At 70.7% G+C, this 115,343-nt stretch carries 99 protein-coding genes and 1 pseudogene (1 of these 100 running past the window's edge); 47 read left to right on the top strand and 53 right to left on the bottom strand.

Translation table 11 applies throughout. The features are described from left to right. The 3 genes from ABZ738_RS22605 to fxsT form a co-directional block, all read right to left on the bottom strand. On the bottom strand, window positions 1-701 hold the 5' portion of the coding sequence (locus ABZ738_RS22605; protein ID WP_357216041.1) for a hypothetical protein. It extends 430 nt beyond the left edge of the window; only the first 701 of its 1,131 coding nucleotides appear in the window; the start codon lies at window positions 699-701; its stop codon lies off the left edge, out of view. Next, on the bottom strand, window positions 698-1,648 hold the full coding sequence (locus ABZ738_RS22600; RefSeq protein WP_357216038.1) for a hypothetical protein: 951 nt from the start codon (window positions 1,646-1,648) through the stop codon (window positions 698-700). Before ABZ738_RS22600 ends, ABZ738_RS22605 begins: the two co-directional genes overlap by 4 nt. An 85-nt stretch (window positions 1,649-1,733) precedes the next feature. Then, window positions 1,734-5,498 carry an FxSxx-COOH system tetratricopeptide repeat protein gene (gene fxsT, locus ABZ738_RS22595; protein WP_357216035.1) on the bottom strand — a complete coding sequence of 1,255 codons (3,765 nt, stop codon included), beginning with the start codon at window positions 5,496-5,498 and terminating at the stop codon, window positions 1,734-1,736. Window positions 5,499-5,843: 345 nt separating this feature from the next. On the opposite strand from fxsT, the gene ABZ738_RS22590 reads away from it, so the two are divergent. Further along, the gene (locus ABZ738_RS22590; protein ID WP_357216032.1) at window positions 5,844-6,986 is read left to right on the top strand and encodes an HEXXH motif-containing putative peptide modification protein; all 1,143 of its coding nucleotides are present in this window, start codon (window positions 5,844-5,846) and stop codon (window positions 6,984-6,986) included. Window positions 6,987-7,133: 147 nt separating this feature from the next. Here ABZ738_RS22590 and ABZ738_RS22585 read toward each other — a convergent pair whose 3' ends face one another. Continuing rightward, on the bottom strand, window positions 7,134-7,757 hold the full coding sequence (locus ABZ738_RS22585) for a CGNR zinc finger domain-containing protein (RefSeq protein WP_357216029.1): 624 nt from the start codon (window positions 7,755-7,757) through the stop codon (window positions 7,134-7,136). Window positions 7,758-7,842: 85 nt separating this feature from the next. Between ABZ738_RS22585 and ABZ738_RS22580 the strand changes: the two genes are divergently transcribed. The 7 genes from ABZ738_RS22580 to ABZ738_RS22550 all read left to right on the top strand — a co-directional run bounded on the left by ABZ738_RS22580 (window position 7,843) and on the right by ABZ738_RS22550 (window position 16,043). Further along, on the top strand, window positions 7,843-8,421 hold the full coding sequence (locus ABZ738_RS22580) for a hypothetical protein (RefSeq protein ID WP_176093488.1): 579 nt from the start codon (window positions 7,843-7,845) through the stop codon (window positions 8,419-8,421). Between the two features lie 266 nt (window positions 8,422-8,687). Further along, on the top strand, window positions 8,688-10,325 hold the full coding sequence (locus ABZ738_RS22575; RefSeq protein ID WP_131051169.1) for a hypothetical protein: 1,638 nt from the start codon (window positions 8,688-8,690) through the stop codon (window positions 10,323-10,325). A 133-nt stretch (window positions 10,326-10,458) separates the two neighbouring features. Continuing rightward, a complete protein-coding gene (locus ABZ738_RS22570; protein WP_357216025.1) occupies window positions 10,459-12,915 on the top strand; it encodes a low temperature requirement protein A in 2,457 nt (818 codons plus the stop codon). Window positions 12,916-13,115: 200 nt separating this feature from the next. Further along, window positions 13,116-13,469 carry a winged helix-turn-helix domain-containing protein gene (locus tag ABZ738_RS22565; protein WP_131051167.1) on the top strand — a complete coding sequence of 118 codons (354 nt, stop codon included), beginning with the start codon at window positions 13,116-13,118 and terminating at the stop codon, window positions 13,467-13,469. Beyond that, window positions 13,466-13,732, top strand: a complete 267-nt coding sequence (locus tag ABZ738_RS22560) for a hypothetical protein (RefSeq protein WP_131051166.1) — start codon at window positions 13,466-13,468, stop codon at window positions 13,730-13,732. Before ABZ738_RS22565 ends, ABZ738_RS22560 begins: the two co-directional genes overlap by 4 nt. 20 nt (window positions 13,733-13,752) lie before the next feature. Next, complete coding sequence (locus ABZ738_RS22555) at window positions 13,753-14,721, top strand: NAD(P)-dependent alcohol dehydrogenase (RefSeq protein WP_131051165.1); 969 nt, start codon at window positions 13,753-13,755, stop codon at window positions 14,719-14,721. Window positions 14,722-14,786: 65 nt separating this feature from the next. Then, window positions 14,787-16,043: a PP2C family protein-serine/threonine phosphatase gene (locus ABZ738_RS22550; RefSeq protein ID WP_357216020.1), complete on the top strand. Its 1,257-nt coding sequence runs from the start codon at window positions 14,787-14,789 to the stop codon at window positions 16,041-16,043. Window positions 16,044-16,057: 14 nt separating this feature from the next. Here ABZ738_RS22550 and ABZ738_RS22545 read toward each other — a convergent pair whose 3' ends face one another. Next, complete coding sequence (locus ABZ738_RS22545) at window positions 16,058-16,411, bottom strand: STAS domain-containing protein (RefSeq protein ID WP_131051163.1); 354 nt, start codon at window positions 16,409-16,411, stop codon at window positions 16,058-16,060. Between the two features lie 197 nt (window positions 16,412-16,608). On the opposite strand from ABZ738_RS22545, the gene ABZ738_RS22540 reads away from it, so the two are divergent. Further along, window positions 16,609-17,019 carry an ATP-binding protein gene (locus ABZ738_RS22540; RefSeq protein WP_254877049.1) on the top strand — a complete coding sequence of 137 codons (411 nt, stop codon included), beginning with the start codon at window positions 16,609-16,611 and terminating at the stop codon, window positions 17,017-17,019. A gap of 93 nt (window positions 17,020-17,112) precedes the next feature. Here the strand turns inward: ABZ738_RS22540 and ABZ738_RS22535 are convergent, their stop codons facing one another. Then, complete coding sequence (locus tag ABZ738_RS22535) at window positions 17,113-18,123, bottom strand: hypothetical protein (RefSeq protein ID WP_131051161.1); 1,011 nt, start codon at window positions 18,121-18,123, stop codon at window positions 17,113-17,115. Window positions 18,124-18,189: 66 nt separating this feature from the next. On the opposite strand from ABZ738_RS22535, the gene ABZ738_RS22530 reads away from it, so the two are divergent. Both ABZ738_RS22530 and ABZ738_RS22525 read left to right on the top strand, forming a co-directional pair. Next, window positions 18,190-18,771 carry a TetR/AcrR family transcriptional regulator gene (locus ABZ738_RS22530; protein ID WP_131051160.1) on the top strand — a complete coding sequence of 194 codons (582 nt, stop codon included), beginning with the start codon at window positions 18,190-18,192 and terminating at the stop codon, window positions 18,769-18,771. A gap of 252 nt (window positions 18,772-19,023) precedes the next feature. After that, window positions 19,024-19,311 (top strand): hypothetical protein, encoded by a 288-nt coding sequence (locus tag ABZ738_RS22525; protein WP_131051159.1) that lies wholly within the window; start codon window positions 19,024-19,026, stop codon window positions 19,309-19,311. 236 nt (window positions 19,312-19,547) lie between these two features. Here the strand turns inward: ABZ738_RS22525 and ABZ738_RS22520 are convergent, their stop codons facing one another. From ABZ738_RS22520 to ABZ738_RS22495, 6 genes are all read right to left on the bottom strand, one after another. Then, on the bottom strand, window positions 19,548-19,718 hold the full coding sequence (locus ABZ738_RS22520) for a hypothetical protein (protein WP_162854322.1): 171 nt from the start codon (window positions 19,716-19,718) through the stop codon (window positions 19,548-19,550). An 87-nt stretch (window positions 19,719-19,805) separates the two neighbouring features. Continuing rightward, complete coding sequence (locus tag ABZ738_RS22515) at window positions 19,806-20,462, bottom strand: hemerythrin domain-containing protein (RefSeq protein WP_357216014.1); 657 nt, start codon at window positions 20,460-20,462, stop codon at window positions 19,806-19,808. A gap of 266 nt (window positions 20,463-20,728) precedes the next feature. Beyond that, entirely contained in the window at window positions 20,729-22,546 is a 1,818-nt protein-coding gene (locus ABZ738_RS22510) for a carbamoyltransferase C-terminal domain-containing protein (protein ID WP_357216011.1), read from the bottom strand. A 28-nt stretch (window positions 22,547-22,574) separates the two neighbouring features. Beyond that, window positions 22,575-23,462, bottom strand: coding sequence for an ABC transporter permease (locus ABZ738_RS22505; protein ID WP_254876800.1), 888 nt, complete (start codon window positions 23,460-23,462; stop codon window positions 22,575-22,577). Further along, window positions 23,459-24,367, bottom strand: coding sequence for an ABC transporter ATP-binding protein (locus ABZ738_RS22500; RefSeq protein WP_201272264.1), 909 nt, complete (start codon window positions 24,365-24,367; stop codon window positions 23,459-23,461). The genes ABZ738_RS22505 and ABZ738_RS22500 overlap by 4 nt, the downstream gene beginning before the upstream one ends. Further along, complete coding sequence (locus tag ABZ738_RS22495; RefSeq protein WP_357216007.1) at window positions 24,364-26,160, bottom strand: condensation domain-containing protein; 1,797 nt, start codon at window positions 26,158-26,160, stop codon at window positions 24,364-24,366. Before ABZ738_RS22495 ends, ABZ738_RS22500 begins: the two co-directional genes overlap by 4 nt. A 377-nt stretch (window positions 26,161-26,537) precedes the next feature. Between ABZ738_RS22495 and ABZ738_RS22490 the strand changes: the two genes are divergently transcribed. The 8 genes from ABZ738_RS22490 to ABZ738_RS22455 are packed head-to-tail and all read left to right on the top strand — an operon-like array spanning window position 26,538 to window position 33,873. Further along, window positions 26,538-27,719, top strand: coding sequence for a 3-oxoacyl-[acyl-carrier-protein] synthase III C-terminal domain-containing protein (locus ABZ738_RS22490; protein WP_357216004.1), 1,182 nt, complete (start codon window positions 26,538-26,540; stop codon window positions 27,717-27,719). A gap of 9 nt (window positions 27,720-27,728) precedes the next feature. Continuing rightward, window positions 27,729-29,114: an ATP-grasp domain-containing protein gene (locus tag ABZ738_RS22485; protein ID WP_357216001.1), complete on the top strand. Its 1,386-nt coding sequence runs from the start codon at window positions 27,729-27,731 to the stop codon at window positions 29,112-29,114. Next, window positions 29,111-30,409, top strand: a complete 1,299-nt coding sequence (locus ABZ738_RS22480) for an alanine racemase (protein ID WP_236145544.1) — start codon at window positions 29,111-29,113, stop codon at window positions 30,407-30,409. Before ABZ738_RS22485 ends, ABZ738_RS22480 begins: the two co-directional genes overlap by 4 nt. Window positions 30,410-30,457: 48 nt before the next feature. Continuing rightward, on the top strand, window positions 30,458-30,715 hold the full coding sequence (locus tag ABZ738_RS22475) for a phosphopantetheine-binding protein (RefSeq protein WP_131051154.1): 258 nt from the start codon (window positions 30,458-30,460) through the stop codon (window positions 30,713-30,715). A gap of 12 nt (window positions 30,716-30,727) precedes the next feature. Then, entirely contained in the window at window positions 30,728-31,600 is an 873-nt protein-coding gene (locus tag ABZ738_RS22470) for a hypothetical protein (protein WP_357215997.1), read from the top strand. Further along, the gene (locus ABZ738_RS22465) at window positions 31,597-32,295 is read left to right on the top strand and encodes an acyl-CoA dehydrogenase family protein (protein WP_161594877.1); all 699 of its coding nucleotides are present in this window, start codon (window positions 31,597-31,599) and stop codon (window positions 32,293-32,295) included. Before ABZ738_RS22470 ends, ABZ738_RS22465 begins: the two co-directional genes overlap by 4 nt. Next, window positions 32,288-33,505: an acyl-CoA dehydrogenase family protein gene (locus ABZ738_RS22460; protein WP_357215993.1), complete on the top strand. Its 1,218-nt coding sequence runs from the start codon at window positions 32,288-32,290 to the stop codon at window positions 33,503-33,505. The genes ABZ738_RS22465 and ABZ738_RS22460 overlap by 8 nt, the downstream gene beginning before the upstream one ends. After that, the gene (locus ABZ738_RS22455; RefSeq protein ID WP_131051151.1) at window positions 33,505-33,873 is read left to right on the top strand and encodes a 4'-phosphopantetheinyl transferase superfamily protein; all 369 of its coding nucleotides are present in this window, start codon (window positions 33,505-33,507) and stop codon (window positions 33,871-33,873) included. The genes ABZ738_RS22460 and ABZ738_RS22455 overlap by 1 nt, the downstream gene beginning before the upstream one ends. 10 nt (window positions 33,874-33,883) lie before the next feature. Here ABZ738_RS22455 and ABZ738_RS22450 read toward each other — a convergent pair whose 3' ends face one another. After that, window positions 33,884-37,018: an AAA family ATPase gene (locus ABZ738_RS22450; RefSeq protein ID WP_357215989.1), complete on the bottom strand. Its 3,135-nt coding sequence runs from the start codon at window positions 37,016-37,018 to the stop codon at window positions 33,884-33,886. 160 nt (window positions 37,019-37,178) lie between these two features. Here ABZ738_RS22450 and ABZ738_RS22445 point away from each other — a divergent pair, with 160 nt between their 5' ends. Continuing rightward, window positions 37,179-37,610, top strand: coding sequence for a DUF4260 family protein (locus ABZ738_RS22445; RefSeq protein WP_131056120.1), 432 nt, complete (start codon window positions 37,179-37,181; stop codon window positions 37,608-37,610). Window positions 37,611-37,667: 57 nt separating this feature from the next. Continuing rightward, window positions 37,668-39,944, top strand: coding sequence for a helix-turn-helix domain-containing protein (locus tag ABZ738_RS22440; protein WP_357215986.1), 2,277 nt, complete (start codon window positions 37,668-37,670; stop codon window positions 39,942-39,944). Window positions 39,945-40,016: 72 nt separating this feature from the next. Here ABZ738_RS22440 and ABZ738_RS22435 read toward each other — a convergent pair whose 3' ends face one another. Continuing rightward, complete coding sequence (locus tag ABZ738_RS22435) at window positions 40,017-41,162, bottom strand: helix-turn-helix domain-containing protein (protein ID WP_357215983.1); 1,146 nt, start codon at window positions 41,160-41,162, stop codon at window positions 40,017-40,019. A 159-nt stretch (window positions 41,163-41,321) separates the two neighbouring features. Between ABZ738_RS22435 and ABZ738_RS22430 the strand changes: the two genes are divergently transcribed. After that, a complete protein-coding gene (locus ABZ738_RS22430; protein WP_131052455.1) occupies window positions 41,322-42,824 on the top strand; it encodes a cellulose binding domain-containing protein in 1,503 nt (500 codons plus the stop codon). A 113-nt stretch (window positions 42,825-42,937) separates the two neighbouring features. Here the strand turns inward: ABZ738_RS22430 and ABZ738_RS22425 are convergent, their stop codons facing one another. Then, entirely contained in the window at window positions 42,938-43,276 is a 339-nt protein-coding gene (locus ABZ738_RS22425; RefSeq protein ID WP_357215979.1) for a helix-turn-helix domain-containing protein, read from the bottom strand. Window positions 43,277-43,405: 129 nt separating this feature from the next. On the opposite strand from ABZ738_RS22425, the gene ABZ738_RS22420 reads away from it, so the two are divergent. Beyond that, the gene (locus ABZ738_RS22420) at window positions 43,406-44,251 is read left to right on the top strand and encodes an NAD(P)-binding domain-containing protein (RefSeq protein ID WP_357215978.1); all 846 of its coding nucleotides are present in this window, start codon (window positions 43,406-43,408) and stop codon (window positions 44,249-44,251) included. 178 nt (window positions 44,252-44,429) lie between these two features. On the opposite strand, the gene ABZ738_RS22415 is transcribed toward ABZ738_RS22420, so the two are convergent. Beyond that, the gene (locus ABZ738_RS22415; RefSeq protein WP_357215975.1) at window positions 44,430-45,584 is read right to left on the bottom strand and encodes an ATP-binding protein; all 1,155 of its coding nucleotides are present in this window, start codon (window positions 45,582-45,584) and stop codon (window positions 44,430-44,432) included. Between the two features lie 167 nt (window positions 45,585-45,751). On the opposite strand from ABZ738_RS22415, the gene ABZ738_RS22410 reads away from it, so the two are divergent. From ABZ738_RS22410 to ABZ738_RS22400, 3 genes are all read left to right on the top strand, one after another. Further along, window positions 45,752-46,927, top strand: a complete 1,176-nt coding sequence (locus ABZ738_RS22410) for a histidine kinase (protein ID WP_357215972.1) — start codon at window positions 45,752-45,754, stop codon at window positions 46,925-46,927. A gap of 158 nt (window positions 46,928-47,085) precedes the next feature. Continuing rightward, window positions 47,086-47,733 carry a response regulator transcription factor gene (locus ABZ738_RS22405; RefSeq protein WP_255446601.1) on the top strand — a complete coding sequence of 216 codons (648 nt, stop codon included), beginning with the start codon at window positions 47,086-47,088 and terminating at the stop codon, window positions 47,731-47,733. Between the two features lie 408 nt (window positions 47,734-48,141). Next, window positions 48,142-48,321: a hypothetical protein gene (locus ABZ738_RS22400; protein ID WP_131052460.1), complete on the top strand. Its 180-nt coding sequence runs from the start codon at window positions 48,142-48,144 to the stop codon at window positions 48,319-48,321. Between the two features lie 4 nt (window positions 48,322-48,325). Here the strand turns inward: ABZ738_RS22400 and ABZ738_RS22395 are convergent, their stop codons facing one another. Then, window positions 48,326-49,216: a hydroxymethylglutaryl-CoA lyase gene (locus ABZ738_RS22395; protein ID WP_357215968.1), complete on the bottom strand. Its 891-nt coding sequence runs from the start codon at window positions 49,214-49,216 to the stop codon at window positions 48,326-48,328. A gap of 86 nt (window positions 49,217-49,302) precedes the next feature. Between ABZ738_RS22395 and ABZ738_RS22390 the strand changes: the two genes are divergently transcribed. Further along, window positions 49,303-49,959, top strand: a complete 657-nt coding sequence (locus ABZ738_RS22390; protein WP_131052462.1) for a GntR family transcriptional regulator — start codon at window positions 49,303-49,305, stop codon at window positions 49,957-49,959. Between the two features lie 43 nt (window positions 49,960-50,002). On the opposite strand, the gene ABZ738_RS22385 is transcribed toward ABZ738_RS22390, so the two are convergent. The 17 genes from ABZ738_RS22385 to ABZ738_RS22305 all read right to left on the bottom strand — a co-directional run bounded on the left by ABZ738_RS22385 (window position 50,003) and on the right by ABZ738_RS22305 (window position 67,679). Continuing rightward, window positions 50,003-50,962 (bottom strand): oligopeptide/dipeptide ABC transporter ATP-binding protein, encoded by a 960-nt coding sequence (locus ABZ738_RS22385; protein ID WP_176092177.1) that lies wholly within the window; start codon window positions 50,960-50,962, stop codon window positions 50,003-50,005. After that, the gene (locus ABZ738_RS22380; RefSeq protein ID WP_357215964.1) at window positions 50,959-51,996 is read right to left on the bottom strand and encodes an ABC transporter ATP-binding protein; all 1,038 of its coding nucleotides are present in this window, start codon (window positions 51,994-51,996) and stop codon (window positions 50,959-50,961) included. The genes ABZ738_RS22385 and ABZ738_RS22380 overlap by 4 nt, the downstream gene beginning before the upstream one ends. After that, entirely contained in the window at window positions 51,993-52,859 is an 867-nt protein-coding gene (locus tag ABZ738_RS22375) for an ABC transporter permease (RefSeq protein ID WP_131052465.1), read from the bottom strand. The genes ABZ738_RS22380 and ABZ738_RS22375 overlap by 4 nt, the downstream gene beginning before the upstream one ends. Beyond that, entirely contained in the window at window positions 52,852-53,865 is a 1,014-nt protein-coding gene (locus tag ABZ738_RS22370; RefSeq protein ID WP_131052466.1) for an ABC transporter permease, read from the bottom strand. The genes ABZ738_RS22375 and ABZ738_RS22370 overlap by 8 nt, the downstream gene beginning before the upstream one ends. Beyond that, complete coding sequence (locus ABZ738_RS22365; RefSeq protein WP_201272333.1) at window positions 53,865-54,500, bottom strand: isochorismatase family protein; 636 nt, start codon at window positions 54,498-54,500, stop codon at window positions 53,865-53,867. Before ABZ738_RS22365 ends, ABZ738_RS22370 begins: the two co-directional genes overlap by 1 nt. 11 nt (window positions 54,501-54,511) lie before the next feature. Continuing rightward, window positions 54,512-55,684 (bottom strand): CoA transferase, encoded by a 1,173-nt coding sequence (locus ABZ738_RS22360; protein ID WP_357215959.1) that lies wholly within the window; start codon window positions 55,682-55,684, stop codon window positions 54,512-54,514. Window positions 55,685-55,876: 192 nt separating this feature from the next. Further along, window positions 55,877-57,292, bottom strand: a complete 1,416-nt coding sequence (locus ABZ738_RS22355) for an FAD-dependent oxidoreductase (protein WP_161594932.1) — start codon at window positions 57,290-57,292, stop codon at window positions 55,877-55,879. Then, window positions 57,289-58,077: an alpha/beta hydrolase gene (locus ABZ738_RS22350; protein WP_176093463.1), complete on the bottom strand. Its 789-nt coding sequence runs from the start codon at window positions 58,075-58,077 to the stop codon at window positions 57,289-57,291. Before ABZ738_RS22350 ends, ABZ738_RS22355 begins: the two co-directional genes overlap by 4 nt. A 1-nt stretch (window position 58,078) precedes the next feature. Next, on the bottom strand, window positions 58,079-58,588 hold the full coding sequence (locus ABZ738_RS22345; protein ID WP_254876795.1) for a BMC domain-containing protein: 510 nt from the start codon (window positions 58,586-58,588) through the stop codon (window positions 58,079-58,081). Between the two features lies 1 nt (window position 58,589). Further along, window positions 58,590-58,877, bottom strand: a complete 288-nt coding sequence (locus ABZ738_RS22340; protein ID WP_131052471.1) for a EutN/CcmL family microcompartment protein — start codon at window positions 58,875-58,877, stop codon at window positions 58,590-58,592. 19 nt (window positions 58,878-58,896) lie between these two features. Then, window positions 58,897-59,526: a hypothetical protein gene (locus tag ABZ738_RS22335; protein WP_131052472.1), complete on the bottom strand. Its 630-nt coding sequence runs from the start codon at window positions 59,524-59,526 to the stop codon at window positions 58,897-58,899. 1 nt (window position 59,527) lies between these two features. Then, on the bottom strand, window positions 59,528-60,685 hold the full coding sequence (locus ABZ738_RS22330; protein ID WP_131052473.1) for a class I SAM-dependent methyltransferase: 1,158 nt from the start codon (window positions 60,683-60,685) through the stop codon (window positions 59,528-59,530). Next, a complete protein-coding gene (locus tag ABZ738_RS22325) occupies window positions 60,682-61,455 on the bottom strand; it encodes a hypothetical protein (RefSeq protein ID WP_357215952.1) in 774 nt (257 codons plus the stop codon). Before ABZ738_RS22325 ends, ABZ738_RS22330 begins: the two co-directional genes overlap by 4 nt. Before the next feature lie 35 nt (window positions 61,456-61,490). Further along, window positions 61,491-61,790 (bottom strand): ethanolamine utilization microcompartment protein EutM, encoded by a 300-nt coding sequence (eutM, locus tag ABZ738_RS22320; protein ID WP_117230296.1) that lies wholly within the window; start codon window positions 61,788-61,790, stop codon window positions 61,491-61,493. Between the two features lie 90 nt (window positions 61,791-61,880). Then, window positions 61,881-63,887 carry a hydantoinase B/oxoprolinase family protein gene (locus tag ABZ738_RS22315; protein ID WP_357215949.1) on the bottom strand — a complete coding sequence of 669 codons (2,007 nt, stop codon included), beginning with the start codon at window positions 63,885-63,887 and terminating at the stop codon, window positions 61,881-61,883. Then, the gene (locus tag ABZ738_RS22310; protein ID WP_201272280.1) at window positions 63,884-65,944 is read right to left on the bottom strand and encodes a hydantoinase/oxoprolinase family protein; all 2,061 of its coding nucleotides are present in this window, start codon (window positions 65,942-65,944) and stop codon (window positions 63,884-63,886) included. Before ABZ738_RS22310 ends, ABZ738_RS22315 begins: the two co-directional genes overlap by 4 nt. A 121-nt stretch (window positions 65,945-66,065) precedes the next feature. Further along, entirely contained in the window at window positions 66,066-67,679 is a 1,614-nt protein-coding gene (locus ABZ738_RS22305; RefSeq protein WP_131051476.1) for an ABC transporter substrate-binding protein, read from the bottom strand. 355 nt (window positions 67,680-68,034) lie between these two features. On the opposite strand from ABZ738_RS22305, the gene ABZ738_RS22300 reads away from it, so the two are divergent. The 3 genes from ABZ738_RS22300 to ABZ738_RS22290 are packed head-to-tail and all read left to right on the top strand — an operon-like array spanning window position 68,035 to window position 70,807. Continuing rightward, entirely contained in the window at window positions 68,035-68,823 is a 789-nt protein-coding gene (locus ABZ738_RS22300) for a hypothetical protein (RefSeq protein ID WP_131051477.1), read from the top strand. After that, window positions 68,820-69,266, top strand: a complete 447-nt coding sequence (locus ABZ738_RS22295) for a dimethylsulfonioproprionate lyase family protein (protein ID WP_131051478.1) — start codon at window positions 68,820-68,822, stop codon at window positions 69,264-69,266. Before ABZ738_RS22300 ends, ABZ738_RS22295 begins: the two co-directional genes overlap by 4 nt. A gap of 50 nt (window positions 69,267-69,316) precedes the next feature. Then, window positions 69,317-70,807, top strand: coding sequence for a CoA-acylating methylmalonate-semialdehyde dehydrogenase (locus ABZ738_RS22290; protein WP_357215944.1), 1,491 nt, complete (start codon window positions 69,317-69,319; stop codon window positions 70,805-70,807). A gap of 61 nt (window positions 70,808-70,868) precedes the next feature. Here the strand turns inward: ABZ738_RS22290 and ABZ738_RS22285 are convergent, their stop codons facing one another. Next, complete coding sequence (locus ABZ738_RS22285; protein WP_357215941.1) at window positions 70,869-71,381, bottom strand: MarR family transcriptional regulator; 513 nt, start codon at window positions 71,379-71,381, stop codon at window positions 70,869-70,871. A 108-nt stretch (window positions 71,382-71,489) separates the two neighbouring features. Here ABZ738_RS22285 and ABZ738_RS22280 point away from each other — a divergent pair, with 108 nt between their 5' ends. Together ABZ738_RS22280 and ABZ738_RS22275 are read left to right on the top strand one after the other, a co-directional pair. Beyond that, on the top strand, window positions 71,490-72,461 hold the full coding sequence (locus ABZ738_RS22280; protein ID WP_176093457.1) for an aldo/keto reductase: 972 nt from the start codon (window positions 71,490-71,492) through the stop codon (window positions 72,459-72,461). A gap of 329 nt (window positions 72,462-72,790) precedes the next feature. After that, window positions 72,791-73,396: pseudogene (locus tag ABZ738_RS22275) on the top strand (zinc-binding dehydrogenase); the annotation flags it as partial. Window positions 73,397-73,447: 51 nt separating this feature from the next. Here the strand turns inward: ABZ738_RS22275 and ABZ738_RS22270 are convergent. The 3 genes from ABZ738_RS22270 to ABZ738_RS22260 form a co-directional block, all read right to left on the bottom strand. Beyond that, window positions 73,448-73,975: a nuclease gene (locus ABZ738_RS22270; protein WP_236145570.1), complete on the bottom strand. Its 528-nt coding sequence runs from the start codon at window positions 73,973-73,975 to the stop codon at window positions 73,448-73,450. Window positions 73,976-74,151: 176 nt separating this feature from the next. After that, window positions 74,152-75,048 carry a hypothetical protein gene (locus ABZ738_RS22265; protein WP_176093456.1) on the bottom strand — a complete coding sequence of 299 codons (897 nt, stop codon included), beginning with the start codon at window positions 75,046-75,048 and terminating at the stop codon, window positions 74,152-74,154. Continuing rightward, window positions 75,045-75,425, bottom strand: a complete 381-nt coding sequence (locus ABZ738_RS22260; RefSeq protein ID WP_131051486.1) for a helix-turn-helix transcriptional regulator — start codon at window positions 75,423-75,425, stop codon at window positions 75,045-75,047. The genes ABZ738_RS22265 and ABZ738_RS22260 overlap by 4 nt, the downstream gene beginning before the upstream one ends. 209 nt (window positions 75,426-75,634) lie before the next feature. On the opposite strand from ABZ738_RS22260, the gene ABZ738_RS22255 reads away from it, so the two are divergent. Then, a complete protein-coding gene (locus ABZ738_RS22255; RefSeq protein ID WP_357215936.1) occupies window positions 75,635-76,213 on the top strand; it encodes a hypothetical protein in 579 nt (192 codons plus the stop codon). A gap of 607 nt (window positions 76,214-76,820) precedes the next feature. Here ABZ738_RS22255 and ABZ738_RS22250 read toward each other — a convergent pair. The 3 genes from ABZ738_RS22250 to ABZ738_RS22240 form a co-directional block, all read right to left on the bottom strand. Further along, window positions 76,821-77,678 (bottom strand): hypothetical protein, encoded by an 858-nt coding sequence (locus ABZ738_RS22250; protein ID WP_357215933.1) that lies wholly within the window; start codon window positions 77,676-77,678, stop codon window positions 76,821-76,823. 337 nt (window positions 77,679-78,015) lie between these two features. After that, window positions 78,016-78,786 carry a DUF6585 family protein gene (locus tag ABZ738_RS22245; protein WP_357215930.1) on the bottom strand — a complete coding sequence of 257 codons (771 nt, stop codon included), beginning with the start codon at window positions 78,784-78,786 and terminating at the stop codon, window positions 78,016-78,018. Between the two features lie 285 nt (window positions 78,787-79,071). Next, on the bottom strand, window positions 79,072-79,518 hold the full coding sequence (locus ABZ738_RS22240; protein ID WP_357215927.1) for a VOC family protein: 447 nt from the start codon (window positions 79,516-79,518) through the stop codon (window positions 79,072-79,074). A gap of 378 nt (window positions 79,519-79,896) precedes the next feature. On the opposite strand from ABZ738_RS22240, the gene ABZ738_RS22235 reads away from it, so the two are divergent. Next, window positions 79,897-80,337, top strand: coding sequence for a hypothetical protein (locus ABZ738_RS22235; RefSeq protein WP_357215924.1), 441 nt, complete (start codon window positions 79,897-79,899; stop codon window positions 80,335-80,337). A gap of 114 nt (window positions 80,338-80,451) precedes the next feature. On the opposite strand, the gene ABZ738_RS22230 is transcribed toward ABZ738_RS22235, so the two are convergent. Beyond that, window positions 80,452-81,495 (bottom strand): alpha/beta hydrolase, encoded by a 1,044-nt coding sequence (locus ABZ738_RS22230; protein ID WP_254876793.1) that lies wholly within the window; start codon window positions 81,493-81,495, stop codon window positions 80,452-80,454. On the opposite strand from ABZ738_RS22230, the gene ABZ738_RS22225 reads away from it, so the two are divergent. After that, a complete protein-coding gene (locus tag ABZ738_RS22225; RefSeq protein WP_254876792.1) occupies window positions 81,472-82,401 on the top strand; it encodes a WYL domain-containing protein in 930 nt (309 codons plus the stop codon). The two genes, ABZ738_RS22230 and ABZ738_RS22225, sit on opposite strands and share 24 nt — an antisense overlap. Window positions 82,402-82,516: 115 nt before the next feature. Here ABZ738_RS22225 and ABZ738_RS22220 read toward each other — a convergent pair whose 3' ends face one another. Then, on the bottom strand, window positions 82,517-83,284 hold the full coding sequence (locus ABZ738_RS22220) for a serine protease (protein WP_357215919.1): 768 nt from the start codon (window positions 83,282-83,284) through the stop codon (window positions 82,517-82,519). Window positions 83,285-83,550: 266 nt separating this feature from the next. Between ABZ738_RS22220 and ABZ738_RS22215 the strand changes: the two genes are divergently transcribed. The 3 genes from ABZ738_RS22215 (at window position 83,551) to ABZ738_RS22205 (ending at window position 85,840) form a co-directional block, all read left to right on the top strand. Further along, window positions 83,551-84,384, top strand: coding sequence for a phytanoyl-CoA dioxygenase family protein (locus ABZ738_RS22215; protein WP_131051492.1), 834 nt, complete (start codon window positions 83,551-83,553; stop codon window positions 84,382-84,384). A gap of 90 nt (window positions 84,385-84,474) precedes the next feature. Then, complete coding sequence (locus ABZ738_RS22210; RefSeq protein WP_176093449.1) at window positions 84,475-85,305, top strand: RNA methyltransferase; 831 nt, start codon at window positions 84,475-84,477, stop codon at window positions 85,303-85,305. Window positions 85,306-85,453: 148 nt separating this feature from the next. Next, the gene (locus ABZ738_RS22205) at window positions 85,454-85,840 is read left to right on the top strand and encodes a RidA family protein (protein ID WP_176093448.1); all 387 of its coding nucleotides are present in this window, start codon (window positions 85,454-85,456) and stop codon (window positions 85,838-85,840) included. Window positions 85,841-85,849: 9 nt separating this feature from the next. Here ABZ738_RS22205 and ABZ738_RS22200 read toward each other — a convergent pair whose 3' ends face one another. Further along, window positions 85,850-86,233, bottom strand: a complete 384-nt coding sequence (locus ABZ738_RS22200; RefSeq protein WP_357215914.1) for a helix-turn-helix domain-containing protein — start codon at window positions 86,231-86,233, stop codon at window positions 85,850-85,852. A 205-nt stretch (window positions 86,234-86,438) separates the two neighbouring features. On the opposite strand from ABZ738_RS22200, the gene cpt reads away from it, so the two are divergent. Beyond that, entirely contained in the window at window positions 86,439-86,966 is a 528-nt protein-coding gene (gene cpt, locus ABZ738_RS22195; RefSeq protein ID WP_176093446.1) for a chloramphenicol phosphotransferase CPT, read from the top strand. Between the two features lie 49 nt (window positions 86,967-87,015). On the opposite strand, the gene ABZ738_RS22190 is transcribed toward cpt, so the two are convergent. From ABZ738_RS22190 to ABZ738_RS22155, 8 genes are all read right to left on the bottom strand, one after another. Then, window positions 87,016-87,552 carry a hypothetical protein gene (locus tag ABZ738_RS22190; RefSeq protein WP_176093445.1) on the bottom strand — a complete coding sequence of 179 codons (537 nt, stop codon included), beginning with the start codon at window positions 87,550-87,552 and terminating at the stop codon, window positions 87,016-87,018. An 84-nt stretch (window positions 87,553-87,636) separates the two neighbouring features. Beyond that, window positions 87,637-88,914, bottom strand: coding sequence for a HAMP domain-containing sensor histidine kinase (locus ABZ738_RS22185; protein WP_176093444.1), 1,278 nt, complete (start codon window positions 88,912-88,914; stop codon window positions 87,637-87,639). After that, on the bottom strand, window positions 88,914-89,585 hold the full coding sequence (locus ABZ738_RS22180; RefSeq protein ID WP_131051501.1) for a response regulator transcription factor: 672 nt from the start codon (window positions 89,583-89,585) through the stop codon (window positions 88,914-88,916). Before ABZ738_RS22180 ends, ABZ738_RS22185 begins: the two co-directional genes overlap by 1 nt. A gap of 52 nt (window positions 89,586-89,637) precedes the next feature. Then, window positions 89,638-90,906, bottom strand: a complete 1,269-nt coding sequence (locus tag ABZ738_RS22175; protein ID WP_131051502.1) for a cation:proton antiporter — start codon at window positions 90,904-90,906, stop codon at window positions 89,638-89,640. Then, a complete protein-coding gene (locus tag ABZ738_RS22170; protein WP_236145574.1) occupies window positions 90,903-92,240 on the bottom strand; it encodes a cytochrome P450 in 1,338 nt (445 codons plus the stop codon). Before ABZ738_RS22170 ends, ABZ738_RS22175 begins: the two co-directional genes overlap by 4 nt. Beyond that, window positions 92,237-93,298 (bottom strand): alpha-hydroxy acid oxidase, encoded by a 1,062-nt coding sequence (locus tag ABZ738_RS22165; protein ID WP_357215908.1) that lies wholly within the window; start codon window positions 93,296-93,298, stop codon window positions 92,237-92,239. The genes ABZ738_RS22170 and ABZ738_RS22165 overlap by 4 nt, the downstream gene beginning before the upstream one ends. A gap of 1 nt (window position 93,299) precedes the next feature. Beyond that, entirely contained in the window at window positions 93,300-94,862 is a 1,563-nt protein-coding gene (locus tag ABZ738_RS22160) for an NAD(P)-binding domain-containing protein (RefSeq protein ID WP_131051504.1), read from the bottom strand. Between the two features lie 10 nt (window positions 94,863-94,872). Then, window positions 94,873-96,369, bottom strand: a complete 1,497-nt coding sequence (locus ABZ738_RS22155; protein WP_357215905.1) for an aromatic amino acid ammonia-lyase — start codon at window positions 96,367-96,369, stop codon at window positions 94,873-94,875. A 63-nt stretch (window positions 96,370-96,432) separates the two neighbouring features. Here ABZ738_RS22155 and ABZ738_RS22150 point away from each other — a divergent pair, with 63 nt between their 5' ends. The 8 genes from ABZ738_RS22150 (at window position 96,433) to ABZ738_RS22115 (ending at window position 108,759) form a co-directional block, all read left to right on the top strand. Beyond that, entirely contained in the window at window positions 96,433-97,977 is a 1,545-nt protein-coding gene (locus ABZ738_RS22150; protein WP_357215902.1) for an NAD(P)-binding domain-containing protein, read from the top strand. Next, complete coding sequence (locus ABZ738_RS22145) at window positions 97,967-99,397, top strand: fatty acid--CoA ligase family protein (protein WP_357215899.1); 1,431 nt, start codon at window positions 97,967-97,969, stop codon at window positions 99,395-99,397. The genes ABZ738_RS22150 and ABZ738_RS22145 overlap by 11 nt, the downstream gene beginning before the upstream one ends. 84 nt (window positions 99,398-99,481) lie before the next feature. Continuing rightward, window positions 99,482-100,060, top strand: coding sequence for a hypothetical protein (locus ABZ738_RS22140; protein WP_357215896.1), 579 nt, complete (start codon window positions 99,482-99,484; stop codon window positions 100,058-100,060). Between the two features lie 59 nt (window positions 100,061-100,119). Then, the gene (locus ABZ738_RS22135) at window positions 100,120-101,049 is read left to right on the top strand and encodes an ABC transporter ATP-binding protein (RefSeq protein ID WP_131051509.1); all 930 of its coding nucleotides are present in this window, start codon (window positions 100,120-100,122) and stop codon (window positions 101,047-101,049) included. Further along, the gene (locus ABZ738_RS22130) at window positions 101,046-101,768 is read left to right on the top strand and encodes an ABC transporter ATP-binding protein (RefSeq protein WP_357215892.1); all 723 of its coding nucleotides are present in this window, start codon (window positions 101,046-101,048) and stop codon (window positions 101,766-101,768) included. Before ABZ738_RS22135 ends, ABZ738_RS22130 begins: the two co-directional genes overlap by 4 nt. Window positions 101,769-101,775: 7 nt before the next feature. Then, the gene (locus ABZ738_RS22125) at window positions 101,776-104,934 is read left to right on the top strand and encodes an FtsX-like permease family protein (RefSeq protein ID WP_357215889.1); all 3,159 of its coding nucleotides are present in this window, start codon (window positions 101,776-101,778) and stop codon (window positions 104,932-104,934) included. After that, window positions 104,931-107,690, top strand: coding sequence for an ABC transporter permease (locus ABZ738_RS22120; protein ID WP_357215886.1), 2,760 nt, complete (start codon window positions 104,931-104,933; stop codon window positions 107,688-107,690). Before ABZ738_RS22125 ends, ABZ738_RS22120 begins: the two co-directional genes overlap by 4 nt. Before the next feature lie 175 nt (window positions 107,691-107,865). Continuing rightward, on the top strand, window positions 107,866-108,759 hold the full coding sequence (locus ABZ738_RS22115) for a hypothetical protein (protein WP_357215883.1): 894 nt from the start codon (window positions 107,866-107,868) through the stop codon (window positions 108,757-108,759). Window positions 108,760-108,838: 79 nt separating this feature from the next. Here the strand turns inward: ABZ738_RS22115 and ABZ738_RS22110 are convergent, their stop codons facing one another. Continuing rightward, complete coding sequence (locus ABZ738_RS22110; RefSeq protein ID WP_357215880.1) at window positions 108,839-115,240, bottom strand: hypothetical protein; 6,402 nt, start codon at window positions 115,238-115,240, stop codon at window positions 108,839-108,841. Window positions 115,241-115,343: the final 103 nt, after the last annotated feature.

The raw sequence follows: 115,343 nt of genomic DNA, 5'->3' as shown, positions 1-115,343 counted from the left end.
AGGCCGGCGAGCGCCAGGCCCAGCATCAGCATCCGGCTCACCGCCGCTACCGCGACGCCGACCAGCAGCACACGCTGAACGGCGAGTTGCAGGCGCAGGCGAGTGGCCGGACGGGTGCCGCCGGTCACTTTCCACAGGCCATAGGCGATCAGTGCAAGGCCGAGGTTCAGCAATACCTGGACGAGCGCCGACCCCGTGCCGGCTGCCAGTGCGAGCGGGCCGGACGAGGTGCCTCCGACCAGCCACACCGCCAGGTAGACAGTCATCAGTGCGGTGATCGGATCGTCGAACGAGGACCACGCGGCGAGAATGGTCTGCGCGCGCGGAGACAGCCTCGACCGCTCCCGGATGGCGGCGACCGACAGCGGGTCGATCTGCGCGACAACCACGCCGAGGATCATCATCTCGGGTCGGCGGAAGAAGATCCACATGATCCCGGTAATGATCGCGGCCTTAGCCAGCACGCCGACGGTGACGGCCAGAACGACGGTCCGAACATCGGCACGCGCCTCATCCAGGCTGATTCCGGCGCTGCTCGAGAACAGCCCGACCGCGAGCAGGACGGTTGCCACCACCGCGTACGGCTCGGACTGGGCCAGACCGTCGAGACCGAGCCACATCGTGATCAGAGCGCCGGTCGTCACCACTGCGATGAAGGCACCGAGCCGGCCGAAGTCGTGGACCGAAGGGTTTCTCATCACCCGGCGTCCGGGTGGGGTGTGCGGCTGAGCCACTCGGTCTTGATGTCGGTGAGGGCGACCTGATCCTGGTTCAACGTGATGCCGACCAGCGTTGTCCGCGGATCCACGCGGTAGGCGCAGATAGCACCACGTTGGACGTCGAGCACGAGGCGGCGCATGTTCCGGCCGATCGTCGCGTTGACGATCCCGCCGATGTCGAGGGAGTGCTGTTGGAGGGTCGGCAGGAAGCGGGCGTAGAAGTCGCGCCGTCCGGCGGGTGTGTGGCCGGCGCGGAAGAACACCTCCGTGGCGCCCTCGTCGAAGACGTCGTTGACCACGATCAGGCGGCCCTCGTGCAGCACCGCGACGTACTGCAGATCCAACGGATCCAGGACGGCCCGGATCCGGGCGTCCAGGTCGCCGTGGATCTCCGGCGGCACCCATCGCAAAGAGTTGTCGAGCTCGGCGTTCTGGAAGCCGCCAGGATCTTGGCTCCGCTGACCGAAGCCGGCTCGCAACTCGGTCACCAACTCGGCCACGGCCATGTCGGCCTGCCGGGTCGGCTCGTCCCTCAGCGAATGACGGCTCGAGGGGTCAAGGGCGACGCCGACCGCCCGCTCGCCCTGCATGATCGTGTTGCATAGGACGGCACCGCCGTCGCAGTGTGTTACCACGCGGATCAGAGCGCCGGTGCCGACCGGCGTAAGCAGATCGTTCAGGCGGGTCAGCGCGGCCACCAGGTTGCTTCCCATCACGGCATGATCAGTGCGGCTCGGCGCGCCGATCGAGAAGTCCCAGTCGGTCTGGGTGTAGTGCGACAGGTGGTGCAACTGGGGCACTCTCGCCAGGTAGGCCCGGAACGTCTCGCGGATGGTACGCATGGAGTTTCCGACATGGACCGCTACGCGCTCGATGGTGCGATCACCATTGACGCCCGAGGCTTGCTCCCGCACCTCGTGGGTGCTCATGCGGTCCTCCTTTGCCGGTGGCCTTGACAGTGAGCACCAGGGCGACTCTTTCATCGATTGCCACTGATGCGCTTCGGCCGATTGGTCATGTTTCCGGGATGGTGATCTCCAGGTATCGGGGACACCCCGACGGCCAGTCAAGCAGCGGGTCGACCATCTCGTCCGCCCTCAGCCGACGTCGCCACTCCTCGGCGATCGACACACACGGGTGCCGGGGAACGCCAGCCAGGTACTGCGTCGCGAGGTCGTAGGCCTCGTCGGCCAGATCCTTTGCGACCGCGTGACGGTGCTGCTGCGCCTCGACCAGCACGCGGCCCAGGAGTGCACCGATCGTCCACGGATGTGGCTCACCGAGCAGATCGAGCAGTTCCTCATGCCCTTGTTGCGCCTGTCTCACCGCGTCCGCGTCGCTGCCGGCACGGAGCAGGTACACGGCCAGATTGGTCCGAGCCCCGGCAGTGAACGGGTGGCTGCCCAGATTCACGTCGCAGTACGCCACGACGCTGTGGGCAAGTTCGGCAGCCCGATCCTGGTCACCGTCGTCGCTCTTCTCCGCCGCCAGGCTCAGCCGGGTGGCCCAGCTCTGCGGGTGGTCCGGCCCGAAGAGATCCTCGTACGCCCGAAGAACCTGATCGAGGGCACCACGCCAGTCGGTACCGGCCCGACTGAGCCGGCTGGCGATCGCCCAGTGCCGACGGGCCCGCAGGCGCAGCGTGTGCTGGCGTGGCAACTTGGCCGCCTGCATACGCCGGTCGACCATGAGCAGTGTCGTCGCCGCCTGGATGAAGTCGCCTAGTTCGCGGGTGTAGATGCCGATCTCCATCTCGGACCAGAGCGTCTGCCGGCCGGTGTCGCCGAGCAGTCGCCGCCGCCCACTGAGCACTGCGCGCTCGGTATCCAGCGCGCGCCGCATCTGCCCGGCGAGGGACTGGGACACCGCCAGGTTGTGGCGGGCAGTCAACGTCTCGGGGTGTTCGGGACCATGCGTGTCGGCGAAGAGCCCCTCGGCCATCTGGCTGATCGCCAGGGCCCGGTCGAACTGGCCAAGCGCGCGCTGGTTGGCGGCGATGCCGCGGTGCACCACCAGGATGCGGAAGTGATCACGACCGAGCAGGCCGCTGAACTCGCGCAGCATCTGCATGTCGAGCTTCAATGCCTCGCGGTAGAGGCCCAGGGCGCGAAGCGCGTTGGTCAGCTCGTTGGCGAGCCGCAGGGTCAGCAGGTCCTCGGGGTACGCCTGGTGCCATCGATCGAACGAGGCGGCAAGGAGCGGCCGGGCGTGGCGCAGGTGGTCCTGGTCGGCGGTGCGCACCAGGTAGCGGAACTGCCGGACCATCCACTCCCGCACGGCCGGGTCGTCGTCCTCCAAGGCCCCGCACGCAGCGACGTGGCGTTGCAGTTCAGCGTAGATGGACGAGGTCCACTTCGCCTCCGGCGTACGCATCCGGATGTCGGCATCCCACGGCAGCGCGTTCGCCACCCCGGCGAGGGCTTGTCGCACCTGACTGCGTCGTTCCGCCTGTTCGTCCGGGGACATCCGGTCGAGCAGCATCCGCTGCAGCGCGGGCACCGTGCGCAGCGGCTCGAATTCCAGCCAGCGTACCGAGAACAGCCCGACCGCCGCGCCCGTCCAGATCGTCCGGTCGATGTCGTCGCCGGTGATCTCGCTGTCGGTCTCGGACCATAACCGGGCCAGTACCGCCGGCGCACGGAGCAGGCGCAGATCCACCCCGCTGGGGGACAGGAAAGCGCATATCTCGGCGAGGTGACGGGCCCGACGGCCGTACGGGTCCCGGTGTAACAGCTCGAGGACACGCTCGAGCAGATTGCCGAAGCCAGGCGCAGACGTGGCCGCCGCACAGACCGCGTCGAGCGCCGCCGCCAGCAGTTCCTCGCGCTCGGCGACAGTGCTGCCCGGCGCTAGCCGGGGGTCGCGGCCGGTCAGCACCTGCACCAGGTATGTGTGTGCCAGTCGGACACCGATCGGTACCGCCCGCACGGCGTCTGCCACTCTTCCGGCGTCACTTTCGGTGAGGACCACCTGGCCGACGGTCGCGTCGCCGACGACACGAATCAGCCCTTCGACGACATCCTTGTGCGCAAGCGGACCGAGCGGGAGGACGCTGCCGGTCGCCGGCTCGGCCGGGTTCTGCGTGGTGATCAACACATGGCCGTTGCCACCCGTCGGCACCAGGCCGTCGAGCTCGGCGAGATCACCGACGCCGTCGAAGACGAGCAGCCAGCGGCCCGGCGGCGACGCGTCATCCGGTGGAGTGTCGCGGCCAAGCACCTCTATCGTCGCCGCCACGACGTCGCCGCGCGGGCGGACCGCCAGATCGTCGCCCAACTCCGCCAGCGATCGTCGGACCGCCCGCAGGTCGTGCGACGGGATCCACCACACCGTGTCGTAGTCGGCGCCGAAACGCTCGTAGTACTCGCGAATCAGCGCGGTCTTGCCCATCCCACTCACCGCCCGCACCACGACCATCTGGTGCCCGGCGCGGGTGAAGGTCTCGCGCAGTTGGTCGATCTCCTCGTCGCGACCGACGAACGGCACGTCGCGCGCCGGCAGGCCGTTGATGTGGTTCGGTGCGGCGAACAGGCGGCGCGACCCACCGGTGAGTTCGGCGGCCAGGCCGGTCATGCAGAGCGCGCCGAACAGCCGGCCGGCTGCGGACGTCGGGGTGGGTTCGTCGGTGAGGTCCACCACTGCATACGACGGCCCACCCACAGGCAGGACCGAGCCTGGCAGCGCGACCACCACGAGTTCGCCGGCCGGGGCGGGTGATGCCACATCGCACGCGGGAGATGCCAGCACGATCGATGGGCCGTCGCCGGGCCGGGTCGCCGTCGCCGTCGCCGTCGCCGTCGCCGACACCAGGTCGACGTCGATGCCGTTGTTCACCAACTGCCGGGTCAACCACTCCATTCGGAGCTGATCCGTCGGATGGTAGAAAATGCGGATAGAGCCCCCGGTGTGGTCCCGGTGCATGGAGCCGGCTTTGTGGTCCATCGCGGTCACATAGCGGTTGCTCAGGCTGGACGGCACGTCGATGGGCGGGACTGGATCGTCCGGGACCAACGCTGAGGCCAACCGGGCGTACGCCTTTCGGACGTCCGACCCAGCCGGTTCTTTCAACAGCGCAAGGTAGTCGAAGTACGGCTGCGGTGGCAGCGTGAGGAGTGGCACTGAGCCGTCGACATGAAGCGACGCGAACTCCCGGTAGATCTCGCCGCGGCTGCGCTCTTCCTGCTCCGGGTCGCCGCCGAACTGACTGGCGACCACCACCATCGGAAGGGTTCCCACCCGCTGGACGGCCAGATCGGCGGCCAGTCGGGCGCCCTCGCGCACGTTGCCGCTCTGTGGATTGACGCACACCGCAACGCGGTCCGAGAAGGCAGCGATCGCTGCTAGCGTCCGCGGTGAACTACCAGTTGAGGCGTCCACCAACACGTTGGCGTACGCGGTGTCGCGCAACGCACCACGCAGTGCCGCGGCCGTCCCGACGTCGAATGCATCCGTTCGGATGACGTCGAGCCGCCCCGGGCCCGCAGCGTATCGTCGGGCGACCGCACCGTCAGGTGATGCGGTGTCCAGCAGGTCGGCAGCACCGGCGGCGAGGACCTGATCGGCACGGACCTCTTCGGACAGAAGCGGGTACAGATAGTCGTGCACCGGCGCGCCCTCAGCGCTCAGATCCAGCACCAGGGTGTCTCGCCCGTGCCGCGCGAACAACCAGGCCAGGTTGGCCACGACGCTGGTCCGTCCGGTATTGCTCGCCGGGGCCAGGAAGGAGACCGTCAATGGTGCGGGAACAGAGGGCACAATAAGCGGGTCCTTGACGATCATGTGATCTCCGCGGATCGACTGCACAGGACTCTGCGGCCCTACCTCACAGCGTCGTCGCTGCGCGCCTGGCCGGGCACCCCCTGTGTGTCGGTGAAGTTGTCAAACGCCTGGTACTGCTCGGTCAGTTCACCCGCTTCCTGCAGAATCCGGCGTAGTCCGGCCAGCAGAAGTGACTCGTCTATGTTGTCAACCCGACGTAGGTTGACGCCGTCTAGATCGGTAAGATCTGAGATGAGGCTACGATCGCCCTCATGATCCATTCAAGCCCCCAAGACAAGAATGCGGCGGTGGCCGTCCGGCACCGAGGATAAGAGACGGTGTCCGCTCTTACTGAGGTTGATCTTAATGGTCCGGCGGAATGTGAAAGTCGATCCGTTACGGATGCCCGAAACGGCATTCCGGGCGCTCGCCCGAGGCGGAGGCGGAAGCCAGGCGATCAAGGTCCTGCGTCGCGCGCAGTACAGCAAGAACCTCCTTCTCGTTCACGCGACGGTGGCCTCGGCACGACGGCTGAATCATCCGGATGCGGCCACTGCGACGTACGCGTACCGCCAACTGCGCCGGCTAGCCGAGCACGCGCCGGCCACGGCCCGGCGGGTCATCTGCTCGCCGGTCACCGGACTGTGGGCCCTGCGCACGATGCAGGACCTGGCCGGGAAGCGACCGAGCGCCGATCCCGGCGGCCTGGCCGCTCTCGTCGAGCAGTTGGCCCGCCCGGTCACCTCCACAGCCCGAATCTGTCTCGACGCCGATGGGCGGCGGCTGGACATGCGCATCGTCACGGCAGACGTCGACGGTTACCTGGTCGGCGCCCGATCGGATCGCGACCTGACCCGTGACCCGGCCCGGCTGCGGTTGTGGCGTGCCCGGATGAGCGCTGGCTGGGGACTCCTCGCACGGCGTCACGGAGAGGTGGCTGACGAGGTCGCCGCGACCATGTCGATACTGGTGCCCGAGGCCCGGACCGGGCCCGGCCACTCGAGCGCGACACTCCGCCACGGCTTCGGGCTGCTGGTGATGTCCCTGCCCGAGGACTCGCGGTCAGTCGCGACGACCTTGGCGCACGAGGTGCAGCACGCCAAGTTGTCCGTGGTGATGGACATGTTCCCGCTGGTCCGCCCGGGGGTGAACGACCGCTTCTACGCACCGTGGCGGCCCGACCCGCGCCCGGCTGGCGCGCTGCTGCACGGCGCGTACGCTCATCTCGGCGTAGCCGGCTTCTGGCGCCGGGAACTGCGCGCCGAGCCCGACGGCGCAGCCCGCGCGGAGGCCGAGGTGGAGTTCGTCAGATGGCACACTGCCACGGCGCGGGCGACGGCAGATTTGTTGGCCACCGATGTACTGTCGCCAATCGGACAGCGATTCGTAGGCCTGATGAACGAACGCCTCGATCAATGGCGTACGGAGTCAGTCACATCGACAAGCCGCAGAGAGGCAGCCCGCCGGGGCACCGCCCATCGGCATCTGTGGCTGTCACGGAATTCGTAGTGCGGTTCCTTCTCGATGAGCATATGCCGACGGCGCGTGGCCGATGAGCAGCGGCTGGTCGGTCCGGTGGCGTCGTGTTGCCCGGTCGTGCCGCACCGATGATCGACGGGGCAGGCAGTTCGGCGAGGGCATTCGCCGAACTGCAGGTCAGAACGGTGGTCGGCCCGGTTGTCGGCGGGCGGCCCAGGCCCGGACCTTGGCGCGGTTGCCGCAGGTGGCCATGCTGCACCAGCGGCGTCGGCCCCGGGGGTCGAGGAAGAGCCATCCGCAGTCGTCGGCGGGGCAGGCGCGTACCTCGGTGCGGGCGGGGGTGGTGAGCAGGTCGGCGGCGGCGCGGGCACCGGCCAGGAGCGGGAGTCGCAGGCCGAGGTCGTCGGGGAGTGACCAGTGGGCGAGCCCGGTGCGGTCGGTCTCCAGGGTCGCGGCGGCGGCGGCGCGTCGTGCCTCTTCGGCGACGTGCCGGAACGCGTCGGTGTCGTGCGGGTCGAGCAGGACGTCGTGCAGCGCGGTACGCAGCTGGCGAGTCGCCGCGAGCACCTCGTGGGCGGCGGTGGGGTCGCGGCGGCCCTGCTCGCGGAGTCGGGCGACGCTGGTCGGGGTGAGGAGCCTGACGTGCCCGGTCCATACCGCGAGGCGGTCGAAGTCGCGCAGCCATTCGCGTTCCGGGCTGGGTGGAGCGGCCCAGCCGGCCCAGGTGTTGCAGAGTTCGAGGGCGGGATGCCCGCCGATCGGGATGGGCATCGGATAGCCCTCGACGTTCACCCAGTGCATCCCGACAGTGTGCCTTGACTCCGCCCACCTAACCATTAATCTCATCAACACCGGTTAATACTTGAGAACTGGTTAGGTGGATGACATGCACCTGGCAAGGACAGTGCTCGCCGCCCTCACGGCCACGGCCCTGCTGCTCGCTCCCGCCGGCCCGGTGGCCGCTCGGGGCACCGGCACACCGTCGACGGCATCGGATCGTCAGGCCGGACGCGGCCCCCACCCCGAGCCCTGGCGCCCCTACGTCCAGCAGGAATGGACCGGCCCGGCCGGCCGTTACTGCTCGTTCCCGCTCGGCGTCCGCGTCGTCTCGCAGGACATCCGGGTCCGGGTGCTCGCCCGGTATCCCGACGGCACCGTCAAACATGAGGAGTTCGCGGGACCGCTGACCGTGGACTTCGTCAACACCGACACCGGGCAGGCCGTACGCCGGGACGCGGGTGGCTCCGGGCTGCTGGAGTACCGGCCGGACGGCGGCTGGCTGCGTTACACCATCGTCGGGCCGGCCGGGTTCGGGTTCCGGCCGGGCGATCTCCACCCGCGTGGCTACTACATCCTCGACGGCCTGCACGTCATCTCGATCGACGCGACCGGCACCCGTGGACTGGCACTCGCCGTCGGCCGGCAGGAGAACGTCTGCGTCGCCCTCGGCGACGCGGCGAACTGAGCGTGCGACGCGGCCCGGCCCGGCCGCGCGTCCGACGCAGAGGCGGGTGGTAAAGGTCAGCCGGCGGCCGGGTCACGCGTGTCGGCGGGTACGAACAGCGGCGCAGCACGGTGAGCACGTCGATCTGGTGGGCCACGGACAGACGGCCCGGCTACGCCGTTTGCGCCGCTCGCGACGACCAGCCAGCGCATCATGAAGACCTCGGCACCGGCGGCGACGGCGATCCACCCCGTCGGTGCAGGACGGGGCGACGGTGAGGAGGCGGGGTGCTGGCGGCGGACCGCAGACTGGCTGCGCTGCTGCTGCTCACCTCGGTGTCCCCGACCATCGAGGCCGCCGTCGTGGTCTCACTGGGATTCGTCGCGGCGCAGGGTCTGGCGCCGCAGACGGCGGCGGTGTGGCCGTACGACACCTACCACGACCTGCGATGGCTGTACGTCTACCACGACTCCTGGCCCTCGTTCGCGCTCTGGCTCGGCATGCTGGTGGTGGCTCGGGGTCTGTTCCACACGCTGCTGGTGGTGTTGGCGTGGCCGGGCGAGGTGCCACGACCGCCGGTGCGGTGGCTGCTGCGACGCAATCTCGGGCTCGCCGCGCTGGTGGCGGTCTTCGTCGCGCCGTGGGCGCTGATCTCGGTGGCCGCGTCGGTGGTGGCGCTGTCCTGGGTGTTGCTGGCCTCGGTGGTGCCGATGTTCCTGCTGGCGCCGTTCCTGCAACGGGCTGCGGTGCTGGCGCCGTGGTGGCGGGGGCTGCCGTCGATCTCGCTGGTGGGCTGGTCACTGCTGAACTTCGTGGTGCTGACCATGGCCGGCGCGTTGTGTTGGAGTCTGCCGGGATGGTGGACGGTGCCGGTGGCCACCGTGGCAGGGGTGGTCAACGGGCTGTTGTGGAACCGGATCATCCGTACCGCGCTGATCAATCCGTCGACGCGGTGGGCGTGGGTGCCGGCGACCCCCGTCGCGGTGGTGCTGGCCCTCGCGGTGCCGATGCTCATCCCGGTGCTGGTCGACGCCGTACCGGGCAAGGACCTGCGGGCCGAGGCGGTGGTCCTGGACCACCCGCTGCCACCCGACGTGCCGCAGGCGGTCATCGTCCTGGCCGGTTACGGCTCGTCCTACGGGGGCGAGCAGCCTCCCGACGAGCGGGTCGAACGCTTCTCCTACCGAGGGCTGAGCTCGCACGGCGCTCCCCTGCCCTACGGATCGCGCGACACCGCGATCTCGGTGGCCGACAGTGTCCGACTGCTCGACGAGCAGGTGCGACGGCTGCACCAGCGCACCGGACGACCGATCGCCCTCATCGGCGAGAGCGAGGGCGCCATGGTCGCCCGCAGCTACCTGCAGCAGGGGGCGCATCCCGCCGTTGACACCCTGGCCATGTTCAGCCCCCTGATCAACGCGGGACGCGCCTACTACCCGCCGCCGCACGAGAACCGGGGTTTCGGCGTGGCCACCGGGTGGCAACTGCGGCTGGTGTTCGGCGCGATGCGTCTGGTCGGTGGCCCGCACACCGGTCCCGACGAACCGTTCATCCGGTCCCTGGTCGACGACGCGCCGTTCTATCGCAACCAACTCATGTGCCCCGTACCCGGGATCCGGATGGTGGCCTTCATCCCCACCACCACCGCCGCCGAGGCGCCACCGGGCGAGTACAGCCGCATCCCCGTCTTCGAGATGCCGGGCGTGCACGGTGGCCTCCTCAACCGAAGCCTGGTCGCTGACCGGCTGCTCGCCTTCCTCTCCGGCGAACCGATCCGGCACGAACGCGACGAGTACCCCCTGCTGCAGCGTCTCGGTGCGGCCTGGCAGGCGCCTCCGCTGCCGATCGCCGCGAATCCCGCCTGGTCCCGCTTCCAGCAACCCGACCCCGCCTTCACCGGAAAGGTGTGCCAGCCGACCGGCTGATCCGCCCACCTGCCGTCCCGGCTCCGGCACCGCGGGTCGAGCGGCGGTGGCCAGCGCTCGGACGGTGCCGTCGGCGGCGCGTGAATTCCCCGTTGTGGCCGCCGCGCCCCGGCCCGATCGGCACAGTAGGGGCATGAGGGACGGGGGCTCGACACCGGCCGCGCTCCGGCGTCGGTTCCTCGTCCTTCGCACCGAGGGGTCCACCGGCGAGGTGAGCTGGATGGAACTCTTCATCGACCTGTTCTTCGTGTTCGCGTTCCTGCGGGTCACCAACCTGATGGCCAGCCACCTCGAATGGTTGGGGGTCGCCGAGGGCACCATCGTGGTGCTGATGCTGTGGCACTGCTGGAACTCCTGCGCCTGGCTCGGCAACGTCGTGTACCTGGACAAGGGCCTGTTGCCCCTGGTCGTCTTCGGCATCGCCACGACGCTGCTGATCATGGGCGTCGCCATTCCGGGCACCTTCACCGCCGAGTCCGGCGGCGTCTTCGAACCGCTGCTCGTCGCGTCCGGCTACCTGTTGATCATCTATTCCGTGCTGGCGGTGCTCAGTTATCTGCACTGGTCGCAGGGCCCGGCCGGGCGACGTCCGGTGATCGCGTCCTGGCTGACCTACCTGCCGGCCGGGGTGATCCTGGCCTGCGCGATCTGGCTGCCGCCCCGGCTCGACCTGCCGATCGACGACCGGCACCTGCGGACCGTGTTGTTCGCCCTGGTCATCGTGATCAACTTCAGTGCGCTGCGGGTGGTCAGCAGCGGCAACGCGCAGGTGGTGTCCAGCAGACACCTCGCCGAGCGGCATGGCCTGATCATCCTCGTCGCACTCGGCGAGACGGTCATCTCGGTCGGGGTCAGCCAGGGTCTGGGCGGCGACGAGCCCGTCACCTGGCAGCTTCTGGCCGGAGCCGCACTCAGCATCGCCGTGATCTCCGTGCTCTGGTGGACCTACTTCGACGTCGCGAAGGTCGTCGCGGAACACGCGATGCAGGCTCTCCCCCGCGCCGAGCAGTCCCGGATCGCCCGGGACGCCTACAGCGGCCTGCACCTGCCGATGATCTGCGGACTCATCGTGCTCGCGCTCGGCCTGAAGCACGCCGTCTCCTCCGCCACCGGCACCGCCGACCATCCCTGGCACGCCGCGAGCGCCGTTCTGTTGTTCGGGGGCGTCATCGTCTATCTCGGCGGACTGATCGCCTTTCAGCGTCGCGCCCTCGGCATGCTCGGGCGCAGCCCGGTGGTGGGCAGCGTAACGTTGCTGGCGCTGTTGCCACTGGCGGCCCGTACCCCACCTCTGGGTGCGCTCGCGTTGCTCCTGCTCGGGGTCACGGCGATGGTCGTCGCCGACCGCACCGTGTTCCGGCGACGCCACCGGCAACTACACGCGCGGGTCGACCCCGAAGTCGCCAAGATCCCGGGAGCCACCCCGAAGGAACTCCTCGTCGACCTCGTCTTCGTGTTCGCGTTCATCCAGGTCACTGTCCTCATGGTGCGGGAGAACTCGGTCTTCGGGGTGGTGCAGGGGCTGATCCTGCTGGCACTGCTGTGGTGGGCGTGGGCGAGCTTCTCCTGGGTGACCAACGCGATCCGGCACGAGACCGTCCCGGTGCGTCTGGCGATGATCGGCGTCATGGCGTTGACGCTGATTCTGGGCATCGCGCTGCCACACACCTTCGAGTCGACTCCCGGTGGACTCCCCGGTGCCAGCGTCGTGGTGGCCGCGTACCTCGCCGGTTGGATCGTCCAGGCCGCGTTGGTCTGGTATGCCGCGCGGGACCAACCGGACCTGCCGGCCGTGGTCCGGCAGTCGGCGTGGCCCAGTGCGGTGGCGCTGGCGCTGCTGACCGGCAGCATCGTGGTGGAGGTGACCTTCGGCGACGCGCCACCGATCGACCTGATCATCACGATGATGTGGCTGGTCGCGGTGGTGACCGAGATCCTCGGGAGCTACCGGAGCGGGCTGCGCAGGTGGCGGATCCGCACCGTGCGGCACTGGACCGACCGCTACGCGTTGATCATGCTGATCGCGTTCGGTGAGACCATCATCGCCCTCGGGTTCTCCGGCGCGCAGGAAGCGACGTCGCTGCTGCTGGTCCTGCTCCTGGTCGCCGCCTCGATCGCCATCTGCACCATCTGGTGGTCCTACTTCCACACCGACGCCGGGCTCGCGCACGACGCCCTGCAGGCCGCCCGGGGCGAGGAGCGGGTCCACCTGGCCCGGGACGCCTACACGTACCTGCACCTGCCGATGGTCGCCGGGTTGATCCTGTTCGCGTTCGGCCTGCGCGAGACCCTGATCCTGCACGGCAGCCCCCTGGGCGCCCACACGCACGCCCTGGGTCACTACGCGCTCTACCTCGGTGCGGTCGCCTACATCGCGGCGAACCAGGCGTTCTGGTGGCGGGTGTGGAGGCGGGTCAGCGGCTCCAGGATCGGCGGTGCGGTGCTGCTCACCGTGCTCGCGCCCCTGACCGCGCCGCTGTCCGTGCTGTGGAACCTGGTGCTGCTGGCCGGCCTCGGGATCGTGTTCGCGGCGATCGAGATGCTCGCCAGCCGACGGGGGCGCACCGGCGTCGATCCACAGCCGGCCTGACGTCGCCGCCGACCGGCCCGTGCCGGGCGGGACGGTGGCGCGGGGCCCGTCCCCCGCGCGAGCTACCCCCAGGTGTCCTCTGCGTGGTGACGACCGCGGGTTGCCGGATCCACAGGCTTGACAGGTCCCAGGCTTGTCAAGCCCCACCCGCCCTGCTAGCTTTTCACATGTAAGGTTTCTCTTACACATGGAGGCGGATGATGACAGTGGCCCAGCCGACCGGCGACGAGCTGGTCGAGATGCTGGCCGCACTGGCCAATCCGCTCCGGCTGCGGATCATGGCGAAGCTCGCCGGTGGCCGCGACTACGTGAGCCACCTGGCCCGCGAGATCGGCGTGAGCCGACCCCTGCTGCACATGCACCTGCAACGACTGGAAGCCGCCGGCCTGATCATCGGCAGCCTCGAGCTGTCCGACGACGGCAAGGCCATGAAGTACTACGAGGTCGCCGAGTTCGACCTGCACCTGACCGCGTCGGCCCTCGTCGCCGCCGCACAGACCCTCACCAGCTCCGAACCCGCGACGGGTCCGGCACCGAAGGAGCGCTCCCCATGACACAGACCTGGCCCGAGACGGTCCTCGTACTCGGTCTGCTGCTGTTCGCCTTCCTGATCCTCGGCGGTACCGCCGCCACCGTCCTGGAGTTCCGCAAGAACCGGATCGACGCCCAGCGTGACGAGGAGCTACGGCAGCTCGTGGGCCGCTACGAGAAACTGGCCGAGAACACGCTGGACGCTCAGCAGCGGGTGGCCGCCGACGTCGCCGAGCTGCGGACCCGCACCGCCTCCATCGAGCAGATCCTGCGAACCGTCGAATGACCGGCTCGGCGGCGGACACGATGACGGCCATCACCCAGGACCGCTACGGCACACCGGACACGCTGACGCTGCGTGAGGTCGCGCGGCCCGAACCCAGGAAGGGCCACGTCCTGATACGGGTCCGGGCCGCCGGCATCCACCGGGGAGACCGGATCCTGCTCGCGGGACGGCCGTACGCGGTCCGCATCGTCGGACCCCGTGCCCCGAGGCACCGCATCGCGGGGACCGAGGGCGCCGGTGAGGTGCTTTCCGTCGGCAGCGCCGTCACCGAGTTCGCACCCGGTGACGAGGTGCTCGGTTGGGGCACCGGCCTCTATGCCGAATTCGCCTCGATCCCGGCGAAGAACCTCGTACCGAAGCCGGCGGCGCTCACGTTCGCGCAGGCCGCCGCCATGCCGGTCTCCGGCATGACCGCCCTCCAGGCCCTCGACGGCCGGACCCGCCCCCGCCCCGGACAGCGGGTCCTCGTCATCGGCGCCGCCGGCGGGGTCGGCACCTTCGCCGTCCAGATAGCCAGGGCGTACGGCGCCGAGGTGACCGGCGTCGGCAGCTCCACCAAGGTCGACCTGATCCGGTCGCTCGGCGCCGAGCACGTCGTCGACTACACCCGCGAGGACGTGACCCGGAGCCCCCACCGCTTCGACGTCATCATCGACCTGATCGGTGACCGCCCGGTGAACCGGCTCCGTCAGCTCCTCGCCCCGACCGGAACGCTCGTCCTGGTCGGCGTGGAGAAGGGTGGCCGGCTGCTGGGTGGGTTCGAACGCAACCTCATCACGATGCTGACCGCGCCCTTCATGCGGCAGCGTCCGGTGCGACCACTCTCGTCGATCGGCCGCAAGAGTGACCTGCTGGCGCTCACCCAGCTCGTCGACGCGGGCCGCCTCACGCCGGTCGTCGACCGCACCTTTCCACTCGGACGGACCGCCGAGGCGTTCCGCTACCTCGCCGACGAACACGCGCGCGGCAAGGTGGTCATCACCCTGTGAGGCGTCGCCCGGTGCCCGCCTTCGCGCGTGGTGCTGGTCGGCGGGGTGGTTCCATAGACCCGGGGGTGGAAAGCAGTCAAGGGCGTGTGCTGGCCGGCCTGTTGGACGCGGCGGAGGACGCCTCACCGGTCGAGGCGGTCGAGGCGGTCACCCGTGAGGTCGGTGCCGCGCTCGGCGCGTCGGACGTCTCGTTCCTGATCGTCGATCTCAGTGGTCGGGCATTGGTGCGGTTGGCGCACGTGCCGTTCGACGATGCGGGTGGCACCCGCCGCCACGGTGACGAGGTCGCCACCGTGCAGCCGTTCGATCAGGGTCCCGCAGAGCAGGCGTTGCGGACCCAGACGGTGCAGGTGACCAAGCAGGCCCACGGCTGGACGGTGTTGGCGCCGGTCACCGACCGTGGTGAGGCGATCGGTCTGCTGGAGATGACGCTACCCACCGAGCCGACCGCGCAGGCGCTGGGGGAGATCGCCCGCACGGCGCACGCGTTGGCCTTCGTGGTGATCGCCAACCGGAGACACACCGACCTGTTCGAGTGGGGTCAACGCACCACCCCGTTCACGCTGTCCGCGGAGATCCAACGTCGCCTGCTGCCGGGGTCGTTCACCTGTGAGGCGAGCGCGTTCACGCTCTCCGGGTGGCTGGAGCCGGCTGCCAGCATCGGCGGCGACACCTTCGACTACAGCCTGGGCCGCGACGTCCTGCACTTCAGCGTCACCGACGCGATGGGTCACGGCGTGTCCAGCGCGCTGACTGCCACCCTGGGAGTCGGGAGCCTGCGCAACACCCGCCGCCTCCCCGCCGGCCTGGTCGAGCAGGCCGACGTCGCGAACGCCGCGGTGGCCGAACACGCCGTGGTGCGCGGCAGCTACGTCACCGCGGTCCTGGGTCGCCTCGACCTCCGCACCGGGGTCTGCGCGCTGCTCAACGCCGGGCACGTGCCGCCGCTACTGGTGCGCGGCGGGAAGACGCAGCCGGTACGGCTGCCGGGGAACCTCCCGCTGGGCATGTTCGCCGATGCCGAGTACCAGCACGAGGAGGTCACGCTGCAGCCCGGCGATCGCCTGGTCGTGGTCACCGACGGCATGTTGGAACGCAACGCCGCCGGCCTGGACCTTCCGGCGGTGTTGCCGACGCTGCGTGACCTGCACCCGCGCGAGGCCGCCCGGGCGTTGGCCGACGCCGTGCTCGAGGTGGCCGGACCCACCCTGGCCGACGACGCGACGCTGTTGATCCTCGACTGGTACGGAGGGCACGAGCGCGGTCGGCTCGCCAACGCCGGCGCCGATGCGGAACGCGCCAGCGCGGCGCTGCCCGACTGACCGACTCCTGCCGGTCACACCGCCGAAGGGCGATATGTCGCTTCGGCTGCCGGGACGTCGTCGTAGATGTCGATCACCCGATCCACCGAGGTGATGTTCAGCACGCGGCGCACCGCGGGCCGCACGCCGGCCAGGCTGAGCCGTCCGCCGGCCTCGCGCGACGACTTGAACATCACCACCAACGCACCCAGTGCGCTGGAGTCCATGAACGCCACCCCGGCCAGGTCCACCACCACCTGTCGGTCACCGGCGTCGACGAGCTTCTGCAGGGTGCCCCGCAACCGCGGGGAGGTGGCCATGTCGAGGTCACCCTGCACCTCCACCACCGTGCACCCCCGGCCGGGACGGGCCGACACCTGCAGATCCACAACAGCCTCCTCACGCGTGCCGCACACCAGCCTATGCGCGCGGCGGCGAAACCACCGCGAACGGGCACACCGCACGGCGGCACTGTGGCCGTTTCAGCGGATCAGGCCCGGGTACGGTGGATCACAGTCGGTACGGCACCGGGAAACCGACGCGGCCACGGAACGGCCGAGAGGGAGCTGCGGGAATGCGCGTGACCATGACACTGTCACTGCCACGACAGCCCTCTTCGGTGACCCGCGCCCGCCACGTCCTGACCACTCTGCTCAGCCTCACCGACGTCGGTGAGGAGGCACGGGATCACCTCGCGGTGATGATGTCCGAGGCCTGCGCGAACGCGGTGCTGCACGCCGACAGTGGCAGCACCGTCGACGTGACGATCCTCATCGACGGTCACGACTGCCTGATCGAGGTCGGCAATCGCGGCGACACCCCCGACGACACGCAGCTCGCCGCCGAGTTGCCGGATCCGCTGACTGTCGGTGGTCGTGGACTGCCTCTGATCGGCGCCCTCGCCGATACCGCCGCCTTCCTCGACGCGGACCCCGGTCACGTGCTGCTCCGCCTCACCAAATACCTGAGCACGGTGGCGGCGCCGTCCACCTCCTGAGGATCCGGGCTCGTCGGCTGAATCCCCTGCCGATCGCCCGGGCGGTCGGGTCGGCTCGCAGCATCGCGCACACGCGCAGGGTGCCGACCAGGATCACCGGGGCCCCGTCCGAGTGCGCGTGCGGCCGTACTCGGCCAGTGCGTGGAACGCGGCCTTCGGCGTCCACGAGCCGTCCGGCAACACCCGCACGATCCCTCGCGCGGCCAGGTCGTAGTCGTGCGCCGGGTCACCGGTGGTCGGTAGGTGCCGGTTCGCGAAGGTGTACACGAACGCCGCCTCCACCCCGCCGGCTTCGTAGTCGTGCAGCAGATCCAGCACGTAGCGAGCCTGGCCCTCCTCGTCACGCTCCAACTCCGCGGTCAGTTTCGCCGCACGGCCGTGCTCGTCGTACGTCACGGGTTCCGTTCCTCCCGCGACATCGGCCGCGCCGCGATACGTGCAGCAGCCGAACTCGGTCACGGCGTACGGCTTGCCCTGGCCCACCGCCGCCGCCAGGGTCTGCGGGAACGCTGCGGCATTGGTCGCGTCGCGGTAACCGGCGTCGCTGGCGATGATGTCGAACGAGGCCCAGTCGACGTCCTCGAACGGGATCGAGGCGTAGCCGAGGGCACCGCCGAACCGGTCCCGCACCGCGGGCACCGCCTCGGCGAGGAAGTCGCGCACGGCGGCGCGCGCGGCAGGAATCGCTTCCCGCATCCTCATCGGTTCGGTCAACAGCGCCATGCGTTCGGCAAGGTCACGGCCGGGTAGAAAGCCGTTGGTGACCAACGAGATCTCGGAGCCGGCAAGGTACACCACCGAGGCGCCGCTGCGCCTCAGCCGCTCGGCCCGCTCGGCGCCGTCGAGCACGAACGCCATGAGCTCCTTGCGGTCGAGACCGTTGGTGAACGGGCAGTACCAGACCTCGAGTCCCGCCTCGGCGGCGATGTGCGCGGTCAGGTCCAGCCGCTCCTGGACACCGCCGGTGATGCGAACCGCGTCGCAGTGCAGTTCCTGACGGATGACGCGGAGGTCGCGCCGCACGGTCTCGGGGGCGAACGGTTCGTGGGTGGTGGATCCGGCACTGACGAAGCCGGTGTCGTAGTTCATGCCGAAGACGCGCATCGGGGACCCCTTCTCATCTAAGGTACGCCGAGTACCCTATAAGGTACTTCCAGTACCCTGCAAGACATGGGCACCAGGCGCCGGGGCGCGGAGCTGGAACAGGCCATCCTTCACGCGGCGGCGGAGGAACTGCGCGAGTCCGGCTACGCAGGGCTGACCATGGACCGCGTCGCCGCCCGGGCCGGGACCAACAAGAACGCCATCTACCGCCGGTGGCCACATCGGGCAGCACTGGGGATCGCGGCATACCGCTACCTCTCCGACGCCGTGATGCCGAACCCCGACACCGGCAGCCTGCGGGGCGACGCACTCGACATGCTGCGGCGGGCGAACGAGACGTGGTCCTCGCCGCACGGAACGGTCCTCCGCGCCCTGCTGGCGGCGGCGGCGGACGACCCGGCGCTGCTCGACCTCATGCGCGAACGCTCGGGCGCGGACACCATGGACCGCGTCTGGCTGAGCATGCTCGAACGTGCCGTGGCACGCGGCGAGGCACCGCCGAGGGCCGCCCATCCGCGCGTCGCGACAACGCCCATGATGCTGCTACGAGCCGAGTACGCGATGCGCGGCGTCCCCTCGGTCCCCGACGAGGTGCTCCTCGACATCGTCGACGAGGTCTTCCTGCCCCTCGTACGTGGCCGCGCCTGAACACCGACGGACCGAGCAGCATCGTCCATGCGCCGGGATTCGGTATCGGCACCCGGGGCATGGCGCCGGCTCGCGCGGCGGGTCCACCTGTCGGGGGACGCGGACGGTGGGACTCACCCGTCTGGCGTACGCGGCGGGTCAGGTCGTGGGCCGACGACCCGAGCCCGTTCTCCGCGCAGCATGTAACGCATCGATCATCGACGGACGCCCTCGGCCGGACATCCGGCCCTGGGCGCGTGGGAGGAGAACCCGATGCGCAAACGATCACTGCGGCAGAGACTGGCCACGACGACCCTGGTGGTCACCCTGGTGGCCAGTGGCCTGGGAACGACGGCCGGGGCCGCCCAGGCCGCTCCCGTCACCGCCGTCACCGCGGCGGTGAGTGCCGCGCCGGTGACGCAGGCCGCGGCGGGCGCCTGGCTGCTCCAGGGTGTCTTCCCCGACCCGATCACCTGCCACATCGCCGGAATCGCCTCCGGGCGGGAGTACGTCTGCGTCTGGTACGTCCTCGCCTGGGCCCTCAACGTCTGGCAGGAGTAGCAAACCCGGCGTCGTCGCTCCCCTCGCACACCGTCGAGGAACACCGCACGGATGACAGCGTCGCCCGGTCCGCGATGACGGACCGGGCGACACCTGTCGGTCCGGCAGTGAACTCGCCGACGGCGACGGCGCAGAGGCCGGGGGCGGCCTGGGCGATCGCGGCGGTCCACCTGGCGCCTCATGGGGCTGGTCCCCGGCGGACCGGGACTGCTGATCGGCGCCGCTCGCGACCGCCGTCATGCCGGCTCGGGTACGCCTCCCGGCTCACCGTCGTCGGGCGACGGCTCGACCGGCGCCTCCGGTAGCTCGCCGGGCGTGTCGGGAAGAAGCTCACCGACGTCGTCCGGCACGGGCTCACGAGGGTCGAGGGGCGGATAGACGTCCGGATCGAGGTCAGGATTTGTCATCGGGCAATTATCCGCCACGACCGGCTCCGCCGCCTCTCACACGGCAGGCCAGGGGGCGGCCGACCCCGGGCCGACCGCCCCACCCGGTCAGGCGGCGCCCACCCGGTCGAGGCCCAGCCGCCGGGCGTACCTGCCGTAGGCCACCGGGCCCAGGCGGGAGAGCACGAACCAGACCGGGCCCGGGATCACCGCTTTGAGGCTCTCGGTGTGCTCGGGCCTGGCGTCGTGCAGCAGCATGCCGAAGATCATCGGCAGCTGGCTCTTCCGCGCCGAGGCCAGCCCGTGTTTCCCGGCTTCGGCCCACTCCTCGTCGGTCAGGTGTTTGTCGATCAACGTCAGCACGTGGGCCTCCTCGGCGTCCAGGTGTGCCGACATCGGCGCGATCAACGCGTCGAGGGCTGCGGCCAGCGCTTCCCGGTCAGCCTCAGTCGCGGTACGGCGCCACACGGTCGCCCGCTCCTCCACGTCGGCCAGTGCCGCGTGCAGGCTCTCGTGCTGACTCTCCATGGTCTGGACCAGCGGCGCGATCTCGTCCGGACCGCGTTGCAGCAACTTCGGCCAGACATGCGTGTCCTCACCGGTGTGATGCGTGTGCAACGCGCCGGTGATCAGCAGCACGTGGTCGGCGACGCGGGCGGTGGTCGGGGCGTCATCCGCAGCCACTGTCCGGACCAGTGCCGCGGCGGTCGGGAACTCGCGCCTGAAGAGGCTGTGCACGACGTACATGTCACGGCTGTCGGCCATGGTCCTTCTTTCCGCTCGATTCGAGGAAGGGCGGCTTCCACCTGTGTGGACCGACCTTCCGCTGAAACCCGTACGTGACAGGACATCTCGTCCGGCCGCGTACGGGCCCGAGGTACCCACCGACGACGCTCACCACGCCGGCCGAGCTCGTCGGTTCGGTCGCCGCGCCGACGACGGTGACCGGTTGTTCGTCGCGCACCAGGCTGAACGGAGGCGCTGACTACGGCGAACAGGGAAAGCAGCGGCCGGGGTGTGCTCCGGCTCGCCTATCGCACCTTGAGCACGGTGTGTCGCGCGGCGTCGGTCACCGCCCGCTCGACCGCCGCCACCGCGTCGGGTTTGGCGTAGAGCCGGTCGCCGAGGACGAGCACGTCCAGTCTCGACGAGTCGAAGGTGCGGAACGCCTCCGCGCCCGCCCGGGCGGTGGGCTGACCCTTCACGTTCAGCGACGTGTTCATCAGCACCGGTGTCCCGGTCAGCCGCTCGAACTCGTCCAGGATCCGCCAGAACCGTGGGTTGTCCGTCTGATGGACGGCCTGCACCCGAGCGGTGCCGTCGTCGTGCACGACCGCCGCGATCCGCTGCGCCATCGGTGGTCGTACCGGCACGGCCACCGTCATGTGCCGCATGTTCGTCCCCGGCGGTATGACGAACCAGTCGTCGGCTCGCTCCGCCTTGACCGCCGGGGCGAGCGGGCGGAACTCCTCGCGGAACTTCACCGCGGCGTTGACCCGCTCCCGCGCGCCACGGTCCCTCGGGTCGGCCAGGATGCTGCGGTTGCCCAGTGCTCTCGGGCCGAACTCCAGCCGGCCCTGGGCCCAGCCGACGATCCGGCCCTCCGTCAGCAGCCGTGCGACCGCCGCCTCGGCGACGCCCTCACCCACCGGCACGGACCAGTACGGTTGGTCGGCCGGAGGTCCGTCCTCGGTGACGTCCGGGCCGAGGTAGGTCATCGACGGGTAGTGGGCGCCGGAGACGGCCGGACCGGCCAGGGCGAGTGCGGCGCCGACCGCCGTTCCCTCGTCGCCGGCGGCCGGTTGCACGTACACGGAGTCGACCAGGCCGGAGGCGGCCAGTTTGCCGATCGCGACGCAGTTCAGCGCGACGCCGCCGGCGAACGCCACCCGCCGCAGCCCGGTCCGCCGTACCCAGTACGACAGCAGGTGGGTCAGGGCCTGTTCCACGCGTTCCTGGGCGGCGCTGGCGAGGTCGATGTGCTCCCGGGTGAGTTCCTCGCCGGCGCGTCGTTGCGGGCAGGCCCGCTCGGTGAGCCAGTCCCGCGAGGTCGCGAAGGTCTCCCGGGCCCACGGCTCCCGGTTGAGTCGCAGCAGCGGCACGTCCAGCCGTCCGTCCGGTTGGCAGTGCACCGCGTCGGCCAGCACGTCGCGGTACCGCGCCGGGTCGCCCATCGCGGCGAGTGCCATCACCTTGTACTCGTCGCTGTTGGGCCAGTAGCCCAGGTGCATGGTGAGGATCGCGTAGAGGAGGCCGAGGCTGGCGCGGTAGTCCAGTGCGGCCAGGCGGGTCAGCTGTCCGTGCCGCCATGCGTAGACGCTGATGGCGTACAACTCCCCCATGCCGTCGACGACCACGACCAGTGCGTCGTCGTAGCCGGAGGGGACGGCGGCGGTGAGGGCGTGCGCGTGGTGGTGGGACACCGGTGTCACCCGGTGCCGGGCCAGGGCGGGCATGAACCGGTGCAGCAGCTCGGTCTGTCGGGCCGGGTCGAGGATCTCGCGGTAGCGGCGTCGCGCGTACTCCTCGCCCTCGGCGAAGACCCGCATGTGGGAGTGGTCGAAGTTGTGGGCCACCGCGTCGACGTCGGTGGCGTCCAGACCGGCGATCGTCAGGCAGCTCGCCATCGCGTCGGCCGGGAACGCGTGGTCGAACTTGATCCCGGAGTACCGCTCCTGCTGCACCGCGGCGACCAGTTCGCCGTCGACGACGAGGGCGGCGGCGGAGTCCAGTCCCTGGAACAGGCGCGCCTCCCGCTCGTCGAGGCCCGGGAAGCAGGACTGTTTGAGTTCCGCCGATCCGTGCAGCCCGCTGTAGCCGAGCACGACCGCCCGCCGCTGACCCGTCATCTCTTCTCCTCAGGGGTGCAGTTCATGGTCAGCCGTCGGCGCGGTTGCGCCAGCGGAAGGTGCGTACCGCCACCACGAGTCCGATCAGGCACCAGGCGCCGAGCACCAGCGCGATCCGCCCGTGTTCCCAGTCGCCGGCCACCTCGTGCGCGGCGAAGGAGTCGGGCAGGAAGACCGATCTCATCCCTTGTGTCATCCACTTGAGCGGGAAGATCGTGCCGATGCTCTGCATCCAGGTCGGGAGGGAGGCGAAGACGAAGAACACCCCGGAGACGAACTGGAGTACGGTCGCCAGGGGCGACACGATCGCCGGAGCGGTCCGGCCGTTCTTCACGATTCCGGCCACGCCGATGCCGAGCAGGGTGCAGGCGATCGTGCCGAGTGCGGCCACCCAGAGGAAGGTGAGCCAGGGGCCGACGGTGGTGGGCAGGGTCAGGTCGTAGAAGATCACGCCGATCCCGATCAGCAGCACGCTCTGCACCAGCGCGGTGAACGCCACTATCACGATCTTGCCGGCGAAGTAGGCGGACTTCGGCATGGGTGTGCCGGCCAGTCGTTTCAGGCCGCCGATGTCCCGTTCCAGGGGGATGACGATGGCGAGGTTCTGGAAGCTGCATCCGAACAGTCCGGCGGCGATCATGCCGGCGACGAAGTACTGCTCGTAGACGACCCCGGCGGCGATCGGTTGGCCGTGCAGCGCCGAGCCGAAGATGACCAGCAGGGTGAGCGGGAAGGCGAAGGTGAAGACCATCGCCGAGCGTTCGCGGACGAGGGAGAGGAACTCGACGCGGGTGCGGGCGGCCACCACCCGGAGCAGTCTCGGCATGCGGGGGGCCGGTGCACGGTGTCCGCCGGTCGGCGCGGTCATGGCCGGGTGTTCGGGTGTCGGGCGGGCGCCCTCGCTGACGGTGGTCATGCCGGTCCTCCGGTCACCGGTTGGCGGGTGTCCGCGCGCGTCGGCGACTGCCCGATCATCTCCAGGTACACGTCCTCGAGGCTGGGGCGCTGGACGACCAGATCGGGGACGGCGCCGCCGAAGCGCTGGGCGAGTTCGCGCACGACCGCGGTCGGATCACCGGTACGCAGGCTCTGTGTTCCGTCGGGTCCGGTCCACCGCACCGTGGCGGTGGCACTGGCCCGTCCGCCGAGGGTCTGTGGCGTGGCGATCGCGACGATGCGTCCTGCGGCCACCACCGCGACCCGGTCCGCGAGGCGTTCGGCTTCCTCCAGGTAGTGGGTGGTGAGCAGGATCGTGGTGCCGTCATGGGCGAGCTGGGTCAGCAGTGACCAGAAGCGGACCCGGGCCTCCGGGTCGAACCCGGTGGTGGGTTCGTCCAGGAAGAGCAGCTCGGGTCGGCCGACGATGCCGAGGGCCACGTCGAGCCGGCGACGTTGACCGCCGGAGAGCGCGGAGGCGCGTACCCGCGCTTGGCGGGAGAGCCCGACCAGCTCGATCACCTCGTCCGGGGGGCGGGGCGTCGGGTAGTAGGCGGCGACCGATCGGACCCAGTCGCGTACCGAGAGGACGCTGGAGTAGGTGAGGTCGTCGGCGCGTTGCAGGACGACGCCGATCCGGGCCTTCCACTCCGGTCTGCCGTCGGCGGGGTCGGCGCCGAGTACCCGGACCTCACCGCCGTCGCGGCGGCGGTGCCCGGCCAGGATCTCCACGGTGGTGGTCTTGCCGGCGCCGTTCGGTCCGAGCAGGGCGAAGACCTCGCCTCGACGGACGGTGAAGTCGATCCCGTCGACCGCCGGTCGTCCGTGGTAGGACTTGCGCAGCCCGGACAGCACGATCGCGTCCCCGTCGTGGGAGGTGGTCACTGTGGCGTACCTTCCCGCCCGTCTCCGGTGTGCCGCACCGGCATGCGTCGCCACTGCGACAGGTCGGCCGGATCGTGCGGTGCGCGGGCGCAGACGACGTACCGTCGCGGGGCCATCGCGGTGTCCCGGCCGGGTAGCCGTTCGAGGCAGGCCCGGTGGGCTCGGCCCGGCGTGGTCGCGTCGCCGTTGGCCAGGTACGCCACCAGTTCCGGACGGCCGTGGTCGTCGGGTACGGCGAAGACCCGGGCGCCGGCGGTGGGCAGCGCGTCGTCGAGCAGGTGCTGGGTCTGGGAGAGTTGGATCCAGTTGGAGTCGACGAAGCGCCAGTCGGCATCCCGGGTCAGTGGTGCCACTGCGGTCACCTCGCCGAGCCGGTCCAGGTCGACGTCACCCGCCGCCGCTTCGACGAGCAGCCGTTCGACGGCCGTCAGCAGCAGTGCGCTCTCGGCGTCGGTGATGCGGTGGCGGTCGGCGGTCAGCACGCCGAGGATCATCTGCCCCTCTTTGTCCAGCAGGCGGAAGGCGAGCAGCGCGCGGATCTCCCCCCACGACCGTGGCACCACGGTCGACTCGGTCAGTGCCCGGCGCGCCTCGGTTGGGTCCGTCGCCGTCGCGTCGGTCGCGGCCGGTGTCGGGGGTCCGGACCCCATGGCGGCGCTGGAGTCGTTGAAGGTGCAGCGGCGGGCGACGTGGATGCCGCGCTCGTCGGTGATCCGGGCCAGCCGGTCCATCTCCTGGGGTTGGCCCGCCGGATACCGGTTGGCGCGCAGGACGGCGGTGCCGGCCCGGTGGATGAGTTCGTCGAAGCCGGCGCAGGTGACCTCCACCGACACCAGGCTGTCGGTGGCCAGCGGGCCGATGTAGTCGTGCAGCCGGCGCTCGTAGCGGTTGCTGCACAGGGTCGGCATCGCGATCTGGCGGTGGCCGGTGCGGTGGCTCAGGACCGCGCAGACGGCGGCCAGCACCGCCATCGACGTGCTGGCGCCGGTGCGGGCGGCGATGTGCGGCAGGGCCAGGGCGGCGGCGCGTGACCAGAGCCAGGAGGATGAGGATCCGCCCGGCCCGTCGGGTGCCGGTGGCACCGCGTAGAGGTTCTGCGGGATGGTGGTGAAGATCCGTTCCCAGTAGCGGAGCGCCTCCTCGGCCCGGCGTCGTCCCCGCTCGGAGCGCTCGGCTGCGGCCTGGTCGAGGGGTTGGTGCCCGTGCGGGCCGACCTGTCGGCGGGTGGGATCGGCGGCGAGTTCGGTGAACTGTCGGGCCAGCATCACCATGCTGGGCAGGTCGACCACGACATGCGAGTAGACCACGGCCGCGGCGGTGGGTACGCCGTCCACGGCGGTCACCGCGACCCGGATCGGCAGCTCCTGGGACAGGTCGAACTCCTCGCTGCGCAGGATGCGGATCAGTTCGTTCACGAGCACCTGCGTGTCGGCTTCCTCGTCGGCGGTGAACACGTCGACGGCCAGTTCGCCGGAGCGCAGCACCTGCTGGGTCCGCCCGTCGGCGGGGAAGAGGGTGCGCAGTGCCTCGTGCCGGGCCATCAGCACCTCGACGGCGGCCGTGACGTCGACCATCGAGGCACCGGGTGGCAGTTCCAGGGGGCCGGCGGCGAACCGCCCGTACGGCTTCTCCTTGGCGATCCAGCTGAGCATGTTCGCCTGTCCGAGGGTGATCGGTCCTTCGCCGTCCCGCTCACCGGTGAACCGGACGCGCAGCTGGTCCACGTGCGTCAGCTTCACCGCAGGCGGCGCGTCCTCGGGTGGGGGCACCAGGTCGATAGGTCGGATTCCCATCGTTTCTCTCCTTTGGACCGGCCGCCACCCCATTCCCGGCCCGGTCGACGAAATGGCAGGTCACCGCCATAAGCCAATATCCGGATGGCACCTAACGGCCAACGCTAGATCCGCCCGGACCCTGGAGTCACTTCGGGAAATCCCCACCTTCGGCATTGACGTTTATCAGATCATTACAGGGGTTTCCCCAATTCACCGAAGCATCTGGATCTGCCTATCGTCTGCCGTGTGGCCGGGCGGCCGGCGCTGCCGACCGGCGGGCCGGACCCTCCAGCGAGTCGCCTCGGTCCAGGCATCCGCGCCGACATCGCGCGCCAACGGTGCACCGCCTCGTCGACGCCGCCCGGGCGGGCCGCCCCGCGAATCCGGAGGAACGAGTGGCCGACACCTTCTCCCGTACGCACCGGCCGGACCTGGTCCGGTCGGGTCCCGTCACGACACGTGCCGTCGGGGCACCTGGGGTGCCCCCGACCCCGCAGGCGACGGTCCTGCGGGGCGACACCGTCGATCGGGCGCGGGACGAGGGCCGGCGTGGCGCGATCGCACCGCCGTCCGACCTCGTGCGGGCGGCCACCGTCCTGCACCGGGTCGAGGCGTTCACGCCCGCCCGGTCGTGGACGGTCGAGGAGATCGGGGCGGCCTGCGGGCTCAACCGCTACCAGACGAAGGTGCTACGTCGGATCCGAGGCATGGCGGAGGTCCGGGCGGACCCCGACGGTGACCTGTTCGACCTGCTCGTACCGGCAGCCGGCGCGGCGCTGCGCGGGCTGCCCGATCCCACCGTCGTCCGTTACCTGCTCTACGCGCACACCCTGCCCGATCCCGCTCCGTCGCACGTCCTCGCCGCCGACGAGCTCCGGAAACGGCTCGGCCTGTCCGGAACCGACGCGTTCGCGGTGACCCAGCAGTTCTGTGCCAGTGGACTCGCCGCCGTCGACATCGCCGGTGAGCTGCTGCGTGCCGACGGCGATCCGATGGCCAAGGCCCTCGTGGTCACCGGCGAGAAGGCGTTCAACAGTGTGCTGCGGTACGTCCTGCACGTATCGATCACCGGCGAGGCGTCGACGGCCCTGCTGGTCGGCCTGGACACGCCGGACGGGTACCGCTCCGGTGGGCTCGCCGCCGGTCCCGGCCGGTCACCCGACGGTGCGGGCAGCCGGGTGCTCTCCTACGCGGCCCGCACCGAGGGCGAGTTCGCCGACGGGTTCCGGATGTCCGCCGAGCAGCTCCGTCGTTTCGGCGACACCTACAACACCCACCTCTGGACCGCGATGTCGGACGCGCTCGCGCAGGCCGGAAAGGAGCTGTCGGACATCGCCATGGTGATCCCGCACAACGTCAACGCCTCGCTCTGGCTGCGACTCTGCGCCCAGGTGGGCCTGGACCGGCGGCGGGTGTTCCTGGACAACATCCCCCGCTACGGCCACTGCAACTGCTCCGACCCCTTCCTGAACCTGGTCTCGATGCGCGAGCGCGGCCTGCTCCGCGAGGGCGAGTCGTACCTGCTCACCTCGGTCGGGATCGGCTCCAGCTACGCCGCCATGGTCATCGAGTACTGAGAGGACGACGTGGACACGGGCTACCTTCGCTCGCTGAAACAGCGCCTGCTCGGCGATCCCGCCGGCCGGCTGGTCCTGATCTGCAACTTCGAGGCCGAGCACCGCTGGGCCCGCCAGCACGTCGGGCTGCCGAACCCGGGATTCGCCACCGGCACGAACGTGGTACGGCGGATGGAGGAACTGGGTGTCCTGCTCGCCGGCGCCGACGACGTGCTCGTCTGCAAGTACCCGCTGGATCCGCAGTATCGCGCCTACCTGGACCGGACCGGTCTGCCGGTGCCCGAGATCGTCGTGCCGGAGAACGTCTCCGCCGACCGTTCCACCACTGAGGACGTTCTCGACTCGCCGGTACTGCTGGCCCGGCTCGCGGCGCTCGGTGCCGCCGGCGCGCGGCTGCTTCCGATGGCCACCACGGACCTGGAACAGAAGCTGGCCGAGAGCTGCGGTGTGCCGCTGGCGGTGCCGGACGCGGCGACCTTCGAACGGGTCAACGGCAAGATCTACGGGCGCCGGCTGACCGCCGCCGCCGGGCTGCGCGTCGTGCCGGGCGACGAGTGCGAGACCTGCGACGAGTTGGCCACGGTCCTGGAGCGGTACCGTCCCGCCCTCGCGGCGGGCCGGCGGATCGTCGTGAAGGACTCCTACGGGGTGTCCGGCAAGGGACTGCTGGTCCTGGACTCGCCCCGCAAGGCGGACCGGATCCTGCGGATGGTGCGCCGGCGGGCCGAACGCAGCGGAGACGACCGGCTGCACGTCGTGGTCGAGGAATGGTTGCCGAAACGGTACGACCTCAACTACCAGGTGACCGTGGCCCGGGACGGCGGGATCCGGCTCGACTTCGTCAAGCAGGCGCTCACCGACGGTGGCGTCCACCAGGGACACATCATGCCCGCCGCGCTGACCGACGCCCAGCATGCCGAGATCGACCGCGCCGCCCGGCTGGTCGGTGCCCGGCTCCGCGACGACGGTTACACCGGAGTGGTCGGGGTGGACGCCATCGTCGACCTCGACGGCGTGGTGTACCCGGTGCTGGAGATCAACGCCCGGCTCAACATGTCGACCTACCAGGGCAGCCTGGCCGAGCTGTGCCAGGCACCCGGGCAGGTCGCGCTGGCCCGGCAGTACCCGCTGACGCTCACCGCGCCGGTGTCGTTCGCCGACATCGACCGAACGCTCGCCACGCTGGTCGACCCGGCCGGTCCCGACCGGGTCGTCGTCACCTGCTTCGGCACCGTCAACGCCGACGCCGACCGGCCGCCACCGTTCCACGGCCGGTTGTACGCCCTGCTCGTCACCACGGACGCCGATCGTCTGAGGGCCCTGGACGATGCCCTGCGCGGGGCGCTCGCCACCCGACTCACCGCCACCCGCCCCAGCCAGGAGGTCTCCCCGTGAGCAGCGGAGCAGAACCGGCCGACGCCACCGGCGAGATCGTCACCGATCCCGCCCTGATCGCCGAGTTGGCGCAGCGGTACGGCACACCGCTCTACGTCTACGACGGCGATCACCTGCGGCGCCGCTTCGAGCGGCTGCGTGCCGACCTGGATCCGCGCATCGACATCTTCTACTCCATGAAGGCCAACCCCAACATCAGCCTGTGTGCCCTGTTGCGGTCGCTCGGCGCGGGGCTGGAGGTCTCCTCCCTGGCCGAGTTGACCACCGCCCGGCGGGCCGGGGTCGGCGCGGACGACCTCATCTTCCTCGGACCGGGCAAGTCCGACGACGAGCTGCGGGCCTGCTGCGCCGAGGGCGGGACACACGCGGTGGTCGTGGAGTCCCTCGCCGAACTGGCCGCGTTGGATGCCCTGCCGGAGGCCGCCGGGACGCGGGTGATCCTGCGGGTCAACCCGGAGTTCGAAACGCACGGCTCGCGGCTGGCGATGGGCGGCAAGCCCCGCCAGTTCGGCATCGACGAGGAGATCCTGCGGGGTGCGAAGGCCGCCGTGACCGCGCTGAACCGGGTACGCATCATCGGGGTACACGCCTATCTGGGAACCCGGATCCTGGACGTGGAGACCGTCGTGCACAACACCCGGGGCGTCCTGCGCGTGGCCGAGTCCCTCGCCGGGGAACTCGGCGTACCGCTGGAGACGGTGGACATCGGCGGCGGCTGGGGCGTTCCGTACTTCGACAACGAGAGCGACCTCGACGCGACCGCCGCCGCCGAGGGGGTGAACCGGGCGGTGGACGAGTTCCTGGCGCGGTACCCGGACACCCGGATCATCACCGAACTCGGGCGTTACCTGGTCGGCTGGTCCGGGACGTACGTGCTGCGGGCCCGCTACGTCAAGCAGTCCCGTGGTGAGTGGTTCGTGGTCGCCGACGGCGGCACCAACCACCACATGGCGGCGGTCGGCATCGGCAGCTTCGTCAAACGGAACTTCCCCGTGCGGTCGTTGACCCGGCCGGACACCTCGGCGAGCGAGGTGTACACCGTCACCGGGCCGCTCTGCACCCCCAACGACGTGATCGCCAAGCGGGTCCGGCTGCCCGAGGTACGCCCCGGTGACCTGCTCGGGGTCAGCCGCTCCGGCGCGTACGGTCCCAGCGCCTCACCGGTGCTCTTCCTCAGTCACGGGCACCCGGCCGAGGTGCTCGTGGTGGACGGGGTCGGTCACCTGGTGCGTAGCCGCGACACCGTCGACGATCTGCTGCGATCGCAGCGTCTGGTGTCCTTCCCCGCCTCCTGATCCGCCCGTTGCCGCCATCCCCGGTCGGCCTACCCGAAAGGACCCGTCATGGACCGCAGCAAGGTCGTCTCGCAGATCGAGCAGTCTCTCAGTGACGTGCTGCAACGCCCGATCTCCGGGCTGCCCGAGGAGACGAGGCTCTTCGAGGACCTGCACGTCGACTCGACCTCCGTGCTCGAACTGCTGATGGCGTTGGAGGACGGGGTCGGCATCGACGTCGACCCGGAGCGGCTGGAGATCGCCGACTTCAAGACCATCGGCACGGTGGCCGACTACGTGGTCGCGAACCTGGACGATCACGCCTGAGTGGGAGTGAGCATGCCGCTGTCCCTCACCTCGGCCACCGCGTTGGTGCGCCGCGACCGGCTGCCGCCGGCCACCGACGACGACCGTGATGCCATCCAGCGGGACATCCTGCGCCCGTTCGGGGTACGGCCGGATCCGGGGCGGTTGGCGCAGGCGGCCAACGTCGGGTTCACCGAGTTGGCCGAGGACCTGCTGCGGGAGCTGCCGATCGACAGCCCCGACCTGTTGATCTTCGCCTACGGCATCCCGGATCCGTCGTCGCTCAAGCACGTGACCCCGTACGTGAACCACCTGCTCGGCGATCGCAGCCACAGCTTCGCCATCTCCGAGCAGGGGTTACGTGCCCCGTACACGGCGTTGAAGGTGGCGGACGCGTACGCCCGGTCGGGGCGGTGCGCCAGCCTCGCGCTCTTCGTCTGCGAGCAGAACAGCCTGCCGTACCACGATCCCTTCGTGACGGACCACGAGCTGACCAACTCCGGTGCCCTGCTCGTCTTCGGCGGTGGTGGCGGATGGGAGTTCGTGGGTACCGCGCCGGTGTCGAGCACGTCCGGGCTGGGACGCCTGATCGGGGCGATGACCACCGGGTCGGGCGTGGACTCGACGCTGGTGGTGGCGGGCCCGTGGGTCGACGCGGGCACACTGGCCGCCCTCGGGCTGCCGGTCCACCGGGTCGACGCCGGCAGTTACTGCACCGGCGTCTGGCGGGAGTTGGCCCGGTCGCATCGCGCCTGGGCCGACGAGTACCGCACGCTCGTGCTCTGCGACACCGACCCGCGTACCGGGCGTAGCCAGGCCGGTCTGCTGCGCCGACGAGCGAGCACCGCGCCGGAGTACGCGACCGCCGCACCCGTTTCCGCATCGACCCGAGAGCAGGCACCATGACACCGCCCCGGGCACCCGCCGATGTCGGGTCCATGGTGCCGGACACCACGCTGCCCCCTGCCCCCGCACGGTGGTACGCCGACGCGCTGGACGAGTTGCACCACCGGCTCTCCCCGACGGGCCCGGTGCCCTCCCCCACCGGGCACGTGGTGGCCTCCCCGGCGGCGCTACCCGCCGCTGCGCCCGGTGCACTGGCCCGGTTCGGTGTCGTGGTGTCCCGCGCCGCTTCCGGTGCTGCCACACCGTCGGCGCACCCCACGGTCCCCGACCCCGTCGGCGACGGTCGGTCGACAACGATCGTCCCGGTGCCGCAGGCGGTCGCCGAGGCGTTCGCCACCGGCCTACTCCACCTGCACCGACGGCTGCTGCACGAGGTGCTCCGGCACACCCTGCGTCATCTGGGTGCCCGCACCTCCGCCGGCACCACCCTGCTGGCCAGACAACTCGTGCAGGCCCAACTCGCCGAGGTGGCGATCCGGCTCGCCGAGGTGGACGCGACGCCGCAGGCGCGTCGGGACCAGAACGTGGCGGCCCGGTGGCGTACCCACCGCCGTCTGGTCGGCGTCGGTCGTGACCTGCTTCGGCTGCTCGGCGCCAGTGGCTTCCTGGTCGACGGGCCGGCCGGGGACCTGCATCTGGCCGAGGTCGCCGGCAACGTCTACCTGCACCCGGGAAGGAGACAGGGCGATGGCTGAGGTGAACCGCGGCGGCCCGCTGGTCGGATCGGATCTGCTCGACGACCGGATGCGGGCGCTCGACCGCCACTGCTGGTCGGTGTCGGGCGAGTTCCGCAAGCTCGGCGAACTGCTCGACCAGGATCCGGACGCCATCGACGACCACCTCGATCTGCCCGGTGTCCTGCTCTACCGGTTCTTCTCCATTCCCCGCCGGTACTGGCCCGCACTGGACGTGCCGCCGCAGGTCGCGGCGGTGTGCGGTACGTCGCTGGCGCAGGCCGTCGTCTGGGAACGGTTCTCCTACGCCGACCCGAACGTGCTGCTCGCCGGTCCCGGACCGGCGCTGTCCAGCGACGCCATCCACGCGCTCGCCGACGAGGAACAGACCGACCGCTGGTTCCGTCGGTTCGCCGCACGGCCGGACCACACCTTCTTCGCGGTCACCGAGCCGGCCAAGGGTTCGGCCGCCACGGAGTTGACGACGACGCTGCGGCCGGCGACGGACGGCGACGGCTGGGTGCTCAACGGGGAGAAGACCTACGTGGGCAACGGCGCACGGGGCCAGGTGGGGCTGGTGTTCTGCCGGCGCGCGCCCGGTCCGTGGGGCATCGAGGCGGTGCTGGTGGATGCCTCGTCCCCCGGTTTCAGCGCCGAGCTTCTGCCGTCGGTCGGCCTGCGTGGTGCACGGATCAGTCGGATGCGTTTCGAGGACGTCCGGATTCCCGCCCGCAACCTGCTGGGTCAGCATCGGCGGCCCACCCAGCGTGGCCTGCACGGGGCCCGACAGGTGTTCTACCGCGCCCGTCCCGGGATCGCCGCGATGGCGGTGGGCTGCGCCCAGGCGGTCTGCGACCACGTACGCGGGCAGGGGGTACGCGACGGTGGGGCCGGTGGGGACCGGTTGGCGGCCGTCGAGGACCGGATCGCGGCGATCCGTCGACTCATCCAACGGATCGCCGCCGACATCGACGGTGGCCTGATCGATCCCCATCGCATCGCCGCGGCGAAGGCCGGGGCCGCCCGGGTCGCCGAGGACGCCACGGTGCTCGCCGCCGAACTGCTGGGGCCGGCGTCGTTGCTCGACGATCCCTGGCTGGAGAAGGTCTATCGGGATGTGCGTGCCTTCGAGTTCATGGAGGGCGCCGGCAACGTACACCTGTTGTCGGTCTTCCAGGGACTGCTGAAGGGCAGCGGCGCCGGTGCCGTCGAGCCGGAGGGTGTGCGCTGATGCGCCTCGGCATAGACCTGTTGCCGCTCGGTGCGCTGGATCGTCTCTGCGAGCGGGCCTGGTTCACCCGGTACGCCTTCGCCGCCGCCGAGATCGAGTACGCCACGACGTTGGCTCCCCGACGGCGGCGCGAGTTCCTCGCGGGTCGGTTCGCGGCCAAGGAAGCGGTGTTCAAGGTGCTCGGGACGGGCCTGTTCGAAGGAGTGGCACCGTCCGAGATCGTGGTGGCCCGAGCGCCCGGTGGCGCACCCCAGGTCACCCTGGCCGGGGCCGCCGCCCGGATGGCGGCGCAGGCGGGTGTCTCCGGCCTGACCGTCTCGATCACGCACTCCGACGACATGGTGGCGGCGGTGGCCGCCGGTTGGTGAGCGGGGCGGCTCAGTCCTCGCCCGTGGGGTGGGGCGGGTCCGGTGGCGCATCGGCGGAGGGCAGGCCGCTCGACGCCATCGCGTCCAGGCGTCGGGCGAGCCGCACCCGGTTGCGGACACCGAGCTTGACGAACACGTGGGACAGGTGCATCTCGACCGTCTTCTCGGTGACCACCAGCACGGCGGCGATCTCCCGGTTCGTCAGGCCCTCGCGGACCAGTTCGGCGACCTGCCGCTCCCGGCGGGTCAGGCCGGCCAGTGCCGCACGGCCGTTCCGGTGCCGGGCCTCCGACGCACCGCCGCGCCGGCTGCCCTGCCGGTCGGCGGGACGGGCGAGGGTGCGGGCCCGATTCGCCGCCGGGGTCAGGCCGGCGGCGGCCAGTTCGGCAGCGGCGGCAGCGGCCATCTCGGCAGCGGCGGTCGGCTCCTCGGTGACGAGCAGCTGTGCGCGGGCGAGGAGAGCGAGACCGACCGCCCCGTGGGGTCGCGTCGCCGTGGTCGGGCCGCTCAACGGCTCGGCGGGGACGTGCTGGCGGGTGGTTCCCGTGGCCGCGGCGACCTCGTCGACGGCCGCCGCGGTGACTGCGGTGACGTCACCGGCGGCGACCGCCGCCCGCACCACCAACTCCTGGTGGACCATCCGGGTTCCCGGGTCGACTCCGCGCAGCGAGGTCAGCGCGGGCACGGTCGTCAGCAGGTCCAGGCAGCCCCGGGGATCGCCCCCGGCTAGTCGCAGCTCGGCGAGCATAAGGCGGGTCAGCATGGCCGACCAGCCACCGGAGTCGGCGGCCGACGGAGAGCAGGAGAGGTCCGTGCAGCCGCCGATCGCGTCCCCGGGGCGGCCCGACGTGCCGGCCGCACAGCCCCCGGCACACCATCGGTCTGCGGCCGAGCGACCGGGGGCCGAGTCCGCCGGGCCGGGGCCGCGTGGGCCGGGACGGTTGCCGGCCCGCTCCGCCGCCACCCAGCGGCGCAGGATCGCCGCCCGTTGCCGCAGATGCGGGCTGCCGGAGCGGTAGGCGACGTCGGCGGCCATGGCCGCGGTACCGACGGCCACGGTGTGGCGGCCGGTGATGGCGAGGATCCAGGTACGCGCCAGCAGCGCGTCGCAGAGCGTCACCACATCGGGTCCCGGCCGGGCTGCCCGGGCCGGGCGATCGGTCGGACTCGCCTTGACCCGCTCCAGGTGCCGCAGCGCGTCGGGGTAGCGCTCCAGCGCGAACTCGCTCCAGCCGATCCAGTAGATCGCGTCGGGGTGGGCGGCCAGTTCTGCGTCGCCCGTGGCGTCCAGCAGGGGCACCACGTCGGTCAGCGTCGCCGCCGCCGACACGAAGGCGCCGGTCAGCCCGTCGGCGGCGGCGAGCACCGCCTTGACGCGGATGTGCTCCGTCGTCCTCGGTCGGTCGTCCTGTGCCAGCCGCAGTGCCGTGGTGGCGGCTGCCCGAGCCGCCGCGGCCGATCCGTCGGCCAGTTCCAGGAACGCCTGCTCCAGCAGCAGGTTCACCCGGCTGGACCGGCAGGGCGGATCCGGGGTGACCTCTTCCGCGAGCAGGTCGCGGGCGGGCGCGGGCTCGCCGAGCGACAGGCACAGCCGTACGCATCGGATGACCAGATCGGCCCGTTCGGCGGGCGGTGTCGCGACCGGCTGCCGTAACGCGGCCAGCAGCATGTCCCGGGCGTGCCGGGGCCGTCCGGCGGCGGCGTAGGCCGTGGCGACCTGGCGCAGGAGGAGGTGCCGGTCGGTCGGTGGGCTGCCGACGACGGACGTCAGCCGCAGTGCTGCCTGACGCCACCGGGCGGCCGTCTCCGGGGAGTCGCGCTCGACGGCTGCGGCGGCGCGGCGGAGCGTGCCGGGTGCGGTGGCGTCGTCGGGGGTGGCCACCAGTGCCAGGTGCGGCGCCCGGGCGACCTCCTCGTCCGGGGTACCGGCCAGCGCGGCGGCGGCCCGGGCATGGGCGCCGAGCCGCCATCCGGGTTGGCTGCCGTGGTACACCACGTGGCGTACGAGAGGATGGCGGAACCTGAACCGGGTCGTGTCCGGCACGTGCCGGACGATGTCGGCGCCGGCCAACTCGTCGATCGTGCGACGGACGGTCTCCTCGACGAGTTCGGCGACCACGCCGACGGCCGGCAGGTCGAAGACCTCACCGACCACCGCTGCTCCCGCTGCGGCGAGCCGACTCTGGCTGGAGAGTTCGTCCAGTTCGGCGGCGATCGCGGTCTCCGCTGCCGAGTAGGTCCGGCCGGGCTGCGCGGTGGCGGGTTCCGGTGCCGTCCCCGTGTCGGGGAAAGCGGTCCCCCGCGCGGGCGTCAGGTCGTGCGTCGAGGCGCGCGCGCCGTCGAGCAGCGCCCACAGGTAGCGGGGATTGCCGCCGCTGCATCGGTACAGTTCGTCACTCTCGGCGTCCGAGACACAGTCGGCGAGCAGGGTGCGTACGGCGGTCGGCGACAGGGGTGTGAGCGGTAGCCGCACCAGCGAGGTGCCCGTTCTGGCCGCCGCGCCGCGCAGTCTCGGTGGTGCCTGACGGGTGCGGTAGCCGAACGCCAGCAGCGTCGCCGCCTGCGGCGGGGACTGCACCAGGTAGCAGAGTGCGTCGATGGTGTCGTCGTCGGCGCGGTGCAGGTCGTCGAGGATCACCACCAGAGGTCCCGTCGATGCCAGGACCTCCAGCATGGACCGGATGGCGCGCAGACGTCGGAAGTGCGGCACCGTCGGCGGTGCGGGTCCGTTCTCGGTGCGATACGGGAAACTCGGGAAGATGTCGGCCAGTACCCGGGCGTCGTGTGTCGGCAGGGCGCCCCAGGCGTCTGCCCGCACCGTACGGAGCCGGTCGTCCAGGGCGTCGATGAGGGCGCCGAACGGGAAGACCGCTCCGCCCGGTGGGACCCGACCGGTGAGCACCGGAAGGCTGCGACGCTGGCACCGGTGCGTCAGCTCCGCGAGCAGGTGGGACTTGCCGATGCCGGGGTCTCCGCTGACCTCTATCAGTTGGGCCCCGTCGGTGAGGCGCCCGATCGCCTGGTCCAGGCGGTGGAGTTCGCCGTCCCGGCCGACCAGGGGGTCGCTCGCTCGACCTGGTTGCCTCCCGATCGTCGTCCGACCGGGTGACGCGCTGGACACGCCGTCGGCTTCCCCACCCACCACGGGGATAGATTGTAGTCGATGATCTACGCTGGGTGAGCGACTCAACGCTCTGAGTACACAACTTCCCGAGGTGCGGTCAGGGGTGTACGGGCACCTGGTCGCCTCCGACGACGGTAACGTCCACCCAACCTTCCGACCGACATCGACATCGAGGTGTGAGATGGCGTACCTGAGCCCGGTCGTCGTGCAGCGTGTCGAGGCCGCTGCCGTGGCGGTCCTCGCCGTCGTGGTGACCGTCGCCGTGGGGTACCCGTGGTGGTCACTGCTCGCACTCTTCCTCGTCTTCGACCTGTCCATGCTCGGCTACCTGCGCGGCCCGCGTCTCGGCGCCGTCTGCTACAACCTGGCGCACTCCTATCTGGTGCCCGCCGCGCTGGGCGTGGTGGCCGTGGTCGCGGCCGGGTTCGGTGACCGGATCGACTGGATCGGCATCCTGGCCGTGGCGTGGGCGTTCCACATCGCCGTCGACCGCGCCCTCGGCTACGGACTCAAGACGGCAGAGGGCTTCGAACACACCCATCTCGGTCTGATCGGGAAGGCTCGACAGGCCGCGCTGACCCGCCGACAGGAACGGGATAACACAAGATCATGAGACCCGTCGATACGATGGCACCGTCCACGTAGTACGGACACGGGGGTCGGGGTGCGGGTGGGCGAGGACACCAGTCTGGGGCGGCTGTTGCGGCACCATCGGGCGGCGGCCGGGCTGACGATCGAGGAACTCGCCGACCGATCGGGCGTGAGTACCCGGGCGCTGAGCAACCTGGAGCGTGACCTGGTCCGCCGGCCGCAGCGCCGGACCCTGACCGCAGTCCTCGACGTGTTGGCGCCGCCCTCCGCCGACCGCGCCCTGATCGAGCAGACCGCCGACGCCGGCCGCCTGTCGCCCGGACCGTGCCCGATGCCGGCACCGCCCGCAGACTTCACCGGTCGGGCGGAGGCGCTCGGCAGGCTCGGTGACCTCGCCGAGTCGGCACAGCCCTCGGCCGTCGTCGCGGTGCTGACCGGCCAGCCCGGCGTGGGCAAGACGGCGCTGGCGCTGCGCGCTGCCCACGACCTCGCCGACCGGTACCCGGACGGGCGGTTCTTCGTCGACCTGCGCGGCACCCATCAGCACCCGGCGACCGCCGGTGAGGTGTTGCAACGGCTGCTGCTGGCGCTCGGCTTGAGCGAGTCGCGGATACCGACCGACGTCGACGACCGGGCCCGGATCTACCGTGGGCTGCTGCGACACCGGCGAGCGCTGCTGGTGCTGGACAATGCGGCCTCCGAGGAGCAGGTACGGCCGTTGTTGCCCGGCGACGGCCCGGCCCTGGTGCTGCTCACCTGTCGGCGGTGGCTCAGCGGGTTGGAGGCGGTGCACTGGCTGCCGCAGGAGCCGCTGTCTCCGGCCGAGTCGACGGTGCTGCTGCGGACCATCGGCCGGGTCGAGGGCGTCGCGCCGGAGCGGATCACCGCACTGGCCGGGCACTGTGGGCACCTGCCGCTCGCGATGCGGATCGCCGGGCAGCGGCTACGCGACGACCCGACGCTCACCGTCTCCGACCTGAACGCTCGGCTCGCACAGGCCCGGGACCGCGTCGCCGTCATCGAGGGTGACGACTCCGGCCTGTCTGCGGCGCTCGCGTTGTCGTACCGCTGGCTCCCGGTGACCGGGCGCGCGACGCTGCGGCGACTGGCGCTGATTCCGGGTCCGGACTTCACGGCGGACGCCGCCGCCGCCGTGTGTGGGGTCGAGTTGGCCGAGGCCGAGGATCGGCTCGACGGGCTGGTCGAGTCCGGGCTGCTCGGGCTCCGACCACCGGACCGTTACGGCCTGCACGACCTGGTCCGTGACTTCGCCGCGACCTGTCTGGAGCGGGACGAACCGTCGGCCGTGCCGGCGCTGCGGGAGAGCCTGGTGACCTGGCTGTTGGAGGCGACCGTGCGAGCCGGGCGGCACTTCGAGCCCGGTGGGCCGGCGGCGGATGACGACTCGGACGCGGACCGGGCCCGTGACTGGCTCGACGCCGAGCGGGCGAACTGGCTCCCGGCGCTGCGGATCGCGGCCGAGAGCGGGCAGGACGATCTCGTCGTGGCGGTCTCCGACGCGTTGCACTGGTTCTCCGACCAGCGGATCTATCTGGACATCTGGCCGGAGGTCTTCCGGCTGGCCGCCGAGGCGGCGACCCGCACCGGCGACCTGGCCCGGCAGGCCACGCACCTGAACTATCTCTCCTGGGCGCAGACGCTCTGTCTGAACGACGCCTCCGCCGGCCTGGCCACCGCCCAGGCGGCGCTGCGGTCGGCAAGGCGCGCCGGTGACCGTGCCCAGCAGGGCTGGGCGCTGCTGTACGCCGCCTCGGCGCAACTACGGCTGCGCGACTTCGACGCGGCCCAGCGGCTGCTACGGCGGGGAGGCGGCGTGCTGCGCGCGGCCGGGGACCACGAGGGCACGGCGCAGGCCATGTCGATGCTCGGCATCGCGCTGCGGGCGCTCGGCCGCACGCCGGACGCGCTGCGGGTGCACCGGCGGACGCTGCGGCTCCTGCGCGACACGAGTTTTCCGATCGCTGCGGTGCCGCGCGCCTACTCGGACGCGATCACCTGCCGGTGGATCGGGTTGAACCTGGCGGATCTGGGGCGCTGGGGTGAGGCGGTCGGCATCCTCGGCGAGGCGGTGGCGGGCGCGCGCGCCTGCGGGCTACGGACCCAGGAGCTGGGGGCGCTGATCGAGCTGGCCGAGGCGCTGCGCCGGACCGGCCGCAGCGCGGAGGCGGGTGAGCACCTGGCGGCGGCGATCGAGCTGGCCGGGGTGCTCGGTGATGCCGAGAGCGTCGCTCGCGCCCGTGCGGCGCAGGCCGAACTGAACGCCGGTGCGGCGCAGGCCGAACTGAAGGCCGGTGCGGCGCAGGCCGAACTGAAGGCCGGTGCGGAAAGGGGTTGAGCTACGGCGGCCCGGTGTGGCGCAGGTGTGCAGAGCCGCAGGGTGCGTGCGGGCCGGTGGGCCGCAGCCGGGTCAGGCTGCGGTGGACGGCACCGCCGGACGAACGTCCCGGGTGCGGGCGACCGCGAACGCGTGCAGGATCGGATTGACCTCGTGGTGGGGAGCGATCCATCCGCAGCCGGCCAGGTCGGCGAGCGCTGCCGCCGGTGGCGTCGGCGCGGCCAGCGCGCGGACCGCCGCGCGCAGCGACTCCGGCATCTGCCGGTAACCGCGGTCGAGGGCCGCGCCCACCGACAGGTCTCCGGCGGTGAGGGCCTCCAGGTGCCGTCCCGGCCGGGCGAGTTGCGCGGTGAGGCGCGCGATCGACCATCCGTGCCGGGTACGGACCCGGTTCGCCACGATGCGCAGCGCCAGCGGAAGGCCGTGGCAGTGCCGCGCCAGCTCGGCTATGCCGGCGTCCGGGACCGCCGGTCCGATCATCCGGTGCAGCGCCAGTTCGGCGTCCGGCGCGGGCAGCGGTGTGAGGACCCGCCGGGCGCGCCTCGGTGGCAGGCTCAGCGGCCCGGACGTGGTCACGACCGCCACCGACTCCCCCCGGTGCGGCAGCAGCGGTGCCAGCCGGACCGCGTCGGTCGCATCGTCGAGGATCAGGAGCACGCGCCGCTCGTCGAGCAGCCGCCGCCACGCCACGACTGCGCAACCGTCGTCGTCGGGCAGGTCAGCGCCGAGCGAGCGGGCCAGGTCCCGGGCCAGCGCGGCGGGGTGCGGGGCGGACGAGCCGCGCAGCGCAACGAAGCGCACCCCGTCGGGGAAGTCGCCGCTCAGTCTGGTGGCGGCCTGTGCCGCCAGGGCGCTCTTGCCGATGCCCGGTAGCCCGGCCAGTTCGATCACCCGGTGTCGGGACACGGCGCCGGTCAGCCGGTCGAGGTCGTCGTCGCGCCCGGTGAAGCAGGGTGTCAGTCTGGGTAGGCCGATCACCGCCGGCTCGATCCGGACCGCGGCGCGCAGCCGATCACCGTCGTCCGGCCCGAGGCGCAGGGCCTCGGCCAGCGCCGTGAGGGTGCCCTCGTGCGGGCGACGGATGCGTCCCCGCTCGATGCCGCCGATGGTGCGCAGGCTGACGCCCGATCGTGCGGCCAGGTCGTCGATGGTCAGTCCGGCGGCGGTACGCAGCGCCCTCAGCGCGGAACCGCCGGCGAGTCGTCCGTCGTCACTCACAGCCCCGTCCCCGGTGTGTGTTCGGCCGTCCCCAGCGACGCTAGTGATTACGCTCCGGTAGGAGCAGCGCTGGCGTTGTGTTACTGGCCACATGCTCACGGTGAAGTTGCCGGTCTTTCTGCATGGTTCTGCGTCGTCACTCTCGGTTGACTCTGGGCCATGCAGACCTTCCGAACCGCCCTGCGAGTGGCCGCTGCCACCACGCTCGCGCTGTCCACTGTCGGCCTGACCACGGGCGGTGTCGCCGCCGCCCCGCCGGCCGCGCCATCCGGCGTACCCGCCGCGAATCTGTTCGAGAGACTGTCACCCGCCGTACAGGAGCGGATGGCCGGGCAGGTGGCGCTCGTCGACGCCGCCAGCGTCATCCGATCCGCCGTGGAGGCAGGTGCCCCGCGTGGTTACGCCGGCCTCGGCCTGGTCGACGGCCACGTCACGCTCTGGTGGAAGGGGGCCGTACCGGCCGACATCGCCACCGCCGTCAGAAGCGTCGAGAAGCTCGCCGAGGTACGGGTGGAGCCGGCCCGGTACAGCGGGAGAGAGTTACAGGCCGCGGCGGCGAAGCTGCGCCCGGTCGTGGCGAAGGATCGTGCGGATGCCGCGCACGCCGTGCGGATCAAGACCGACGGCAGCGGGCTGGAGGTCGCCGTCGACACCACCGGCGGTGCGAAGGTCCCGGCGCTGCCCGCCACCGGCGTCAAGACCAGCACCGTCGCGGCGGAGAAGCTGGAGCAGCACGCCACCCGCTTCGACGACGCGGCCCCGTGGAAGGGTGGCGCGCGCATCTGGAACGGCGGCGGCGCCCTCTGCACGTCCGGCTTCGGGGTGCGCGATCTCGCCGACGACACCCCGTACGTGCTGACCGCCGCGCACTGCGGGCCGCTCGGCGGTGAGTGGTTCGACGGCGTCGGCGACCCGATCGGGTTCATCGTCGAGCGCCACGAGCCGCACGACATCGCCCTGCTCAGCGCGGCGTCGGCCGGCAGTGACGTGTACGTCGGCGGCCTGCACGAGTCGACGACGGTGCCGGTGGCGGGCTGGACCCAGGTCTTCCCCGGCCAGATCCTCTGCCAGTCCGGGCAGACCACCGCCGAGATCCACGGCGCCCCGATCTGCAACCTCGAGGTGCAGTTCCACTACACCGACGAGCAGGACCTGGTCGAGGCCACCCAGTTGGACGGCGGGGAGACCGGTTACGGCGGCGACAGCGGCGGCCCGCTCTACCAGGTGAACCCGAACGGCTCCGTGTTGGCCGCCGGCACCCACACCAGCGGCGCCGGCACCGGCATCGGTTTCCAGGACTTCGCCACCGTCCGCGACGACTTCGGCGACATCGTCCCGGTGACCGCCACCGCCGGTCCGGCCACCTGCCAGGTGTCCTACCAGGTCACCACCTGGTCGGGCGGGTACACCGCGAACGTGACCGTCTACAACTCGGCCGCCGCCGTCAACGGCTGGCAGCTGACCTGGAACCTGCCGGCCGGCAGCACCGTCACCACCCCGTGGAACGCCGCAGTCACCCAGAACGGCACCGCGGTCACTGCGTCGAACCTGGCCTACAACGCCAGCATCCCGAACGGCGGGGCCGTCACCTTCGGCTTCAACGCCACCGGTACGCCGAACACGCCGGCACCGTTCACCCTCAACGGCAACACCTGCGCCTGACCGATCACGCACCAGGGGCCTGGCAGCGCACGCTGCCCGGCCCCTGTTCGCGCGCCGCCCCCCTTCCCGGGGACCGCCGTCTCCTCCACTGGCCAGCCCTCTCCTGGGACCGATCACCCAGCCGAGCGCTCGCGTCCCCACGCTGCCAGCGGCTCGAGTGCGTCGTTGAGGCGCGCGCCGCTCTCGGTCAGCGAGTACTCGACGCGAGGCGGCACCTCGTCGAAGGAGACACGACGTACGACACCGTCCGCCTCCATCTCCCTCAGGTGTGAGGCCAGGACCTTCTCGGTGATCCCCGGAAGCAGTCGACGCAGTTCGCCGAACCGCCGGCAGGGGTGCTCGTCAAGAGCCCAGAGGATCAGCACCTTCCACTTGCCGCCGATCACCTCCATCGCGGCATCGATCCCGCACACATGTCCGTCCGGTGCGCCCGGCCGGTTCAGCGTCGTCATGCCCCCACCTTCTGACCTGCTCGCGCACCCCGGGGTAACCACCCACTCCGAAGTGCGTACTTGTTCATCATCGGGTCCCTGGCCAGGCTCACCCGTATGGCACCGAACACTGCTGGAACCTCCGTCACGATGCTGGGCCTCGGCGCGATGGGCACCGCTCTGGCCCGTGCCTGGATGGCCGCCGGCCACCCCCTGACCGTCTGGAACCGCACCCCAGCCCGTGCCGCGGCGTTCGATGCCGAGGGCGTACGGGTCACGGACAGCGCGGCCAAGGCGGTAGCCGCGAACACCCTGGTCGTCGTCTGCCTGCTGGACGACGCCGCTGTCGAGGAGGTGCTGGCCGGCACCGACCTTACCGGCAAGGACCTGGTCAACCTCACCACCAGCACCCCGGTGCAGGCCCGTGCCCGCGCCGAGTGGACCCGCGAGCGCGGTGCTCGCTACCTGGACGGCGGCATCATGGCCGTCCCTCCGATGATCGGCGTTCCGGAGGCCGGCGGGTACGCCTTCTACAGCGGCTCACGGCAGCTGTTCGAGCGGCATCAGGAGACCCTGAGCGTTCCGACGGGCACCACCTATGTCGGCGAGGACGCAGGCTTCGCGGCCCTGCACGACGTGGCCCTGCTCAGCGCGATGTACGGGATGTTCGCGGGAGCCGCGCACGCCTTCGCGCTGATCCGCAGGGAGGACATCGATCCCACGTCGCTGGCCCCGTTGCTCGCCGACTGGCTCGTGGCGATGGCCCCGGCGGTTCACCAGACCGCCGATCAGCTGCGCAGCGGCGACTACACCACGGGTGTCGTCTCGACCCTCGCCATGCAGGTGGCCGGCATGCCGACCTTCCTGCGCACCGCTGAGCAGCAGGGCGTCAGCCCGGAACTGCTCAGCCCCTACTTCGCGCTGATGCGCCGCCGCCTCGCCGAGGGCAGCGGCGAAGAGGACCTGACGGGCACGATCGACCTGCTGCTGCGGTGACCGGCGCACGCACCTACCACGGCCGACGGCGGGTTCTGTCGGCGTCGAAAAGCGTGGTGCGGACTCGGTAGTCCGGGCGAGTGCGGGAGCGGTGGCGTGAAGCTGCCGTGCGGGGCCGCCACCGCGGGGCGTCCCGTCCCGACCCGACCCGCTGACCGCCGCAGGCCCGTGTCGTCGTCTATTCGGCCCGCAGTGGCAGGTCCGCGAGCACCTGCCAGCCCGCTCCGGGCACTCGGCCGGCCTCGAAACGGCCGCCGAGCAGGTGCACCCGTTCCCGCATACCGATCAGGCCGTAACCGCCGCCACCGGACCTACTCGGCTGGTCGGTGTGCCGGCCGTCGTCGCGTACCTGCACGCGGACCGTACCGTCGCCGGCCCGGACCGTCACGGTGATCTCACGGGCGCCGACGGCGTAACGCCGCGCGTTCGTCACCGACTCCTGCACCAGCCGCAACACCGTGGTCGCGACCACCGCCGGCACGGGCTCGGCGAGTTCCACCGCCAACCGGACCGGCCTGGCGCCTCCCGCAGTGGCCGTCGCCGCGCGCAGGTCGGCGAGCAGGTCCGTGGAGGGCGTCACCGGTTCCGCGCCGACGTCCTGCAGCATCGCGACCATCCGCTGCATCGCCGACAGGGCGTCCGCGCCGGCGCGTTCGATCACCGGCAGCACCCGCGCCGGAGCGCCGGGATCCGGCACGGCCACCGCCTGCGCCGCCTGGGCCTGCACCACCATGCCGCCGATGTGATGGGCCACCACGTCGTGCAGCTCCCGCGCCAGGGCCACCCGCTCCTGCAACTGCGCCGCGACCACCACCGCCTGCCGCTCCCGCCGGTGCCGGGCGTCGCGCACCCGCAGGTACCACCCGGCGAGAATGGCCACGACCGGCAGGACCCCGCTCCAACCCAGGTCCTGAGGAGAGCCCGGGTGCGCCGGGCGTAGCACGCCGACCGCCAGACAGCTGAGCAGGAGCAGCCCCACCAGGCCGGTGGCGGTGGACCTGGAAGACCGGCGGACCAGCGCGACGATGACGGCCAGCACCGAGGCGATCTCGGCTGTCCCCAGCCCGCTCGCGGCGGAAGGGACCGCGACGGCGGCCAGCCGCAGCACGACCGACCCCACGAGCAGGACCACCATGACACCTACGGCTGCGGCAACCGGCCAGCGAGACGCCAGCAGTGCGAGGGCACAGACCGCGAGGAAGCCCGGCAGCTCCCACCGCCCGTCGTAATGTCCCACCTCGCTCGCCGCCGCCCCGTCCAGGAGCAGCGCGATCACGAGCAGCCCGGCCAGGGGCCAGTTCCAGGTGATCAGACCTCGCCAGTCATGCTTCACGCCGCCATCACCGCAGTCCTCGCATCGGTCCGGATCCCGGGGCAGTCACCGGCGACGACAGTGCCGCAGGTGCACCGATCCGGCGACGACGAACCGTACCCGAGCCGTACAGTCTCCGGTGTCCCTCTGTCGTGTGTGGAGGAGCTGCCCGGGATGGTGAGAACACGGTGGTGACGGCGCCTTTGCTGCGGCAGCTGCCGTGGGTGGTTCTGCTGGCGCTCCTGGCCCTGATCGACGTGCAGATCACCGGGGAACTCGACACCGCGGGCCGGGCGTGGTTGGTCCCCGGCATCGTCGTGACGGCGGCCTTGGCGCTGCTGGCACAGGCGCGGCCGGTCGCCGGGGCGCTGGGTGCCGCGGCAACTCTGGTCGTCTCGACGGGGCTACTGCGGGCAGTCGATGCCGAGACGCTGGGAGGTCTGGCGTTGACCGAGCGCGGCGCCCAGGTGATCGTCATCGTGGCGGTGGTCCGGCGCGTTTCCGCTGTCGTCGCCACCGGCCTCGTCGGATTGGTCCTGGCCGCCGGGGTGGCAGCGAAGCACCTCCGGCCGGAGCACTGGTCGCCACCCGTTGGATCGGTGCCCGAGCCGTGGTGGAGTGTCTCGCTGTCGGACATGGCGATGGTGGTGCTGCCGGTGGCATTCGGGTGGTATCTGCGGGGTCGTGACCGGCAGCGGGCCCGCACGAGTCGGGCAGCGGTGATCGCCGTACAGCAGCGGGAGCGGCTCGGCCTCGCGCGGGAACTCCGCGACGTGGTGACGCACCAGGTCACTGCGATGATGGAGCAGGCACGGGCCGCGCAGGAGCGATCCGCGTCGGACCCCGGCGCGGCGGTCGAGGCGCTGCCGGTGATCGAACGCTCCGGCATCGAGGCGCTGGCCGCGATGCGTCACCTGGTCGCCGCGCTGCGCGAGGCCGAACCGGGCGCCGGCCGGGCACCGGCACCGCTGACCCGGACCACCGACCTGGCGGCCGACCTTCGGGCGATGACATCAGCCGGTAGTCCGCCGGTCCGACTGACGGTCGATCTGGCCGAACCGGTGGCCGACGAGGTCGCGACCTCGGTGCTGCGCCTCGTCCAGGAGTCCGTGACCAACTCCCGTCGCCACGCCGAGGAGGCACGGGAGATCCTGGCGTCGGTACGCACCGAGCAGGGGCACGTCCGGATCGAGGTCCGCGACGACGGCAGGGCGACCCGGACGATCCGCAGACCTCACGGCGGCTTCGGACTCGTCGGCATGCGGGAACGGGTGCGCCTGCTCGGCGGCCGGTTCACCGCCGGCCGTACGAGCGGCGGCTGGCGGGTGGTCGCCGACGTGCCCCTGCACCGGGCCGAGCGGTAGCACCGGATCAGCGGTGGACCAGGCAACGCACGGTAGCTCCGGGCGGCACTGCACCGACCCGTATCATTCGTGCTCGATGGGCGGTGGACCGTCCGCCTTCCCGGCGCGCTCCGCCAGTGGACTCCGAGAAGCGGTCACGAGGACGGGGACGGTAACCGGTGCGGGTCTTGATCGCCGATGACCAGGAGCTGATGCGCGTCGGGTTCCGGATGATTCTGGAGGCCCAGCCGGACATCACCGTGGTGGCCGACGTCGCCGACGGGCGAGCGGCGGTCGAGGCGGCGCGTCGGCTGCGCCCGGACGTGTGCCTGTTGGACATCCGGATGCCGGGCCTGGACGGACTACAGGTCACCCGGCTGCTCGCGGGTCCCGACGTGGCCGATCCGATCGCGGTCGTCGTCATCACCATGTTCGACGACGACGAGTACGTGGATACCGCCCTGCAGTCGGGGGCGAGCGGGTTCCTGCTCAAGGACTGCGGACCGGCCCTGCTGGTCGAGGCGGTCCGCGCGGCCGTACGCGGCGACGTTCTGGTGGCGCCCCAGGTCACCGTCCGGCTGCTGCGTCACTTCCGGCACCGGCCGCAGATCGGGACGACCGCACCGGTGGAGGCCCTGACGGAGCGGGAGAGCGACGTCGTACGGGCGGTGGCCCGGGGACTGACCAACCAGGAGATCGCGGGCGAACTGTTCGTGGCGGTGTCCACCGTCAAGACCCACCTGGCTGCCGCGCAGTCGAAGCTCGGCGTCCGCAACCGGGTCGAGGTCGCATCCTGGGCGTGGCGAGCCGGTCTGGTCGACGCCTGACGGCACCCGATCGTCGGCCGGGTCGACGCGGTGGCGCCGCCTCCACCTTTCGAATGAGGCGCGGCGCGTGATCTCCGCCCAGCGCCGATCCGATGCCGGCTCACGGCCGGAGGAGGCCGCAGCCTGTGTTCGGCAGTCTCTAGGGCATGAACACGCCGCCGCCGTACGAGGCGAGCCCTGGAGGACTCCACGATGATGGCGCTGCAGGTCCTGCCGTACGCGCCGTGACGGCGTACGACCGGTTCATCTGCTCGTCGACATCGGCTGCCTGACCGACCTTCACCCCACCAGCGCGTGTTCGCACCGTCGCTGTCCCGCACCCCATCAAATCACCGCCGGCACCGTACGACCTCAGAGCTGAAGAGCAGTCGGTGCGGCGGTTCGCCTGAAAGAAGAGAGAAGCAGAACATGGCATTCACGGTCTATCTGGCGCTGTTCGCAGTGGCCGCATCCGCAGCCGTCTTCGTCGTGGCCCGCAAGCGCCTGAGCCTCGCTGCCGCGTCGGGACTGTCGGCGCTCACCTTCCTGGGCATCGCCGCAACCTCGATCATCTGGGTGCAGGTGGCCATCAGCGGCATGGACGGCTGAACGGCTACTGCGGGTCGGTCGGGAACCAGCCGGCCCGACCGAGGGCGCCGGGTAGCCGGTCCTTGCCGAGCTGGTCGCCGATCCACGCCGCCGTCTCGATGACCTTCGTCGGGTCGAGGCCGGTGGGGTGGCCGGAGCGGTGCAGCGCGTACGTGAGGTCCTCGGTGGCCACGTTGCCGGTGGCGGCCGGGGCGAAGGGGCATCCGCCGATCCCACCGACGCTCGCGTCGAGCACGGTCACGCCGGCCTCGACCGCCGCCAAGGCGTTGGCGATGGCGGTGTTGCGGGTGTCGTGGAAGTGGGCGCGCAGCGGCACGCCCGGCGCCGCTGCCGTCACGGCGGAGACCAGGGCCCGCACCTGGGCGGGTACGCCCACACCGATGGTGTCGGCGAGGGCGATCTCGTCGGGTTCGCCCTCGACCAGGCGGCGCGCCAGGTCACCCACGGTCGCGGCGGAGACGTCGCCTTCGAAGGGGCAGCCGAACGCGGCGGCCACGGTCACGCTGGCCCGGACTCCGGCGGCGTGGGCGGCCTTGGCGATGTCGGTCCAGGCGCCGAGCATGGCGTCGACGGAGGCGCCCTGGTTGCGCTGGCTGAAGGTTTCGGTGGCGACCACGACGCAGTTCACCTCGTCCACTCCTGCCGCCAGCGCACGGTCCAGCCCGCGTCGGTTGAGCACCAGGCCGATGTACGATACGTCGCTGCGTCGTGGCACTGCGGCCATCACCGCTTCGGCGTCGGCCATCTGCGGCACCCGGTCGGCGCGGACAAAGGAGACCGCCTCGACCCGTCGGGCTCCTGCCTCGACACAGCGCCGGATCAACTCGATCTTGCTTGCTGTCGACAGGATCTCGGGCTCGTTCTGCAGACCGTCCCGTGGAGACACCTCCACCACCTGAACCACCATATGTATACAATCTCAGACTGTCAGAGCGGCGGCAAGGGTGCCGACGACATGCGGCTCACACGACGGAGGCACGGGTGACGAATGCCGCGGAGGACGCGTACGAGGCGCTGCGGAGCGCGATCCTGAACGGCTCGATCGGCCCGCGCGCCCGCCTGGGCGAGATGGAGTTGTCCCGGCAGTTCGGCGTCAGCCGGACGCCGATCCGGGAGGCACTGCGCAGGCTCACCGCGGAGGGCCTCGTCGTCTTCCAGCCCAACCGTGGGGCGCGGGTCGCCGAATGGTCGCTCGGCGATCTGCAGGACATCTACGAGATCCGCGCCCGGCTGGAGAGCTACGGCGCGGCCCTGGCCGCCAAGCGCATCGACGCCGAGGTCCTGGACCGGCTGGACGCGCTCTGCGACCAGATGGAGGAGTTGGCCCGGCGGATGGGTCCGCAGGACCTGGACCGGATCGCCACCCTCAACGCCGAGTTGCACAACTCGGTCCTGAAGGCCGCCGCCAGCCCTCGGCTCACCTCGCTGCTGTCCGCGGTCGTGGAGGTGCCGCTGGTCGTGCGGGCGTTCCGCCTCTACACGCCGGACGCCCTGGCCCGCAGCATGGCGCACCACCGGGACCTGGTGGCGGCGCTGCGGGCCAGGGACGCAGAGTGGGCGTCGAGCACGATGCGGGCCCACGTGCTGGCCGCCCGGACGGTGCTGTTGGACGGCATGGTGGACCGCCCCGACCTGTGACCGGTCCGCCGGGCCCGCACCCGCCTCCCCGCCGTCGTGGGCGTCAGCTCCCGGGCGCTCCGGGTTTGATGCAGGCCACCTCCCGGTCGGCGCCGATCGGCGTCAGCCGCACCTCGGTCTGTACACATCGGTCCTCACCGACCGGGCAGCGTCCGTGCAGGACACATCCCGGTACGAGCTGGGTCGGACTCAGCGGGTCACCGACCAGCCGGGCCGGGGCCAGTTCCTGGTCGGGATCGACGGGCAGGGCCGCCGCCAGCAGGGCGCGGGTGTACGGGTGCTGTGGATCGGAGAACACCAGCTCGGACGGGCCGGTCTCGACGACCCGCCCCCGGTACATGACGGCGATGCGGTCGCTGACGTACCGGACCGTGTGGATGTCGTGGGAGATGAACAGGTAGCCCATGCCGAGTTCGGCCTGCAGGTCGGCGAGCAGGCGCAGGATCTGGGCGCGGACCGACAGGTCGAGGGAGGACGTGGGTTCGTCCAGCACGACCAGGGACGGCTCGGTCACCACGGCTCGGGCGATGCCGACTCGCTGCTGCTGCCCGCCGCTGAGTTCGCCGGGATACCGTCGTGCCATGTCGGGGGCGAGTCCGACCTGTTCGATCATCTGCGCGACCCGGTCACGGCGCTGTGGTGTGGTCATCGCAGGCCGGTGGATGGCCAGTGGTTCGCCGATGATGTCGGCCACCCGCATCCGGGGGTTCAGCGACTCGAACGGCTCCTGGAAGATGATCTGTATCTTCGCGCGGAGCTTGCGCATCTCGGCGGCGGGCAGCGCGAGCATGTCGGTGCCGTCGAAGCGTACCGAGCCCCGGGTCGGTTCGATCAGGCGCAGTGCCAGCCGCCCCAGCGTCGACTTGCCGGATCCGCTCTCGCCGATGACCGCCACGGTCTCTCCGGCGTCCACCGAGAGCGACACGTCGTCCAGCGCGTAGACCCGCGTGCTGCCGCCGACGTGGAACTCCTTGCTGACGTTGGTCAACTCCAGCAGACTCACTGCGCTGCCTCCTTCTCCTGGGGCAGGTGACACCAGTACGTCCGGCCGGAGGTCTGGGTCACCGCGGCCGGGACCACCTGGGCGCACGGTGCGAAGGCGTGCGGGCAGCGGTCCCGGAAGGGGCATCCGGACGGGTAGTCGATCAGGTCGGGCAGTCGACCGGTGAGGTGCACCAGCGGCTGACCGGGCCGGGGAATGGCGCGGATGAGCGCCTGGGTGTACGGGTGGCGGGGGTCCTTGAGGACCTCCCGGACGGTGCCGTGTTCGATGACCTTGCCGGCGTACATGACGACGACCCGGTCGCAGTACTGCGCGACGACACCGAGATCGTGGGTGACCAGGAGCATCGAGCGGTCGTGTTCGCGGACCAGGCGGCGGATGAGGTCCAGGATCTGCCGTTGCACGGTCAGGTCCAGGCCGGTGGTCGGTTCGTCGGCGATCACGAAGGTCGGGTTGAGCAGCATGGCCATGGCGATCACCACGCGTTGGGCCATGCCGCCGCTCAACTGGTGGGCGTAGCCGTCGAGGACCCGGTCCGGTCCGGCGATGCCGACGTCGGTGAGGGCGGTACGGGCCCGGTCCCGGACCTCGCCGTCGGCCTTGACCCCGTGCGCGGCCATGATGGTGGCGAACTGCCGGTGGATGCGCATCACCGGGTTCAGGGCGCTGAACGGGTTCTGGGCGATGAAGCCGATCTCCTTGCCGCGTAGTCGGCGCAGCTCGGTGCGGCGCAGGCCGAGCAGGTCGACCCCGTCGAAGCGGGCGGTGCCCTCGACCACCCGGCCGGGGGACCGGACCAGGCCGAGGATGGACCGGATGGTCACCGACTTGCCGCATCCGCTCTCGCCGACGACGCCGACGATCTCGGCCCGGTCGACGTGGAAGTCGACGCCGTTGACCGCGTGGACCAGGCCGTCGGGTGTGTCGAACCGGGTGGTCAGGCCGTTGACCTCCAGCAGGCGTCCGGCGGAGCCGTCGGACGGCGGCGGGGTGGGCCGACTGTCGGGTCGTCGTCGCGCGTTGAGCAGGCTCATCGTTGCCTCGCCCGGCCGAAGGTGTCCTGCAGTTCGTCGCTGATGGCGTTGAAGCAGAGCACGGTGAGGAAGATGGCGAGTCCGGGAAAGACCGAGACCCACCACTGGCCGGTCGTCATGTTCTGCGCTCCTGTCTGGATCATCGCGCCCCAGCTCGCGTCGGCGGCGTTGATGCCGATGCCGAGGAAGGAGAGGGAGGCGATCACGACGATCGAGTGCGCGACCGCCAGTGACGCCTGGGCCAGGATGATGCCGGTCATGTTCGGCAGGACGTGCCGGAACATCACGCGCGGCCCGGTCGCGCCGATGGCGTGGGCCGCCTCGATGTAGCGGCTCTCCCGGATGGTCAGTCCCTCGCTGCGGACCAGTCGGACGAAGCGGGGGACGTTGATGATGGCGATGGCGACGACGACGTTCTCGATGTTGTTGCCCATCAGCGCGACCAGGGCGATGGCCAGGATCAGCAGCGGGAACGCCTGGAAGACGTCGAGGGCCCGGACGACCCGTTCGCCCCACGGTCCGCGGTGCAGGGCGGCGAGCCCGAGCAGCACGCCGATCACGAGTGAGATCAGCATGCCGGCGAGGGCCAACGGGATGTCCACCCCGGCGGAGGCCACCAGGCGGCTGAACACGTCGAGGCCGAACTTGTCGGTGCCCATCCAGTGCTCGCCGTCGGGGGCGGTGAGGGTGTTGGTGGAGGGTTCCGCCGGGTCGTGCGGCAGTGGAGCGAGATAGGCCGCGGCGAGCATGCTGGTCAGGATGGTGCCGGGCACCCACAGTCGCCACCGTCGGTGGCCCCGGGGTCGTTTCTTGGTCGTCGGGGCGGTGACCGTGGTGGGGTCGGCGGCCAGGGTCTCAGTCATAGCGCACCCTCGGGTCGAGCGCCGCGACCAAGATGTCCAGCGCGGTGAAGGCCAACAGGGTCCCGAGTCCGGCGGCCAGGATGAAGCCCTGCACGGCCGGGATGTCGAGCTGGAGGATCGAGTCGATCGCCCACTCGCCGAAGCCACCCCAGGAGAAGATGGTCTCGATGATGGCCGCGCCGCCGAGCAGCGCGGCGAGGAGGATGCCGCCGTAGGTCAGGATCGGGGTCCGGGCCTGGCGGAAGGCGTACGCGAGGACGGTGCGCTCGCGCAGGCCGCTGGCGCGGGCGAATTCGACCTGTTTGGACTCCAGGGCCGGCACCAGGGAGGCGTACGTGCTGCGGGCGAAGTACGCGGAGTAGTAGATGCCGAGCGTGAGGACGGGCAGCACGGAGTGCGCCACCGCCGATCGGAAGGTGCCCATGTCACCGGCGAGCAGGGAGTCCAGCAGCAGCGCCCCGGTCACGGTCGGCGGTGGTTCGTCCATCAGACCGAGTCGTCCGACCGGTGCCGGCGCCCACCCGGCGAGATAGAAGAGCAGGTAGATCAGGAGCAGCGCCAGGAAGAAGTCGGGGATGGACTGGAAGGTGGTGACGACGAAGCGGGAGGTGCGGTCGGCGACCGTGCCCTTGCGGTAGGCGCCCAGTGTGCCGAGGCCGATGCCGAGGAGTGCGGCGAGGGTCAGCGAGAGGAACACCAGTTCCAGGGTCGCCGGGGCGAACCGCAGGATCTCGTCGAGGATGGGCCGGTCGGTGTAGTAGGACGAGCCGAGGTCGCCTTGGACCAGGTTGCCGAGGTAGGTGACGAAGCGTTCCCACAGGGGCTGGTCCAGGCCGAGTCGGCGTTCGATCTCGGCCAGTTCCGTCGGGGAGGCGGCCGGCCCGGCGATGACGCCGGCCGGGTTGCCGGGCAGCGCGTTGACCAGCAGGAATGCCAGCACGATGACGGAGAGCAGGCCGACCGGGAGGAAGAGGATCCGTCGGCGGGCGTATCTGAGGACCCGCATCACGCACCTCCCGGTTCGAGCAGGGTGGTCGCCTCGTCCAGGGTCAGGACCTGTGCGTACTTGGCGCCGAGGTCGAACAGGGCGGCCTCGTGCGGGCGTGGGTCCCGGTCGAGGCAGGCGTCGGCGACGACGAGTGGCACGTAGCCGTGCTGCAGCGCGTCCACGGCGCTCGCCCGGACGCATCCGCTGGTCGAGGCGCCCGCGATAAGCAGGGCGTCCACTCCCATGACGCGCAGGGTGCTGGCGAGGCTGGTGCCGAAGAAGGCGCTGGCGTACTGCTTGGTCACGACCGCCTCGCCGGCGGCGGGTGCCAGGGCCGGCGGCGCGGCGGCGAGTTCGCTGCCGCGTTCGAAGACCCGCAGGGCGGGCACCTTGCGGGCGAACAGGCCGCCGTCGATCCCGCCGGGGGCGAGCTCGACCCGGGTGTGGATCACCGGGACGCCGTGGCGTCGGGCGGCGTCGAGCAGGACCGTGCAGGCCCGCAGGGCCGGCGGGTTCTCGTCGCCGGCATAGAGGGGGGAGGCCGGGTCGAGGTAGGCGCGCACCAGGTCGACGATGAGGAGCGCGCGGCGGGTGCCGTGGCCCAGGTCGCCGCCGAAGCCGGCGTCGCGGTAGTCCGCGTGGAGGTCATTCACCGTGTCCGCCTCTAGATGACGCCGCTGGCACGCAGTTCGTTGATCTCGGCCTTGGCCAGGCCGACGATGTCGGTCAGCACCTGGTCGGTGTGTTCGCCGAGGCGGGGGCCGGTCCATTTGACCCGGCCGGGTGTCCTCGACAGTCGCGGTACGACGTTCTGCATCGGGAACTCGCCGAATTCGGGGTGGTCGACTCGGACGATGGCTTCGCGAGCGGCGAAGTGCTCGTCGTCGAGCATCTCCGGAGCGCGGTAGACGCGGCCGACCGGGACGTCGTGTTTGATCATGACGGCCATCAGGTGTTCGGTGTCGTGCCGGCCCGACCACTCGGCGATGATCGCGTCGAGTTCGCCCTGGTGGTGGCCTCGGGCGGCGTGGGTGGCGAAGCGGGGGTCGGTGCTCAGTTCGGGCATGTCCATGGCCGCGGCCAGGCGCCGGAAGACGGTGTCCTGGTTGGCGGCGATGAGCAGCAGGCCGTCGTCGCGGGTGGGATAGACGTTGGAGGGTGCGATGTTCGGCAGGATCGCGCCGGTGCGTTCGCGGACGTGGCCGCCGAGCGTGTACTCGGGCAGCAGCGACTCCATCATCGCCAGGACCGCCTCGTAGATCGCCGAGTCGACGATCTGGCCGCGACCGCTCTGGTCGCGTACCCGCAGGGCCATCACCGCACCCAGGGCGGCGAAGGTGCCGGCGAGGGAGTCGCCGAGGCTGACGCCCACCCGGCTGGGCGGGGTCTGCGGGTCGCCGACGACGTAGCGCAGGCCGCCCATCGCCTCGCCGACCGAGCCGTAGCCGGGTCGGCTGGAGTACGGTCCGGTCTGGCCGAAGCCGGAGACGCGCACCATGACCAGGCCGGGGTTGTCGGCGGACAGGTCCTCGTAGCCGAGGCCCCAGCGTTCCATCGTCCCGGGTCGGAAGTTCTCGACCACCACGTCGCTCTGCGCGATCAGCTGTCGGGCGACCGCCTGGCCCTCGGGTGTGCGCAGGTCGACGGTGATCGACTTCTTGTTGCGGGCGACGATCGGCCACCACAGTGACTTGCCGTGTGGCTTCTCCTGGCCCCACTCGCGCATCGGGTCGCCCTGGCGCGGCGGCTCGCACTTGATGACGTCGGCGCCGAAGTCGGCCAGCAGTTGGCTGCAGAAGGGGCCCGCGAGCAGGGACCCGAACTCGATCACGCGCACGCCGTGGAGCGGTCCTTCGTGGTGCGTATCGCTAGACATGGACACCTCTCATAGCAGCCACCCGACTGGGTGTTTGTATACAATAGTTCTGCGTCACCCGCTGTCAACAGCGGCTTTTACCGGCCAGAGCCAAAGCTGATTCCCGTGATGAACCTCCGTGCATACAGGACGGTCAGTGCGGTGCCATGCGGGTCACCCGCCGAGCCGGCGGCCGAGCAGTCGCCCGAACGCCAACGCCGGGGTCACCGCCATTCCCCCGCAGAACGCGGCGCCGCTGGTGGCTCCCATGCCGATGGCCTCACCGACGGCGTAGAGACCGGCGACGACCCCGCCGTCGTCGCGGCGTACCCGGAAGGTGGGGTCGACGTCCAGGCCGCCGAAGCTGCAGAGCAGCGCGGCGGCCGACCGCACCGCGTAGAAGGGCGGCCGGGCCACCCGGTGGTCCAGGGCGCGTCGGCCCAGCGGGTCGACGCCCCGGTCGACCGCCAGGTGGTACGCCCGCACGGTGCGCCGCAGGCCGTCCGGATCGATTCCCGCCCGCACGGCCAGGTCGGTGAGGTCGTCGGCGACCCAGGCGACGTCCCCCTGCCGCGCCTGGGCGCGCAGCCCGTCCGGCCCCCACGCGGGCACCAGGGGTGACCCGGCGTCGACGGCCGCGTCGTCGCAGACGATCCAGAACGCGGCTCCCGGCTGGCTCTGCACGGCCCGCTCGTGACGCGTGACGTCGCCGAGATCCTCGGCCACGAACCGGTCGCCGTCGGCGTTGACCCAGATCTCCCGGGGTGCGCGTTCGGCGGGCGCCAGATGCGCCACCTCGGACCAGAAGTCCACCCGGCCCGGCGTCGAGCGACGTTCGAGCAGGCCGAGGCGCGGGGTGTGCAGGTCGGCGAAGCGGACGGTGGCACCCAGCGGCGTCGCCATCTCGACCGCGTCGCCGGTGGAGGTGGGCTCGGCGTTGGTCACCAGGCGGGGTGCGCCCGGGGTCACCGCGGAGAACATCTGCGGGTTGGCCCCGTACCCGCCCGACGCCAGCACCGTGACGCCGGCGCGCAGCTCGCGGTCACCCTCGGGGGTGCGTACGACGGCGCCGGTGACGGTGCCGCCCTCGGTGGTCAGTCGCAGGGCGCGCGAGCGCAGCCGCAGGGTGACCCGGCCGGCGTCCACCTGCGCGGCGAGCAGTGGTCGTAGCGTCTCGCGGATCGAGCGGCCCCGGTCGACGCCCCAGTAGGTGCGGGGTCGGGAGTACGGCGAGTGCCCGTGGTAGAGCACCGGCATACCGGGTGCGAACGGGAAGCCGTTCTCGTCGAGCCAGTCGACGACGCCGGGTGCCTCGTCGACGGCCAGGCGGATCAGGGCGGGGTCGCCGTGGCCGTGCCCGATGCGCTGCACGTCGGCGAAGTGCCGGTCCGGGTCGTCGTCGATGCCGGCGGCGCGTTGCCGACGGGTGCCGGCGGCGCTCATGTGCCCGGCGGAGACCCGCAGGGTGCCGCCGATGTCGGTGCCGGTGTCGACCAGGTCGACCCGGAGCCCGGCCCGGGCCGCCTCGATCGCGCAGGGCAGACCTGCGGTGCCGGCACCGATCACCAAAACGTCGGCGTGGCCGGTCACGGTGTCCGCCCGGATCCGGTGACGAAGGAGACCACTGCGGCGGCGAACTCCTCCGGCACCCGCCACGGCAGTTGCCCGGTGGTGTCGGTCAGTTGGATCGACGTCGCGTCCGGACGGATCAGCCGGGCGATGTCGTCGCAGTGGGCGAGCATGTCGCGTGCCGCGGTGAGCAGCAGGACCGGGCAGGGTGCGGTGCGCAGCGGCTCGGTCGGGTCGTAGCGGAAGGCGGCGCGGTAGGCCCAGTTGTACCGGTCGAACACCGAGGCGATGTTGGCCACCGCGAGGTTGACCAGCTCCGGTGGCTGTTCCCAGATGTCCAGGTAGCGCGCCCAGAGGTCGCGAAGATGCTGGCCGGACGGGTCGATCGGCTTGTCCGGCGCCCAGGTGGCACCCAACTGTTCGCGTTCGGCCCGGTCGAGCACGAGGCCGGACAGGATCGCGTGGGTGACCCGGCCGGGCGTGGCCAGGTCGGTGACCGCCAGCGCCAGGGAGGCGCCGGTGTGCTGTCCGGCGACGGCGAACTCGTCGATGCCCAGCGCGTCGACGGCGTCGAGCAGAAGGCGCGCGTAGCCGGGGATGTCCGGGGGCTCGGGCGGCGGGTCGGACTGCCCGTACCCGGGGGTGTCGAAGGCGTACGCGCGCAGTGATCGGCCGAGCGCGGGCATGGCCGGCGCGAAGACGTTGGAGGCCTGCGGCGACTCGTGCAACAGCACGAGGGCCGGTCCCCGGGTGCCGCTGCTGCGGTAGTGGATCTGGGCCCCCTGCGGGCCCACGTATCCGCGCATGTCACTCCCCTCGCTCGATCGGTGGGGTGGGCGGCGGGGGCCGCCGCTTCGGGGCCGTCGACCGCGCGGAGCGTCGTTTCGGGCTCCCGCCGGGTGCGGGCGACGCGGGGCGGTCGCCCTCGACGGTGCTCTCCCCGACCGGGTCCGGCCGGTCCTCCACCCGGGTGGCCTCGGGTTCCGGTCCGGCGTCGTCGGGTCCTTCGGCCGCGCGGGGGTGCCGGCCGGTCGGTGGGGTGTCCCGGACGAGGTGGGCCGGCACGGCGGGACGACCCACGACGGTCGCGGCGATCGTGCCGCCGGTCGCCGCGACCGCCCGTCGGGCGCTGTCCACCGCCGCCGTCACCGAGGCCATGTCGCCGATGAAGGAGACCGTGACGAGACCGTCGCCGATGCGGCTGACGCCGATCACCGTCACCTCGGCTGCCTTGGTCATCACGTCGACGGCGACGATCGAGGCAGCCAGTCCGCGCGTCTCGACCATGCCGAGCGCACCCGCATTCCACAGGTCCACGTCAGTCCTTCACATAGTTGACCCACGCCTCGGTCTCCAACCGGTCGACGATCGCGACGATGGTGGAGTCCACGGGCGCCTGGCTGGATTGCCGTTCCGCCAGTCGTGCGGCACTGCCGCAGGCGACCAGGACGACCTCGCCCCGGCCCGCGCCGACGGTGTCGACGGCGACGTACGGCTCCACGGCGTGTCCCTCACCCAGGGGCGTGACGACGAGCAGCTTGGCGCCGGTCAGCGTGTCGGCCTTGATGGTGCTGACCACCGACCCGATCACCCGGGCGATACGCATACCGGATCACCTCGTTCCTCTATCGCCGGGACCAGGGCGTCTTCTCGAAGGCCTGCCGGACGGCCTGCCGGGCCGACTCGATCTCCGCGTGCAGCCCGGAGACCCACAACCGACCGAACTGGCCGACGCCGCGCACGTCCACGATCTTGACGTCGGCGGACTTCTCCACCTCGTTGCCGACGGCGGAGATGTAGGCGGCCGGCTGGCACTCCACCACCAGCATCGACTCGCCGGCCACCAGCAGGGAGCCCTTCTTCGACCGGTTGACCAGCTGCGCCTGATAGGCGTCGATGTTGGAGACGACCTTCGCCGAGACCAGTTCCGCAGGCTGTGCGTCGGCCTCGGTCATCCCGAGCAGGTCGAGGATGGTGCGACCGGCCTGGCGTACGGCGTCCTGCGACATCGAGTGCAGTTCCGTCATGCCGTACTGGCGTTCGACGACCTGGGAGCCGGGCCGGACCCCGGCGCCCTTGACGGCCGCGTCGACCAGGGCGTAGACGTCGCTGCCGGGCGAGATCTCCAGGAAGAGCTGGGACATCCCCTCGACGACCGGGTCACCGGACATCACGCTGCCGAGCAGTGCGGCCATCTGTGGCTGGAGTCGGTCGACGAAGGCGTACGTGCGCAGCTCGACCTCGCTGCCGGCCATGTCAGCGCCGACCCACGAGCAGCGAGAGGGTGCCACTGCGCCGACGTTCGCCGCTCTGCAGGACGCGACCGGTCGGCGTGCTGACCTCCTCGACGCACTCGCGTTTGCAGGACAGCTCCGAGCAGTCGCCGGTGAATCCGGCGTCCCGGGCGGCCTGGAGGAGATCCATGTCCCGCATCGGGCCCCAGAACGGCTCGTTGTTGTTCCAGGTGTCCCAGTCGATGAGGAACTGCACCAGCGGGTCGAGTCCGGCGTAGCCGGGGAAGTCCGCGTGGATCATCATGCCCCCGGGGGCGAGTAGCCGGTGGCACTCGCGCAGGATGGCGCGTACCGCGTCCGGCGGCACCTCGTGCAGCACGATGTGCGAGACGATCAGGTCGAAGTGCCCGTCCGGGAACGAGGTCGCCTCGGCGTTCTGCTGCGAGAAGTGCACCTTGCGGCCGAGTGACTCGGCGCGGGCGTGGCCATAGCGCAGCAGGGCCGCGCCGACGTCGATGCCGTGCACCTCGGCGTTCGGGTAGGCGTCGACGTAGGGCAGCGTCGAGTTGCCCACCCCGCAGCCGATCTCCAGGATCCGCTTCGGGCGGAAGTCCCGGTGGGACTGCTTGAGGTAGTTGTTGACCACGGACTGGCCGTAGTCGTCGTTGAGGGCACCCATCTGGCCCATGGCGTAGACGTAGACGCCCCGGTCGTAGAGGGCTCCGGCGGTGAGGTCGTCCGCCACGTACTCACCCCGGTAGCCGCCGGGCATGGCGTGGATGTCGATGCCCCAGAAGTACCAGGGCAGTTCGAAGGCGGGATCCAGGTCGAGGGAGCCGAGCCCCCGTTCCGCCCGCTGCGCGCGGGCGGCCAGGTCGTCCCACTGCCGGGCGATGCTGTCGGCCACCACGTTCCAGAGCAGGTCCTGGCTCGCCCGGCGCACGGAACTCCAGAGCTGGTAGTACGGCTCCGGTTCCATGGCGCGGCGGACCGCCTCCCGGTCCCGGGGTGCGACGCCCATCTCCTGTTGGTAGCGGGGGGCGACGCGGTGGGCGTACAGCTCCCGGACCCCGGGGGTCACCTCGGTGGAGATGTGCGACTTCAGTGCCCGGACGAAGTTCTCGCGTGCGAGTTCGTCGTGGTTCTCGCGGGGCAGGACACCGTGCTCCTGCTGCGTCATTTCCCCTCCCCCACCTGTGCGAAGGCCTGCCGGATGACCTCCCGGTAGGACTCCGGGGTCTCCTCCCGCACGATCTCCTCGCGCCACTCGTAGAAGACCCGCAGCACCCGGGCGACGAACGCCGCCGCCTCGGTGTCGCGGGCCTGCGCGTCGGCGTCGGAGACCGGGTAGGCGTCCACGGCGCCGCGCTCGACCACCCGCCGGTCGGCGAGGATCTGTTCCAGGGTCGTCAACCGTTCCCGCAGCACCCACACCTCGGAGGAGAGGGTGACCACGGTCGAGACGAGGGCCTCCATGCCCGGTTCGGCGAAGAACTGCGGGCGGGCGCCCTTCGCCTTCTTGGGCAGCGACTGCCCGGGCAGCGGTTGCGCCTGGTCGGGGCGGCCCACTCCCGGTCCGCCGAACGCACCCAGAGCCTTGAGCGTCTCGTTGGCCACCGTCGAGGCGTCGGCGTCCGGGTTCGCCGACAGCACGGCGGCGGCGACGGTACGGATGGTCCGTTCCGCCTCTTCCTCGGCGCTGGTGCAGCCGCACGAGCAGTCGTCGGCGTCGCCGCACCCGGCGCCCGTGCCGCCGGAACCGGTCGGTGCCGGTGGCGCGGGCGTCGGCGGTGGCGCGTCCTGTCCTGCTCTGCGGACGTTGATGCCCAGGTTGCGGGCGAGGTCCTCCGCGTGCGGCGAGATCAGGTCACGCGCGCCCAGAAGGATTTCGCGCGGCCCGGTCGACCGGGCGACGTCTTCGATATCGACCGCAGTCCATACCCGACTCATGTATCAACTCCTTCGACGAGCACGCGGCGCCCTGTTCAGGCCTTGGTTCCGCCCCGGGTGGCCCCGGTCGGCAGGATCGCCTCGACCTCGCCGTGCGGGCGCGGGATGACGTGCACGGAGACGACCTCACCGAGCCGGGAGGCGCTGGCCGCCCCGGCGTCCGTGGCGGCCTTGACCGCGCCGACGTCACCGCGCACGACCACGGTGACCAGGCCACCGCCGACGTACTCGGTGCCCACCAGCACGACGGTGGCGGCCTTGACCATCGCGTCGGCAGCCTCGATCGCCGCGACCAGGCCGCGGGTCTCGATCATTCCGAGCGCGGACATCTGCAGGTCAGCCATGACAGTTCTCCTCCGGTAGTTCGTCGGCGGACGGGTGTCCGCCGCTGTTCAGGGCCTTGCGGGTGTGGCGGGGGTGCTCGTTCATCGCCCGGTCACCTGCCGGGCGATGCGGTGCACGAGCACCTCCAGCGGGGTGCGGGGGGTCGTCTGCGGACGCGTTCCGGTGGACCGTGCGCCGCCCGGTGCCGCCGACGGCGTGCCGCCGGGCCCGGTGCCGCCGGTGGGCTGCGCGGATGCGCGGCTGGGTGCCGGTTCGCGGGGCGGTTCCAGGCCGGTCTCGGTCCGGCAGCGGGCCCGCAGTTCCTCGACCGTGCCGCCGCGGTGGAAGCGGGGCAGCTCCGCACGGTTCGCGGCGATCTCGGCGCGGAGTCTGCGGGTCTGCTCCTCGTCGACGCGGTCGCCGACCAGGACCACCCCGTAGCGGCGGGCGCCCTCGACGGTGACCAGTCCCCGTTCGACGTCGTGGCGCACCTGGTCCGGGTCGCGTTCCAGCGGGTCGCCCCAGCCGCCGCCACCCCACGTGACGAAGTGCAGCAGGTCGCCGGGGCGTACGCCGACGTGGTCGCACTTGGCCGGCACGGTCTGCTGCGATCCGTCGGCCCGTTCCAGGATCTTCGTGCCGCGCTGGCCCGGCTCACCGCCCAGCACACCCCAGGGTTTGGTGAACCACCGGTCGTCGTGGATGGAGACCTCGCCCGGTTCGAGAAACCGGTAGCCCACCCGGATGCCGTTGCCGCCGCGGTGGCGGCCGGCGCCGCCGGAGTCCGGGATCGACTCGTAGGACTCGATGCGCAGCGGGTAGTACGCCTCCAGGTACTCGTTCGGCACGTTGGTGAACGAGGGCCACATCGAGTGGCCGTCGAAGCCGTCGCCGATCGGTCGGGCGGGTACCCCGCCGAAGCCGATCTGGTAGAGCTGGAACCAGGTGCCGGAGCGGTCCAGGCCGGAGTACATCAGGTGCGGGCTGGACGAGAAGCCGGCCGCGCAGAGGAAGTCCGGCTGGCACTGGCCGAGCAGCCCGGCCAGGACGTCGAAGAGGCGGCCCAGGGCGTGCGTCCGGCAGGACAGTGCCGCCGGTCGTCGGGGCTTGAGCAGGCTGCCCTCGGGGATGCGGACGTCGACCAGTGGATAGAACCCGTCGTTGAACATGATCAACGGGTCGACGGCCATGATGGTGTACACGCCGAAGAACATCCGCAGCACGTTCTCGTTCAACAGGAAGTTGATCGAGCCCTCGGCCTGGTCGCTGGTGCCGGTGAAGTCGAGTACCACCCGGTCGCCGTCGCGCCAGAGGGTGCACCGGATGCGGAACGGCCCGCTGCCGCGCCCGTCGTCGTCGATGTAGTCCTCGAAGGTGACCGGCTGTTCGGGCACGACCTGCCGGAACAGCTTCGCCATGGCCTGCCGGTTGCGTTCCAGCAGCAGGTCCAGCGTCGAGAGGTAGGTGTCCAGGCCGAAGCGCTCGCACAGTTCCCGGACCCGGGTCTCGGCGGTCCGGCAGGACGCCAGCACCGCGTTGAGGTCGGCCCGGTTCCAGTTCGGCAGGCGCACCTGGTTCAGGACGGTGTCCAGCAGCTGCTGGTCGAGCGTTCCGCCCCGGACCAGTTTCACCGGCGGGACGATGACGCCCTCTTCAAAGATCGACACCGCGTCGGTCGGGAGGCTTCCCGGCACCTTGCCGCCGACGTCGCTCATGTGGCCGAACATCGCCGCCCAGCCGACCAACGTCCCGTCGGCATAGATCGGCAGCAGCACCAGCCAGTCGTTGGCGTGGCTGATCGCGCCGTCACAGGCGTACGGGTCGGAGGTGAAGAAGACGTCGCCCTCCTCCACCGTGCCGTCGTAGCCGGAGAGGAAGCCGTCGATGAAGGAGCCGAACTGTCCGGCGACCATCCGACCCTTGCGGTCGGCGATCAGCGGGAAGGCGTCGTTCTGTTCGCGGATGCCCGGGGACATCGCGGTGCGCAGGACGACCGCGTCCATCTCGAAACGGGCGTTACGCAGGGCGTTCTCGACGATGTCGAGCACGGCGGTCTCGACCTCGACCGGACGCTGGGGCCGGGTCGTCTCGACGATGACGGCACTCATCGGAGCCCTTTCTCCTCGGCGGGCAGGATGAGCAGGTTGCCCAGCCTGTCGACGCGCGCGACGCAGCCCGGCAGGACCAGGCTGGTGGAATCCATCTCGACCACGATCGCGGGCCCGCGCAGTTCGTCGCCGGCACGCAGGGCGGTGCGGTCGTAGAGGGCCGCTTCCTGCCAGCCGCCGTCGACGTACACGCGTTGGCGGCCGATGACCGCGCGGGAGGCGTCGTGGTCGCCCGACTCGATCTCGACGGGTCTGATCCGTTCGGCGTCGGAGACCCCCACCGCGCGGATGTTGACGATCTCGTGCTGCTCGTCGAGGGCGAAGCCGAACAGGCGTCGGTGGGCCTCGTCGAAACCGTCGCGCAGCGTGGGGATCAGCGGCTCCTGGCCGGACGCCGGGACGCCGACGGGGACCTCGAAGCCCTGCCCGTGATAGCGCACGTCGGCCTCGAAGCGGACCGTCCGGGCCTCGGCGGGCACCTCGGCCCGGTCGAACTCGGTGTCGATCTGGGCGGCCAGGTCGGTGAACTCGCGCCGCAGGTGCGTCTCGTCGAGGTCGTCGAGGGGGCGGACCAGTGACTTGTTCGCCTCGGCGCGCACACCGGTGGAGGCGTCTCCGTAGGCGCAGAGCACCCCCGGGGACTGCGGGATCACCACCGGCCACGAGCCGAGGAGTTTGGCCAGGGCATTGGCGTGCAGGGGGCCCGCACCGCCGAAGCCGAACAGGGCGAAGCGTCTCGGGTCGTAGCCGCGCTGCACCGAGACCAGTCGCAGGGCGCCGAGCATGTTCTCGTTGACGATGTCGATGATCGCGGCGGCGGCGGCCTCCACCGTCACGCCGAGCCTGGTCGCCACGGTGCCGACGGCGGTGCGGGCCTTCTCCACGTCGAGGGGCATCGCGCCGCCGAGCAGCGCGTGCGGCAGGTAGCCCAGCACGACGTTGGCGTCGGTGACCGTGGGCAGGACGCCGCCGCGACCGTAGGTGGCCGGTCCGGGCAGGGCGCCGGCGCTGGCCGGGCCGACCCGGAGCGCGCCGGTCAGTTCGGGCACGTGGGCGATGGAGCCGCCGCCGGCGCCGACGGTCTGTACGTCGATCGAGGGTGATCGGACGGCGAGGTCGGCCACGGTCGTCTCGCGGCGGATGACCGGGGTGCCGTCCTCGATCAGGGCGACGTCGGTGGAGGTGCCGCCCATGTCGAGGGTGAGCAGGTCCCGGAAACCGGCGGCCGGTCCGAGGGCCACCGCTGCGGCGACGCCGCCGGCCGGTCCGCTCATCAGCAGGCTGACCGGGATGTCCTCGGCCCGTTCGAAGGTCATCAGTCCGCCGTCGGAGCGCAGCACCCGGCGGTCGCCGACCAGTCCTTCGGCGACCAGTTTGCTGCTGAGGTTGCGCAGGTAGGCGCCGACGCCGGGCCGGACGTAGGCGTTGGCGACGGTGGTCAGGGTCCGCTCGTACTCGCCCAGCTCGGGCAGGACGCCGGCGGAGGTGGAGACCGGTACGTCGGGTGCCTCGGAGGCGGCGATCTCGGCGGCCCGCTGTTCGTGGGCGGGGTTGGCGTAGGAGTTGACGAAGCCGATGGCCAGGGCGTCCACACCCCGGTCGACCAGGTCGCGGACGGCGGCCCGCACGGCCGACTCGTCCAGCGGGTCGATCTCGGTGCCCCGGGCGTCCAGGCGGCCCCGGACCTCGCGGACGTCCTCCAGTGCGACCAGTTCGGCGGGTCGGTCCCAGACGATCCAGCCGCCGAGTCCGCCGGGCACGAACGACCGGGCGATGTGCAGGACCTGCCGGTAGCCGACGGTCACGATCAGGCCGACCCGGGCGCCCCGGCGTTCCAGGACGGCGTTGGTGGCCACGGTCGTGCCGTGCAGGAACTGACGGATGTCGGCCGCGCGGGCGGTGGCGTCGGCGAGGACCCGGGTCACGCCCTCGACGACGCCGACGGACTGGTCCTGCGGCGTGGAGGGCACCTTCGTGCGGCGGGTCCTGCCGGTCGCCTCTTCGATCAGAAGGACGTCCGTGAACGTGCCACCGACGTCGACTCCAAGTCGGTACATCAACGACCTGCTTTCTCGGGAACGTCAGCTGTCTCGGAACGTCGTCGTCGGCCCGACGGGGACCGGGTGTGGGCCCCGCCGGTCGGCGTCCCCGGCGTGTGCACCGGGGACGCCGGCCGGGTCAGGAGACGGAGATGTCGTAGTAGTTGACGTGGCCCTGGGAGTAGCTGACGAAGCCCGTCACACCGTCGCGGAAGGCGTAGAACTTCTGGGAGTCGACCAGCGGGATGGCCGGCATGTCCCCCACCATGAAGTCGTTGACCTGCTTGACCAACGCCTCCCGCTCGGGGCCGGGCTGGGTCTCGAGGATCTGCCGGGACAGCCCGTCGACGGTCGTGGAGCTGTAGTTCTGCAGGTTGGTCAGGCCGCCGGTGGAGTAGAAGACCTGCAGGTAGTAGGCGGGGTCGGGCACCAGCGGGGTGCTCGTGGCCAACCAGCTCTGCAGCTTGCCCTCGCGCTTGGCGGCGTCGAAGTCGGCGCCGGAGGCGACGTTGTTCAGTTTGACCTCGATGCCGACCTTGGCCAGTTGCGACCGCAGCAGGACGGCCACCTGTTCGCTGTGTGCGCCGACGTTGGCCGCGTTGTAGGCCAGCTCCATCGGGAAGCCGTTGGGCAGGCCGGCCTCGGCCAGCAGTTGCTTGGCCCGGTCGATGTTGTGGGTGAAGGGCTGCGCCGCCGCCGGGGCGCCGAAGTCGTCGTGGATGAAGTCGCTCGACGCCGTGGAGTACCCCTGGTACGCGGAGTCGACGATCGCCGTGCGGTCGACGGCGTAGGAGATGGCCTCGCGGACCCGCTTGTCGTCGAAGGGCTCGGCCTTGAGGTTCGGCACCAGCACGTCGATGTTGGGGTAGAGCACCCGTTCGAGCCGGACGCCGTCGCTGTTCTCCAGCGAGGAGAGCTGGTCGAAGGTGAGCGCGCTGGCGACGTCGACCTGCCCGCTCTGGGCCAGCTGGAGCCGGTTGGAGGTGTCGGCGACGGCACGCACCACCACGTCGGTCACCGTGGGCGTACCCCGGAAGTAGTTCTTGTTGGCGGTGAGCCGGACTTCCTTGCCCGGGTCGAACGAGCGCACCTCGTACGGGCCGAAGGTGGCGGTGTTCTCGCCCAGCCACTTGTAGGCGTACGGGTCGTCGCCGGTGGCGTGCTTCTTGGCCTCGACCGAGTCGTAGATCGTCATGAAGAAGGTGCTCAGGATGGAGACGCTGACCGCGTTCGGCTGGGCGACGTTGATCGTGACGGTCCGGTCGTCGGTGACGGTGACCGGGTTCTCGATGTCCCATCCGCCGATGCCCATGAGGATCTTGGCGATCGGTACGCCCTCGCTGTTGACCATGCGGTCCACGGACCACTTCACGTCCTCGGCGGTGAGGGCGTTGCCGAACTGGCTCTTGGCGTCGCGGAGGGTGAAGGTCATCTGCTTGCGGTCGTCGCTGAGCTCCCAGGATTCGGCGAGCTCGGGCTCGATCTGGTCCGGGGTCTGGAGGGTCGTCGCGCCGGCCTCGGGCTTGGTGAAGCGCACGAGCGTTCCGGAGATGTTGGGTAGCAGGTCGATCGAGATGAAGCCCTGGTAGCGCTCGGAGTCGAGGCTGGAGACCACGCCGGGCGCGGCGACGGTCAACGCCTGACTGCTGCCGGCGTCCGTGTCGTCGCCGTCGTTTCCACTACAGCCCGCGACTACCAGGCTCGTCACGGCGAGCGCCGCCACGGCGCGCATCCGAACGGAAGTCGTTCCCATGCCGACACCTCCACATTGTGTGCAAGGTTGCTTTATCAGGCGTACTTGACTTGGTGAAGCGGATCACAGGATGCGATGTTTGTATACAGGTTGCCGGCTGTCAAGGCCTCGTTCAGCCAGATCGGGGCCACCCCGATCAGTCAGGAGCGGGCAGCCGACGGTCAGCACGGCAGACGCCCGCACGCACCGGAGCACGTGCACCCCTGCCAGGCTTTGCATACATGGACTTTGCGACACCCTAGCGCCGCACTGAGCCCAGAGCTACTAGCTGCGAAGCCAGCGCGAGTGCCACTCGCGGACCTAGACGCCCTCCCACGGATTACATACAATCCGCCTCAACGTGAAGGAGGTCACCGTGACTCATGCCGGTAAGCGACGGGTCATCATCGATCAGGTGCCGCACCGCGTGTGGCGGGCAGCGGGTCTGCCCTTCGGACTTCTCACCCGCGAGATCAACGCCGACCCGGAGACCGGAGCGCAGACGCTGGTCGTCGACGTCCCGCCCGGCTGGCACATGCCGGCGCACTGGAACGGCGCCGACCTCGAACTGCTGGTCCGCGACGGCGACCTGACCATCGCCGGGCGCCAGTGCCGCCCCGGGCACTACCTCTTCCTGCCCTCGGGCACCGAACTCGGCCCGATCTCGTCGGAGCACGGCGCCACGTTGATCTTCTGGACCGACTCCCCCTTCGAGGTCCGCACGGACGCACCACCGGCACCGTCGACACCGCTGGGCGAGACCGTCGACATCTTCGACCAGGCCAACTGGCAGCCGGTGCGGGAGGCGTTCGCGGGGGTCACCGACACCAGCAGCCACGGCGACCTCGAGGTCCCCACCCAGTGCATCCGGCTGCGCAAGGTCGAGGAGAGCGGCAAGGACACCATCCTGTTCGTCCTGCCCCGGAGGTTCGCCAAGACCGCCCTGGAGTTCCACCACAGCACCGAGGAGATCTTCTTCCTCGGCGGCTGGTGCGCCACCGACCCGGAGCACGTGTACCACGCCGGTGAGTACCTGTGCTGGGCGCCGGGCGTCATCCACGGCGTGGTCACCGGCTGGGAGGCCATCTGCCTCTCCAAGCACCACGGACCACTCACCAGCCCGCAGATCCCCCTCGGCGCCACCAGCGTGGACGCCGAACGGTGACCCGGTTACCCCACGAGGGCCACCGCCGCAGCGCACCGGGGACGCCGCGCCCGCCGTTCGTCGTGCGCCGCGACGAGCTGGAGTACGAACTGATCTCCGCCCTCAACCACAACCCGGACGACGAGGGACTGGTGCACCGTCTCGTCGACCGGGACACCACCGGCGATCCGGAGTGCGAGTTCCTCACCGGCGTCTACCGCATGGAACCCGGGATGGCCCACCCGCTGCACCTGCACGCCGACTCCGCCGAGTTCTACTACGTGCTCTCCGGGACGGCCCGGTTCACGCTGGCCGACGAGGAGTTCGAGGCGGGACCGGGCACCGCGATGTACATCCCCGCCGGCGTCGCCCACGCCATCGAGACCGGCAGCGCCGACGGCATGGAGCTCGTGTACTCCTTCAGCACCCCCGACCTGCGGGGAATCGGCACCAGGTGGCTCTAGCCGGACCCACCGCACATCGACGCAACCGTGGATCGACGAAGGAGACGAGGGTGCGCAGCATCGAACATTGGATCGCTGGGGCGTCCGTCGCCGGCAGCGGGTACGCGACCGTGTACCAGCCCGCGACCGGCGAGCCCCAGGCACAGGTCGCGATCGGCGCCCAGCCCGAGATCGACCAGGCCGTCGCGGCGGCCACCCGGGCCTTCGAGTCGTGGGGCGACGTGTCCCTGTCCCAGCGCGCGAAGGTCCTCTTCCGCTTCCGTGACCTGGTCGAACGGCACGAGGACGAGTTGGCGAGGCTGGTCACCGCCGAACACGGCAAGACCGTCGAGGACGCCCGCGGCGAGGTGATCCGGGGCCGGGAGGTCGTCGAGTTCGCCTGCGGCATCCCGCAGCTGCTCAAGGGCGCCTACTCCGACCAGGTCTCCACCGGTGTCGACTCGTACTCCCTGCGCGCGCCGCTCGGGGTCTGCGCCGGCATCACCCCGTTCAACTTCCCGGTGATGGTGCCGATGTGGATGCATCCCATCGCCATCGCCTGCGGCAACACCTTCGTCCTCAAGCCCAGCGAACGCGACCCGTCCGCGTCGAACCTCGTCGCGCAGCTCTACGCCGACACGGGCCTGCCCGACGGCGTGTTCAACGTGGTGCACGGCGGTAGGGAGGCGGTCGACGCGCTGCTCGACCACCCGGACGTCGCGGCGGTGTCGTTCGTCGGTTCCACCCCGGTCGCCCGGCACGTGCACCAACGCGCCGCCGCCTCCGGCAAACGGGTGCAGGCGCTGGGCGGAGCGAAGAACCACGCCGTGGTGCTGCCCGACGCCGACCTGGCCGAGGCGGCACGGCAGATCACCTCGGCGGCGTACGGGTCGGCCGGGCAACGGTGCATGGCGATCTCGGCCGTGGTCGCGGTCGGCGACGCCGGTGACGAACTGGTCGACCTGCTCAGGCGGGAGGCCACGGACATCGTGGTGGGCCCCGGCGACCAGGTGTCGTCCCAGATGGGTCCGGTGGTCACCGACGAGGCGCGCGACCGCGTCATCACCTCCGTCGACGGTGCGCAGAAGGCCGGGGCCACAGTGGTCGTCGACGGCCGGGACCTGCGGGTGGACGGCCACGACAACGGATACTTCGTCGGCCCGTGCCTGCTGGACCGGGTGACCCCCGACATGGAGGCGTACCAGCAGGAGATCTTCGGACCGGTGCTGGTGGTGTTGCGGGCCGAGAGCCTGGACGAGGCGATCAGGATCATCAACGCCAACCCGTACGGCAACGGCACCGCCCTGTTCACCTCCGCAGGAGCGGCGGCCCGCCGTTTCGTGCGTACCGTCTCGGTCGGCATGGTCGGGGTGAACGTGCCGCTGCCGGTGCCGATGGCCTACCACTCCTTCGGCGGCTGGAAGGCGTCACTCTTCGGCGACACCCACATCCACGGCCAGGAGGGCGTGGCGTTCTACACCCGTGGCAAGGTCGTCACCTCCAGGTGGCCGGGCACCACCCCGACGGCCCGCCCGGACTTCCACTTCCCCACCGCCACCTGACCGGTCGGCGCTGACCGGCGCGGACCTTTCTACGCCGGTCAGCGCATCCGGCCCCTCGCGGCTATGGCGCGGATGTCCCGGACGGGGCAGTGGCGCGGTTGATGGCGGCCTCGACCGCAGTCCCGATGCGGCTCAAGGCCGCCAGGTCGCAGGGTTCGAGCTGGTCGATCAGGTACTCGCGGACCGCCGTGACATGTCCCGGCGCCGCGGCCACGACAACCTGGTGGCCGGCCTCGGTGAGGGTCGCGTTGGTGGCTCTGCCCGCGCCGGGGATCCGTGAGCGCGCGATCAGTCCACGTTTCTCCAGCCGACCGACGACGTGCGACAGGCGGGACAGCGATGCCGCTGCCCGCGCTGCCAGACGACTCATCCGCATCGTGCGCTCCGGCTCCTCGGACAGCACCGAGAGCACGATGTACTCGAAGAACGTCAGCTCAGACTCACGTTGCATCCGCGCGTCCAGGGCAGCCGGCAGGCTGATCATGATCGCCGAGTTGGCCAGCCATGCCGCCCGCTCGTCGTCACTCAGCCACCGGGTTCCGGTGGACCTCGCCGCTGCCCCTTCCCTGGTCATGAGGGCACCCTACGCGTCAGTTGTTGACGCTTCAAGTTCAGGCAGGTAGAACTTGAAGCGTCAAGTCAGCCGGGTGGCGCCGGTGGATCGACCGGGAAGGACCACGCAATGCACACCACCTCACTGGGCGGACTCGACGTCTCGCGCATCGGCCTCGGGGCCATGGGAATGTCGGCCTACTACACCGGAGCCGGCCGCGACGAAGCCGAGTCGATCCGGACGATCCGGCGTGCTCTGGACCTCGGCGCCACCCACCTGGACACCGCCGAGGTGTACGGGCCGTACACCAACGAGGAACTGGTGGGTCGCGCGATCAGGGGCCGCCGCGACGAGGTCGTCCTGGCCACCAAGTTCGGCCTCGTCTCGCACACCGGCAGACCGGGAACGGACAGCACCCCCGCCAACATCCGCATGGCCGTGGAGGGCTCCCTACGACGGCTCGGCACCGATCACATCGACCTCTATTACCAGCACCGGGTCGACCGCGGCACCCCCATCGAAGACACGGTAGGAGCGTTGCGCGAACTGGTGGTCGCGGGCAAGGTGCGCCACATCGGCCTGTCCGAGGCGTCGGCGACGACGATCCGCCGGGCCCACACGGTGCATCCGGTGGCCGCCGTCCAGACGGAGTACTCGCTGTGGACCCGCGACCCCGACGGCGCCGTGCTGAGCACGCTGCGGGAACTCGGCATCGGCCTCGTGCCCTACTCGCCGCTCGGACACGGCTTCCTCACCGGCGACATCCGCTCCCTCGACGGCCTGGACGCCACCGACTGGCGGCGCACCAACCCCCGGTTCACCGGCGACAACCTCACCCGCAACCTGCGTATCGTCGAGGAGGTCCGCGACGTCGCCGGCGAGGTGGGTGCCACGCCCGCGCAGATCGCGCTGGCCTGGCTACTCGCGCAGGGTGAGGGCATCGCGCCCATTCCGGGCACCAGGCGCGTCGACCGACTTGAGGAGAACTGCGCCGCCGACGGCATCCGCCTCACCGCCGGCCAGATCGCCCGCCTGAACAACCTGACCCCGGCCTCCGGCGATCGACACGCCGCGGCCGACATGGCCGGCATCGAAGGGTGAGGACAGTGGACGCACGCAGCGGCTGCACAACGGATCGCCGGGCGGTCTGTCCGAGGTCAGCAGCGTCGTCACGTCCGCCGTCAGCAGATGGTCAGATCGTGGAGCCGCCCGGCACGCCGCCGATCCGGTGCCCGCCCGACCCCGCCTGGACGGCACGTCGTCTGCCCCGACCAGACAGACATCGACCCGATCTGGAGACCTTCATTTCGGCCATCGGCTCCCGAGCGACGAGCCTCGCCGTCGGCGACGCCGTCTTCGGCCGCACCAACAAGGCACGCCTCGGTGCACTGGCAGAGAAGGTCGCCATCGAGGCAGACCTGGTCGCACCGATGCCGCGCACACTCGACTTCACCGCCGCTGCGGCCGTCCCGCTGGCCGGCACCACCGCCCTCCAGGCCATCCGCGACGCCCTCGCGGTCCAGGCCGACGACAGGCTGCTCATCACCGGTGGCTCCACCATGGTGGGCATGTTCGCGACCACCCTCGCCGCCCGGACCGGCGCCCACGTGGTGACCACCGCCTCCGCCGCGTCCGAGCCGCTCCTGCGTAACCTCGGCGCCGCCGAGGTCATCGACTACCGATCCCGACGCGTCGACGCCGCCCATGCGCGGTTCAGCAGGATCTTCGACCTCGTCGGCGGTCCTCAGGTGACCGCATTGCTGGAGTTGGTGTCCCCTGGCGGCCGGTTCGTGACGATCACCTCGACCCCGACGCCCGGATCGATCCGGTACGACTACCCGATGCCCGCCTGGCGTGCCGCAGCCCTCGAGACGGCCCTGTGGCTCGCCACACGCGGGCCCCGGCGGCGCGCACGCGCTGGAGACTTCACCTACCGGTTCCTGTCCATGCGTCCCAGCGGACAGGACCTGCGTGATCTGGACAGGCTCGTCGACAGCGGCACCCTACCGGTGAAGATCGACAGCACCTACCGAGCCAGGGGTACGGCGCCGGCCGCCCCTGCGGCCGGTCCGTGGATGCGGTCCGGCCTACAGGAAGCGCTCGGGATCGAAGCTTTCGAGGTCGATGATGCGCACCCGCGGAAGCACGTTCGTGAAGCAGCCCGCGTCCTCTTCGATGTCGAATATCTGCAGGCCCGGCAGGTCGGCGAAGCCGGCGTTGAGGAACTCCTTGAATCCGACGATCGCGACCTGATGATCACGTTGCAGGAGTTCGCCGACCTGCGGTAGGAAGTCGCCGTCATGGCTTGCCAGCATGACATTGCCCGAGCGCCGGGCGATGGCCTCCAACGTCCGCTGGATGCCGATGTCCACCACCTTCTGATCCGGCGACCCCGCGAGCGGGATGGGCCGGTACTCCATGCTCAGGAGAGCCCGGACGAAGGGCATCGGCAGACCGCCACCCGAGGCGTTGAGGAAGAACAGTCCCTTCACCGGCCGCTGCCACGTGTCCCGCGCGAACTCCCGCAGACGCTCCCACCGGGGTCGCTCGGCGGGGGCCGGCCGGCGTTCCAGAACACTGTTGCCGAGCGTGGCATCGATGTTCTCCCCGTCCACGATGAGATATGTGACGGGTTCCGGTGTTTCGGGCATAGACGTGCCTCTCAAGTCGAACAGCGAGCGCGGACCGGTCGAGCCCGCGCGGTGACGCGCCGGAGAACACTGTGCTCATGGTCAGGGTATTGCCTACCAGCCCGGGCGGTCCGGCCGAGGCCGGACCGCCCGGGGATCGGTCAGGCGCGGGTGCGCTGCCGCAACCTGGTCGACACGACCGCGCCGATCGCCATGAGGACCGCGACGACCAGGGACGGCAGGGCGTCCGGCCGGTACAGGAGTTCCCCCGACGGCCCGGCGTTGCCCAGTTGATGGAGCGTGCCCAGCAGGAGGGTGGGAGCGGCGGCGATCAACAGGCGCTGGTCGGCCGTCGCCACCCACAGGAAGGCGGCCGCACCGGCTATCACCATGCCGGCGGCAACGATCTGTGCGCTCGTGTCGACCCTGCGCAAGCCTCCGGCGGAGATCAGGTGCAGGGCGAGGATCCCGGCGGTGACCAGAACGGCGTTGACCCGGGGTGCTGGCGGCACGTCCGCCGGACGCCGCAGGCCCACCACGATCAGAGGCGTGGCGAGAACCGGCGCCCACCACTGTGGCAGGGAGTTGAGGAACAGGTACTGGGAGATCGCGGTCGGCACCACCGCCGCAGCCACCACCAGGACGGCAGCGGTGCGGGTACGTCCCGCGACGAGCGCCACCAGGGCCGCGCCCACCATGATCGTGTGGATGCCCTGATTCCGCAGGACGGCCAGAGGGTCCGAGAGTCCGCCGAACTGGAACGCCTCGACGATGTCGTCCAGGCCGATGAGCACACCCAGCGCCAGCAGCGCCATCGCGGCCAGATGGATGCCCTGCCAGAGCAGGACGGCGGTGGGTCGCGCCGCGGTGCTGCCGCCGTGTACCCGGAGGGCGCCCCGGATCAGCGAGGCCGCCTCCCGGACGCTGGGCCAGCGGCGGGTGGTCGGTTCGTCACCGATCAACGTGTCGATCAGCTCGTCGGCACGTTCGCGGCGGTAGCTGGCCGGGTACGCCCGCAGCAGCACGCGGTAGCGCTTCTCCAGAACATCAGAACTCATGCTGGTCTGATCCTCCCGATAGAAGGTCGGGCGCTCCCCTGGGGGGAACCCCCTTGCGGCAGGCGGTCCATGACCACCCGGGCGGCGCGGGCGAGCCGGTCGGCTTCCTCGGCGAGTACGTGGTAACCCTCGTCGGTGAGCCGGTAGTAGCGACGGGCACGCCCGTTGACGATCTCTTCACCATCGGCGGTGATGAGTCCCTCGCCGAGCAGCCGGTCGATCACCGAATACAGCGAGCCGGCAGCGAGTGTCACCCGCTCGTCGGACAGCTCGGTCACCCGCTTGATCACGGCATAACCGTGGAGCGGGCCACCGAGCAGGGCAGCAAGGACGAAATACGACGGTTCTCGGAGCGCGGGACGCGAAGTAGATCGCATGACGCTCAATATACAAGCTAGATGAGTATCCAGCTAGGGTGACCATACCGTCCACTGGAGCTGGATCGAGCTGTGCGTCGCCACGCCCGCCGGTCGAGCGTCACCGTCGGACAATCACGGGATGACGATGTCGACCGCCACCACACCCCATCGCCACCAGCTGACCCGATGACCTCACCGTCGGCCGCACGGACGGCAGGTCCGCAGCTATGCTGATTCTTGCCATGCGTCTGCAACGAATCGGCTTGGTCGCAGCAGCCAGCTTCCTGGCGGCGACAGCCGGGTGCGCCGGATCCGAAGCCAACGATCTTGGACAGCCGGCGGGGCCAAACCCGGCCCAAACCCGGGAACTCCTGACGACGCCCTCCACGGCTTCTGGTGACACACCGCGAGATCTGCTGAGCCGGGACGCCGAACGCACCTATCCCACCAACTCGTACTCAGGAATGAGCGCCGATGGAGCGGCGCTGGTGATCCACCGCGTGCCAGTGCCACGAGTGGACGAACTCGACACCGGTCTGCGCCTTCGACACCCGGAAATCCAGTTGGCCTTCGCCGACGCGCAGCATCCACGCACCGTGCTCAACGAGGTGTCGGACAGCATCAAGAAGGACATCCCGTACTGGCAAACCGAAGGAGTGGCCGTCGCGTCCGTGGCACCCCGCGCCGACGGGTCCGGCGTCATGGTCATGGTCGACCAACCGACCGCGGACCTGGCCGCCGCCATGCGGGAACGATACGAGTTCCCGAACCTCAAGCTGACCCAAGGCGAGGTCGCCCCCGCCTGACGCCCCTTCCTCCTCATGCAGATCAACCTGGCACCAATCCGTACCGGCAGCAGATCAACGTCCAGCCGAGCCGCTGCCGCCACACCCATCGGCCAGACTGCGCGCCATGCCCGATCTCGGCATCGCCATTGCCTACAGGACTCGCCAGCGTGCGGCTGCTGCTGCTGCCAGAATCCCGGTGCACACCGCGGTCGTCGTGGTTGCGCCATTGCCGTCTCCGGGCGGCGCCAGGCAGGCTGTCGATTCATCGCCGCCAGTCAACGCACGGTCCGGCTGGGCTATCGGGACGCGCCGACCCGCAGCCTGACCGGCATGCGGAGCCAGGGGCTGTTTCGCAGGCGGTGACCCGGTTACGGCATGTCGTGGCGCAGTGCCACTGCCGGGACCGCCGGAGCAGTCCGCCGCCGCGACCGTGTTGTACAGGACGAGGGGCACCGACACTGCCGGCAGCGCTTCGTCACGGTCGCTACACGTCAGGTCGAGCAGCCATTGAGGGTTGTTCTGGTGCGCCACCGTGGTGGGGTGACCGGCTTGGCGCCGGTCACCCGTCCTCGCTCACCCGGTGGGCCGCCGCGACGGCATCACCCAGGGGGCCGGGCCAGCGGTGTCACGGACTGCGTAGTTTCGCCAGCGCGTCCAGGGCGATTCCCCGGGCCGTCTTCGCCTCGGTCGCCGCGATCAGGTTCTGACCGTCGATGTTGCTGTAGTCCGGATGCGAGGAGGCGCATCGGCAGTTCTGGTCGAGGTAGACGTGGATCTGCCACCAGGCGTATCCCCACCAGCTGACACCGGCGTAGGGGATCTGGAAAAAGCCGGCGGAAGTGCATGTATAAACGGTCGAGATGTAGATCGGGTAGGTCGGCCACTGTTCGTCGCTGTAGTTGAAGCCTTCTGGCACGATCCCGCAGCTCACGGGGAAGGTGGCGGCCACCCGTTGGAACGCCTGCACGAGGAGGTCGGTCAGGCCGGCGGTGCCGAAGCCTGCCCGCGTCCGGGCGATGAGGGCGATCGGTCCGACCACACCCAACGCGGCACCGAGGTCGTTCCATGCGGCGTAGCTGTTGGCCGGCAGGGAGGTGTAGAGGGTGGAGATGCGGGTGACGCATGAGGTGGCGTCCTGCGCCCACTGCTGCAGGATCTGGTCGTTGAACCTCTCGATGTCGGCGAACTCGATGACGTGATGGACGGCGCAGGCCCGCACGTCTGCCGTCGCGATAGAGGTCATGTGGGAGACGATCTCGTTGCGGGACGTCTGGATCTCGCTGATGATCGCCTGGGTCGCCTGCTCCAGCGACAGGCCACTGCTGCCGCCGCTGTTGAGGAATCCTTGCAGGGACTTCCAGTACCCGTACGCCTTCTGCACGTACCCGTAGACCTTGATGATGGTCGCCAAGTCGACGGCAGCGCTGGCTGGTTTCGCCGGTACCGCTACCACGCCACCGGCGAGCGCCAGCGCGGTGAACACACTCAGCAGCTTGCGTCGCATCGTCACTCCGTACCGGTCGGCGAGTGGGTGGAGGTCACGGTCACGCTCCTTCTGCTCGGGGTTCGGTCATGCACAGGTTGCTGACCGTTTCCGTCCCGGGCAACGCCCTTCCTGTCATCCATGCACATCGATTGAGAAGGGACTTGTTGGTCTTGTTGCCCCCTGGGCGACGGCCCAGAGGTCGCGCTGGACTGATCGAATGCGACCGCAGAGGATCGTCGTTGTCGCGGCAGCGCGTCAGTGAGGGTCGCCCGTGCTCGGGCGGGTTCCGGATGCATGTCGCACTGCTTCCCCGACGCGTGTGCTCGGCTGTCCGTTACCGATCGATCTCGGTCGGTAGGCCGTTGCGTTCGAGGAGCAACAACAGCACCCACAGGTTCGGCACCCGGCGGACCTGGACCGAAACTGGCTTCTCGGCGCCGCGGATCCAGATCTTGAGCCGAACCCGACGCAGTCGTACCACGGCGATGTCGGAGAAGGACGCATACCCGCCGGCCGAGGCGATCCCGTCCGGGGTCACCGTGAGCGGCCCGAACTCGACGCGTCCAGCCGACTCCAGTTCGGCGAGCACCTGCGGGAGGCGGGCCGAGGCCGAACGGCGCTCCACCTGCTCGCCAAGGTCCTCACCGTCGACCAGCGGCGGCTTCTCCAGGTTGATCCTGGTGCCGTCGGCGAGCCGCAACCGACAGCGGTGCATCGTCGTCGCGCCGCTCTCGCTGTACATGCGAAGGTGGTAACGCCAGACCTCGGCGATGTCGGTCCAGGCGATCACGTGGGTGAGTCGGGTGTGGTCCTCGGCGGCCAGCAGGCCGCCGTCGCACAGGTAGAACCGGCGCCTGATCAGCCGCCGGGTGTCCACCGCGCCCCACCCGGCGAGCAGCACGGCCGCACCGGTCAGACCACCCATGACCACGATCCCGACCGTGGCGGTGACTGCGGTCGTGGCAAAGCCGAAGATCACTGCGAACCCGAGGAAGATCAAGGTGGAGGTGACGCTGAGCGAGTAGGTCGGCCGGAAGGCCCTCTCCACCCGACCGAATCCGATCTCCCGCGCGGCGTCCTCTATCGAGTCTGGTAAGCCGGACATGCTTTCAGGCTAGAGCGCCCAGGCCACGTCGAGGTTCTGGAGACGCCGAAGCCGCCTGGCAGGTCGTTGGAGAGGCCCGAGGAGGAGTACCGGTCCCGGAGACTGACCAACAGCGACGCTGGCCGGAGAGACTCCGGCGGTAGACAGACCGCTTTCGCTGACATCGCGCCCTGCCACGGCAGGAACGGGCACGGCCGGGATGTAATCACAGTGGAGCCTGCGGGTTCGAGGGCCATCGTGGGGGTGGATCCCCCGCCGTGCTCCCGTCACGGCAGGTCCAAGGTGTCAGGACTGACCGAGCCGCTCGGCCAGGGAAACGATGATCCCTTCCGGCCCTCGGACGTAGGCCATCCGCCACGCTCCCTCGTACTCACCGATGCCGCCGACCAGTCCGTAACCCTCATTCGCCGCCCACTCGACAACGGCCTGCACGTCATCGACCTCGAAGGCCACGTTGCGCAGTCCCAGCTCGTTGGCCATGGCGGTCGGCGAGCCCGTTACAGGCTCGGGCCGCACGAACCTTGAGAGCTCCACGCGGGCGCCGCCGTCGGGCGACGTCAGCATGACGATCTCGGTACGGGAGTCGGGAATGCCGCAGACCGTGTCCAAGAATTCGCCCTCCACGAACGTCCTACCCTCGACCTGCAGGCCGAGCGCCACGAAGAAGGCGCACGCCACATCGAGATCCGCGACGGTGATGCCGACGTGGTCGAAGCGCCGCACAAATGACATGAGGTGATCTCCAATCGCCCTGCCGACCAGCGCCTCCGCCCCGGTCGGCGTTCTCGGCACCTGAGCCGATTCACCGGGCCTGTCGCCACCTTATGCATCCATGACTCGGGGAGGCCGAAGTCCAGGACCGTGTCGGTCTTCGGATCACGGGAAGTGCGTTCGGGGAGCAGCCCGCACCGTTTCGTTCGCTCTCACCGCCCGACGCCGAGCTTCCGCGCGCATCTCGGCCTTCGCCATGACATCGAAGTCAACTGCCTCGATCTCGTTCGCGTCGGCCCAGGCTGCCTCGGCCTCTCCCCTATCGTCATCTCCCGACCGGCGGTGCTCGTTGTGGCCCGGCCTGTCGTTCGCCGGGGGCTGGCAGGCTAGGTTGCTCGGATGAGTCTCCTCGATGACGTCGCGAGGCGTGACAACTGGCGATGCTGGGTCTGCGACGAGGTGGTCGACGCCCACATGTCGGTGAACGACCCGCGCGGTCCCAGCGTCGACAGCCGTACCGCCGACAAGAAGGCCAAGGTCACCGAGCGGCTCGCGCATCGTGCCTGTAACACCCGCAAGGGCGCGGTCAAGGTGGTCATCGCCTGGCCGGACCGTCTGCACGTGGTGGAGCCCGCACCGCTGATCGCCGTCGCCGAGCGACTCGAACGCAAGGGGGGCCGCGAGTTGGTCGCCCGCTGTCCGAGCCGGAAGGATGCCCAGGAGGCGGCGGACTGGCTGGTCGACCGGTTCTCCCGGCTGGTGCCCGGGATGCCGGTGACCGCGAGTGTCGACGCGGGCGGCGGGCAATACCTCGTCGCCTTGGCCACCGGTCGCCGCTGACCGGCTGCCGGGTCGATCAGGTCGTCGCCGACCCGGGCAGCCCGCAGGATGATCAGCGACGACGGTCCGCACATCCTTCACGCGACCTGAAGCAGCGGATCTGCTGCGAAAGCGCTAGGCGGGATCCCGCTGGTCCAGCCACGCGAGGATCACCTGGTTTGTCTCGTCCGGCCTCTCCTGTTGGATCCAGTGACCGCAATCGAGGCTGACCACGTCGGCGTTCGGCACGAAATCTGTCAGTCTCTGCGACCTCGCGACCGTGTCGCGGTCGCCGTAGATCATGAGGGTGGGTTGTCGGATGATCGGGTCCACGTCCGCCAGCAGATGCCAGTTGCGGTCCAGGTTTCGATACCAGTTGACGCTGCCGGTGAATCCGGTTGCTTCGAAGGCGGAGACGAAGACGGCCAGTTCGCTGTCGCTCATGATGGGCTCGCCGGGTGGGGTTTTCCTCCTGGCGAGGTTGATCATCGCGTTGCCCGGCTGCGGCGCCGTGAGGGGCACGTCCCTGCGGTACAGGTTCCGCAGGAACTGGAACGTGTTCTCCTCGAAGACGGCGTCCGCGACGCCCGGCTGCCGGTTGAAGTGGACGAAGTAGAAGTCGCCTCCGAGCATCTCCTCCATGGCCTCGATCCAGGGCCTGTCCCCTCGCTCGAGGTACGGCAGGCTCAGGTTGATCACCTTGTTGACCCGCTTCGGATGCAACAGGGTCAGGCCCCAGACGACGGCGGCACCCCAGTCGTGGCCGACGAAGGTGGCGTCGGCGTATCCGTAGTGATCGAGCAGTGCGACGAGGTCACCCGACAGGTGGGTGATGTCGTAGTCGGTGACGTCGGTCGGGCGGGACGAGTTTCCGTAGCCTCGTTGGTTCGGGACGATGACGTGGTAGCCCGCTGCCGCCAGGGCGGGCATCTGATGGCGCCAGGAGAAGGCGTGCTCCGGCCAGCCGTGACAGAGCACGACGGGGTTCCCCGCGTGCTGCCGGCCGACTTCGAAGACTTCGAGTTCCACCCCGTTGACGGCGATGCGGGTGGGCTCGGGAAAACCGTTTGTCATGCCGGCATCCTGCCGACCGATACCGGTCACCTCCTGACCGGTTTTCGTGAAAGTGTCGGCGGGGTGCGAGCCGACCGGTTGATGGCCATCCTCCTGCTGCTGCAACGGCGCGAGCAGGTGACAGCAGCGGAGGTAGCCCGGGAGTTGGAGGTATCCGAGCGCACCGCCCGCCGCGACCTCGACGCCCTGGGTGTGGCCGGGGTTCCGGTGTACTCCGTGCAGGGCCGGGGCGGCGGCTGGCGCCTCGTGGGCGGTGCCCGCACCGACCTGTCCGGGTTGACCGCGGGTGAGGCCCGCGCCCTCTTCCTGGTCGCCGGCCCGGCTTCGTCCGCGACGCCGGCCGTGAAGGCGGCGCTGCGCAAACTCGTCCGAGCTCTGCCGGAACCCTTCCGGGTGCAGGCCGAGGCGGCAGCGTCGTCGCTCGTCACGGACCCGCAGCGATGGGGGTGGAGCCGGGTCGAGCCCCGACCGCCTCGCTTCCTCGACGCGCTCCAGGACGCGGTGATCCGTGGCGTCCAGGTCCGGCTCGGCTACGTCGACCGCGACGGCACTGCAACCGAGCGCACCGTGCACCCGCTGGGCATCGTGGCCAAAGGCCCCTCCTGGTATCTCGTCGCCAACACCGACGCCGGTCGGCGGACCTTCCGCATCGACCGCGTGTCCACCGCCGTTGCGACCCGCGACCCGGTGCACCGGCCCGACGACTTCGACCTCGCCGAGAGTTGGCGCGCGATCGCCGACGAGGTCGATCGCAGGCGGACACCCCTCGAAGTGCAGGCAGTGTGTACGCCGCAAGGGATAGGCGTGCTCCGGATCGGATTCGGCAGTCGGCTCGAGGTGGGAGGTTCCAGGCCCGACGGCCGCATCGAGGTCGTGATCCGCGGCAACGACGAACACACCCTCGCTGGCGAGTTGGCCGGGCTGGTCGAATGGATCGAGGTGACCGGCCCTCCGGGAGTACGAGGCCACCTGGCCTCGATCGGCAACGCGCTCGTCGGACGATACGGGTAGGCGTGGCGTGCCCTGGCTGGCGCCCGTGCGTACTCGGTCTCAGATGTGATCCGGACACGGCGCCGACGCGAGTGTCGGCGCCGTGTCCGGTGGGGCTGCCTCTGCCGGGTGGTGATCAGTTGGAGCGTGAGAGCAATTGGTCGGCGGCGCGTTGGATGCTCTGGCTGAAGTAGGCGACGTCGGTGTAGTTGGGGGTCGGCTCTTCTCCGTTGTCCCAGTCACAGTCCGAACCGGCGCTCACGATGCCGACCTGCTCCCAGATGCCGTTGGGGAGACGGTGCAGGGCGGGCCCACCGGAGTCACCGGCGCAGTGACTCTTCTGGTTCACCGACTTCGCGCAGATCGTCGACCTCGGGTACTCGGGGTGCTCATCCCACCAGGGATCGTCGAAGCACTGCTCGTCCGGCAGGAACGGCAGCTTCACCTTGTGGAGAAAACGTTCCTGAGGGTCGCCTGACTTCTTCGTGCCCCAGCCCGCCACGGTCAGCGTCCGCACCTGTCGGGGCTCGGTGGCCAGCCGCAGGACGGGCAGGTCCAGTGGCCGCTCCAGCTTGACCACCGCCCAGTCCGGTCCATTCCACCACTCGGTTCCGCCGATGTGGGCGGTGGATCGGGTCACCGTCCGGCGCGGGTGCTTGAGGTCGACGGCGCCCGAGACGACGGTGAAACTGTCGCCGGGCTGTTCATCGACGCAGTGCTGGGCGGTGAGCACCAGTTGCGGGTGGATGAGGGTTCCGCCGCAACCCACCGGCAGGAGCCGGACCATCCACGGGAACTCACCGGGCGCGGCCCGTTCACCGCCGCTGATGGCGGCGGCCGGAGCGGCCGACACCAGCACGGCGGCCACCGCCACCACGGCGACCAGGAGTCGTTTCACACGCATCTGACACCCTTCGAAGATCTACCGGTACGGAGGTAGAACGGAACTCGACGGCATCTTCGTTGCATTCCGGAGGCAATCGGCGCGCCGGATCGGACAGCGCACTGCGCAACGCCCGAGCGGCACGTCCACTGAGCTGGCATTCCGCATCGCGCCACGGCTGTCGGGGTGGAGCCATCCTGGTGACCTCGGCGCACCGGTGGGCACCCGACACAAGAGGTACGGAAAGTGTCGGGTGATCGGGGCCGGCGCCGTCGCACGATGGGGGTATGGATGACAAAACCCTGGTATCCCGTTTTCTTCGGGACGGCTTCGTCAAGCTGGAGGGCGCCGTCGCGCCGCGTGTCGCGGCGGACTGCGCGCGGCTGCTCTGGCGGGAGACGGGCTGCGACCCGGACGATTCAGCGACGTGGACGCAGCCCGTGCACTGGGTGCCCGGCTTGGCGCAGGGGCCGTTCGCCGCCGCTCCGAACTCCCCGTTCCTCCATCACGCGTACGACCTGCTCGTCGGTGCGGGACGCTGGGAGCCGCGTTACTCGCTGGGCGCGTTTCCGCTGCGCTTCCCGCACGAGGAGGAGCCGGACGACGCGGGCTGGCACATCGAGGGCAGTTATCTGCCGGAGGGCGAGAGTTGGTACTTCACCAATCTGCGCTCCCAAGGGCGGGCACTGCTGATGCTGTTCCTGTTCAGTGAGGTCGGTGAGGCGGACGCCCCGACCCGGATCCGGGTCGGCTCCCACCTCGACGTGCCGAAGGTGCTGGAGAAGTACGGGGAGGACGGAGCGAGCGGACTGGCTCTTGCGCCTGACCTGGTGGCGGCGTCCGAGCACCGGCCACTCGCCCTCGCGACCGGATCTCCGGGTGATGTCTTCCTGTGCCACCCGTTCCTGGTGCACGCGGCGCAGCCGCACCACGGAACGCGGCCCCGCTTCATGGCGCAACCGCCGCTGATGCCAGCCGCGCCGTACGAGCTGGAGCGGGCCGATGGCGCATACTCACCCGTAGAGATCGCGATCCGTCGGGGTCTCGGACAGGATGCCCTCGGTCCGGACGGGGACGGCACCGACCGCAGCGCCGTGGCGACTCGCTCCGTGCGTTCCTGAGCGCCTGGCAGAAAGTCGTGTCGGTAACCCCGGGAAGCCGGAGGCCGGTGACGGGTGGCAGGCAGGGTATGGGCGAGTACGGAGACGGGGTTGGCAGTGGTTCTGCGAGTCAGTGGCCGCAACGCGCGGTTCCAGCAGTGGGAAGCTCTCCTCGGTAATCGGACCAAGCGGCAGCGGCGTGGCGAGTTCCTCGTGCAGGGCGTACGGCCGATCACCATGGCCGTCGAACACGGCTGGCAGATCAGGGAGCTGCTCTACGACAGCAGTGTTCAGCTGTCCGGCTGGGCCCGCGAGACCCTGGACGCGGTCCGGGCCGAGACGTTCGCCGTCTCCCAGGACCTGATGCACGAGCTGGGAGGCAAGGCAGACACGGTTCCCGAGCTGCTGGCCGTGGTCGCGTTGCCGGAGGACGACCTGCGTCGTGTCCCGGTCGGTCCGACCATGCTCACCGTCGTGTTCGACCGGCCCACCAGCCCCGGCAACATCGGGACCCTCGTGCGGTCGGCGGATGCCTTCGGCGCCGGTGGTGTCATCGTCACCGGCCACGCCGCCGACGTGTACGACCCGAAGGCGGTCCGGGCGAGCACCGGCTCGCTGTTCGCCGTGCCCGTGGTCCGGGTGCCCTCCCACCAGGCCGTTCTCTCCTGGGTAGCGGACCTCCGCGCCCAAGGCATCGGCATGAGCATCGTCGGCACCGATGAGCGCGGCAGTCTGGACGCCGCCGAGTACGACTTCACGCAACCCACCCTGGCGTTGATCGGCAACGAGACCACCGGCCTCAGTTCCGGCTGGCGCGAGGCATGCGACCAACTCGTCCGGATTCCCATGGTCGGATCCGCCAGCTCCCTGAACGCGGCGACCGCCGCGACTGTCGTGCTGTACGAATCGGCACGTCAGCGGGCCGCCGTGGCCCGGCGGTAGGGTCCTCCGGCCTCAACGTCTGGCCACGATGGCATCGGGGTCGATCCGACCGGAACCACAGCGGCGAACGACGCGGTTACCAAAAGGTGCCCTGGGCTCGGCAAAGTGCTCTCTTCCGGGCCTGGCTCCTTGCCCGTACGGTCGGTTCATGGCTGTTCACTTGATCGATCCACCCGGGTTGCCCGAGATCCCGATCTACAAGCAGGTGTCGGTGGCAACGGGTTCGAAACTTGTCCACGTCGCCGGTCAGGTCGCGTGGGGAGGCGGCGATCTGGCCACGCAGGTCGAAGAGAGCTACCTCAATGTGGGCACGGCGCTGGCCGGCGTCGGGGCTACGTTCGCTGACGTGGTCAAGCTGACGATGCACGTGGTCGACTGGAAGCCCGAGCTCATGCCGCAGGTGCTGGACGGGATCGCCCGCGCCTCGGCGAAGCTGGGTGTCACCATCGAGGCGCCCGCGTCGCTGTTCGGCATCGTGGCCTTGGACGTCCCCGAGCACTTGGTCGAGATCGAGGCGACGGCCGTGATCGACTAACCGCACCGATCAACTCGGGAAGCGTGTGCGCGAGTCCTCGATGTGGCCCAGGTATGTCTGGGTCCAGTCGCACATGCCGTCGACCACTGTGCGTAGCGCCTGGCCGGCCTCGGTCAGCGAGTAGTCGACGCTGGGCGGCACAGTCGGGTACACGGTGCGCTCGACCAGGCCGTTGCGCTCCAACGTACGAAGGTTCTGCGCCAGCACCTTGTGGCTGATGCCGCCCACCTCGCGGCGTAGCTCGTTGAACCGCATGGTCCGCAGGCCGAGGAACTCGATGATGAGAAGAGACCACTTGTTGGCGATGTCCGAGAAGATCTCCCGCGCCAGCGAATCGGCCCGAGCCAGGTCGGCCTCGGGCGGCAACACGCCGATCTCCTGTCTGTTCCCCATCCGGCCCACCCTAGTTCACCCCCGAGAAAGGGCGCCCGGACTCTGACTCCTGGGCGCCCCTGTCGACCTGTCGGCCGCCACTGCCGCAGCCGTTCGCGCCCGACGCTGATCGGGCGGGCGGCCAGTGCGGCGAGGCGGTCGGCGCGCGTGCGGACACTCCCAGATATCCAGCGACACTGCAGGTGCGGGACCGTACCGTGAGCTCATGCCCACGCAGGTGATCGTGCTCAACGGCGGATCGAGCGCAGGGAAGTCGGGGATCGTCCGTTGTCTCCAGGCGATCCTGCCGGATCCGTGGCTCGCCACGGGGGTCGACCGGCTTATCGAGGCGATGCCCGCGACCAGGCGTTCGCCGGAGAGTATCGAGCTTGCCGCAGACGGCACCGTCATCGTCGGGCCGGAGTTCGACCGGCTCCAGGAGGCGTGGATGGCCGGGGTCGCCGCGACTGCTGGCGCCGGTGCCCGGGTCATCATCGATGACGTCTTCCTCGGCGGCGCCGGATCTCAGCAGCGGTGGCGGGCCGTGCTCGACGGCCTGGACGTGAGATGGGTCGGTGTCCGCTGCGATGCGGAGGTCGCCGCCGGCCGGGAGATCGCCCGTGGCGACCGGATTCGAGGGATGGCCGTCGCGCAGGCTGACGTGGTTCACCGGGGCGTGGTGTACGACCTGGAGGTCGACACCACGCATACCGAGTCGATCCGGTGTGCCCACGAGATCGTGGCGTGCCTGTAGTAGTCCTCGGTATCCGACTCGCCGTGGAGCCCTATGAGCGGGACACGGTTCAGTAGCCGAGCAGGGCGATGATCAGGGAGGAGACGGCGGCCGTGAGGAGCACACCGCCGGTGCCGAGCCCGGTGACCGCGCTGACCGGCAGGGCACGGTTGCGGGCCACCGGCACGGCTGCGAGCGAGACCAGCGTGATCAGCGCCGCCACCACGTGGATCAGCGGGTAGCCGATCAGGGCGGCGACCGGGAACAGGTGCACGCCGACGACGAACGCGATCCAGGCCGGGATGATGTCGCGGCGGCGTACGGCGGCAAGGATGCCGGCACCGAGCGCGGCGAGCGCGAATTCGATGCCGACCACGATGCCGAAGGTGCGGCTGGTCTCCGCGGTGAACGACGTGCCATCCGACCAGTGCCGCCAGGCCGCGAGTGCTCCGAGTACCAGCACGAGCACGGCCGCGATCGAGGCGGCGACGAGTGGCTTGCGCCAGCGCGGTGGAGGTGCTTCCTGTGCCCAGCCGAACCAACTCATGGCGAAGAACCCGAAGACGACAGCGGTGGCTGCCGCATCGCGGACGTGTTCGGCGATCATCGATCTCCCACGGTGGCGGCGGCTCTGCGGTAGGAAGCTACCAGGTGGGCGGTCGCCGACCGAGCGGCCCACCTGGGCAGTTGTTCACGTACCGACTCGTAGCTGCCGTGTCCGGAGCTTCCTGATCCGTGCCGCTCTCCGCGTGAGGATCGGTGACCGCGTGGGAAGGCGCACCGTGAAGCGGGCGCCTCGGGCCGGATGGCCCTCGGCCTCGATGGTGCCGTGGTGGCTCGTGACGACTTCCTGGAGCAGCGCCAGTCCGAGGCCGAATCGGCGGTCTCCGGAGCCTGGGCCGCGGTGGAACCGGTCGAAGATCCGTCTGGCGTCCGCCTGGTCGAACCCGTTTCCGGTGTCGGCGATGACGAGTTCGGCGCAGTTGTCGACGGTCCGCAGCGTGACGGTGATCCGGCCTCCTGCGGGGGTGTGGGTCAGCGCGTTCGCCAGAAGTTCGCCGACGACGCGGCGCAGGGCCGACTCGACACCGGGCACCGGCAGCGGGTCGGCGGGGATGTCCAGGGCGAGGGTGATCTGACGTTCGGCGGCGCGTTCGGTCTCGGCGGCGACCGTCGTCGCGATCAGTGCGGTGAGGTCGACCGGCGGGTCTGGTGGCCGGTCGGCGGGTGCGGCGGCGAGGCGCGCGGAGAGCAGCAGGTCGTCGACGACTTCGCCGAGTCGGCGGGTGGTGCCGATCAGCCGCTCCAGGTCGTCGAGGTTCGTGGGGGTGCCGTCGTTGCGGGCTCGTCGGGCCATCAGTTGGGCTCGGGTGTGCACCTGGGCGATCGGGGTGCGCAGTTCGTGGCTGGCGTCGGCGACGAAACGGCGTTGTCGGGTCAGGGCTTCGGCGAGTGGTGCGACGGCGCGGCGGCCGACGATGACACCGGTCAGCATGGCGGCGAGTACGCCGACCGCTGCGGCGAGGCTGAAGGCGAGCAGAAGGTGCCGGCGGTCGGACAGTTGGAAGCGGGCGTCGAACACTGCTTGGATCACGCGGTCGCCGCGGGCTTCGGTGCGGATGTGGTAGGTGGTGCCGTTGCGCGTGAGCGTGGTGGTCTCGGTGGTCCGGGTGGTCGCCACGGCGTCCAGTGCGCCGGTCAGCGGGAAGCCCGGTGGCGGTGGGTTGAGGCCGGTGTGCACGGTGGTGCCGTCGTAGTGGAAGATCCAGCTGCAGGCGGGTGGGCCGGCGATCGAGCCGTGTGCGGTGCCCCACGCCAACTCGCGTTGGATCTGCGCTTCCTGGCTGTGGACCAGGATCGCGTAGGAGATGCCGCCGGCCAGGAGTAGTAGGGCGCCGATGGTCAGGCCGACGAACAGGCCGATGCGGAGTCGGGTCCGTCGGAGGATCGCGTGGTCGGTCGCCTGCATCAGAGGGTGCCGAGCCGGTAGCCGAGGCCGTGCACGGTGCGTATGACCGTGCGGCCGAGTTTGCGGCGGAGGTAGTAGACGTAGGTGTCGACGATGGATGCGGCGGCGGCCTCCTCGAAGACCCTGCGGCGCAGGGTGGTTCGTGGGTGGACGGTGGTGGGTTGGGCTGCCAGGACCCGCAGTAGTTCGAATTCGCGGGTGGACAGGGCTATTCGGGTGCCGTCGGGTAGGACCGCGTCGCGGGGTGCGAGGTCGAGGAGTCCGGCGCCGATACGGAGTACGTGGGTCGGCTCGGTGGTGCGTCGGCACAGGGCCCGGACGCGGGCGCTGAGTTCGTCGAGGTCGAAGGGTTTGATCAGGTAGTCGTCGGCGCCTGCGTCGAGTCCGGCGATCCGGTCGCCGACGGTGCCCAGCGCGGTGAGCATGAGGGTCCGGGCGGGGATCGCGCGGGCGCGTAGCCGGGTGACGAGGTCGAGGCCGTCGAGGGCGGGCAGCTTACGGTCGATGACCATGACGTCGTAGGGTCGGGTGAGCCCGAGATGCAGTCCGCGTTGGCCGTCGGAGGCGCGGTCGACGAGGTAGCCGTCGTGGCTGAGCGTCTCGGTGAGTAACTCGGTCAGGTCGTCGTCGTCCTCGACCAGCAGTAGCCGGTTCGATCTTTCCCCCCGCATGTGTCCACGATCCCATAGATCCATGCCGATGCAATAACCAATAGTTGTCTCTTCAACTATGTGAAACCGCCATCGCGGGTGGGTGTGTGGTGTCGGAGTGTCGGGCTTCCCGACGCGCGATCCAGCTCAGCATCGGCGTGGTCATCAGGGTGGTGACCAGCGCGACCAGGACCAGCACGGTGAACAGGGCGGGGTTCACGATGCCCGCCTCCAACCCGACGTTGAGCGCGATGAGCTGCATGAGGCCGCGGGCGTTCATCAGTGCGCCGACGCGCAACGCGACACCCGACGGCTCCCCTCGAAGCCTGGCCGCAGCCCAGCAGGCGCCGAACTTGCCGACGATCGCCGCGGTCACGCACGCCAGGGCGAAGAGCAGCACCGGCGGTGAGCCGAGCAGTCCGAATTCCGTGCGCAGACCCGAGTAGGTGAAGAACAACGGCAGGAAGAGCGTCGCCGCGACGGGCGTGAGGGTGTCCACCACCCGGTCGGTGTTGTCGGTGCGCGGCATCACCACGCCGACGGCGAACGCGCCGAAGACCGCGTACAGCCCGATCTCGTCGGTGTACCAGGCGACCAGGAAGAGCAGCGCGACGGTGCCGAGCAGCCGGGCGCGGTCGTTGAGAGCGCGGTGGGTCATCAGCGCGGTGGTGATCGGACGTCCGCCGAACCAGAGCAGAAGTCCGAACAGGAGCGTGCCGCCTGCGGTGACGATCGCGGGACCGGCGCGGCCGGAGGCGACAGCGAGGACGGCGGCGAGCATGATCCAGGCGGCCAGGTCGTCGATCGCGCCGCTGGCCAGGGAGAGTGTGCCGTGCCGGGTGCCGGCGTGGCCGCGTTCGGTGATGATGCGGGCCAGCATCGGGAACGCGGTGATGGCCAGGGCGACGCCGACGAACGCGGCGGAGACCCCGAGTGAGGTGCCGTCGGCTCTGACCGGGACGGCGTCGGCGGTCACCAGGACCAGCAGCACTCCCAGCAGGAGCGGCGCGAGGACCCCGGCCAGGGAGACCACTCCGGCGGTGCCGGCGAGGCCGGCGACCCGGTGGGCGCTGAACGCGTACCCGGCCTGGAACATGAACAGCACCAGACCGACCTGGCCCACGACGTAGAGGATCGGCAGCAGGGGTGCGGGGAACAGGGCGTTCTGCACGTCGGGCAGGAAGAGTCCGAGCAGCGACGGACCGAGCAGTACGCCGGCGAGCATCTCGCTGACCACGGCGGGCTGGCCGGCTTTGCCGAGGAGCCAGGCGACTCCTTTGCAGAAGATCAGGATCACCGTGACGGCGATGAAGAACCGTGGTGCCAGCTCTGTGGGGGTCATCGGACCGCCTTCTCGAAGTAGGTGGTGCACAACCGTTTCCGGCGGGCGTCGACGACCATGAAGGTGCCGAAGACCAGTTGTCGGACGCTGCGGCCCACATCGGCCCACCGGTCCCGCAGCCGCATGGCGGCCAGCCGCAGCCGTCCCGGGCCGGGGTGCCCGGGCGGGGTCAGGTAGGCGGGGCCTCGGCTCGGCAGCGACCGGGTGTGGGAGGCCGAGGAGGTCAGGGCGTACCGGCGCAGGACCTCGCGGGTCGCCGCGCGCAGCATGATCGGCGCGGTGCCGCGGGCCGGGCAGGCCCGGTTGGCGGGTACGCCGAACGGGATGAAGTGTGCGTCGCCGCGCGCGAGCGTGCGCCAGCGGTCCGGGGCGAACCGGCCATCGGCGGCGGCTCCCCCTCGGTGGAAGGCCGGGTAGTTGAACAGCAGCACCGACCCGGTGGGCAGGGACAGCCCCGTGGGCAGCGTGATCGGTGCCGAGGTGATCCGGTGGGCGACGCCGAAGAGCGGGTACACCCGCAGTGTCTCGTCGATGACCCGGTCGAGCGCGTCGTCGTCGGCATCGTGTTGGAGCTCGGGATGTGTGGCCAGCGCCAGCAGCACGTGCGCCATCGCCTCGGACATCTGCACGATCGCGGTGTTGAAGAAGGCGCCCTGTAGGTACCAGGCGGTGTCCTGGGTGGAGAACGGGGGTGGCAGTGTCACCGGACACGTGCCTGCCTCGATCCGGTCGCGCAGGTGTCGGGTCAACCGGTCGCGTCGGTGCATGTGGCGCGGCCCGAGGCACTTGAGCGCGGTGACGACGTCGTCGGCGTTGGCGACGATGAGGGCCCGGGCCGCGGGTGTGGCCACCTCGTCGAAGACCAGCTCGTGGTAGACCTCGGCCCAGACCGGCATCATCAGGTCACGCAGCCGCACGTGGCTGGTTCGGTCAGCGGGTAGTTCGTCGAGCACCCGGCGGGTGGCGGCGGTGGCGAGGGCGTCGGCGCGTTCCCGGCGGATGGCCAGGACCCGTCTGGTGGTGGCGGCGACCGTCCGGTAGCGCTCGCCCGGCTCCAGGTGTTCCTGGTGCATCTGCGGCCCGGGTGCCAGCCAGTACCAGAACAGGTCCGACAGTCCGGCTCCCCGGCTGCGGCCGTCGGCGGCCGGGTCCGCGTACACCCGCTCGAAGTGGTCCATGCCGACGGTGGGGCCCGGGACCGGAATGCCCTCACTGCCGTTGACTCTGGCGAAGACCCATTCCCGGAGCCGGACGACGGCCGGTGGCAGCCAGTACGGGACGGTCCAGGCGGCGCCGCACACCATCAGGACGGTCAGGACGGTCGTTGTGCTCATCCGGGTGCCGCCGTGGTGACCAGGTCGCCGGTCAGGTCGCCGGGTACGGCGGCGCCGGCCAGCGCCATCGCCCGGTCGAGGTCGGCGTGCAGCAGGTCGAGGACGTGCCGCACGCCGTCGGTGCCGCCCACGGCGAGGCCCCAGAGCACCGGGCGCCCGATCAGCACTGCGGTCGCGCCGAGTGCGAGCGCCACCAGGATGTCGGTTCCCCGGCGGATGCCGCCGTCGAGCAGCACCGGTAGTCGACCCTCGACGGCGGCGACGATGCCGGGCAACGCGTCGAGGGTGGCGACCGCTGCGTCGAGTTGTCGGCCGCCGTGGTTGGAGACCAGCACACCGTCGATGCCGTGTGCGACGGCCAGCCGGGCGTCGGCGGGGTGCAGGATCCCCTTGAGCAGGATCGGCAGCGTCGTCAGATCCCGCAGCCGGCCGATGCGTCCCCAGTCGAGCCCGGCGTCCATCTCGATGTCGCGGATCCGGCCGCTCGGGTCGCGCATGTTCTCGCAGACCAGGCCGGGTGGCAGGTCGACGAAGCGGTGCCGCAGGTCGCGTTCGCGTCGGCCGAACACGGGCGAGTCGACCGTGACGACCAGGGCGCGGCAACCGGCGGCCTCGGCGCGCCGGACCAGGGCTGCGGTGAACGCGAGATCCGACTGTGGATAGAGCTGGAACCACAGCGGCCCGCCGACGGCGGCGATCTCCTCGACCGGCCGGGTCGCGGCCATGCTGACCACCATGATCGTGTCGGCGTCGGCGGCGGCGCGCGCGGTGGCCACCTCTCCCTCGGGGTGGGCCAGCCGGTGGAAGGCGGTCGGTGCGATCAGCACCGGCATCGAGACTCGCCTGCCCAGAAGTGAGATCCGCAGGTCGCGGTCGCGCGTGCCGCGCAGGATCCGGGGCAGGATCCAGCGTCGGGTGAAGGCGTCCTCGTTGGCGCGCAGCGTGCGTTCGTCGCCGGCCCCGCCGGCGAAGAAGTCCCAGTGCACGGGGTCCAGGCGACGCCGTGCACCGTCGGCCACGTCGGCCAGGTTGAGCTGCGTTCCGTCCAGGGTGAGCATGTCAGCCCTGTGCGCTGCTCAGGCAGCGGTCGAGGAACGCGGTCAGCGGCGCGACGTGGACATCGGGTCGGTCCCACTGGTTCTCCAGGTTCTCCGCCAGGTGGTGGGTGTCCACGACCTGCCCGTCCCGGTGGTAGCGGACGACGGGGTGCAGGTAGGCGGCGGCGTGGGCCTGGCCGACGACGTTCTGGGCGACCCGGCCGACCGTGATGTCGAACGGATCCACCTGGTCGTGCTCGGGGCCGTACTCCAGGGTCACGACGAAGGCGTGCCGGTGGTCGTGGTCGGCGGTGCGCAGGCCGGTCTCGGTGAAGTAGTCGACGGGTACCTCGTCGTGGTAGCGCGCGTGTGGTCCGGCGACGGTGACCACGTCGGCGAGGAAGCCGAACTGCTGCCACAGGGCGGAGGTGCGGTTGACGCGGGCGATGATGGCGTCGGTGATCGACTCCGCGGTGGCGTCCAGCGCCGCCGACGGCCAGGGCGTGTCGTCGTACCGTCGTTCGAGGATCTTGTGCAGGGCCCGCACGGCGTACCGGAAGCCGTGGATGAAGCCGCTGGTGGAGCGTTTGAAGTCGCGTTGCTGGCTGAGGGTGCCGGCGAAGTAGAGGTCGGGGACGTTCACCGACTCCCAGGCGGGGGTCTGGGCCGGGAAGCGGTCCTTGATCGTCAGTTCCGGGCGGCAGGTGTCGTCGAAGATCGACGGGTCGAAGGCGAATCCGGTGCAGGCGAGCACCCGGTCGTACCAGAGTTCCTTGGTCACCTCGTCGGCGCGGGAGAACGCGAACGTGACCCGGAAGCCGGTGCCGTCGCGCTCGATGCGTCGGACGTCGCCGTCCAGGATCGCGTTCGCGGACTTCAGCTGGTAGGTGTCGAGGAAGTTGTTGTTGACCGCGCGCAGGTGCCCCACGTAGTGGGTCCGCCAGGCCATCCGGACCGAACTCGGCCCGGCGAGATGGATCAGGGTGGTGGTCTCCATCAGGTTGTCCGCGGTCTCGAAGGCGGAGTTTCCCTTGCCGATGATCAGGACCTTCTGGTCGAGGTAGTCGCGCGGGTCGACGGACATGTCCGCGTACTGTTCGGCGAGTTCCAGGCCCGGGATCTGCGGGAGGTACGGCCGGGAGACACCGGTGGCGACGATGAGGCGCCGCGCCCGGTAGGTCTGTCCGGCCTGGACCTCGAAGATCCCGTCGACCTTGCCGACCGACGTCACCCGGGAGTCGTAGCGGACCTTCGCGCCCGTCTTCGCGGCGAAGTCCGCCAGGTAGCGCAGCATCACGTCGGCGTGCGGGAAGTACCGCTCGGTGTAGCCGGTGAACCGCAGTGCGGGATCGTCGCTGAGCAGCGAGTTCCAGTCCAGCCGCAGATTCGCCTCGGGATCGTCGGAGCCGGTGTGCGGCTTGTTGATGGAGATCAGTTGCCGGTGGCGGGGATAGCGGGCGAAGAACGCCCCCGGGATGTCCGCGCCCTCCAGCACCAGATAGTCGTGCTTACCGTCGGCCTCCAGCAGGGCGGCGAGCTGCAGGCCGGCCGGCCCGGCCCCGATGATCAGATAGTCAAGCGTCACAGCAGCCACCTCAGGTGAGAGAGTTCGGAGAAACGTCGACAGTCGCGATGACGTCGGCGGCGCGCCGTACGTCACCGTCCAACGGCCGGTCCGGGTCGATCGGCGGTACGGCCGCGACCAGCGCGGCCAGCACCTCGGCGCAGCCGGGCGCGGTCGGTTCACGGGCGCCGACGTACGCGGCCTGGCGCAGCCCCACCGCGAGCGACCCGACGATCAGGTGCAGCAGCCGGGCCTGGTCCAGCGCCCGCAGCGCGGCCTGGGTGCCCAGCGGGATGACGTCCTGGTTGTGCAGGTTGGTCGGCAGGCTCTGCATGCTCGCCGGTACGGCGTCGCGGCGGATCTCGGCGACCAGCGCGGTCGCGGCCAGTTGCACGCCCTGTAGGCCGTGCTGCTGTCCCGGTCCAGCGGCCAGCATCGGTGGCAGACCGCCGTTACGGTGCGGGTCGACGAGCAGGTCGAGTTGACGTTCGGCGAGGTTGCCGACCTGCGCCACGACCATCGACAGCAGGTCGGCGGCGAACGCGGCCGGTTGGCCGAAGAAGTTGCCGCCGTGCACGACGAGGTCCTCGTCGGGAAAGAACAACGGGTTGTCGCTGACGCCGTCGAGGTCGGCGGTGACGACGGAGTCGACGTAGCGCAGGGCGTCCTGCGCCGCGCCGAGCAGTTGTGGTGTGCAGCGGATGCTGTAGGGCTCCTGTAGTGGGCGTGTGCCGGACGGCACGAGCCCGGCGCTGACCCCGCGCATGTACGCGCCCACGTCGGTGGCACCCGGGTGGCCGTAGGCGCGCAGGAGCCGGGCGTCGAGGAACTGCGGGTCGCTACCGAGCAGGTCGGCGAGCAGGCAGGTGAGCATCTGGACCGCCCGGTGCGAGGCGCGCACCGAGTCCAGGGCGAGGGCCGCCGCCGCGGTGGTCAGCGACGTGCCGTTGACCAGGGCCAGGGCGTCGCGGCCGTCCAGTGGCAGGGGTGTCAGACCCGCCTTGTCCAGCGCCTCGGCGGCGGGCAGTCGTACGCCGTCGAGGTAGGCGTACCCGCGTCCTCGCAGGGCCTGGGCGGCCGCGCCGAGTGGGATCAGGTCGCCGCTGGCGCCGACCGATCCCAGTCGGGGCACCGCAGGGACGAAGGTGGTCGCGAGCATCGCGGTGAGGGCGTCGATGACGTGCGGGGAGACTCCCGATGCGCCTCGGGCCAGTGACCGGGCCCGGATCAGCAGGGTCGCGCGGACGACCTCCGGTCCGAGGTCCGGGCCCTGCCCCGCACCGAGGTGCGCGAGTGTGTTGTCGGCCTGGTCGCGCAGCTCGGCCCGGCCCGCGTACCCCACCAGGGCACCGAAGCCGGTGGTGGCGCCGTACACCGCGCGGTCGTCGCCGAGCACGTCGGACAGGAACGCGCGGGCGGTCGCGACCCGTTGCCGGACCTGGGGCCCGACCACGACCGTGACCGGTTCGCGAGCGGCGCTCAGGTCGGCGATCCGCAGCGGGGCCGCGAGATCTACCTTTCTCGTCATGCGACCGGACCTTAGAGGCGGAATCTCAGAACGCTCTGAGATCAGCTCGTTACGTTGCGCTGCATGCCGCTCGATTACCTGATCATCGGAGCCGGACCGGCTGGACTCCAGCTCGCCGCCCTGTTGCAGCGCGACGGTCGTGACTATCTGGTGCTGGAAGCCGGTCCCACACCCGGCACCTTCTTCACCACCTATCCCCGGCACCGGCAACTCATCTCGATCAACAAGATCTGGACCGGTTCCGAGGATCCGGAGTTCAACCTGCGGGCGGACTGGAACTCGCTGCTCACCGACGATCCGGCGCTGCTGTTCAAGAACTACAGCCGGCGCTACTTCCCCCACGCGGACGACCTGCTGCGGTACCTCGCCGACTTCGCCCACGGCCTACAGGTCAGATACGACACCCGGGTCACCCGGGTCGCACGGGACGGCGACGTGTTCACCGTCTGCACCGGCGAGGACACCCTGACCGCCCACCGTGTCGTGGTCGCCACCGGGGTCTCCCAGCTCTACGTCCCGCCGATCGAGGGCGTCGCACTCGCCGAGCGGTACGACACCGTCAGCGTCGACCCGGACGACTTCACCAACCAGCGTGTGCTCATCATCGGCAAGGGCAACTCGGCCTTCGAGACCGCCGACGCGCTCGTCGAGACCGCCGCGGTCATCCACGTCGCCGGCCCGCACTCGATCAAACTGGCGTGGCAGTCCCACTACGTCGGGCACCTGCGCGCGGTGAACAACAACTTCCTCGACACCTACCAGCTCAAGTCACAGAACGCGGTGCTCGACGGCACCGTCGAACGGATCACCCGACGCGACGACGGCGGCTACCGCATCGACTTCCGCTACGCCCGCACCGTCGAGTCGACCCGGCACCTCGACTACGACCGGATCATCCTCTGCACCGGGTTCCGATTCGACGCGAGCATCTTCGACCCCTCCGCCCGACCGCGACTCGTGCACAACGACCGCTTCCCCGAGCAGAACTCCGCCTACGAGTCGGTGAACGTCCCGGGCCTGCACTTCGCCGGCACCCTCACCCAACAACGCGACTTCAAACGCTCCACCAGCGGATTCATCCACGGCTTCCGGTACGGCGTGCGCGCCCTGCACCGCATCCTGACCGTCCGCCACCACGACTCACCCTGGCCGTCCACACCGCTGGAGAACACTCCGGAGGCGATCGCCGACGCCCTCATCACCCGCCTCAACCGCACCTCGGCACTGTGGCAGCAGTTCGCCGTCCTCGGCGACGTCGTCACCGTCTCCGGTGACACCGCGCGCTACCACGAGGAGGTACCGGTCGACTACCTGCACGACGGCGGCCTGGGACCCGCACCGTTCGCCGTCGTGGCCACGTTGGAGTACGGACCGGACCACGACCAGGTCGACCCCTTCGACATCACGATCCCCCGCATCGCCGAGAACGACGCCGAACACGCCCACGACGCCAGCTACCTGCATCCGGTCATCCGGGTGCACCGCGGCGGGCGGCTCGTCGCCGAGCACCACCTCGCCGAGAACCTCGAGAACCACTGGGACCTTCCCGCCGTGCACCACCAGCCACTCGTGCTCTTCCTCAAAGGCGTGCTGTCCGATGCCGACTGAGATCTGGCCACAGCCCGTGCTGGACCTGCTCGCCACCGGCGGCGACCGACCGGTCTTCCGCGACGGCGACCGGACGGTCACCGCCGCGCAGATGTCCGGACTGGTCCGCCGGATCGCCGCCGGACTACGCGCCGCCGGAGCCGGGCCCGGTGTCGGAGTGGCCCTGCAACTCGGGGTCACCGCCGAGGCGTTCGCGACGATCATCGCGGCCTTCGCCGTCGGCGCCCGGGTCTCCGGCATCCGTCCCGACCTGCCCTCGGCGCAGCTCACCCACCAACTCGACGACAACCCCCTGCACGTCACCGACGCGCACGTCACCGACCTGGCGGCCACCCCCGACCCCGGGACCACGCTGGTCGCGGCCGGACGCCTGGACGACATCGCCCGGATCACCTGGACCAGCGGCAGCACCGGCACCCCGAAGGGCTGCGCCCAGACCTACGCGGCGATGAGTGCGGCCTGGGCCCCGTACCCGGACCGCTGGCCCCCGGCGGTCGCCGACCTCGCCCCCCGCCTCCAGCGCTACCTCGTCTTCGGCTCGCTGAGCAGCCAGGTGATGCTGGAGTACGCCGTCCTCGCCCTGACCGCAGGTGGCACCCTGATCGCCGACCGGTCCCCCGGCTTCCCGGGGATGATCAGCCGGAACCGGGCGACCGCCAGCGTGATCACCGTCGGTAAACTGCACCAACTCGTCCAGGACCACCGCACCGCACCCACCGACCTGAGCAGCCTGCAGGCACTGCTGGTCTCCGGCTCCCCCCTCGCGCCGGGTCGGCTCGCCGAAGCACTCGACGTCCTCGGCCCCGTGATCTTCCACGGTTACGGCCAGACCGAGACCGGCATGATCACCATGGTGACGCCGGCCGAGATGCTGGTCTCCCCGAGGGTGCTCGCCTCGGTCGGCCGAGCACCCTCGGTGACCGAGCTGTCCATCCGTGACGCCGACGGCCGCCCCGCCACCGAGGGTGAACTCTTCGTGCGGACACCGGCGCAGGCCACCGCCTACCAGGGCGACCCCGTCGAGACCGCCGAGGTCTTCGTCGACGGTTGGGTCCGCACCCGTGACCTCGCCCGCCTGGACAGCGACGGCTACCTGCACCTGCTCGGCCGGATCCGGGACGTCATCATCGTGCACGCCACCCTCGTGTACGCCGGGCCGATCGAACGGGTCCTCGCCGCCGACCCCACCGTGGCCGAGGCCTACGTAGTCGGCCGACCCGACGACCTCACCGGGGAGGCGGTGCACGCCTACGTGGTGCCGGCCGACGGCCACACACCCGACGCGGCACGACTGCGTGCCCTGGTGGCGGAGACCCTCGGAGGGGCGTCGGCGCCGCAGACGATCCAGTCGATCGAGCGGGTGCCGGTGGGGCCGAGCGGTAAGCCGGACAAGCGCACCCTGGCACGCATGACCTGTTAGCAGCACTACGATGCCCCGCATGTGGTGGGATCGCGGCAGTGGCGGGGCCGGCCGGCCGTGTCCCGGTCGAGACGGGCTGGCCTGATGAGCCCCGGTGGCACCGACGTGAGCCTGCTGGAGCTGGTGGCGGGTTTCCTCGTCGCGATCACGCTCATCACGGTGATCACGATCGTCCTGCGCCGCCGCAGTGGCCGCCAGGACCTGCTGGGCACCCAGGTACGCGAGATGCAGACGCGGGCGGCGGCGTCCCCGGACGCGGACACCTGCCTGCGGGACGCGGCCACCCGGATCGCCGACGCCCGCATGCGCGAGGCGGCCTCCCGTGATCCCGTCCCTGCTGAAGCCCCTTCTGACGCGCCGACGTCCGACGTGTCCGACGCGGATGCGGCGGCACCCGGCGTGGGTTACCCGGATGCCACGGCGCAAGAGCGATCAGCTCAGGACGCCACTGCTCCGCCGGCCGGGTGGCCGTCGGCGCCCGGCGGGAAGAACGACGCGATGGCCGACACGTTCGCCTGGCTCCGGATCGCGGCACTGGTGGAGGCCGGGCAGCGCGAACAGGCGATCGAGCTGCTCAGCACCACGATGGCCATCTCGACAGACGAGGCGGAGATCCTCGTCGACGGCCTGAACGACACGGGCCGCGAGCAGCGCCCCGGCTGACCGCCGGTGGCGCAGACATAGGCTGGCTCGGCGTCGGCACCACCCGGACGGAGGAAGCAATGTCCCGCACACCGCTGTCCCTGCCGCAGCCACCCGCGCGGGCACCCGAGTTCGGTCGGGACGCGCTCATCGTGTGCGAGAACCTGGTGCGGATCTACCAGACCGGTGCGATCGAGGTGCAGGCACTGCAGGGACTGGACCTGACCGTGGACAGCGGGGAACTGGTCGCCGTCGTCGGTGCATCCGGGTCGGGCAAGTCGACGCTGCTGTCCATCCTGGCCGGCATCGACGCCCCGACCGCCGGACGGGTCCGGGTCGACCGGTGGAACCTGCTGGGAATGTCCCGCACCGACCGGGTGCACTACCGGCGGCACACCGTCGGGTTCGTCCGGCAGCAGACCGCCAGCAACCTGATCCCGTACCTGACCGCACGGGAGATGGTGGACCTGCCGATGACGGCGGCCCGCACCGCGAAGGCCGAGCGCCGGGACCGCGCGGCCGAGCTGCTGGACAGCCTCGGTGTCGCCGACTGCGCCGATCGGCGCCCCGGTCAACTCTCCGGCGGACAGCAGATGCGGGTCGCGATCGCGGTGGCGCTGGCCAACCGACCACGGGTGCTGCTCGCCGACGAGCCGACCGGCGAACTGGACGCCGCCACGTCGGCGGAGGTCTTCGGCGTACTGCGGGACGTCAACCGGCGCTACGGCGTCACCGTTGTCGTGGTGACCCACGACCCGCAGGTCAGCGGTCAGGTCGAACGGACCGTCGCGATCCGGGACGGGCGCACCAGCAGCGAGGTGCTGCGCCGCACCACCACCGACGCGGTGGGCGACACGCACATGGTCGCCGAGGAGTACGCCGTGATGGACCGCGCCGGGCGGGTGCAGGTGCCCCGCGACTTCCGCCAGGCGCTGGCGCTGACCCGACGGGTCCGGCTGGCCCTGGAACCCGACCACATCACGATCCGGCCCTCGGGAGACGGCGAATGAACAGTGAGCCGCTGTTGCGCGTGCGCGACGTGCACCGGCGCTTCCGCACCGGGCCGAGCGTCGTGCACGCCCTGCGTGGTGTGTCGTTCGACGTGGCTCCCGGTGCCATGGTGGCACTCGTCGGCCGGTCCGGGTCAGGCAAGACCACCCTGCTCAACACCATCGGCGGCCTGGATCGCCCGGACTCCGGCACCGTGCACGTCGACGGCACCGACGTCACCGCGCTCGACGAGGACGGTCTGTCCCGGCTGCGGCGCGAGAAGGTGTCGTACATCTTCCAGAGTTTCGGGTTGATCCCGGTGCTCTCGGCCGCGGAGAACGTCGCCGCCCCGCTGCGGCTGGCCCGCATGGCCCCGACGGAGCGTGAGCGGCGGGTCGCGTTGCTGCTGGATCTGGTCGGTCTGGCCGACCACGCCCGGCAGCGTCCGGCCGAACTCTCCGGCGGCCAGCAGCAGCGGGTGGCGATCGCCCGCGCGCTGGCCGCCTCGCCCCGGCTCCTGGTCGCCGACGAACCCACCGGGCAACTGGACGCGGAGACCGGCCTGTCGGTGATGGCCCTGCTGCGTGGGGTGGTCGAGTCCGAGGGTGTCACCGCCCTGGTGTCCACCCACGATCCGGTGATGATGGCGTTGGCCGACCGGGTGATCCGGATCCACGACGGGCAGCTCCACGACGAGACGGCCGGACGGCCGGACGAGTCCGTGCCGGGCGCGGAGTGACGCGCCGATGCTGAGGCTGGTCAGTCGGCGTGCCCGCGCGCAGTGGCCGTTGCTGGCGGCTCTGATCGGGGTGGTCACGGTCGGCGCGACCCTGCTGGGCACCTGCACCCTGCTGAACACCCGCACCGCCGAGCGGGCGCTGGAGGTCGCCATGGGTCGCGCCGCTCCCGCCGCCGTCGACGTGACCGTCTACACCGGCAGCGTCGAGGGTCCGGACGCGCGGTCCGTCGCCGCCGACACCCGCACCGTGCTGGCCGCCGCGCTCGCCCCGTTCCCGGTGACCATCACCGCGCGGGCCTCGACCGTGCTGCGGGCGTTGCCGCCCGGGCTCGCCGCGGGCACCACCGTGCCGGCCCAGGCGTACCTGTCGGGGCTCGACGACCTGCCGACCCGAGCCGAGCTGATCGCCGGGGGCTGGCCGCGCGGGCGTGGTGACGCGGTGGTGCTGGAGTCCACCGCCCGGTTGCTCGGCCTCGCCCCCGGCGACCGGGTACGCCTCGGCGCCGAACTGGCCCACGATCCCGTCCCGGCCGTCGACGTGACCGTCGTCGGTGTGGTGCGCCCGATGCCGGGTCGCGGCTGGGACCGCGACCCGTTGGCCGCGGCAGGCGTCGCCACCGGCCACCAGGACGGCCGTTTCCGGCAGCCGGTCAACGCTTACGGACCGTTCCTCGTCGACCTCACCGACCTGCTCACCACCGGCGCCACCGTCGACCGGATGGAGGTCACGGCCCATCCGGACCTGTCCCAGGTCACCCGCCGCGACCTGGAGACGGTGGCCGGGGCCGTCCGTAACGCCGACAGTCTGTTGGCCGGGACCCTCGGCGAGCGCGTCCGGCTCGCTCGGGTCGCCTCCGACCTGCCGCTGACCCTGCGTACCGCCGACGAGCAACGGCACGCCACCGCCACTCTCGTGCTCGCCATCGCCGTCCTCGGCGGTGTCCTGACCGCGACGGCACTCGTCCTCGCCGGCCGGCTGACCGCCGGCATACGCGCCGACGAGACCGCCCTGCGGACCGCCCTCGGCACCAGCCGCCGTCAACTCGCCGCCACCGCGACACTCGACGCCGGGTTCGTCGCCGCCGTCGCCGCCGCGCTCGCGATCCCGGCGTCGTCGGCCCTGCACGCCGGCCTGACCCACCTGTCTCCCCTGGCCGACGCCGGCCTGGGCGCCCGGCCGGGCATCACCGGTGCGCAGGTCCTCGCCGTCGCCGGCGGTGCGCTGGCGCTCGCCGCTGTCCTGACCGTCCTGGCGATCCGGCCGGGCCCGGCACCCCGCGACCGACGCACCCGCCGCGAACTGCTGGCCCGCTCCGGCGCCGACCTGATGCTCGCGGCTCTCGCCACGACCGCGTGGTGGCAGCTGTACGCGCAGCCCACCATCGCCAGCCCTCGCGCCGACACGGTCCGGGTGCTCGCACCGGCGCTGCTGCTCGCCACCGGTGCCGCCCTGGCGCTGCGGGTGGTACTGCCCGCCCTGCGTGGCGCCGACCGGCTGGCGTACCGCGCGCGTGGGCTGGCCGTGGTGCTGGCGGTCGCCGAAGCCGCCCGCCGGCCCCAGGCGGCCGCCGCCGGTCTCCTCGTCGGGCTGGCCTGCGCGGCGGCGACCTTCGGCCTCGCCTTCGACGCCACGTGGCACCAGTCGCAGCGCGACCAGGCGGCGCTCTCCGTCGGCACCGACCTGGCGTTGTCCCTCAGCGCGACGCCGTCGTCCGGAGACGGCGTGGACGTCGCCGCGGCTACCTCGGGGGCGGTGAGTCCCGTTCTCCGCCGGGGTACCGCCGTCGGTCAGTGGCTCGGCACCGCCGGCGACGCGCCGCGCCTGGTCGCCGTCGACACCACCCGCGCCGACACGCTGCTCCGCGGACGACTCGACCACGACCGCACCTGGACCGATGTCGGTGCGCGACTCGCCCCACCGACCCGCGCCACCGGCCTCCCGCTCGCCGCCGGTGCGCCTCTGCTGCTCAGCGGCACCGCGACCGGCGACACTCCTCTCGCCGTGACCCCCCAGCTGCTGCTGCAGGACGCCGCCGGTCTACGCCTGCCCTGCACCGGTCCCCCCGTGCCGCTCGACGGCCGGGAGCACCGGCTGCCCGCGTGCGCGACCGCCGACGGACTGCACCTGGTCGCGGTGTCCCTGCCGATCACGGCCGATCCCGATGCCGCCGTCGGCAGCCGCGTCGCCGTCGCCGTCACCCTCACCGTGCCGCCCAGCGGATCGGCTGACGCAGCGAGGTGGACCGCCACGTCCGCGCCGCCGATCCCGACCAGGCTGCGCGATCCCACCGTCGTACTCGCCGCCACGCCGACGCAGACCGCGCTGCGGATGGCGGCAACCGTCGACCTGGGTGGCGCGGACGGCGCCCGCACCCTCGTCGCCACCGCCTTCCCCGACCCCGGCCCGGTGCCCGTCGCCGTCTCCGCCCGCTTCGCCGACGCGGTCGGCGGCATCGGCACCACGCTCAGCGTCACGGTCGGCACCACGCCCGTCCCGATCGTCGTCACCGAGGTCGTGCCGACCGTACCGTCGGCCCCCGGTGCCGTCGCCGTCCTGGCCGACCTGGACATGCTGTCGCGCGCCCGCGCCGTCACCGGCGACCTGACGTTCCCGGTCGACGCCTGGTGGGTCGGCCACCCCACCGGTCCCGACATCGCCGAGCGGGCCACCGCTCTGCACCTGGGCACCGTCACGACTCTCGAGGCGGAGACCGCCCGTCTCACCGGCGGCCCGTTGCACGCCGCGCTGCCCGCCGTACTGCGGCTTCTCGTCGCGGCCTCGGCCCTGCTGCTGCTCGCCGGCGTCGTCCTGCACGTGACCTGCGATCTGCAGGCCCGCGCCGTGGAGGTGGCGCGGCTGCGCGGCCTGGGGATGACCCGGCGCGGCATCCGGGCCGTGCTCCTCGGTCAGCACACCGTCATCCTGCTGCCCCTGCTCGCGGCGGGCGCGGCCGTCGGCGCGCTCGCCACCGGCCTCGTCGCTCCCCTGCTGGTCCGCTCCGACACCGGCGCCGCGCCCATCCCGGCCGTCCAGCCGCACTGGCCGTGGCCGGCCGAGGCTGCGCTGCTCGCCGTCCTGCTGGCCGCCTGCCTGCTCGCGGTCGCCGCGGTGGTCACCGTCCAGGTCCGCCGGGCCGACGCCGCGCATCTGCGGGTGGCTCCGTGACGCGGCGGCCGGCCCTGCGGCGGCCGGCGCCGCACTGGCCCAGCGTCCGCGGCCGGGGCCGGGCCGACGCCGGGGCGTTGCTGCTCACCGCCGCCGTCATCACGGCCGTCGCGCTGCTCGCCGGGGCCGTACCGGCGCTGCTCCGTGCCGCCGCCGACGACGCCGTCCAGGACACGGTCCGCCGCGCGGGCACCGACGCGAACGTTCTCGTGCACGCCGACTGGGAACGCGACGACGGGCCGACCGGCGGCCGGTTCCGGATGTCCCGCCTCGCCGAGGACGTCGAGGACTTCCGCGAACGGGCGGCCTTCGCGCTCGGACCCGACCTGGACGCCGCGTTGTTGCCGCCCATCGCCGTGGTCAACACCCCGGTCCTCACCATCACCGGCGGCAACCTGCCGCGTACCTTCCAGCTCACCTACCTGGCCGATGACCTCGGCGGCCCGGACGTGACCTGGATCGCCGGCAGCGCACCCGGCCCCACGGTCCCCGAGCGGTCCGTCGAGGTCCCCTATAACGGACCGCCCTGGCCGGTGCAGGTCGGCCTCTCCGAGGCCGACGCCGCCGCCCTCCGCCTGGGCCCCGGCGATCGCCTCGCGGTCCAGGACGGCCAGGGCAACGGCAAGGACGTCCGGATCAGCGGGATCTATCGACCCGCCGACAGCGCCGACCCTGCCTGGCGACTCGCCCCGGCGCTGCTGCGTCCCGCGCCCGGTGCCGACGGGGTGGGCACCACCCGGTTCGCCGGTCTGCTGTCACGCGAGTCGCTGCCGGACGCCCGGCTCGCCTTCGACCAGGACCAACTGCGGCGCACCGTCCACTTCGCCCCCGAACCCGGCGCGTTGACCTGGGGTGCCACCGCGACGCTCGCCGGCCAGGTGGTCAAGCTCAAGGCAGCCTCCGGCTCGTCGGCGGTCCGCGACGACTCCCTGAAGTGGGAATCGTCGCTCGACAGCGTCCTACGCGACTCCCGTACCCAGATCAGCGCCGCGTCCGTGCAGGCCGCCGTCCTGCTCGGCGGAGTGCTGACCGCCACGGTACTGGTCCTGCTGCTCGCCGCCGACCTGCTGGTCCGTCGCCGTACTCCGGCACTGGCCGCGGCTCGGCAGCGCGGTGCGGCGCTCCCCGACCTCGGTGCGGAACTGGTCGTCGAGTCCACGATGGTGGCGCTGTCGGCCGCCGCCGTCGGGCTCGTGCTCGCCCGCGCGGCCGCACCGGGCGTCTCCTGGACCTGGGCCGTCCCCGTGGTCCTGGCCGGTGCCGTGGCCGGGCCGACGTTCGGGATCCTCGCTGCGGCCCGCGCCAGCCGCGACCGGCGCCAACCGGCCAATCCGGCCGCGCGGCGGTGGATCCTGGCCACCGGCCGGCTGCGTCGTGCCGCGGTGGAGGCGACTCTGCTGATCGCGGCGCTCGCCGCCGTCGTGACGCTGCACCAGCGCGGGCTCCTGCCCGTCGCCTCCGACGACGATGCCGGCGAGCTGACCGGCGACCTGGTCCTCCCGATCAGTGCCGTCGCGCTGGGCGCGCTCGCCGGCGCGCTCGTCGTGCTGCGGCTGCTGCCCGTCGGAGCGCGGTTCGCGCTGCGCCAGTCCCTGCGCTCACGCCGTCCGCTGGCCGTGTTCGGCGCCGCGCGGGCAGCCACCACGGCCGCACGGGCGCTGCCGCTGCTGGTGCTGATCAGTGCCACGGCGCTCGCGTCGTTCGCGCTCGTCGTCGGCGCCACCATCACCCGGGGTCTGACCGACGGCGCGTGGAGCACCGTCGGTGCCGACGCCCGTCTCGACGTCGGTGCCGACGCCGCGAGCGCGACGCCCGCACTCGCCGAGCGCATCGCTGCCGCACCCGGGGTCGAGCAGGTCGTCGTCGCGCAGGTGACCGACTCGGCGCGCGTCTTCACCGAGTCGACGCCGCTCACCCCACGCCTGGTCGTCGTGGACGCCGCCGCGTTCGCGCGCCTGCTGGCCACCACCCCGCTGCCCGACGCGCCTGCGCTGGCGCGGCTCGCGACACCCGGCCCCGGCTCCGCGGACGTCCCCGCGCTGGTCCGATCGGGCGGCGGCGACGTGCCGACGGGCACCCGGCTGCAGCTGTCACGGGACGGCGGCCCGGCGATCCGTCTCACCTCGGTCGGTACCGCTCCCTCCGTCGGCGGCGCCGGCGACGTCGTCATCGTGGACGCCACGGCCCTCGGCGAGGCGGGGCTGCCCGCCGTTCCGAACACCGTCTGGGTGACCGGCTCCGGTGCGGCGCAGGCCGTGTCGGCAACCGGCGTCGCCGCCGATGTCGTACTGCGCACGGACGTGCAGCGGGTGCAACGAGCGGCTCCGCTGACCGCGGGGACACTCCGACTGGCGTGGACGGCCGCGATCGTGGTGTTGGCGCTGGGACTGCTCGGCCTCACCCTCGCCGCCGCCGCGGGTGCCTCGGAACGGTGGCAGACCCTGAGTCGGCTGCGGACCCTCGGCCTGCGGCCCCGCGACGCCCGCTGGGTCGCCGCCGGAGAACTGTTGCCGCCGGTCGTGGTCGCCGCGGTGTGCGGCCCGCTGCTCGGGGCCCTGCTCGCGCACCTGACGCTCGGCCCGCTCGAACTGCGGCTGCTCACCGGTCAGGCCGCCGATCCGGCGACGGTTCTGCCGTGGTGGCTGCTCGGCCTGTTCGGTGCGACGTTGGTGGCGACGGCCGCCGCAGTCGTACCTGTCGAGGCGGCGCTGCGGCGACGCGACCGGCTGAGCGAGGTCCTCCGCGCCGGCGAGTGACCGGCATCCTGGTCGACCGTGGTGCCGTGGTTCATCGTCGCGTGGTGAAACACGAACCCACCCCATTGAACGAGACTTCGATATTTACCGCAAGTAACATCACCTTCACCCACGGTGTGGCGAAGGGTGCGACACCGGCCTCGCGGCACACCACAGCCGGATGCGGAGGTCGGAGATGCAGGACGAACAGCACCGTCGTCGGTCGGTGAGTCGCCGGGACGTGATGCGGGGCGCGGCCGTGCTCGGCGGTGCCGCCGCAACGGTCGGGTTGGCCGCACCGGGCAGCGCGACGGCGGCTCCCGGCCCCGCAGCGGTGCAGCCGGCACGGGCCAGCCTGGCCGGGCTCGACGACTGGCTGGGCTCCCTGGTGCAGGTGGCGAGCGTGGCGGCGAACGTCCTGCCGATGCTCGTGCTGGCGCAGCGGGGGCAGACCTCCGACCCGTACCAGACCGGTGGCGTGCAGTTCGAGGTGATCAACATTGATGGTGAACCGAACCTGTACGCGCACAACGTCTCCGGTGACGACGTGGGACTCTCCTACACGTTGACCCAGTCGGAACCGGCGACGAACACCAGCGTGTACCAGCCGCTGCCCAAGGGCGGCGCGTACAAGTGCGAGCCCGATCTGCACGCATTCACCGACGGCCAGGTCTTCGTGGCCCCCAACCCGGCTTCCACCGGGTTCACCGGTGGGCTGGCCCGCACGCTGAGTTTCGCGGTACGCGGCCTGACGATCGGGGCCGTGGTGCAGGTCGTCGGTGGCGTCAAGCTCTCGGTGACCAAGGATCCCGCGACCGGATCGTTCACCGCGGTCATCGAGGCCACCGGCACCCCGAAGACGCTGCGGGCCCAGGTCGAGGCGACCGGCCCGGACGGCAACGTGGTCCGCGCGGTGTGGGACGCCTCCAGCTCACCGAACCGGCCCAACAACGACACCATCAACCTTCCGCTCCCGGCCGGGGTCAACCTCGACCCGGTGGTGCAACTGCTCCAGCTCTACGTGGACCTCGACGCGCCGGGACTGGACGCGGTCACCGCCGACCGCCGCAGCCGGGTGGTCTATCTCTGATCGATTCGCTGCGCCGACCCTCGTCCCGCCACGGGGGCTCGGTCGCTCAGGAACGGGCAGACGGTACGGCGCAGGCGCCTCAACAACTGGCGAGCGTCTCGGTCAGCACCTCCAACAGTTGCCCATGTGCCGGCGCCGGACCGTCGATCCACCCAGGAATACCGATCACCGAGACCAGGTCACGCAACTCGTCCATCCGGGGAATCCAGTACATCCGGTGTTCCGGGTTCGCCTCGCAGCAGGCCACATCCTCCAACGCCTTCCCCCAGGCACCCACGGGCCATGGCTTGGCGGCCTGCTCCACAGCCTGCTCCACGGTCATTCCCAGCGCCGTGGTCACCGCACCGAACACGGTCGCGTTCCACCTGCCGTCATCGACTCGCCCCCGCTGCTCACCGAGCACCCCCGCAGCGAGAAGCCCTGCCCGATCACGAGCTCGCGGGTCCAGATACATCAACCGCAGCAACCGGTCATCCCAGGGCTTACGGTGCGACGGATCGGGCTTCGGCTCCAGATAGTCAAGAGCGAAGGTCACCGACAGCGGCCCCCGCACCCCGTCGAACGGCTCCACCACGGACGGTCCCGGAGCGCGATACCGGGAGTCAGCCGGATCGACCGCGCGACCGTTCTCCCCCACCAGGTCAAGAATGGTCTTGAAGACCGGCAGCAACCGGTTGGCCGGATCCTGTTCACTCAACTGCACCAACTCCTGCCGGATCTGCGGATGCAGCAGATCGCCGGTGTTCTCCCGGAGGAAACTCTCCGCCGCCGGCCAGTCGGGCTGCGCCAACCACTGCGTCAGCACCTCGGAATCGGCACGCTGCACCGCATTCGGCGACACCTCACCGGCGACTGCGAACGAGGCCATGCTGAACGCCCGGGCCGACCAGTGCACCACACCATCCGGACCGACAACCTGCCACCTCGCATCGGGACCCGCACCATCCGGACCGATCACCGGCAACCCGTAACGACCGACCACCGTCGTCACCTCGGAGACCAGCCCCGTCGCCACCACCAGCGGCTGCTGTCGACGGCGGCCGAACTGCAACAACACCATGCCGAGGGCAGACAGCACCGCACTGCGTGGCCCCAGGCCCTCGCCCGCATCGACCACCACCACCGGACGCGCAGACGACTGCGCCGCCACCACCACCGCCGAAGCCTGCGACCACTCCCGCCACCGAGCCATCTCACCCACCACCACCACACCCCGGTCATCGGCTACCCCACGGCGACCACGGCCGACCGACACCTCGGCGACAGCGGCACTCTCGTGAGTGGCTGCCACCGACTGAGCGCTCATGGGCGGGCCGAGCGAGACTGGCTCCTCACGAGGATTTGCTCGGCCGCCGTCGTGCTCAGGCCAGTCGTCGGAGACCATCAGGTAGTTGGGATCACGCCACCCATCCACCACCACCGGGCCTACGGCAGCCGGGACAAGAGCCGGATAGGGGTACGTGACCATCGCCTTCCGACCATCACGCCACCGCACCCATACCGTGGTCGCGTCGAACCGATACGCCACCACGGCCCGCGGCGATCTGCCACCGATCCGCTGCCCGAAATACACCATGAGCTTGTCGACTGACATCTGACCCGCGGCACTGATCGTGCCGAGCCGGGCCGGCGTCGCCTGCTCGCCCGGCTCCTGCGGCCAGCCCTCCACCACCACGGGCCTCCGTTCCGCCGGATCGAAGACCGGGTACGGGTACGTGACGGTGGCCTTCCGACCATCGGGCCACCGCACCCACACCGTCGTCGCGTCCACCGTGTAGTCGACCGTGGCATCGGGATAGCGCTCCCCGATACGCACGAACCGGTTGTTCGCCTTCAGAGTCCTCTGCTTCAGGGCGGCGCGGACGAACCGCGCCGACGGGTCCGGTTGGCGTGACCAGCCGTCCGCCACCACCGGACCGGCAGCAGCAGGATCGAATACCGGGAACGGAAAGGAAACCATGATCTCCGTGCCACCACCCGGTGAACGCGCCCACACCGTCGTCGCGTCGTATCGGTACTCGACCTCGCCCCCGGCCGCGAAGTGTGCGCCCAGCGACACGTGGCGGCCGTCGAGACGCAGCTGGCCGCCGCTGTCCGGCTTACCGGACCGAGTTGCCGCCGCCAGGTCATCCGGCTGCTGCGGCCAGCCCTGCACCAGGGTCGGCGTGGCACCACTCGTGCCGAAAGTCGGGGTCGGGTAAACGACGATGGCCTCGTTGCCATCCGGCAGCCGTACCCATACCGTCTTGTCGTCAGTCCAGTACTCGACGGTGCCGCTTCCGTGCCTCGGCCCCAACTGCACGACGCGACCCTGGATGATCAATTTTCCGTTGCGGAGATCGCCGGTGGACGCTGTCTCCTCGGGAGGCGGCCAGCTCACCCAATTCACCGCCGGCCGGACGGCCGCGTTCAGCGGCTCGTCCAGATCCATCAGAACGGGCAGCGATGTTGCCGGACCATCGTCCTCTTCGGGCGAGAGGTCCGAGTCCATCAGATAGTTGGGATCACGCCAACCATCCACCAGCACCGGGCCCGCAGCAGCGGGATCGAGCACCGGGTGCGGGAACGTGACCATGGCCCTCCGACCATCACGCCACCGCACCCACACCGTCGTCGCATCGAATCGCAAGCCGACCAGGCCCTCGGTCGACGTCCCATCGATTGTCTCTCCCAGCGCAATCGTGCGCCCGTCCACAGACAGATGACCGCCGTGCGTCACGGTGACGCGCCGGGCCGTCGCTGCCCCTGGGCCCGGTTCCCGCGGCCAGCCCTGCACCACCACCGGCTCCGCACCCGGCGGATAGAAGACCGGGTACGGAAAAGTGGCCATCGCCTGTTTGCCACCCGGCAGAGTCAGCCACACCGTCGTCGCGTCGAACGCGTACAGAACCTGAGCATCGGGGTACTTGTCGGCCCCGAACTTGACCCGCCGGTCGTTGACCCACAGTTCTCCTCGTGACAGCTTGCCGGTGCCCCACTCCGTCGTCGCGTCCGGCTGTCGTGGCCAGCCGTCCTCCACCGAAGGTCCGGCAGCAGCCGGGATGAGAGCCGAGTACGGATAGGTGGCCATGGCCCTTTCGCCACTCGGCAGAGCGAACCACACCGTGGTCGCGTCATACCGGTACTCCACCTCGGTACGACGGTATCTACCCACAGACACCTTGCGGCCGTCGATAACAAGTCGACCCGCACTGTTCGTCATGCCGCGCCGAGCCGCCGTCGCCTGCGTACTCGGCCCCCGTAGCCAACCATGGACGAACGTCGATCTAGCGCCGGGCGGGCCGAACACCGATTGCGGGTAGACGACCATGACTCGATCACCGTCAGGCAGAAGCACCCACACGGTGGTGTCGTCGGTCCAGTACTCGACCCAGACGTTGGCGTACCTCGACCTCGTCGACACCTCACGGCCCATCACCATCAGGGTCCCGGACGAGAGCCTGCCGGCGGACGCCGTCTCCTTCGGCGGCTGCCACCGCTCCTCACTCAGCTGACTCGGCCCGCCAACATCGCTTTCCGCGCCGCCCACACCCACCGCCGGCGCTGCCGGGGCATCCACCATCGATAGATCGGCCAGATTCACCACGGACATGGGGGCCGGGTCCATCGTGCCGCCCGGAACTGTGGCACCTGCGTGACTCGATCTCAGCCGCACGTCGCGGCCCATGACCGGCAAGTTCCGGTTGCGGATCTTGCCGGTGGATGGTGCGCTCTGCGGCGGCTGCCACGGATCCTCCGTCAGTTGACTCGGCTCGCCATCGCTGGCTTCCGCGTCGCTCACACTCGCCGCGGGTGTTGCGGGGGCATCCGCCAACGACGTGTCGGCCGGATCCACCACTGACACAGCATCGTCATCAGCCGTTCCGTCCAGGTCCATCGGGCCGGACAGTGACTCCTTCTCACTGTCGTGCCACATGTCCGCCCGGAACTCCTCGTCCTGGCGAATTACATCGAGCGAGACCGGATCCTCACCCTGATCCACCGGGCCACCGTCCCAGTCGGCAGAGACCATCAGGTAGTTGGGATCACGCCAACCATCCACCACCACCGGACCCGCAGCAGCCGGGGCAGCAGCCGGATAGGGGAAAGTGACCATGGCTTTCCGGCCGTCACGCCACCGCACCCACACCGTCGTCTCGTCAAACCGGTACGCGACCGGTCCCTGAGTCGATGTCCCACCGATCTTCTTCCCGAAGTACAGGAGGAGCCGGTCGACTGAGATCTGGCCGAAGGCACTGACTGTGCCGAGTCGGGCCATCGCCGCCTGCGCGCTCGGTTCCCGTGACCAGCCCTCCTCCACCTCCGGCTTACGGTCAGCCGGGTCGAAGACGGGATACGGATAGGTGACCATGACTTTCCGGCGATTGGCTAAACGCACCCATACGGTCCTCGCGTCGTACGCGTAGTCGAGCGGGCTGTCGGGGTACTTCCTCCCCAGTTGCACGACACGGTTGTTGACACGTACCTGTCCCTGCACCAGATTGCTGCTTCTGAACTCCGCCATCGCGTTCGGCTGCTGCGGCCAGCCCTCCACCATCAGCGGTCCCGCGGCCGCCGGGTCGAAGATCGGATACCGATAGGTGACCATGACTTCCCGGCCGTCCTGCGAACGCACCCACACCGTCGTCGCGTCATACCGGTACTCGACCTTGGTTTTGGCCTCAAGGTGACCGGCCAGCAGCACGACGCGGCCGTCGACAGCGAGTCGCTTCTGCCTGTCCAGAGTGCCGGGACGAGCCGCCGACGCGAGCCCACTCGGCTGCCGCTCCCAGCTTCCGATCACCGTCGATCGATCGTAACCGGAGCCAAAGACGGGATTCGGAAAGACGACCATGGCCTTTCTGCCATCCGGCAGAAGGACCCACAGCCTCGTATCGTCAGCCCAGTACGTGACCTCGGTATCGCCGTACTTGGTTGGCAGCCGCACCGAGCGACCCTTCACGGTCATCGTGCCGCTATGGAGCATTGCGGAGGACGCTGCCTCCTGCGGAGGCATCCAGCCATCGCTCCTCAGCCGACTCGGCTCGCCACCGCCCACCACCACGCCGGTGGATCCCGGCACCGGCACCACCGTCGCCTGCAGTGATCCGTCCAGCTCCATCGGACCGCCGCCCGGCTCGGGCCAGTTGTCAGAGACCATCAGGTAGTTGGGATCGCGCCAACCATCCACCACCACCCGACCCGCTGCCGACGGACCGAAGACCGGATGCGGGTAGGTGACCATGGCCTTCCGGCCATCACGCCACCGCACCCACACCGTCGTCTCGTCAAACCGGTACGCGACCTGGCTTTTGATAGGGCTCCCGTCGTGTGTCGGCCACAACGGAACCTCCCGCCCGTCGACATCCAGACCGTTGTCACCGGCGGTCCCGAGCCGGGCCATTGCCGCCTTCCCGCTCGGTTCCCGCGGCCAACCCTCCTCCACCACGGGACTGGCACCAGCCGGGTAGAAGGCCGGGTATGGATACGTGACCATGATTTGCTGTCCACTCGGCAAGATCAGCCACACCGTCGTCGCGTCATACGTGTACCGGAGATCGGCATCGGCGTGAACGTCGGACCCGAGAACCACTCGTCGGTGGTTCACCCAGAGTCGACTCCCCGACATCTTGCCGCTGTGCCACGTGGCCGTTTCGCCCGGTTCGCGTGACCAGCCGGCCTCCGTCACCGGCCCGGCCGCCGCCGGGTCGAAGACCGGATGTGAGTGGGTAGCCATGATCTTTCTGCCATCAGGCAACAGCAGCCACACCGTCGTCGCGTCGTACCGGTACTCGACCTCAGTCCCGCCGAGGCCGTTCAGCGTTATCCGGCGACCGTCTACAGAGAGCCGACTCTTACTATCCGGAATGCCTCGCCGAGCGGCCGTCGCCTCCACGCCGGGCACCCGCCGCCAGCCCTCGACTATTCTCGTTCTGGTGCCACGCAGACCAAAGACCGGGTGCGGGTAGACGACCATGACCCGACCGCCATCAGGCAGCTGAACCCACACCCTCGTGTCGTCGGTCCAGTACCCGACCGTGGTGCTACGGCTCACCGGCCTCAGCTTCACGAGGCGGCCCATCACCGCCAGTTTCCCGGTGGTGGAGAGCGTGCCGACAAACGCCGCTCTCTGCGGGGGCTGCCAGTGCTTGTCCGAGTCGAGGACCGGCGGAGGGACCGGATCGACCACCGGCAGAAGGGCCGGATCCACCGTCGCGTCCACGTCCATCGGTACTGGCAGCGAGGCCCGGTCGCCGACCCACATACCCTCCCAGAATTCGTCGTCCTGGCGAAAGTCGTCGCCCGGCATCCCGCTGCCCCCACGCAGCCGGGCCCGCCATTCACCGTCGACCAGGCGAAAGTCCCCGGTCCGCTCGTTGGTCTCCGGATGCAGGCCGTGGACGCCCGTCCCATCGACAAGCACCGGCACATCGAGCCAACCCGGGTCACCGCCTCCTGACTGCCGCACCCTGATTTGGCTGACCAGACCTGTCGGGGTCATCTCAACCCTGAGCCACCCCCGCTTTCATGGAGCTTCTTGATCATGGTCTGATGGCCGTGGGGAGGAAGTCGTCCGTGGCAGCACCGAAGAAGTACCCCGATGA

Origin of the sequence: Micromonospora sp. NPDC047793 (assembly GCF_040642635.1) — a bacterium.
GTDB lineage: Bacteria > Actinomycetota > Actinomycetes > Mycobacteriales > Micromonosporaceae > Micromonospora.
This window is presented reverse-complemented; position numbering and strand designations above follow the sequence as displayed.

Coding starts and splice junctions, on each gene's coding strand:
- ABZ738_RS22215 (WP_131051492.1), top strand. CDS start 83,551: ATGGATGACAAAACCCTGGTATCCCGTTTTCTTCGGGACGGCTTCGTC.
- ABZ738_RS22305 (WP_131051476.1), bottom strand. CDS start 67,679: ATGGGAACGACTTCCGTTCGGATGCGCGCCGTGGCGGCGCTCGCCGTG.
- ABZ738_RS22205 (WP_176093448.1), top strand. CDS start 85,454: ATGGCTGTTCACTTGATCGATCCACCCGGGTTGCCCGAGATCCCGATC.
- ABZ738_RS22200 (WP_357215914.1), bottom strand. CDS start 86,233: ATGGGGAACAGACAGGAGATCGGCGTGTTGCCGCCCGAGGCCGACCTG.
- ABZ738_RS22495 (WP_357216007.1), bottom strand. CDS start 26,160: ATGGGAATCCGACCTATCGACCTGGTGCCCCCACCCGAGGACGCGCCG.
- ABZ738_RS22280 (WP_176093457.1), top strand. CDS start 71,490: ATGCACACCACCTCACTGGGCGGACTCGACGTCTCGCGCATCGGCCTC.
- ABZ738_RS22140 (WP_357215896.1), top strand. CDS start 99,482: ATGAGCCCCGGTGGCACCGACGTGAGCCTGCTGGAGCTGGTGGCGGGT.
- ABZ738_RS22165 (WP_357215908.1), bottom strand. CDS start 93,298: ATGCTCACCCTGGACGGAACGCAGCTCAACCTGGCCGACGTGGCCGAC.
- ABZ738_RS22530 (WP_131051160.1), top strand. CDS start 18,190: ATGGGCACCAGGCGCCGGGGCGCGGAGCTGGAACAGGCCATCCTTCAC.
- ABZ738_RS22540 (WP_254877049.1), top strand. CDS start 16,609: ATGACACTGTCACTGCCACGACAGCCCTCTTCGGTGACCCGCGCCCGC.
- fxsT (WP_357216035.1), bottom strand. CDS start 5,498: ATGATCGTCAAGGACCCGCTTATTGTGCCCTCTGTTCCCGCACCATTG.
- ABZ738_RS22445 (WP_131056120.1), top strand. CDS start 37,179: ATGGCGTACCTGAGCCCGGTCGTCGTGCAGCGTGTCGAGGCCGCTGCC.
- ABZ738_RS22325 (WP_357215952.1), bottom strand. CDS start 61,455: ATGAGTCGGGTATGGACTGCGGTCGATATCGAAGACGTCGCCCGGTCG.
- ABZ738_RS22190 (WP_176093445.1), bottom strand. CDS start 87,552: ATGATCGCCGAACACGTCCGCGATGCGGCAGCCACCGCTGTCGTCTTC.
- ABZ738_RS22175 (WP_131051502.1), bottom strand. CDS start 90,906: ATGACCCCCACAGAGCTGGCACCACGGTTCTTCATCGCCGTCACGGTG.
- ABZ738_RS22525 (WP_131051159.1), top strand. CDS start 19,024: ATGCGCAAACGATCACTGCGGCAGAGACTGGCCACGACGACCCTGGTG.
- ABZ738_RS22115 (WP_357215883.1), top strand. CDS start 107,866: ATGCAGGACGAACAGCACCGTCGTCGGTCGGTGAGTCGCCGGGACGTG.
- ABZ738_RS22430 (WP_131052455.1), top strand. CDS start 41,322: ATGCAGACCTTCCGAACCGCCCTGCGAGTGGCCGCTGCCACCACGCTC.
- ABZ738_RS22155 (WP_357215905.1), bottom strand. CDS start 96,369: ATGACGAGAAAGGTAGATCTCGCGGCCCCGCTGCGGATCGCCGACCTG.
- ABZ738_RS22340 (WP_131052471.1), bottom strand. CDS start 58,877: ATGCGTATCGCCCGGGTGATCGGGTCGGTGGTCAGCACCATCAAGGCC.
- ABZ738_RS22515 (WP_357216014.1), bottom strand. CDS start 20,462: ATGGCCGACAGCCGTGACATGTACGTCGTGCACAGCCTCTTCAGGCGC.
- ABZ738_RS22180 (WP_131051501.1), bottom strand. CDS start 89,585: ATGCGGGGGGAAAGATCGAACCGGCTACTGCTGGTCGAGGACGACGAC.
- ABZ738_RS22590 (WP_357216032.1), top strand. CDS start 5,844: ATGGTCCGGCGGAATGTGAAAGTCGATCCGTTACGGATGCCCGAAACG.
- ABZ738_RS22145 (WP_357215899.1), top strand. CDS start 97,967: ATGCCGACTGAGATCTGGCCACAGCCCGTGCTGGACCTGCTCGCCACC.
- ABZ738_RS22460 (WP_357215993.1), top strand. CDS start 32,288: ATGGCTGAGGTGAACCGCGGCGGCCCGCTGGTCGGATCGGATCTGCTC.
- ABZ738_RS22560 (WP_131051166.1), top strand. CDS start 13,466: ATGACACAGACCTGGCCCGAGACGGTCCTCGTACTCGGTCTGCTGCTG.
- ABZ738_RS22470 (WP_357215997.1), top strand. CDS start 30,728: ATGCCGCTGTCCCTCACCTCGGCCACCGCGTTGGTGCGCCGCGACCGG.
- ABZ738_RS22580 (WP_176093488.1), top strand. CDS start 7,843: ATGCACCTGGCAAGGACAGTGCTCGCCGCCCTCACGGCCACGGCCCTG.
- ABZ738_RS22255 (WP_357215936.1), top strand. CDS start 75,635: ATGCTGATTCTTGCCATGCGTCTGCAACGAATCGGCTTGGTCGCAGCA.
- ABZ738_RS22220 (WP_357215919.1), bottom strand. CDS start 83,284: ATGCGTGTGAAACGACTCCTGGTCGCCGTGGTGGCGGTGGCCGCCGTG.
- ABZ738_RS22260 (WP_131051486.1), bottom strand. CDS start 75,425: ATGCGATCTACTTCGCGTCCCGCGCTCCGAGAACCGTCGTATTTCGTC.
- ABZ738_RS22465 (WP_161594877.1), top strand. CDS start 31,597: ATGACACCGCCCCGGGCACCCGCCGATGTCGGGTCCATGGTGCCGGAC.
- ABZ738_RS22185 (WP_176093444.1), bottom strand. CDS start 88,914: ATGCAGGCGACCGACCACGCGATCCTCCGACGGACCCGACTCCGCATC.
- ABZ738_RS22285 (WP_357215941.1), bottom strand. CDS start 71,381: ATGACCAGGGAAGGGGCAGCGGCGAGGTCCACCGGAACCCGGTGGCTG.
- ABZ738_RS22235 (WP_357215924.1), top strand. CDS start 79,897: ATGAGTCTCCTCGATGACGTCGCGAGGCGTGACAACTGGCGATGCTGG.
- ABZ738_RS22400 (WP_131052460.1), top strand. CDS start 48,142: ATGGCATTCACGGTCTATCTGGCGCTGTTCGCAGTGGCCGCATCCGCA.
- ABZ738_RS22555 (WP_131051165.1), top strand. CDS start 13,753: ATGACGGCCATCACCCAGGACCGCTACGGCACACCGGACACGCTGACG.
- ABZ738_RS22420 (WP_357215978.1), top strand. CDS start 43,406: ATGCTGGGCCTCGGCGCGATGGGCACCGCTCTGGCCCGTGCCTGGATG.
- ABZ738_RS22375 (WP_131052465.1), bottom strand. CDS start 52,859: ATGACTGAGACCCTGGCCGCCGACCCCACCACGGTCACCGCCCCGACG.
- ABZ738_RS22245 (WP_357215930.1), bottom strand. CDS start 78,786: ATGTCCGGCTTACCAGACTCGATAGAGGACGCCGCGCGGGAGATCGGA.
- ABZ738_RS22510 (WP_357216011.1), bottom strand. CDS start 22,546: ATGACGGGTCAGCGGCGGGCGGTCGTGCTCGGCTACAGCGGGCTGCAC.
- ABZ738_RS22135 (WP_131051509.1), top strand. CDS start 100,120: ATGTCCCGCACACCGCTGTCCCTGCCGCAGCCACCCGCGCGGGCACCC.
- ABZ738_RS22455 (WP_131051151.1), top strand. CDS start 33,505: ATGCGCCTCGGCATAGACCTGTTGCCGCTCGGTGCGCTGGATCGTCTC.
- ABZ738_RS22565 (WP_131051167.1), top strand. CDS start 13,116: ATGACAGTGGCCCAGCCGACCGGCGACGAGCTGGTCGAGATGCTGGCC.
- cpt (WP_176093446.1), top strand. CDS start 86,439: ATGCCCACGCAGGTGATCGTGCTCAACGGCGGATCGAGCGCAGGGAAG.
- ABZ738_RS22265 (WP_176093456.1), bottom strand. CDS start 75,048: ATGAGTTCTGATGTTCTGGAGAAGCGCTACCGCGTGCTGCTGCGGGCG.
- ABZ738_RS22570 (WP_357216025.1), top strand. CDS start 10,459: ATGAGGGACGGGGGCTCGACACCGGCCGCGCTCCGGCGTCGGTTCCTC.
- ABZ738_RS22150 (WP_357215902.1), top strand. CDS start 96,433: ATGCCGCTCGATTACCTGATCATCGGAGCCGGACCGGCTGGACTCCAG.
- ABZ738_RS22370 (WP_131052466.1), bottom strand. CDS start 53,865: ATGCGGGTCCTCAGATACGCCCGCCGACGGATCCTCTTCCTCCCGGTC.
- ABZ738_RS22475 (WP_131051154.1), top strand. CDS start 30,458: ATGGACCGCAGCAAGGTCGTCTCGCAGATCGAGCAGTCTCTCAGTGAC.
- ABZ738_RS22125 (WP_357215889.1), top strand. CDS start 101,776: ATGCTGAGGCTGGTCAGTCGGCGTGCCCGCGCGCAGTGGCCGTTGCTG.
- ABZ738_RS22535 (WP_131051161.1), bottom strand. CDS start 18,123: ATGCGCGTCTTCGGCATGAACTACGACACCGGCTTCGTCAGTGCCGGA.
- ABZ738_RS22600 (WP_357216038.1), bottom strand. CDS start 1,648: ATGAGCACCCACGAGGTGCGGGAGCAAGCCTCGGGCGTCAATGGTGAT.
- ABZ738_RS22520 (WP_162854322.1), bottom strand. CDS start 19,718: ATGACAAATCCTGACCTCGATCCGGACGTCTATCCGCCCCTCGACCCT.
- ABZ738_RS22585 (WP_357216029.1), bottom strand. CDS start 7,757: ATGCACTGGGTGAACGTCGAGGGCTATCCGATGCCCATCCCGATCGGC.
- ABZ738_RS22380 (WP_357215964.1), bottom strand. CDS start 51,996: ATGAGCCTGCTCAACGCGCGACGACGACCCGACAGTCGGCCCACCCCG.
- ABZ738_RS22350 (WP_176093463.1), bottom strand. CDS start 58,077: ATGCGCGGATACGTGGGCCCGCAGGGGGCCCAGATCCACTACCGCAGC.
- ABZ738_RS22130 (WP_357215892.1), top strand. CDS start 101,046: ATGAACAGTGAGCCGCTGTTGCGCGTGCGCGACGTGCACCGGCGCTTC.
- ABZ738_RS22315 (WP_357215949.1), bottom strand. CDS start 63,887: ATGAGTGCCGTCATCGTCGAGACGACCCGGCCCCAGCGTCCGGTCGAG.
- ABZ738_RS22425 (WP_357215979.1), bottom strand. CDS start 43,276: ATGACGACGCTGAACCGGCCGGGCGCACCGGACGGACATGTGTGCGGG.
- ABZ738_RS22225 (WP_254876792.1), top strand. CDS start 81,472: ATGGCCATCCTCCTGCTGCTGCAACGGCGCGAGCAGGTGACAGCAGCG.
- ABZ738_RS22240 (WP_357215927.1), bottom strand. CDS start 79,518: ATGTCATTTGTGCGGCGCTTCGACCACGTCGGCATCACCGTCGCGGAT.
- ABZ738_RS22335 (WP_131052472.1), bottom strand. CDS start 59,526: ATGGCCGGCAGCGAGGTCGAGCTGCGCACGTACGCCTTCGTCGACCGA.
- ABZ738_RS22110 (WP_357215880.1), bottom strand. CDS start 115,240: ATGACCCCGACAGGTCTGGTCAGCCAAATCAGGGTGCGGCAGTCAGGA.
- ABZ738_RS22170 (WP_236145574.1), bottom strand. CDS start 92,240: ATGAGCACAACGACCGTCCTGACCGTCCTGATGGTGTGCGGCGCCGCC.
- ABZ738_RS22330 (WP_131052473.1), bottom strand. CDS start 60,685: ATGACGCAGCAGGAGCACGGTGTCCTGCCCCGCGAGAACCACGACGAA.
- ABZ738_RS22310 (WP_201272280.1), bottom strand. CDS start 65,944: ATGTACCGACTTGGAGTCGACGTCGGTGGCACGTTCACGGACGTCCTT.
- ABZ738_RS22505 (WP_254876800.1), bottom strand. CDS start 23,462: ATGACCACCGTCAGCGAGGGCGCCCGCCCGACACCCGAACACCCGGCC.